The organism is Anaerospora hongkongensis (genome assembly GCF_004339805.1).
Classification (GTDB): Bacteria; Bacillota; Negativicutes; order Sporomusales; family DSM-15969; genus Anaerospora; species Anaerospora hongkongensis.
This window is the reverse complement of the sequence record NZ_SLUI01000019.1, coordinates 1-92,475: the sequence shown is the minus strand read 5'-3', so window position 1 is coordinate 92,475 and position 92,475 is coordinate 1. Positions and strand designations below refer to the sequence as shown.

Genomic DNA, 92,475 nt, shown 5'->3' with positions numbered 1-92,475 from the left:
TTTTATTCTTTTTCGCCTATATTTTATCTGCTCAAGCAAAGAAGGCTGCCACAAAACGCTTTTTTTCAAAAAGCATTTTGCGACAGCCCCTTTTTAGTCCTATTTATTTAAGCAAGCTCAATACCTGCTGGGGTTGTTGATTAGCCTGCGCCAGCATTGCTGTTGCGGCCTGAGTCATAACGCTCAGCTTTGTATAAGTGGCCATTTCGGAAGCCATATCAACATCGCGGATGCGGGACTCGGCAGCTGTCAGGTTTTCGCTGGAAGTGGTAAGGTTATTGATCGTGTGATCCAGACGGTTCTCAATAGCACCAAGCTTGGAGCGCATAGTGGTTACGGTAGCGGTGGCCGTGTCAATTACGCCTAGAGCGACATTTGCAGCATCCTGAGTATCAACCTGAAGATTGTTGACTCCCAGTGATTCGGCATCCATATTGTCGATAGCAATCGTGATACTTTGACCTGTATTAGCGCCAATCAAAATAGTGGAAGATTTGTCGCTGCCGGTATTCTTAGCAGCTTGCGTTTGAGTGAAGTCTGATAAAGCATTGGTTGCTGCAGTGACAGAATCGCCATCTGAATCAGTAACGGTAATCGTTAAGCCATAGACGGAATTAGCTGTACCGGTTGCAGCGGCCGTAGCAGTCAAAGCGCCGGAAGTGGTGTCAACAGTGAGACCCAAATCATCTGCAACAGTTTTGGTAGCGCCTGTAGTAGCGTTTCCATCTTTGTCGAAAGTGCTAATATCTTCTAAATCAGCGAGGGTAGTAGTCGCTGTAACATCCAGGCTGCCTGTGACCAGAGCGCCATCTTTCATATAGCTGACTGTGACAGTGTCTCCCGCTTTTATGCCAAGCGAGTTGCCGTCTGCATCAGTCAAATCCGTTAGCAATGCGGTGGTATCAGTGAGTGCGGCACCGGCGGCAGCTTTGACAGCTGAATTGGAATCAATACTAGCTTGCTCAGTAGTTTTACCGCTCATAGAACCATCTAAGAGCTTTTTCGTATTAAATTCAGTTGTATCGGCAATCCGGTTGATTTCTTTTACCAGTGCATCCACTTCATCCTGGATATTCGCACGGTCGGCATCGGTATTCGTGTCGCTGGCTGATTGAACAGCTAGCTCACGCATACGTTGCAGGATATCAGTGGTTTCTGACAAAGCGCCTTCTGCCGTCTGCACCATCGATATGGAATCTTGGGCGTTCGCGCTTGCCTGGTCAAGACCACGGATTTGACCGCGCATTTTTTCTGAAATAGCCAGTCCTGCTGCGTCATCGGCCGCAGTATTGATCTGATAGCCTGATGAAATCTTTTGCAGCGATTTGTTCATAAGGGTGCTGTTGGAATTGAGCTGGTTGTACGTGTTTAAAGCGGAAAGATTGTGATTAATTACCATTGCCATTGTAAATTCCTCCTTGATTTTCCCGCATCTGTACCTTCCTTGTTAGACAGATGCTAATAATATAAATTTGACCAGAAAAACAATAATTAAGTAGTTTGTCCCTCCTTTATTGCTGTTCTATACTTAATTTCGCAGACAAATATTAAGGAATTATTTAGTATTTGTCGTGATGTAAAAAAAATAGAAAGTTTTTTTCAGAATCAAATTCAAATACAATGTAAATTTGTAACAATATATGTACAATCAATCATTAGGTGTAAAAAAGTTAACACCGCTAAATAAGAGCGATTATGGAGGTAATGTGAAATGTTGTGACAAAAAAATCTAAAATCTGCATAAAACTAAATAAAATATTAATAATTATTTGCGAAAATAGGGTTGAGGATCCAAGGACGGGTAAACTTTCACAAGGCTGTGTAGTAATTGAAGGTGTCAGGTATGAAATTGCTACTAGTAGATGATGAAAAAAATTTGACAGAGGCATTATCGTATTTATTAAAGAAAAACGGTTTTGTCGTAGACGTTGCAAGTGACGGGGAAACAGGTATCGAAATGGCCTGTACGGGAAGTTATGATATTATTATTTTGGATCGTATGCTGCCGGGGCAGGACGGATTGTCTGTACTGCAGGAATTCCGCAGTCTGGGCCATGATACACCGGTAATGATATTAACCGCTAAGGATACCCCTGAGGATCGTGCCGAGGGTTTGAATGCGGGTGCAGATGATTATCTTGTAAAACCTTTTTTTACGGTAGAATTGCTGGCTAGAGTGAATGCGCTGGCTCGCCGCCGCAGCAAGATTATGGTAGAAAATATTCTAACTGCTGATGATCTGGTGTTTGATCCTCAGCGCGGGCAAGTAACGAAGAGTGAAGAAACAATTCAATTAACCCTGAAGGAATCGCAGCTGCTGGAACTGCTAATCCGCAATCACGGATTGGTCGTTACAAAAGAACGGATTCTGGAAAAGGTGTGGGGCTATAATTCAGATACAGAGGAAAATACAATTAACATATATATTCACTATCTGCGGAAGAAGCTAAATATATCCAATTTAAAGACTGTCCGCGGAGTCGGATATTACTTACAGAAACAAAATATTGCCAAAGCAGCTAATTAACAACAAAAAAACAGTTCTGTCATAAAAGTGACAGAACTGTTTTTTTGTTGTTTTTCAGTCTAGGGAAGTTTTTGTATGAGCTGGGAAAAAGCTGTAGCGGCATCATGCAGGCTTTGCAAATCACTTTCCGTTAAATGAGACAGCTTGGCATCGATAACAGAAAGCTTAGTCAGCCGGTCTTTTTCCAGCAAATCCAACCCTAACGGAGTAAGCCGGATGCGGATAATTCGCCGGTCAACAGGATCATATTCGCGTTGTACATATTTTTCTTTTACTAATTTATCAATGATAGGTGTAACCTGCTGCTTGGGCATCAGCATTTCACCGGCAAGAGCCGTCATTGTACAGGCGCTGTGTTCTTTTAATAACAGCAGGGCATGCATTTGCATCGGGCTAAGTCCTGTTTTGGACTGTTGGGCTACAGTCCGAAAGAATCGTTTTTCCAGTAGCGGGATTAAGTGAAATAAGGTTTCCGCAGTTTTTACATTATGCAAGAGAAAGCCCCCTAGTTATTTGTGTAAACAGTATAGAATGTTGATGGGGTAACAAATGTGCAACAATCTATAATATAATAGTAAGCATTATATGGAGATTCAGCAAGAGGGAAGTGAAGGGAATAATCATATAGAAATGTAAAACAATTGACATAGATGGAAGAATAAGCATTTCAGTTTCAATATGCCCGGAATATAGAAAATAATGTATATCTGCAACGCGGCTGCCGGGCCTCCAGTTAGGGATTGGGGTGGATTTTGCAGCAGCCGGAACATTTTTCGCCTGAGAGGTTTTTTTTTTACCGAGAAGAATAATATGAATAGCGATATTATTACGGGAGGATATTCATGCGCAAAAACTGGGATACTTATTTTTTGGATATTGCTTTTCAGGTTGCTGAACGCAGTACCTGCCTGCGCCGGCATGTAGGTGCAGTGATTGTTAAAGATAAGCGGATAAAGGGAACCGGTTATAATGGCAGCCCGGCTGGCTTGCCGCACTGTCTTGATGACGGCTGCGAAATGCAGGATGGTCACTGTATACGCTGCATTCATGCAGAGCCGAATGCGTTGCTGGAATGTACTCCCGATGAGCGCCGGGGAGCCACTTTATATTGTACTGACCGGCCTTGCCCGGAGTGCCAAAAGCTGATTATTACTTCCAGAATAGCGAAAATCGTATATGGCCGCGACTACGAACCCTATGTAGACTGGTTTAAGCTCGCCCCGTGGATTGAGGTCGTTCATCTTCCCCGGCAGGAACCCTTAAATCATGGAGACAAATAAAAAAGAGGCAGGAGCCTCTTTTTTTTGTTTAATTAGCTGGGAAATGGGGACTGTCCCCATTTCCCAGCTAATGATGTCAGCTTAAAAAGACTAAAAATTCAGTTTTAATGTTGCGAATAGAGTAGTATGGCTATATAATTAACAATAGAACATATGTTTGTTAAATGGAGGGGAAAATATATGGAGCCGCTTCGTGCACAGGAAATCTTAGCTACGCTGGCTGATGGAATGGATCCTTTTTCTGGAGAATTCCTTCCGCCCAATAATATCTACCAGCAGCCGGATGTCATTCGCGCCCTATATATTGCACTTAAGGCGCTTGATGGAGATTGCAGCAAGAAATTGCAGCGAAAACTACCTGATAATGCAGGTACTCCTTGGTCGAAAGAGCAAGAAGCGGTATTAATTAGTTACCACACTCAGGGGTTGCCAATTAAAGATATTGCTATACAGATGCAGCGCACCAATGGCTCCATAAAGGCACGAATGGAGAAACTTGGATTGATTTCAGAATGAAAAAAGGGGACAGTCTCCTTTTTAGGGAGGTTGCTAATGCCGAGAAGCGCACGGGGCTTAGTAAATGGAATGGTTTATCATGTTCTGAATCGAGGCAATGAACAACAACAATTATTTTATGATGCGAATGATTATACTTTCTTTAAGGAATTATTATATAGAGCCAAGGCGCGTTTTGGCTTATTTATCTATGCTTATAGCATTATGCCGAATCACTTTCACTTAGCAATTAAATCCGGGCAAGCGGATGGCATTAGTCGAGCTATGCAATGGATTATGACGCGGCATGTATTGTATCATCAAAAAGTATATAATACGTGTGGACACATCTGGCAGGGCCGTTTCAAAAGTTTTGCTGTATCAACTGATTCATATTTAATAAATTTACTTCGATATATTGAAGCCAACCCGGTAAGAGCAGGCTTGGTGAAATGTTGTAGTGAGTGGCGATGGTCATCGTATGGTGAAAGGAAGCGTGATAAGGCCGGCTTAATTGACTATATTATTGACTTGCCTGAGCCGTGGATGGAATTTGTCAATCAACCACTAGACAATGAGTGCTTAACAAAGCTTCGAATAAGTGTTAAAAGACAAACTCCGTATGGAAATGAAAACTGGGTAGAGAAGACATTAGGGCTAGAATCTACGATCCGGCCTGTAGGGCGACCCAATAATAAAAAGGGGACAGTCCCATTTTTTGTTTGATTAGCTGGAATTAACAAAGAAAATAGTTTATTAGTGTTAATAATACTTGGCAATTTCAATAAAGAATGTATAATATAATATTATACACGTATACATATGTACTTTAGAACGAAACAAGCAGGCAATATGAAGAAAGGCGTGAGATTATGAAAGTTGTAATTACTGTTGTCGGTCAGGATCGTGTAGGTATCATTGCCACTGTCAGCGCCGTATTGGCGGAAAATCAAATCAATATTGTGAATATCAACCAGAATATTGTGGATGGATTTTTCAATATGGTTTTGATCGCAGATATGTCTGGTGCCAAAATTCAATTAAAAGATTTGCAGCAAATCCTGCAGCAAAAAAGTGAAGAGTTAGGCTTGGAGATTAAGGCTCAGCATGAAGATATTTTCCGCATTATGCACAGGATTTAGAGCTTAACAGGAGGCACAGGATATGTTAACAATACAAAACATACTGGAAACAAACCGGATGATTGAAGAAAACAAGCTGGATGTGCGGACCATTACGCTGGGAATCAGTCTACGTGATTGTGCTCATCCGGATATTACGGTATTTTGCCGTAATGTATATGATAAAATCACCAAGGCTGCTGAAAATCTGGTACGCGTTGGCGAAGATATTGAAGCAGAATACGGAATTCCGATTATTAATAAACGAATTTCCGTTACACCTATCGCTATTGCCGCCGAAAGCTGCCATACTGACAGCTATGTGCCGGTAGCACAAGCGCTGGACCGGGCTGCAAAAACAGTAGGTGTCAATTTTATCGGTGGATTCAGTGCGCTGGTTGAAAAAGGATATACCAAAGGAGACCGGATCTTACTGCAGTCTATTCCGGAAGCATTGGCGCTAACAGAACGTGTATGCAGTTCGGTTGGAGTAGGTTCGACCAAAGCCGGTATTAACATGGATGCTGTTAAAGAGATGGGGATCCTGATTAAGCGAACAGCCGAACTGACAAAAGACCGCGATGCCTTAGGCTGTGCCAAACTGGTCGTTTTCTCCAATGCCGTAGAGGATAATCCTTTTATGGCAGGTGCTTTTCACGGGGTAACCGAACCGGAGATGAACATCAATGTGGGAGTCAGCGGTCCTGGTGTTGTTAAGCGCGCCCTGGAAGAAGTAAAGGGCGCCCAGTTTGATGTGGTAGCTGAGACCATAAAAAAGACGGCTTTCAAGATTACCCGCGTGGGACAGCTGGTTGCGCAAGAGGCTGCAAGCCGTTTAGGCGTTCCTTTTGGGATTGTTGATTTGTCATTAGCCCCTACTCCGGCGGTAGGCGACAGTGTAGCTTATATTTTAGAGGAAATGGGCCTGGAAAGCTGCGGTGCTCCCGGGACTACGGCAGCACTGGCCCTGTTAAATGATGCCGTCAAGAAAGGCGGCCTGATGGCTTCTTCCCATGTTGGCGGTTTAAGCGGCGCCTTTATTCCGGTAAGTGAAGATGCCGGCATGATTGCTGCTGTCGAAAGAGGCTGCCTGACTTTAGAAAAACTCGAAGCAATGACCTGCGTTTGCTCGGTAGGCTTAGATATGATTGCCGTTCCCGGTGACACGCCGGAAGCCACAATTTCGGCAATTATTGCCGACGAAGCGGCGATCGGAATGATCAATAATAAAACGACAGCTGTACGCATTATTCCTGTGCCGGGGAAAGCTGTCGGCGACCGGGTTGAGTTTGGCGGCCTCTTGGGTCATAGCCCCATTTTGGCGGTAAACCGCTTTGGCTCGGCTGATTTTATTGCCCGCGGCGGCCGTATACCGGCTCCGGTTCGCAGCTTGACCAATTAATCTGTCTGTAAATAAACAAAAGGTCTGTCTCAAATTATTGAGGCAGACCTTTTTTGATTAGTTTGCTGAATGATTCGTTTCAACGATTCTTATAAATAGTTCCACCAATTGCGGATCAAACTGGGAACCGGAACAATGTTTTATTTCGCTGATTGCGGCCTGAGGAGTCATAGCTTGCCGGTAAGGGCGATCGTTTGTCATGGCATCATAGGCGTCGGCAATGCCCAATATGCGGCAGGCCAGCGGGATATCATAAGCTGCCAGGCCTAAAGGATAACCTTTACCGTCCCAGCGTTCGTGGTGCTTTAAGATCCAGTCCGCAATCGGCGTAAGGTCAGGCGAAGACTGAGCTATCCGATAGCCTATTTCGGAATGCCGCTGCATAATGGCGTATTCTTCGGCGGTCAGTTTGCCTGATTTGAAAAGGATCTGGTCAGGTACTCCGACCTTGCCAATATCATGAAAGCGGGCAAGCAGCCTGAGATCGGAAATCGTGCTTGCCGCCAAGCCTAATGAATTTCCCATATCGGCAACAATGTCCTGCAGACGGTCGGCGTGGCCGTCGGTAATAAAATCCCGGGCTTCCATAGCCGTAGAGAGTGTTTGAACGATAGCACTGCGATTACTTTGACTGTGGTGCAGCTTTTCACGATACATATTATTATCGGCTTCTTTAAATACTGCATTCATAGGGACGGCGGGATCCGATTTAATTGCCATGCCAACGGAGATACTGATAGGGATCAGCGGATTGGAAAGACTGTACTCCGTACTGGCAGTGCGAATGCGCTGACAGGCCTGCTCAGTGGCTGCCATATCGCTGAAAGGCATTAGAATAGCAAACTCATCACCACCGATCCGGGCGACAACATCACTTGCCCGAAAACAGCTGCGGATAACTTGCGCTGTAGCTTTTAGCAAAGCATCGCCTTGCGAGTGACCCAGTGTATCGTTTACGAGCTTTAAACCGTCCAAGTCGCAGACGATCAGGCCTACAGGGCATTGACGGCAGTCTTCCAGCCGCAGCATTTCCTCTTCGAAATAAAGGCGGTTGTACAAACCGGTTACCGGATCGTGCAGGCCAATATAGCGAAGCTGCTGCTCCATTTGCTTACGGTCGGTAATATCGCGGACAATGGCCAGTATATCACCGTGCAAACAGGCGACAAAGCGCATTTCCCGGTGCCTGAGCTGATTATTAATCATAATTTCAAATTCAAAGCTTTGGTTCTTTTTACTTTGTACTGTTTCCACAGCATAATACAAAATGCGGTCAGTTAATGTTTCAGGCAGGAACTCACCAATATTTCGTCCGATCAGCAGTTCTTCGGTGGGCAGTGCCAGGTGAAAGTCGCGGGCAGCCTTTAACCAGAGAATCGTTCCGGTAGGATCGAGCCGCAGGATAAAATCAGGATAAGCTTCAATAAGTGCCCGGATATGGGACTCGCTGGCCTGTAAAGCGTGTTCAATTTTACGGCGTTCAATCAGTTCGTCCTGTACCGATTGATAAAGCCGGGCATTATCCAGAGCGAGAGCGGCGAGCTCAGCAAAGCTTTGCAGGAAAGTCAGCTCACTGGTGCTGATTTCCCGGTCTTCGGTATAGTTCATGCCGAACACACCAATAATTTTGCCGTCGGATTTCAGCGGAATGCCGACGGAGGTTCGGGTACTATCAAAATTGGTAAAGGGAAGGCGGTAATTCCATTGATGATAATTGCGGATAACGAGTGGCTGCGCTGTTTCCCAGACTCTTCCGACAAGCCCTTCCCCCAGCTTCTGGCGATAGCCGATTTCTCGCAAGTCAAGTCCAATGCGTATTTTTAGCTCCATATAGTTTTCATCGGCTGTTAACAGGCTGATAAATCCATATTGCGATTTACCAAAGGCCATGGCCGTACTGACGATGGAGGACAGCAAATCATCTGATGACAGGCGGCTCATTAAGGCAAGTGACGTTTTATGGAGAAGATTGAGGTACTCGTTATGATGGCGAAGTTGTTCGTCATTCACCAGCAGCTCATCGCATTGCTGCCGGAGTTCTTCTTCCATAGCAGTAACTTCTTCGTAGGCTGCCGTTAGTTCTTCATTACTGGATAATAAATGATGCTCTTTTTGTACAAGTCTGGCAGTGTAACGGGTAATAAGGATGTACAGCATGATCGTGGTTACTGCAATGAAAAACCATCCCTTGGCTACTTCCAGACGATTAAGCAGTTGTTTATCACTGATCAGATAATCCAGTATCAAACCGGAGAATAGAATCCATAGACAGCCAATAATTAAATAAGAAAAGCAGATGGTCAAAGCGGGGCGCTGATAAGATGGTTTCATAAACAAACACCTCCGGACACATCACGGCAGCAGATAATACGAAGAGATTGGGAAGAATCTGCCGATTTTTATACAATATTTCGTTACTTCGTTATTATCCTGTATTTTCCTGCAGGATTGGATATTTATGGACATGCATTAAAAGACGGGAGGCGTTAGAGTGAACGACGATACTACTGCAGCTAATTACTGTCCACAATGGCCCGAAACAGTGATTTTCTGGGGGGCAGGCGCAACACGGGCACTTTATCTGCGCACAACGGCTGAATTAGGGCAGGCTGTCTACCAGCTTGCCGTGCTTCAAGAGGCGCTCGGGAAGCGCATTGCCCGGCAGTTTCACCTGCAAGAGATTGCCGGGCCGGTAGAGGATTTATTCCAGGTGCTGAGTGAGCAGGGAGAATGTACGGAAGCTTTGCAAAGGCTATTCCCCGGCATGACGGAAAAGCAGTGCGCAGCGAAAGGGGAGCAGCTCAGACGGACCTATGACTGGGCGACTTTATGCCGGTTAGTTCATATTTGCCCGGGCCATTCGGACCGGGACTTTAGGCTGCAGGATTTGTTTACGTTGCTTGATATGCACATTGCCAGCCATCATGGTTTTTTTGTCAATGATCCTGATGGGGACAGTCGTCAATTTATTCCGCCGGAACAGCTTCGACCTGCCCGCAATGCACTCGTCATGGTAATCGGTTTGCTGCACTACCATGATTTTCATTATAACCTGGCTGCTAATGCTGCTGTTTTTACAAATTACATTGAATTTGCCACGCTGCTTGCCCGCTTAATGCTGGAGGAGGGGCAGCGGCTGTCGCAGCAAAAAGCCTATGATCAGCGGGAGTTTTATTTATTCAGTTATGCTGTAATTTCAATGAATTGGGATCCGGTCTTACTTTGGCTGCTTTTTAATGCGCACAACCGGGTAAATGATTGCTCTGAAGCAAATTCAATACCTCTAAAGCTGTTTCAGGATTTTAGTCATTTTATGGGGCTCCGCCAGGTAGACGGAAGTTCGCCAGGAGTATGGTATCCGCTGAATGAATCAGTAGTGCAGCGGCTGAATGATGCCCACAGCGGTGCCAACTGCCGCGTCCGGATTGGCAAATATTATATGCCTCATGGCTGCTCCGGCTGGCGGGAGTGTCCGAATTGCGGCAAGCTTACGCTGTACCTGGGCGATGAATGGCGGTTTGATTCGGTCAGTCTCTATGCACCGCCGCTCATCAATGCCCTGTCTGCCGACTGGCGGCGGCCGCGTTCCCGCCAGGAGCACAAGGCTTATGAGCAGGGCTGTTATGATGCTCTCCAGTGTGCTTACTGCGGTGCGCTTACTGAGCTGAAACACACGCCGCTGGTGATGCAGACAGGGATTAAAGGCCGCAATGCCGCTTTCGTGGAGGAAATTCATCATGACATGCGAATTGCTTTGGAAAATGCCGAGCACATTGTATTGATGGGCTATACTCTGCCTGCCGATGACGTTATTTATCGCAGTGTGCTGGCGGCACGGCAAAAAAGAGGAATTTGGAAACGCCCCTGCTGCTCGGTTATCGTCGGACAGCAGCAAGATGCTCCTGATGGCTGGCTGGCAGGCCGTCAATTAACCGAATATCTGGAGAGAAACAGCGGCTCCTCTTTTGCGCGAACCATTCGCGCGGCGCAGGAAATATTTGACCCTGACCAGGTACGGGGTTATGCCAGGGGAATTCCGCAAGTCTTTCTGGGCGCAGACGGCCATGCCTGCTATGACAAAATTCGCGAACTGTTATATCCTGCCGCCCGTTTTCCGGGGCATGAAGTACAGCGTTAAAAATAAGAAGGTCAGGCCTATCAACGGCCTGACCTTCTTATTTGCTTGTGCGCAATGCATTATAAGCCTTTGCTGCCACTTTGGCGATGAAATCGCTGGCGTAATCAGAATTACCGGCTATTGTGTAGACACTGACCAGAATTTGGTCCCGGCCGTCGTCAATGATGCCTACATCACACAGCACATCGTCCAGCTGGCCAACCTTGTGCATGACCGGTGTCTGCATGTAGCGTGGAATTTCATCATGAAATATTGTATTTGCCAGGTTATTTTTAAGGCTGAGGGACTTCTCTCTGCCTAAGTACCGTTCTGAGTTAATGCTTTCAAACACCTTCGCCATTTCATAAGGAGTAGTGACGCTGTGATACTGGTACTTTTTGAAGGCGTCTTCATTATGTATGCGTGTTTGCTTAAGCCGCAAGTCTTTGGTGACCTGCTTGAGCGCATCGGGCTTTACAGTCTGAATTTCATCCAGCAATTCATAAAAGGAGTCATTATCGCTTATGCGCATCATGTAGCCAATATCGGAGCTGTATAGGTCTTTTTTGGCGTCAGGGGCTTTATCATACATATACTTGTATACAGCCATTGCGACTACCAGTTTACTGGTTGAAGCGGTAGGAAAAACAGTGTCCTGACCATAGGTAATGGTTTTACTGGTTTTCAGATTTTTAGCATAAAAGCCGACCGTACCATCAAACTGTTTTAGTTCATTGATGACCTCACGGGGAGGCAGCGAAGCGGCCGAAACAGAAAGCGGACTTATAGCAAGCAGCAGCAGCAAGGTAACCTTTTTCAACAAGAAAATCACCTCGTTAATGGATTATGTAAATATTATAAAAGAGATGCAGGTTTTTGGCGAGAGAAATTCCAAAATTCTTGAACAGGCTTTGCTAAATATGGTACAATTTTTTCGGATAGTCGCATTAAAGCAAAGAGGTAATCATGTTAGATACAATCTATTTGCCCAAATTAAACAACTTAAGACCGACAATGGATTCAACCCTCTGGAAAGCAATGGAGGAAGCCGGTGAATTAGCCAGGGCGGTACTGAAATTCCTGCCCTACGAACATTTATCACCCCAAGAGGTTGCCTGCCACAGCTCGGCGGCAGGCCTGCTCAGCGATGTGTCGGAAGAATTGCTGGATGTGGCCCAGACCTGTGTTACAATGATTTTTGTAATGGAAGATTTTTATCAGGTACGGGCGGATGCCTTGATTGGCGAACATTTGGCCAAACTCCGTGATAAGGGATATTGTTACGATTTTTCCAAATCGTACTGTATTGCTACTGCAGGTAACTTCAAGTCACTGAATCTCCCCCGGTTGTCGCTGGACCAGGTGACGCTATTAACAACAGTATGTAAGATCCAGGAGGAAATTGGCGAATTGACGCAATTTCTCGGGAAACAGTCCGGGGCTTCCGGTGAAGCCAGCCGGCTGAGTGACAGTGAGGTGCTGGCAGGCTGTGCCGAAGAATTGCTCGATGTTGCCCAGTGCTGCTTTACGATGATGTATATTCTGGCCGAACGCTACCAGGTTGATGTAGAACAACTGGTCAATGGACATGTGGCTAAACTCAGACGGAAAGGTTATTGTGCCTAATTCGTCATTATCCGGGGTATTCTGCCTTTTCCTGTGCATTATACGTGGCAATAATGAAAATACTAGCTGTAAGGCCTAGAGGCTATGGATGCTGTCAATTGACAAGTTTTGCTCCTGTAAGGTACAATTGGACTGTTGCGTATCTGTTGTGGTTCACGCAGCTTCTTTTTGTGACGGAATACGCCTAGGTTTGCACTAGAAATGAGGTGGTACTGATGCAAACGTATTGGGTTGCATTTACGGTAGCGTTGGCTGTAGCGTACTTTTCAACGCCATGGGTAAAAAACTTAGCTGTAAAAGCAGGAGCGCTTGATGCGCCTGATGCTCGAAAAGTTCATAAAATGCCGATCCCCCGCATGGGTGGATTAGCTATTTATTTTGGTTTTGTATTGGCTGTACTGGCAAGCATGCATATCAGTCATGAAGTTGCCGGCTTACTGCTGGGCGGCACGGTTATTTTGATGGTTGGCATTATTGATGATATGATACAGCTGTCGCCTAAAGTTAAGCTGGGCGGACAAATCCTTGCTGCCGTTGTCCTGATACTGTTTGATGTTCGCATTGAATGGCTCACCAATCCTTTTGGTGAAATGCTGTATGTGGACTATTTCTCAGTACCGCTTACGATATTATGGGTAGTAGGATTGACCAACACCGTTAACTTGATTGATGGTCTGGATGGCTTAGCTGCAGGGGTGTCTACGATAGCTTCCATTACAATTCTGCTGGTTGCTTTGCAGCAGAACTTTTGGACAGTTGCTATTTTGACAGCTGCTCTGGCTGGCGCCGCACTTGGCTTCTTACAGCACAATTTCAATCCTGCCAAGATTTTTATGGGCGATACAGGAAGTATGTTTTTAGGTTATACGCTGGCTGCCGTTTCCATTATGGGAGCGGTAAAAAGTGCCGCTACGATTGCTTTGTTTGTGCCGATTGTGGCACTCGGACTGCCGATTATGGATACGGCCTTTGCAATTATTCGCCGTTATATGAGCGGCCGGCCTATCTTCAAGCCGGATAAAGGACATCTGCATCACCGGCTGCTGGAAATGGGAATGACGCAAAAACAGGCAGTGCTGCTTATGTATGTGATCAGCGGCTGTCTCGGCCTAAGTGCCATTGCTCTTACGGAGGTCAATAAATTTCTTGGCGCATGCATCGTCGCTCTATTGGTAACGGTGGCTGTTGTCGGCGCTAAAAAGATTGGCGTTTTAAAGAGCAGTGACTCTGTTGAGAGTCATTTAGCAAAATAGTCCTTGAAAGGGCGGGCATAGGCCCGCCTTTTGTACATCATGCAGAAGGGAAGCGGGAGACCTTGAAGTTTACTCCCAAATCAAGGAGGAATGTATCATGTCGCGCATTAAAGTAATGACCGTGTTTGGAACCCGTCCAGAAGCTATTAAAATGGCTCCGGTCGTATTGGAGCTGACCCGCTATCCGGAATATATAACACCTGTTGTGACAGTAACCGCCCAGCACCGGGAGATGCTTGACCAGGTACTGAAGCTATTTTCGATTTCGCCTGACCATGATCTGGATATTATGTGCCAAGGGCAAACGTTATTTGATATTACCTGTCGGGGCATGCAAGGATTAAATTCTGTTTTTGAACAGGAAAAACCGGATCTGGTGCTTGTTCACGGTGACACTACCACCACTTTTGCCGGTTCGCTTGCCGCTTATTACCACCAAATCGCAATTGGCCACGTAGAGGCGGGTCTTAGAACCGGGAATAAATATTCGCCTTTCCCTGAGGAAATGAACCGCCGGTTAACAGGCGTACTGACTGATTACCATTTTGCCCCGACTGCAGGCTCGCGGCATAATTTGCTGAGGGAAGGCGTAGGCGACGAAAACATATTTGTTACCGGCAATACAGTTATTGATGCTTTGATGAAAACGGTTGACGACCAATATACATTTACTGATCCGCTGTTGTCCGGTATTGATTATCACAACAGGCGAGTCATTTTGGTAACAACTCATCGCCGTGAGAATCTGGGTGAACCAATGCGCCATGTCTACCAGGCGCTTAGGCAGATTGTTACAGAGTTTTCCGATGTGGAAGTGGTCTTCCCCGTACATAAGAATCCGCTTGTTCGTGAAGTGGTCAGCCAGGAGCTGGGGGCGATGCCCCGTGTGCATTTAATTGATCCCCTTGATTACCAACCTTTTGCGAACTTAATTGCCCGCTCTTATCTGGTGTTGACGGATTCCGGCGGTATCCAGGAAGAAGCGCCGTCGCTGGCCAAGCCGGTATTGGTTTTGCGCGATACGACGGAACGCCCGGAAGCGGTAGCGGCCGGAACTGTTAAATTAATCGGCACAGAGCGCGAAAGAGTTTATCAGGAAACCAGACAATTGCTGGTGGACCGGAGCGAGTATGAGCGGATGTCCAATGCCGTAAATCCTTATGGGGATGGTAAGGCAGCACAGCGTATTGTTCAGGCGATTCTATATCGTTATGGCCTTTGTGAAAAGCAGCCCGAAAATTTTATTTCAATTTAAATGAAAAAATAGAAATTTTTAATTAAATTGTGCAGGAATTTGCAATATTACGGCGAACTATATCTATATAAGGCGGTATACAGCATTTGATGTTATTGTTTTCGTAGCATCAGGTCCTGTGTTTTTTGCCGGAAATAGTTTGCGAACTATGTAACCTGCGGTCTTTTCTTTAACAGAGAGAAGATGATAGTACGTTACGCCTAGGTTGTTTTTGCGTATTCGCAAGATAAGCCTAGGTGTTTTATTTTCGTGCATCTTTCGGTCTGTTGATATTTCAGAAAGGAACGTATATAATATTCATAAAAGTCTGCCAGGCGGTGGTCGCATGGAAAACAAGGACCGGGAACAGCTTTATGCAGCGATAAGCATGGTTGGTAGTATGGGCCTGAGTATGGTGGCTGCTATTGCAGTTGGACTCTTCCTGGGCAGAGTGTGCGATAACTGGCTCGCCAGCTATCCGTGGGGGGCTATTGGTGGTATCGTATTAGGAATGCTTGCCGGAATATGGAGTATTTATAAACGGGCAATGGAAAATAAAAGTAATGAATGAATACATCGGGTTGTTAAAGCGCATACTGAGTCATCTTCTGATGTGGATAGTGCTGGTTGCAGCTGTTTTATATGGAACAGATCATCAGAACTGGATACTGGGATTTATCGTTGGTGCAGGGGCCAGTATTGTTTACTTTATATTAATGAGCTATCGGATATTGAAAAGCTTAGAGGTTATGCCGTCTAAAGCGGTTTCTTATATGCGGGCAGGCTGGCTGATCAGATTGTTTTTTGTGATTCTGGTTCTGATTTTGGCCCTGAAAATCCCCGGCATTCATTTTTTGGCAGCGATAGTGGGACTATTCTCGCTTCAATTTATTATTGTGCTTGAGGCTGCGCTTTTTGTGTCCAGGCATTATACCTCTAAAGGAGCAAATTCTGTAAGAAAGGAGTGAAATTATGGAGCATGGTGGAGGACATGAGATTGGCGCGCATAAGCTGGCCCATTTTGCCGGTTTAACGTTCAATCTTGATACGCTGTATATGACCTGGCTGACGATGGCAATTGTTATTTTCATCGCTGTCTTAGCTACCAGGCGGCTGGAAATGGTGCCTAGAGGCTGGCAGAATGGTGTTGAATACCTGGTCGAGGCTTTAATGGGTCAGATTGTGGGAACAATCGGTCCGCGCGGGAAGATGGTAGCCCCATTGTTGATTACATTATTCCTGTTTTTGCTGATTGGCAACTGGCTGGGACTGGTGCCGAGCTTTACGTCACCTACGAATGACCTTAACACGACGTTGGGCCTGGCATTGATGATTGTACTTATTGTAAATCTTCTGGGGATTTGGAATAAAGGCTTGGGTCATTTTAAGCATTTTATTACACCTAACGTATTTTTCTTACCCATTAATATTATTGAAGAAATCTCCAAGCCGGTAACGTTATCTTTCCGTTTATTCGGGAATATTCTGGCCGGTGAAATCCTGATTATCATCTTAGGCAGCTTGCTGCCGATCTGGATGCCGATTCCGTCGGTAATCTGGCTGGGCTTCAGCGTAATTGTGGGTGTTATTCAGGCATTCATTTTTACAATGCTGTCAATTTCTTATCTGTCCAGTGTATTACAGGACCATCACTAATCCTCTATCCCTAAAATAGAGTATTTATGATATAAAATGAAAGGAGGAGTTTGTTGTGGAACACGCAATTATTGTTGCTGCCTCAGTTATCGCGGCTGCACTGGCTATCGGCCTGTCCGCTTTTGGTGCGGCTATGGGTGACGGTCAAGTTACTGCCAAAGCTATTGAGGGTATTGCAAGACAGCCTGAGGCGAAAGGTTCAATTATGACTACCATGTTCATTTCGGTAGGTTTGATCGAGTCTATTCCAATCATCGCTGCTGTTATTGCCATCGTACTTGTATTCGCCAATCCGTTCATTAAGTAATAGCGTTATAAGGGCGACGGACTAGTTATCCGTCGCCCCTCTTACACGCCGGAAAGAGGAGGGGCCCTCGTTGGTTGATTTGAATGCGACGCTCATAGCGCAAATCATAAATTTTCTTTTGCTTGTTGCTATTTTAGCAAAATTTGCTTATAAACCGTTGATGCAGATTCTGGAAGAACGCCAGAAACGCATTGCTTCCGACCTGGAAAAAGCGGCTCAGGAAAAAGAGAACGCTGAGAAGTTCAGGCAGGAATACCAAAATCAATTAGCCGATGCCCGTGTTCAGGCACAGGCCATCGTTGAAAAAGCGACGAAACAAGCTGAGCAGGAAGCACAGCGTCAGCTTCAGGAAGTGCGCGCTCAAATTGAGCGTGAGAAGAAAGTCGCGCAGGAAGAAATTATCCGCGAGCGTGAAAAAGCCTTAGCTCAATTGCGCGGCGAAGTGGTCTCCTTATCTATGGCAGCGGCAGGAAAGCTGATTGCCAAGAATATGGACTCTGATGTCAATGCCAAACTTGTCAGTGATTTTATTGACAAGCTGGATGAGCGGAAAATAGGTGGTTTGTCATGTTAAGCAATCAGTTGGCTGCTACCTATGCCCAGGCGATTTTTGAACTGGCTCAAGGCAAAAATATGCTTGACCAGGTAGAAAAAGAGCTGCTGATGGTCGAAGAAACCATAAAGGCTCAGGCGGATTTGGCCACCTTGCTTTATCATCCCCGGGTTCCGGTGGATGCCAAGAAAGATACGATAAAAAAAGTTTTTGGCAGTGAATTAACTGATTTTGTCTGCAACTTTCTCCTTTTGCTGGTAGATAAACGGCGTGAAACTGTGCTGGAAGGAATCATACGCGAGTACGTGGTTCTTGCCAATAAGGCGCGCAATATTATCGAAGCAGAGGTTACAACCGCATTGCCTTTATCACAGGCTGAGCAGGAAAAACTGGGGATGAAACTTAGTAAAGTTACCGGACAGGTTGTCGTTTTGAAAACGGCTGTCAATCCGGCCATCCTAGGCGGAGTAGTTGTAAAAATTGGTGATAAACTGATTGACGGCAGTATTGTTCGTCAACTGAAAGCGTTTGAACAAGCGCTGATCAGAACTGAAGTGACTAAGATTGGGGTGACAAGCTGAGTATGAAAATGAGGCCAGAAGAAATTACGGCTATCATCAAGCAGCAAATCGAGCAATACCAAGTAGACCTCAACGTTGATGATGTCGGCACTGTTATTGAAGTGGGCGACGGAATTGCCCGTATACACGGTTTGGAAAAAGCCATGGCCGGTGAGTTGTTAGAATTCCCACACAACATTTACGGTATGGTTCTTAATCTTGAGGAAGATAATGTCGGTGCCGTGCTTTTAGGCGGCGAAACAGACATTAAAGAAGGCGACTCAGTACGCCGTACCGGTCGCATCATGCAGGTACCTGTTGGTGAGGCTATGGTCGGCCGTGTTGTTAATGCGCTTGGTCAGCCGATTGACGGCAAAGGTGCTATCAACACAACTGAATTCCGTCCGGTTGAATATCAGGCTCCCGGTATTGCCGACCGCCAGTCGGTTAAAGAACCGATGCAAACTGGTCTGAAGGCAATTGACTCGATGGTTCCCATTGGCCGGGGCCAGCGTGAATTGATCATTGGTGACCGCGGTACCGGTAAAACGGCTGTGGCGATCGATACGATTCTGAATCAAAAAGGCCAAGGTGTAACTTGTATTTATGTGGCAATAGGCCAAAAAGCATCTACGGTTGCCCGTGTGGTCAGGACCTTGGAAGAAGCCGGTGCAATGGAATACACCATTGTAGTGGCCGCTACTGCTTCCGACAGTGCACCACTGCAGTACCTGGCACCGTACTCGGGCGTAACCATGGGTGAATACTTCATGTACAAAGGACAGGCTGTTCTGTGCGTATATGACGATCTCTCCAAGCATGCAGTGGCATACCGGGCAATGTCCCTTCTGCTGCGCCGTCCGCCAGGCCGTGAAGCATACCCCGGTGACGTATTTTACTTACATTCCCGCCTGCTGGAACGGGCTGCTAAGCTTTCTGATGAGCTGGGCGGAGGTTCAATCACCGCTCTGCCGATTATTGAAACTTTGGCGGGTGACGTTTCTGCGTACATTCCGACCAACGTTATTTCCATCACCGATGGTCAGATCTTCCTGGAAAGTGAATTGTTCTATTCCGGTATCCGTCCGGCCATTAACGTTGGTTTGTCAGTATCCCGTGTAGGCGGTTCAGCGCAAATCAAGGCGATGAAACAGGTTGCCGGCAGATTGCGTTTGGACTTGGCTCAATATCGCGAATTGGCAGCGTTTGCCCAATTCGGTTCCGATTTGGATAAAGCTACGAAAGCGCAAATCGACCGTGGGCAGCGTACTACCGAGATCTTGAAACAAGCTCAGTATTCGCCGCTGGTGGTAGAAGAGCAGGTAATGGTTATTTATACCGCAGTAAACGGCTATCTTGATGATCTCGCAGTAGAAGACGTAACGAAGTTTGAACAGGATTTCCTGAAGTTCATGCGCGGCAACTATGCGGAAATCGCTAAGACCATCCGTGAGAAGAAGGCACTGGACAGCGTTACGGAAGAAACACTGAAAAAAGCAATTCGCGAATTTAAAGATACCTTCGTTTCTTATACTAAAGGCGCGGCGAGGTGATGACAGATGCCTAGTGCACGGGACATACGCCGCCGCATTAAAAGCGTAAAAAATATCCAGCAGATTACCAAAGCCATGAAAATGGTCGCTGCAGCGCGGTTGCGCCGGGCTCAGGAACGGGCAAGCGCCAGTCGTCCATATACGGAAAAAATTCAGGAAGTGCTGGCAAGTGTAACAGCCAGCGTCCGTGATGCCGAACATCCGCTGTTAGCTGTCAGAGAAGTAAATAAGACCGGTTACTTGGTTATCGGTGCCGATAAAGGGCTGGCAGGAGCATATACGTCTAACCTGATGAAGGAAGCTGTTGCGCAGGTACGAGGCAAAGACAACGTGGAGCTTATCACGGTAGGGCGTAAACCGCGGGACTATTTCCGCCGCAGAAACTACAATGTAGTTGGTGAATACAGCGGGTTTTCCGAAAAACCTGAGTATCACCACGCCGTTGAACTGGCTGCTGATATAGCGAACCGGTTCTCTGCCGGTGAATTCGATGAAGTACAGCTGGTTTATACCCGGTTTATTTCACCGATCAACCAAAAACCGACGACACTGAAACTGTTACCGGTTGCCAGTTCTCAAGTTGATGCAGCGGAAAATCAGGGAGAATACATCTTTGAACCTTCAGCTGCAGAAGTGCTTAATCAATTGCTGCCTAAATACCTGGAAACCGTTATTTACGGCGCTTTACTCCAGGCGGCAGCCAGTGAACTCGGCTCCCGTATGACGGCAATGGGCTCAGCAACTGATAATGCTCAGGAACTGATCGCAAAATTGGTTCTCAACTACAATAAAGTACGCCAGGCGACGATTACTCGCGAGCTTTCCGAAATCGTCGGCGGCGCAGAAGCGTTAAAATAATAAATTAACCCCCAAGGCTGTCGATAATAGTTCAGATGCTAGGCGGCAGGAGGACGCGACTGGAGCAGTACTGGAAGTACGCGAAAGAAGCGCCCGGACTAACAAATGCGAAGTTCTTGACACTTTAGTGTCTTTAGAACTTCGGCTTACCCCTTGCGGGTACGACGCAGATGGACTGTTAGCGGCAGACTTGGCAAGTAAGGAGGGGGAACCCGACACATGACAAAAGAACATGTAGGTAAAGTAATCCAAGTTATTGGACCTGTTGTTGACGCCACCTTTCCCCCGGAACAGTTGCCGGAAATTTATAATGCCATCAAAATTCAGGGACAATCGGGCGAGCTTAAGGTTGAGTTAACTGCTGAAGTTATGCAGCACTTAGGCGATAATACCGTACGCTGCGTAGCTATGAGCTCCACTGACGGTCTGACCCGCGGTATGGATGCAATCGATACCGGTGCTCCGATTACCGTACCTGTTGGCCAAGGCACACTGGGCCGGATATTTAATGTATTAGGCAAAACAGTTGATAACAATAATGCTGAAGTGCAGGCTTCCGACCAATGGCCAATCCACCGTCCGGCACCCAGCTTTGAAGATCAGTCTTCGGCAACCGCCATTCTGGAAACCGGTATTAAAGTCGTTGACCTTATTGCTCCTTATGCCAAAGGTGGTAAAATCGGTCTTTTCGGCGGCGCAGGTGTTGGTAAGACTGTATTGATTATGGAACTTATCCGCAACATCGCCACAGAGCATGGCGGCTACTCGGTATTTGCCGGTGTAGGCGAGCGGACCCGTGAAGGCAATGATTTATGGGAAGAAATGAAAGAATCAGGTGTTATTGACAAAACGGCTCTCGTTTACGGACAGATGAACGAGCCGCCCGGAGCCCGTATGCGCGTAGCGCTTACTGCTTTGACTATGGCCGAATATTTCCGTGACCAGCAAGGTCAGGACGTACTGCTGTTCGTTGATAACATTTTCCGCTTTATTCAGGCTGGTTCAGAAGTATCGGCTCTCTTGGGCCGTATGCCTTCTGCCGTAGGTTATCAGCCTACTTTGGGAACTGACGTCGGCGCACTGCAGGAACGGATCACCTCTACTAAGAGCGGTTCGATTACCTCGGTACAAGCTGTATATGTACCGGCCGATGATTTGACTGACCCTGCTCCGGCGGCAACATTTGCCCACTTGGATGCTACGACAGTTTTATCCCGGCAAATCGCCGAGCTCGGCATTTATCCGGCCGTGGATCCGCTGGATTCTACTTCCCGTATTCTTGATCCGCACACGCTTGGCGAAGAGCATTATGCAGTGGCTCGCGGTGTACAGGAAGTTTTGCAGCGTTATAAAGAATTACAAGATATTATTGCCATCCTGGGTATGGAAGAGTTGTCCGATGATGATAAGCTGACGGTAAGCCGGGCCCGGAAGATTCAAAGATTCCTGAGCCAGCCCTTCTTCGTTGCTGAAGCTTTCACCGGTACTCCCGGTAAGTATGTACCCTTGAAGGAAACCATTCGCGGCTTTAAAGAAATCATCAGCGGTAAACACGATGATTTGCCTGAATCGGCATTCTACATGGTAGGCACTATTGACGAAGCGGTGGAGAAGGCGCGCACAATGAAGGGGGAATAAGTCATGGCCAAGACAATCCAACTGGACATTGTCACCCCTGATAAAATCGCGTATTCTGCCGATGTAAATATGGTGATCGCCCGTGCTACGAACGGTGATATTGGTATACTGCCAGGACACGCACCGCTGATTGCAGGACTGGATATCTGGCCGCTGCGTATTCTGACGGATGAGGGTGAAACCGAAATTGTGCTGTGCAGTGGTTTTATGGAAGTACGGCCAGACAAGGTAACCATATTGGCTGCCTGCGCCGAACTGCCTGAAACAATCGATATTGCCCGGGCTGAAGCTGCTAAAACGAGAGCGGAAGGCCGTCTCAAGGGCGCTGATCCCAGCGTTGACGTTACCCGTGCGGAAGCTGCTTTAAGGCGGGCCATCGTGCGCCTGCGTGTAGCTGAACATAGTAAGCGTTTTTAGGACAAGGCGAGGAGCCGCTAGGAACACTTAGTGACTGGCACCGTTTTACTACGGTGCCAGTTTTGTTTTCCCTGTCCTGCGTAAACTAATGGCGTCGCAAGCGTTGTCTGGAGATAAAACAGGAAGTATTTGTATACAGGAGGGCCTGATGAATACCAAAACACGTGACCAATCAAGCGTAACGCTGTCTAATATTATGATGCCCGAGCATGCCAACCCATCGGGAAATGTTCATGGCGGCGAAATTATGAAGTTAATGGATAACGCAGCCGGAGTAGTAGCCATTCGTCATGCCCGTACCAACGTTGTAACGGCAAGAGTGGATTCATTGAAGTTCCTGCAACCTATCCGGGTAAGCAATGTCATTACCTGCTGCGGGCAGCTAACTTTTGTCGGTAAAAGTTCAATGGAAATATCCGTAACTGTCACGGTGGAAGATTTGACGAAAGAAGAACCGGCGAAAACCGCATTAACAAGCTTTTTTACTTTTGTTGCTCTCGATGACAACGGTTATCCGCAGCTGGTGCCGGGGCTGGAACTGCGTACTCAGCAAGAGCGGCTGGACTGGGAGGCAGGGAGGCTGCGGTATTTATCCTATAAAGAGGAGCAAAAAGCGCAGAAAACAGAATGAGAGACCAGATTGTGCCCGAATTTACTTGACAAGCAGCAGAGAGTCTGCTACTATTCAAATAACTGAATGATGCCTTTAACCTAGTCCTGTGAGGCTGGAAAGGAGAAAACGATTGCGTCTTCGCAAGCCTTTTTGTGCCTATCCAGGGTCAGAAAGGCTTTTTTAGTACCTAAAAGTTGATATTGCCTTTTAAGTTGGTCCTGTGAGGCTGGCAAGGGAAAAACAGGGAGGATAATGCCTTCTTGCCTAGACACAGGGCAAGAAGGCTTTTTTATTGCCAAAATACAAGCAGGGAGGCCATTGTCTATGAAAACAGGTATTTCCATCCGTGACAAGGACATTTTGGGACTGGAGACTATGACTGCCGAAGAAATCCAGCTGATCTTGAGCACTGCCAGGGAAATGAAAAATGTAATAGCCCGTGATATTAAAAAACTGCCTACACTCAGAGGCAAATCGGTTATTAATCTTTTCTTCGAACCCAGCACGCGTACGCGTACTTCGTTTGAACTGGCCGGAAAATATCTCGGGGCGGATGTAGTCAATATTACGACAAGTGCCAGCAGTGTTGTCAAAGGAGAAAGCCTGAGAGACACTCTGCTCACGGTGGAAGCTATGGGCGTTGATGCCATCGTCATGCGCCATGAGGCGGAAGGAGCGGCTCATTTTGCCGCCAAAGCGGTCAGTCCGGTGATTATCAATGCCGGAGACGGTGCCCACGAACATCCTACTCAAGGCCTGCTGGATCTGTTTACAATCTTAGAAAAGAAAAAAACGGCTGCCGGACTAAAGGTCGCCATACTGGGGGATATTCTGCATAGCAGGGTAGCACGGTCGAATATCTGGGGCTTACGCAAGCTGGGGGCTGAGGTTCATATTGCCGGACCGGCTACACTGCTGCCACGCGATATGGAGCAGATGGGGGTAACGGTTCATCACCGGGTGGAGGATGCGCTGGCAGAAGCTGATGTAGTGAATGTGCTGCGGATCCAAAAGGAACGGCAGCACAAAGGCCTGTTTCCTTCCGCACGGGAATATGCCCGTATCTTCGGATTAAACGCAGCCCGCCTGAAGCTCGCGAAACCGGATGCGCTGGTGCTGCATCCGGGACCGATGAACCGGGGACTGGAAATTGCTCCTGACGTAGCGTACGGTGATCAATCAACCATTCAGGAGCAAGTAAAAAACGGCGTGGCTATCCGCATGGCAATTCTTTTTCTGACACTGATGGGAGGGAAAAACATTGAAAATGCTAATTAAAGGGGGCCGGATTATCAATCCGGCTAAAAACATGGACCAAACAGGCGATATTCTAATTGAAAATGGCGTGATTATTGCAATGGGCGAAGTTACCGAGACGGAATGCGCCATATTCGATGCGAGCGGTCTGATAGTGGCTCCTGGCTTGATTGATATGCATGTTCATCTTCGTGATCCCGGTCTGGAAGCCAAGGAAGATGTTGCCTCAGGAACAAGAGCAGGTGCGGCAGGCGGATTTACCAGTATCGCCTGCATGCCCAATACTAAGCCGGTAATTGACAGCTCTATCTTAGTGGAAGGGCTTAAACAGCGGGCACAGCTCGAGGGCGTAATTAATGTTAAGGTCATTGGAGCGGTCAGTAAAGGCCAGGAAGGAAAAGAACTGGCAGAAATCGGTGATATGGCAGCAGCAGGAGCGGTAGCTTTTTCCGATGACGGCCGGTATGTGAGCAGTGCGGGGCTATTGCGTACCGCTCTTGAATACACAGGAATGTTTGATAAAGTCATTATCTCCCATGCCGAAGATGAAGCGTTAGCCGGTGACGGCTATATGCACGAAGGGGTAGTTTCAGCGATGCTCGGTCTAAAGGGCCGGCCGGCAGTGGCTGAAGATATCTCCACTGCACGTGACATCTTACTGGCAGAATATACCGGGTCTGCAGTGCATATTGCTCATGTCAGTTCTAAAGGAGCTGTCGGGCTAATCCGTGAGGCTAAAAAACGGGGAGTAAGGGTGACGGCCGAGGTAACGCCGCACCATCTCAGTTTAACCGATGAAGCTGTACGGACCTTTGATACGGCGACGAAGGTTAACCCGCCGCTCCGGTCCGAGGAGCACCGCCAGGCACTGATTGCGGGCTTGCTGGATGGAACACTGGATGCCATTGTTACGGATCATGCGCCGCACGCTTTTGAAGAAAAAGATGTGGAATTCCGCTATGCGCCCAGTGGTTTTGCCGGGCTGGAGACCTCTCTCGGCATTATTCTGACTGAGCTGTATCATACCGGAAAACTAACCATGAGCGATATTATCACAAAAATGGCGGTAAATCCGGCAAAAATCCTCCGCTTAGACAGCGGTGTTCTTGATATCGGTAAAGCTGCTGATATTACCCTGATTGATCCTGAACAACTGTGGTCAGTTGACAGCAGCCTGTTTTATACCAAAGGGAAACACACGCCTTTCGAGGGACGGCAGCTAAAAGGAAAAGCGGCTGCGGTGCTGGTAGGCGGCAAAATAATCATGAAAAACGGGGAAGTGCTGGCATGAATGGACAACTTATACTGGCAGACGGCAGCCGCTTTAGCGGCAAGCTGCTGTTTGAAACACAAGCGGTAGGGGAAGCTGTATTTAATACCGGCATGACCGGTTATCAGGAAGTACTGACCGATCCTTCGTACTGCGGTCAAATTGTTACGATGACCTATCCACTGATTGGCAACTATGGTGTGGCCGGGATCTTTGAACAGGCCCGCCAGTCCTTTGTGCGGGGCTTTATTGTCAGCGAATTGTGTGGTGATCCGAGTAATTGGCAGAATGAGGGAACGCTGGCCTCTTACCTGAAGGAGCGCAATATCCCCTGCCTATATGATGTTGATACCCGGGCAGTAACGAAAGCATTGCGCACCAGTGGAGCGATGAAGGGGATTATTGTGCCTGAAGGTTTGGCAGAGTCGGAGATTGCCCGATTAATGGCAACCGAACTTCCTGCCGATACCGTAATGCAGGTAACTACGCAGGAGCCTTATGATATGGGGACCGAGGGACCGCATATCGCGGTGCTCGACTACGGCGTGAAGCGCAATATTCTCCATTCCATGGTAGCTGCCGGCTTTAAACTGACCGTACTGCCTGCCTGGACAAGTGCTGAAGACGTCTTAGCCTTGAAGCCGGATGGCATCTTTCTCTCCAATGGGCCGGGAGATCCGAAAGAAGTACCGTTTGCCATTGAAACGATTGGTCAGCTTATTGGCAAGAAACCGATGTTTGGCATCTGCCTTGGGCATCAATTGCTGGCTTTAGCGTTGGGCGGCGATACGTATAAATTAAAGTTTGGCCATCGCGGTTCGAATCATCCGGTGAAAGATCTTGCTACAGGCAGAGTCTATATTACTTCGCAAAACCACGGCTATGCTGTCGATGAACAGTCTTTAGACGGGGAGAAGTTAGTAGTGACGCACCGGGCAGTAAATGACGGAACGGTTGAAGGCTTCCGGCACCGTGCTTTACCGGTTTTCTCTGTACAGTACCATCCGGAAGCTGCACCAGGACCGGATGACAGCGTGTACTTGTTTGAACAATTCTTGGCTATGATAAGGGGGAACAACAATGCCCAAATTAACCAACCTGCGTAAAGTACTGGTAATTGGCTCCGGGCCGATCATCATTGGTCAGGCAGCCGAATTTGACTATGCCGGGACACAGGCTTGCCGGGCTTTACGGGAAGAAGGACTGGAAGTGGTGCTGATCAACAGCAACCCTGCTACAATTATGACAGATGCGGATATGGCCGACAGGGTGTATATTGAGCCGCTTACCGCTGATTTTGTGGCAGAAGTCATTCGTAAGGAATTACCTGACGGCCTGCTGGCAACACTGGGAGGACAGGTTGGCCTTAATATGGCGGTCAAACTTGCCGAACGGGGCGTATTGGCTGAATATGGCGTACAACTGTTAGGAACTCCTTTAGCAGCGATAAAAAAAGCGGAAGACCGGGAACTGTTTAAAGAAACCATGCAAAGTATTGGTCAACCCGTACCGGAAAGTGCCATTATTGAAGCTGTTGAAGATGCGCTGGCCTTTGCCGGGCAAATCGGCTATCCGGTGATTGTCCGGCCTGCGTATACCATGGGCGGTACGGGCGGCGGCATCGCACATACAGTAGAGGAACTCATAGATATTGCACAAAAAGGCATTCTTCACAGTCCGATCGGGCAAATTCTGGTTGAGCGCAGTGTGGCCGGCTGGAAAGAAATTGAATACGAAGTGATGCGTGATGGTGCCGATAATTGCATCATTATCTGTAATATGGAAAACTTTGATCCCGTGGGTATTCATACCGGTGACAGTATTGTCACTGCCCCCTCACAGACGCTGAGTGATCATGAGTATCAGCTGCTCCGGACGGCATCGCTCAGGATTATCCGTTCGCTGGGCATTGAAGGCGGCTGTAACGTTCAATATGCGCTCGACCCATTAAGTGACCGGTACTACGTCATCGAAGTCAATCCCCGTGTCAGCCGCTCCAGTGCCCTGGCTTCCAAGGCAACCGGCTATCCGATCGCCAAGGTGGCTGCGAAGGTTGCAATTGGTTACCGGCTGGATGAGATCGAGAATGCGGTAACAGGCAAAACAAAAGCTTGTTTTGAACCGGCCCTTGATTATGTCGTAGTCAAATTCCCCCGCTGGCCTTTTGATAAATTTAATCTGGCTGACCGCACACTGGGAACACAAATGAAAGCAACCGGTGAAGTGATGGCGATTGACCGGTCCTTTGAGGGTGCATTGCTGAAAGCGATCCGTTCGCTGGAAATCGGCCTGAACCATTTGGAGCTGCCTGCCTTGGCTGAACTGTCCAAACAAGAGATAATCAAGCAATTGCATAGTGCGGATGATGAGCGAATCTTTGTTGTTGCCCAAGCTCTTCGTCAGGGTGTACTGAGTGATGAAATTCGAAAAATCACCGGTATTGACCGGTTCTTTATAGAGAAAATTAACCGGATTGTGACGCTGGAACAGCAGCTCGGCGGCGGGACACTAAGTGCCGGATTGCTGACTGAAGTAAAAAAGGCCGGCTTTTCCGACCGGGCCGTTGCCCGTTTTACAGGCAGTGATGAAGCCTCGATTAGAAAGCTGAGGTCCGAACTTCATGTAACTCCCAGTTACAAGATGGTAGATACGTGTGCTGCGGAATTTGAATCACTTACTCCCTATTATTACTCAACTTATACCGAGCAGGATGAGGTTACGCCGTTAAACGGGCGCAAGGTGCTGGTGCTTGGTTCGGGGCCTATCCGGATCGGGCAGGGAATCGAATTTGACTATTGTTCGGTTCACTCAGCCTGGGCACTGAGAGAAGCGGGCGTAAATTCCGTTATTATCAATAATAATCCCGAAACGGTGAGCACCGATTTTGATACATCCGACAGTCTCTACTTTGAACCGCTTACACCGGAAGATGTTTTGAATATTGTTGCGAAAGAACAGCCGGAAGGTGTCATCGTTCAATTTGGCGGGCAAACGGCCATTAATCTGGCGGCACCGCTGTATCAGGCCGGGGTGGCAATAAAAGGAACAAGTGTAGATAATATTGACAGAGCGGAAAATCGGGAGAAATTTGACCAACTCCTGGAAGAGCTGCAAATTCCGCGACCTAGAGGAGCCAGTGTAACAGGAGTAGACGAAGCGCTTCAGGCAGCTAAAGAGCTCGGTTATCCGCTGATTGTTCGTCCTTCTTATGTACTGGGCGGCCGTGCTATGGAAATCGTTTACCATGACGACGAATTGCTCAGCTACCTTACCGAGGCTGTCCATGCTTCACCTGAGCATCCGGTCCTCATTGATCGCTACATGGTGGGCCGGGAAGTGGAAGTCGATGCAATTGCCGACGGGCAGGATGTATTGATTCCGGGAATTATGGAACACATTGAACGGGCCGGTGTCCACTCCGGAGACAGCATAGCCGTTTACCCACCGCAGAATCTAAGCCAGGAAGTAATCGCCACTATTGCCGCTTACACGCGCTCGCTGGCACTAGGACTTGCAATCCGCGGCGTGATTAACATCCAATATGTAGTTGTCAATGATGAGGTATATGTTCTGGAAGTGAATCCACGCTCCAGCCGTACCATTCCTTTCCTGAGCAAAGTGACCGGTGTACCGATGGTAAAGCTTGCTACAAGGATTGCGCTTGGCGACACTTTAGCCGGTATGGGCTGGTCTTCGGGCTTGCTGCCAAACAGACCGTACATTGCCGTTAAAGCACCGGTCTTCTCCTTTGCTAAAATGGGGCTTGTCGAGATATCACTGGGGCCGGAGATGAAATCGACCGGCGAGGTTATGGGAATCGACCACCAGTATGGCGCTGCCCTCTATAAGGCAGTTACTGCTGCTGGCATGAATATACCGGCAGCAGGGACTGTATTATTGACGGTTGCCGACCGGGATAAAGAGGAGGCCGGTGCACTGGCACAACGGTTTGTGCAGCTTGGCTACCGTTTGGCGGCAACATCGGGTACTGCCGGTCATTTGCGCCAGCTTGGCCTTGAGGTGGAGCAGGTACACAAAGTACATGAAGAAGGCCGCAATATTGCCGACTATATTAAAGATGGTCACATTCATATGGTAGTCAACACGTTAACCAGAGGAAAGCTGCCTGAGCGGGATGGCTTTAAAATCCGCCGTGCTGCCGTTGAACACGCCGTGCCCTGCCTTACCTCCATTGACACAGCAAGGGAAATGCTCAATGTACTGGAATTAACAAAAGGGAAGAATATTGTCAGAGTAAAAGCCTTACAGGACTATATAAAGGAGGAGAATTAGTTGGCTGCTAGGATGGAAGACGCATTGGTAGTTGCGAATGAATTGATTGCAGCCGGTGTATACCGGCTGGTTATCCATGCACCGCAGATGGCAGCAGCTGCTCAGCCCGGTCAATTTGTTCATCTGAAAGTTAATAATCTTACAGCGCCACTGTTAAGAAGACCAATCAGCATCGCCAATGCAGATAGGTCATCAGGAACGATCGAACTGATTTACCGGATCGTTGGCGGAGGAACAGCTTACCTTTCCGGTGTTCCCGCAGGGGTGCATCTCGACTGCCTGGGGCCGCTGGGAAAAGGTTTTGTACTGGATTGCGAGCGTCCGCTGCTCATCGGCGGCGGGATGGGGCTTGCGCCGCTCGTATATCTGGCCCAAGCGCTTTGCCCCCGTCCCACTACTGTACTCATGGGGGGAAGAACAAAGGATGAATTGTTCTGGGAAGAGGTTTTTCGGCCTGTCTGTGATCAACTACAGCTGACAACGGATGATGGGACGGCAGGGACCAAAGGCTATACGGTTGATGTACTGCCTGAACTCCTCCGGACCGGACATTTTGACCGGATTTACACCTGCGGCCCCCGTCCGATGATGGAACAAGTGGCGCGGCTGGCAAGCCAGTATGCGATTGCCTGCCAGGTGTCGCTGGAGGAATTTATGGCCTGCGGCCTTGGCGGTTGTCTGGCCTGCAGCTGTGCAGGAACAGACGGCAGGCGGCGCAAAGTATGTACGGAAGGGCCTGTTTTTGAGGCCGGGGAGGTAATTAGCGGATGCTAGCTGTTACAGTTGCCGGAATTCACATGAAAACACCCGTTATCGCTGCATCGGGTACGTTTGGCTTTGGTCTCGAATACAAAGACTTTATTGATTTAAATGAGATAGGGGCTATAGCCGTTAAAGGACTGACGCTGGAAGCACGCAGCGGTAATCAGGGGCGGCGTATCGCGGAAACTCCCTCCGGCATGCTGAACTCCATCGGCCTGGAAAACCCGGGAGTAGATGCGTTTCTGGCAACGATCCTGCCACAGCTCAAGCAGTATGATGTACCGGTTATTGCCAACATCTCAGGCAATACAGTGGAAGAATATGCTTTGATGGCTAAAAAATTAACCGTTGCCGGTGTGGCAGGCCTGGAAGTGAATATTTCCTGTCCTAATGTAAAGAATGGCTGTTTGGCTTTTGGCGTAGATCCTGAAAGTGCAGCCCTTGTGACGCGGGCCGTAAAAAATAATACCTCACTGCCTGTTATTGTGAAACTTTCGCCTAACGTAACGGATATTGTCACGGTAGCGAAGGCCGTGGAAGCGGCCGGTGCTGATGCCGTTTCGCTCATCAACACCCTGCTTGGGATGGCAATCGATATTCATTCGTGGCGGCCCGTACTGGGGAACGTCGTAGGCGGGCTTTCTGGTCCGGCCGTAAAACCGGTGGCACTCAGGATGGTGTGGCAGGTGGCTAAGGCAGTTACTGTGCCGGTAATTGGCATGGGGGGAATCATGACGGCTGAAGATGCGCTGGAATTCATGCTGGCCGGGGCTGCTGCCGTTTCCGTTGGAACCGCCAGTCTCGTAAATCCACGGGCTGCTGCCGATATTGCGCAAGGCATGCAGGAGTATTTGCAAAAGAAAAATTTACAGCATATCAATGATATAGTCGGAAAACTACAATAAGATAATACCTTACTTGTAGCTTAGTTCCTTTCGGCCCTTCTGGAAAAATGCGGTCCGTAGGATGGGAAATGTTCAGCTTACGTTAAGAAATTCGGTTGTTTGAGCGCAGCGAGTTTTACGAATTTTAGTAAGTTGAGCATTTTCCAAGCATTTTGCAAGACAGGCCTAGAATTTTTGTTACTTTTGTTTCGATGACAAAAGTAAAAAGGCGGTTTTTAGGGGTGTCGCATTTGCTCTTTTTTCAAAAGAGTTTTGCTACACCCCTTTATCATTACCTTATTTGTCTAAACCGCTTATATAGTCTGCCAGCGCATTTTGCCAATTGCGCATTGGATCACCAATTGTCATGCGCAGCATGTAGTTATCCAGGACTGAATAGGCAGGCCGCTTGGCAGGCCGGGGAAATTCATCAGTAGTCACAGGCAGTACTTTGACCTGCTTACCGGCTTGACGAAAGATTTCACAGGCAAAGTCGTACCAGGAGCATTGACCCTGGCATGTGCCGTGATAGGTTCCATAAGCATCGGTAGCTAGTAGAGCGTATATTGCTCGTGCCAGGTCAACGGTGGAAGTGGGGGTGCCAATCTGATCATTTACTACTTTCAGCGTACTGTTTTTCGCAGCCAGATTGAGCATCGTGCGGGCAAAGTTACTGCCCTCGCCGTACAGCCAGGCAGTACGGATAATATAGTGACGCCCCAGCAGCTGTCTGACAATCTCCTCCCCATGCCGCTTAGTAATGCCATATACATTTTGCGGATTGACCGAATCAAATTCCCGGTAAGGCTGCCGGGTTTGACCATCAAAAACGTAATCGGTACTGATATATACCAGTCTGGCAGCCGTTTCCAAACAGCCTGCAGCCAAATTCTGCGTGCCCACCGCATTAATGCGGAATGCTCCGTCATAATCTGCTTCTGCGCCGTCAACATTGGTATAGGCGGCACAATGTATAACAGCGTCTGGTCTTACTGTTTTCATAAATGCCGTAACGGCTGAGTAATCGGTAACATCCAGTGTATCGTAATCCGTTAAAATAAGCTCGTGCTTGGCTCCCTGCCTGGCAATTTCCTTTCCCAGCTGGCCGTTAGCACCGGTAACCGCTACTTTCATGCTATCGCTCCTTAAAAATGGGCAGTTTATCTGCAGCCACAGCTTTCAGCCTGGTATATACGCAGTCCTTGGCTGACAGAACCACGTCCTCAAGCGGCCAGGCAATGCCAATATCAGGATCATTCCAGATAATTCCTCCCTCAGCCTGAGGCGTATATAAATCGGTACACTTGTAACTGAAATAAGCAAACTCGCTAGTGACGCAAAAACCATGGGCAAAACCGGGGGGCACCCATAATTGACGGTGATTGGTTTCTGAGAGAAACACACCGGCCCAGTGGCCAAAGCGGGGGGAACCAATCCGAATATCCACAGCGACATCAAAAACCTCTCCCTGCAGTACGGAAACCAGCTTTCCCTGTGAATGAGGATGTTGATAATGCAAGCCCCGCAGCACTCCCCGTGATGAAAAAGAGACATTATCCTGGACAAAATTTTCGGTGATGCCGATTGCTTCATAGCGGTTCTGCTGCCAGGTTTCAAAAAAATATCCCCGGCTATCACCAAATACCTGTGGTTCGATAAGCAAAACTTCCGGCAGGTTTGTTTCGATAACAATCACGCTTTACCCCCCTTGTTTAGCAGTAAAAGTCTAGGACACCTGAGGAGCTTTGCTGTGACTTAAGTTTCCTGGAGTAGATTAAGCAAGTATTGACCATAGCTGTTTTTCTTCATTTTACTGCCTATTTCCAGCAGATCATTTTTGGAAATATACCCCCTGTGGTAAGCGATTTCCTCGGGGCAGGCCACCATTAAGCCCTGTCGTTCCTGAAGGGTTGCAATATAGTTGGAAGCCTGGAGAAGAGAATCGTATGTTCCCGTATCCAGCCAGGCGTAACCGCGACCCAGGGTCTTTACCCGCAGCGTTTGCTGCTCCAGATATAACCGGTTTAAATCAGTAATCTCCAGTTCGCCTCTGGCAGAAGGGCGAATTGTCTTCGCCAAGTCAACCACCTGGTGGTCGTAAAAATACAGACCGGTAACCGCATAATGAGAAGTGGGCCGCTCGGGCTTTTCTTCCAGGCTGACCGCCTGACCGGCGGAATCAAACTCTACTACACCATACCGTTCAGGATCTTTTACCCAATAGGCAAAAACAGTTGCCCCTAAGGTATCCTGTGCTGCTGTTTGCAGCTTTTCACTAAACCCGTAGCCGTAAAAAATATTATCACCTAACACTAACGCACAGCCCTCACCGGCAATAAAGTGCTCACCAATTAAAAAGGCCTGGGCCAGCCCATCCGGATTCGGCTGAGCTGCATAAGACAAGCTCAGGCCCCATTGGCTGCCGGTCCCTAACAGCTGCTGAAAACACGCTTGTTCCCGGGGCGTTGTAATGACCAGTATATCCTGGATGCCGGCCAGCATTAGCGTTGTCAGCGGATAATAAATCATCGGCTTATCAAAAACCGGCAGCAATTGTTTGCTGACAGCCTGAGTAATCGGGAACAGCCGGGTACCCGATCCGCCTGCCAGAATGATTCCTTTTCTTATCGCCATTTCTTTTCTCCGCAATTTCAGTTTTTTAGCATGGTCAGCCTTGCCTGCTGATAGCTGCCATCTTCAATCTGCCTGCACCAATCCTGATTGGCTAAATACCAGTCCACTGTTTTGACAATACCTGTTTCAAATGTTTCTGCAGGTACCCAACCCAGCTCTTTTTGTATTTTGGAAGCATCAATTGCATAGCGCAGGTCATGGCCGGGACGATCTTTTACAAACACGATCTGCTCGCAATAGGCTTTACCGTCCGCTCGGGGGCTCTTGTTATCTAAAATACCGCACAGCGTATGGACAATCTCTAAATTGGTTTTCTCATTATGACCGCCGATATTGTACTTTTCGCCCGCTCTTCCTTTTTCCAGCACCGTTAAGATGGCTCTACAATGGTCTTCTACATATAACCAGTCCCGCACATTCTGCCCCGTACCGTATACGGGGAGGGGGGCACCTTTCAAAGCATTGCGCAGCATTAAGGGGATTAGCTTTTCGGGAAACTGGTATGGTCCGTAGTTATTCGAGCAGTTTGTCAGTAATACCGGTAATCCGTAGGTGTGGTGGTAGGCTCTCACGAGATGATCGGAAGAGGCTTTAGAGGCCGAATAGGGAGAGTTTGGTGCATAGGAGGTTTCTTCCGTAAAGTAACCGGCTGGGCCTAAGGAGCCGTAGACCTCATCTGTTGACACATGAAGGAACCGGAATTCGCTTTTTTCCTTTTCCGGTCTATCCGCCAGGTAATGGCGGACGGCTTCCAGCAGGGTAAAGGTGCCGGTAATGTTGGTGCGGATGAACTCTGCCGGAGCATCAATGGAGCGGTCCACGTGAGACTCTGCAGCAAAGTGGACAACTGCGGCGGGCTGATAGCCGGTAAGCAATGTTAAAAGTAGCTCTGTGTTGCATATATCGCCGTGGACAAATGTGCACCGGGAATTCGTTGCCACGCAGGCAAGAGAAGTCAGATTACCGGCATAGGTAAGCTTATCTAAAATGACAATTTGCAGATCCACGCGCTGTTTTAACAGGAAACGGACAAAATTACTGCCAATAAATCCGGCTCCGCCGGTAACAATTATCGTTCGCACTTTACCTCCTTAAAAGACAATATAGTTTTAAAAAACGACACTTTCTATCATGGCTCTACACTATTACCATTTTATTTTCCATCTAATACGTTAGAACCGTTTTCACAAAAAAAGCTGCCCCAATACATTTTGAGGCAGTATCTTTCTATTGCTTTTCGCATAACTGATCCGAAAACTGGCAACAATGAGATTGTATATATTTTGTAAGTTGAGGGTGAGGAAATGCGTACTACTAAATATGCTTTATTTTTTCTGCCGCTGATTATGATGGCGGTATTACTGGCCGGAAGAAGCTACAGCCCAGCCGTTACTACAATGACAATAGAGCCGCTGATGGCTGCGATGGAGGCAACCGGGGCCAAAACAGCACAGATTACGCTGCACGGCTGGGCTATTCTGCCGTGGACAGACGGAACAGATGAACAAATGATGGCACTGGTTCAGGCAGGAATGAGTCAGTTGAACATTTCTCCCGAAGAAGTTACCTTCAGCAGCAGTTCTTCAGACCGTCATAAGCTGCTCAGGGCCGATGTTAAGCGAGAGCAGTTTCGTGGAGCTGTAATTGCCCAAATTTTATATCCATCTCAGCACAATAAGCAGCCTGAAGTGTATCTGGTCGTTAATATTGAAGCGGCTGCTGAACAGATTCATCAGGGCTGGGAGGAAAAAATAAGGACTTTTATTACTGCGAATAACGGTTCTCCGCGTATATCCACTTGCCTGGTAGGCTGGATTGATGGTAGACTAGAGGATGGACAATACCATATCCGGCTTAATAATGCTTTTTCCGCGATTCATGCTTCTGTGCAAGATACGGTCAGCGATTCTCATTATCTCAGCATGAGCGGTTATTCGCCGCTGTTGGCAGAAAAGCTTGAGATCAATGGGAAAGAAATGAATGTGAACATGGCGGTACGCTACAGTCTAACAGACAATCGCACTTATATTCTAATTGGCTCGCCGGTTATTACGCAGGAATACTGATACTAGTAAGCTAAGTTTAGGCTGTTAAGGGAATTGCAGCTATTCTTTGGGAGGAACCGTCTTTGGAAAAATTAATTATTACTGGGGGAAAAAAGCTGACAGGTACTGTAAAAGTCAGCGGTGCAAAAAATGCCGTGCTGCCGATTATTGCAGCGTCGCTCCTGGGAACGACGCCGAGCAGGCTGCTGGAGGCTCCTAATCTGGAGGATGTACGCACCATTTCGGAAGTAATTGAGCATTTAGGCGTATCGGTATCGCATGATGAAGATGCCCTGGTGATTGATAGCACCAATATAACCAGCTGCGAAGCGCCGTATGAGCTGGTCCGTAAAATGAGAGCCTCTTTTCTGGTGATGGGACCGCTTCTGGCACGGCGGGGAAGAGCTAAAATCTCCCTGCCTGGCGGATGTGCGATTGGCACCAGGCCGATTGACCTGCATTTAAAGGGGTTTGAAGCTCTAGGCGCCGAAATTGAACTGGGGCATGGCTATGTAGAGGCCCGGGCTCCTCATGGGCTCACGGGAGCAAGAATTTACCTCGATTTCCCCAGTGTCGGAGCGACCGAGAATATTCTGATGGCCGCTTCCATGGCAAAGGGACAGACCATCTTGGAAAACCCTGCCGAGGAGCCGGAGATTGTCGATTTGGCGAACTTCCTTAATGCAATGGGTGCCCGGATTCGCGGTGCCGGAACGAATGTGATCCGCATTGAGGGCACGGATGAATTACGCGGCTGTACGCATACTGTTATTCCGGACCGTATTGAAGCCGGAACTTATATGGTGGCGGCGGCAATGACCGACGGCGATGTTTATATTGAAAACGCACTGACCGAGCACTTAAAACCGGTAGTAGCCAAGCTGAAGGAAGCCGGTGTCAAAATTGAAGAAGATGTCGATGGTGTCCGGGTGACCGGTACGGGGGTCTTACGTTCTGTAGACATTAAAACATTGCCCTATCCTGGTTTTCCTACCGATATGCAGGCCCAATTTATGGCTTTAACCACCGTTGCACGGGGGACCAGTGTGGTAACCGAGACGGTATTTGAAAATCGTTTCATGCATGTGGACGAGCTAAAACGAATGGGCGCCAATATTAAAATTGAGGGCCGCAGTGCTGTTGTCGAAGGCTCATGCCGTCTGCTGGGATGTCCGGTGAAAGCCACCGATTTAAGAGCAGGAGCTGCCTTAGTACTTGCCGGACTTGTTGCCGATGGCCAAACCGAAGTGGGCTACCTCCACCATATTGATCGCGGTTATGATAATCTTGTTGCCAAACTGCAAGGGCTGGGAGCAAATATTATCCGGGTTAAGTAAACAGAAATTATTATAATGTAAGCGAACAGGAACACAGTGTTGTTCCTGTTTTTATTTTGTGCCAAGGAGGACGGTTTCGTGAACACAGGAGATGTCCAATTTTAATGGTATAAGACAAGCTGTTGCCTGCATACACATGTACCAATTATAAAGGAGGGGCAGGCGTGAGGCAGGTAACGGTACTTTCCATAATGCTTGTAATACTGGTTGTTATTGTCATTCCCACAGTGGTGGTGCGCAGCCTGGGACCTTCAGGAACCGGGAAAGAGATGCGCAATGGAACGGCATATAAAGGAGAAGACATACCAATAAAGGTTTATATGCATGAAACAAAACAAATATTTGAAATGAGTTTGGAAGATTACGTAAAAGGGGTGCTTGCTGCCGAGATGCCTGCCGAGTTTGACTTGGAAGCGTTAAAAGCGCAGGCGGTTGCAGCACGGACGTACGCAGTAAAAAATATGGTCTTTTTTGGTGGACCTGGTTTGGCGAGTCATCCGGGAGCCGACGTGAGTACTGATCATCGCGAAAGTCAGGCCTGGATCAGTGAAGCACAGGCCAAACAGCGTTGGGGACCCTTTAAAGCAGACGACTATTGGAAGAAGATCAGTCAAGCTGTTGAAGGTACAAGCGGGCTGATACTGACATTCGGTGGCGAACCGATTAATGCGGTTTTCCATTCTACCAGTGGTGGCCAGACAGCCAGCGCCAGTGAAGTATGGGGCTTTGATTACCCTTATTTACAAAGTGTGGCGTGTCAATGGGATCAAAAATCACCCCGGTATCAGGAGACAAAAGAATTGGCACTGAGTGAACTGGAGGGCCGGCTGGGGGCTGATGCCGGTGTGATGGCTGCTGTTCAGAACGGCAGCAACCCCATAGCACAAATCATTGACCATACTGCATCCGGCCGTGTTGCCAAAGTGCGTGTTGGCAATAAAACGTTCACCGGGGCAGAGCTGCGGGAAAAGCTGGAATTGCGGTCTACTGACTTTTCTATTGATGTAAAGGGCGAGAAAATGATCTTTAAAACGACAGGCTATGGACACGGAGTAGGCTTATGCCAATACGGAGCTAACGGAATGGCTAAGGAAGGCCGTGATTTCCGGCAGATATTAACTTATTACTATACAGGGGTAGCGCTTAAGAATGTTCATGGCACGTAAGAAAGAGCCGGAACGTCACTCATTGTTTAAATATGGTAATTTTTGGGCATGCTAGGTGTGAGGTGATGTTTATGCCTGGCAGACCAGGGCCCTTTGATAATCTGACCCGTTTTCCCAAGCTTACTACAATGCGAACCTTTTTCCGGCGTAAGTCTTTCGGACCTGCAGGCTTAAAACCGGGACTGGTAAACTTCCTTTATCAGTTCGGCCACCGGCTGCATGAAGTCAAAAGAATCAGAAAGCCCGTTTATGCAGCTGCAGGATTATTGCTATTATCGGCAGGACTTACATTTCTTGTCGTTTCTTCGCTCAGCCAGAATATCAGACCATTACCGCCACTTGCTGAAAAAAATCAGCCTGCCGAGCAGCTGATGAAAATGGAACAAACTCCGGCATCAACTCCGCTTATTCCGTCGGTACCGGCACAGTTACCGGTGCCGGCGGCGAAAGAGGCCGCACCTCTGGCTGCAGGAGGACAAGCAGTTGAACAATCGATACCGTCAGCAGCAGTCAGTAACCAGGAGCAGCATCGCCAGCCGCTGACAGGGACATTGGCAGCTGATTTTGGCTGGCAGCATCATGCCGTTTATCAGGACTGGCGTTTTCATACGGGTATTGATATTGCCGGTACACCGGGTCAGCCCGTGCGGTCAGCTGCCGGAGGCCGGGTCGTAGATGTTTTAACCGATAATCAGTTAGGCTTGATGCTGGTTATAGAAAGCAGCGGCTATACGCTTTATTACGGCTCGCTCTCGTCGGCTGCTGTGAAGGCGGGGCAGACCGTCCATAGCGGTGATGTGATCGGTGTTGTAGGCGAATGTACCGGTGAGCCTTTCACACATCTCCACTTTGCTGTAAAAAAGCAAGGTGAATATATTCACCCGCAAGAATTTTTAAAATAATAAAAAATTACCGGAAAATGCGTACAGCTTGTACGCATTTTTTATTTCCTGTTTTCCTCCCCAAGCCGCGTAAATAGCCGGGTAAAAGCAGATTGCTCCAGCTTGGGTTTTAATCAGTTATGCTTAAAAAGGCACGCATCTTTTGTTTTTGTCCGCATATACATGGTAGCAAGACAAAAAGGGCGAGGGGGAACGGGGAAGAATGAAAGACTATATCCGCAAGCGGGTATTGGACATTTGCAACCATATCCTGGAAAGCAAACATACCGTCAGACAGGCAGCTACCGTATTCGGTGTCAGCAAAAGTACCGTACACAAAGATATGATTGAACGACTTCCCACCATTAACAAAAGACTGGCACAAAGGGTGCGCCACGTATTGGAATTAAACAAGGCGGAAAGGCATATTCGCGGTGGTGAAGCTACTCGCAAAAAGTACAAAGATACAAAAGAAAATGAAGAAGAATAAAGGACTTTTTCCAAGCATGTAGAATTTACAATTAGTTATAATTGGCTCTATAGCCTTCTTTATGCTGCTTTGAAAACGATGGCTTTCTTGCATCATATAGGGCTGTTTTTTCTGAAGGCTAATAGGACAAGCCAATGTGTTTTGAAAGGGGATTCAACATGTTTGGTTCGATGGATATCGGTGTCGACTTAGGAACCGCGAATGTTTTAGTATACATAAAAGGAAAGGGAATTGTCCTGCGGGAACCTTCCGTTGTTGCTATTGACCGGGATAGTAATCGCATTCTGGCTATTGGTGAAGAAGCGCGCCGCATGTTAGGGCGGACTCCCGGCAACATTATTGCCATTCGTCCTTTACGGGAGGGTGTCATTGCAGACTATGATACCACCGAGAGTATGCTGCGTCATTTCATTCAAAAAGTAGCAGGGAAGAATTTCTTTTTTAAACCCCGCATTATGATTTGTATTCCTTCAGGCGTGACTACTGTTGAAAAAAGAGCGGTACTGGAAGCGGCCATGCAGGCAGGGGCGAGAAAAACGTTCCTGATTGAGGAACCTCTGGCAGCTGCCTTGGGCGCAGGCTTGGTTATTTCCGAGGCCTGTGGTTCTATGGTGGTGGATATCGGCGGAGGGACGACTGATGTAGCTGTGTTAAGCCTGGGCGGCATTGTTGTCAGCGAATCACTGCGTATCGGCGGCGATAAATTCGATGAAGCACTTGTCCGGTATGTTAAAAAAGAACATAATGTTTTGATTGGTGAACGGACGGCGGAAGAAATTAAAATAACCGTAGGCACTGCCTTTCCTACCGGACGCAATGAAACCATGGAAATCCGCGGACGGGATCTGGTGTCAGGCCTTCCCAAAACAGTGCGCATAACTTCCGCGGAAACCCGCGAAGCGCTGGCTGAACCGATTTCACTCATTGTAGACTGTGTGAAAGCAGTATTGGAAAAAACACCGCCGGAACTCGCGGCGGATATCGTTGACCGGGGGATAGTCATGACAGGCGGCGGATCGCTGATCCATGGTCTGGACCGGTTAATCAATCAGGAAACAGGCATTCCCACTTATTTGGCTGAAGATCCGCTGTCCTGCGTTGCTCTTGGCACAGGCAAAGCTCTTGACGCCATGGAAATGCTGCAGGATTCACTGACTACCCTGAAAAAAGGCACAATCGCCGGCTAAGTTTTGCAAAATTCGCTGAAGAGGGGTTACATATGATCAGAGGTATCTATACGGCGGCATCTGGAATGCTGGCCGAATCAATCCGTACCGATACGATTGCCAACAACCTGGCTAATGTAAACACAGCGGGCTATAAAAAAGACGTGGCTGTTACTAAAGATTTTGCCAGCATGCTGATTTACCGGATCAATGATGGCCCTGATGCACCGTCAATCGGTTCGCTGGGAGTAGGTGCCATGGTTGATGAGATTGCCACTATCCATTCAACAGGCATGATGCGCACGACAGGCAATGCGCTTGATCTGGCGATTGACGGCAGCGGGTACTTTGCCGTAGAGACTCCGGCCGGTGTGCGGTATACCAAAAACGGAACCTTTACGAAAAATGCGCAAGGACGGATTGTTACCCAGGAAGGTTATCCGGTCATGGGAACAGCCGGTCCGATCACCGTCGGTAATGGGACGGGCAATCTTACTGTTTCGCCGGATGGCCGGGTAATGCTCGACGGAGTCGAAGCCGGTCAGCTGAGTATCGTGGAATTTGCCAATGAGAAACAGCTGCTAAAAGAAGGCGACAGCCTGTATAATGCCAATGGTGCTCAGGCGGCACCGTCTGCCAGCCGGGTTGAACAGGGGATGCTGGAACAATCCAATGTCAATGTGGTTGCCGAAATGGTCAACCTCATTACCGGATACCGGGCGTATGAGGTAAATGCCAAAACAGTACAGGCACATGATCAGTTGTTGGATAAGGCTGTGAACGAAGTAGGCCGCACTTAGAAGAGGCGGCCGCCGATAAGGAACCATCTGCGTTGTTGCCGGGGGCTCCGCGATCCTCACCGTACGCTCATGTACGCCTCCGGTCGCGAAGCCCCCGGCGCCTAGCATCTGGAACCTTCTCGGCGGCCTGAGCTTATCGGCATGAGGACGAAGAGGGGACGGGCTTATCGCCGTAGGTAGTGATAAACTCCCCTGCGGGGTGCACAGGTAGCGCCCGTTAGGAGAGACAAGGCGTGCTGGCTCATTTGTCATTGCGAGGAGCGCAGCGATGTGGCTTACCGCCGTAGGTGATGAATAGCTCCCCTGCGGGGGTGCACAGCTAAGTTAGGCTAATGGGAACCAGCTTCTGTCATTGCGAGGAGCGCAGCGACGTGGCAATCTCATCTTTAGCTTCCTGGCATTTTGGTGTGATAAGCTCCCCTGACGGGGTGCGCATTAGGAATGGCTTAACTATACATAATAACCGGGACTATGATCCTGTTTTTCATTTTTTACTTAACTTTTGCAGCTGTTCTTACGATAATAGTAGTGTAGAGGGCTGGACTTTTATAGAAGCCCGGGGACTGCTGACCGACAGAGGCAGACCCAGATAAAGAGGGGGAAACAAACTGTATGATGCGTGCATTATGGACTGCTGGCACTGGAATGGTTGCTCAGCAAGGCAATATCGACAATATTTCCAATAACCTGGCAAACGTGAATACGACCGGTTTTAAAAAGACCCGCCTTGATTTTCAGGACTTAATGTATCAAACAATCCGCCAGGCCGGCGCTGCATCCGGTCAGGATACGCAAATTCCCACAGGACTGCAAATGGGCCATGGTGTTCGCCAGGTAGCCACTCAGAAAATCTATACGCAGGGTAACTTTCAGGCAACAGGCAATTCGCTTGATGTGGCGATCGAAGGAGATGGCTTCTTCCAAATCACAATGCCTGACGGCACAATTGCGTATACCCGTGACGGTGCGTTTAAAAAAGATTCCCAGGGCCGTATGTGTACTTCCGATGGCTTTTTGCTGGAACCACAGATTACCATTCCTCAGGAGGCTACTGATTTTACGGTCTCTTCTGAAGGCCGGGTAACAGCTACTACTACCGCAGGACAGCAGGATTTAGGGGAAATTACGCTGGCCCGGTTTATTAATCCCTCAGGTTTGGAAAGCATTGGGCGCAACCTGCTGAAAGAAACGGAAGCTTCAGGCGTTCCCATGGTGACGAATCCGGGGGCTGACGGTGCAGGAACGCTCGCGCAAAAGTACCTGGAAATGTCTAATGTTCAGGTAGTCGATGAAATGGTCAACATGATCGTTGCCCAGCGGGCTTATGAAACGAACTCCAAAGCAATTACGACAGCCGATGAAATGCTTGGACAGGCTGCCAATCTGAAACGATAGACAGGTGACTGTATGAAAAAGCTGTGGCTGGCGTTTCTTTTTACTTTGTGTTTCGCCGTCCCTGCTTTTGCCGGTCCCCTTACAATTGCCGTACAGGACAAAGCTGCAGTCAAAGGCCCGTATATTACTTTGGGCGAGATTGCAGCGATAACCGGTGAAGGGGCGGACCGTATCGAGCAATTAGCCGGATTACGGCTTGGCTATGCTCCGTCTCCCGGCAGCAGTACTGTATTAACCAGGGAACTATTGGGGACGCGTCTGGCGGCAACAGGTGCCGATTTTAGCGATGTTGTCTGGCAAACATCACCAAGTGTTACGATAGTGACTGAGTCACAGGTTGTCAGCGGCCAGCATCTCACTGATGCTGCTACGCAGGCAGTGTACAGCAAACTGACGGGCATTGCCGGCGAACTAACGGTTACGCCGGCGGCAGTACCGGCTGATGTGCTTGTGCCGCTGGGGACGTTACAGGTTGCTGCCGAGATACCGGCAGGGGTCCGCTTTACAGGATTTACGACCGCCTATATAACCATCTCTGTCGATGGCCAGCGGTATACCTCCATACCGGTACGGCTTACCGTGAAGCTGTATCAGCAAGTAGTTGTTGCTGCCCGCGCGATAAGCGGGCGGGAAGTTCTCACCGCCGACGATATACGGCTGGAGAGAGCGGACACCGGACGGCTGGCTGCAGGGTACATAACGGACAGTAATGAGGCTATTGGCTTACAGAGCCGGCGCCTCATTATGCAGGGAACGGTCATAACCGGACAACTGCTGGAAAAGCCGGTCTTGATCGCCCGGGGAACTACTGTTACTGTTGTTGCCCGCGTGGGCGATATTGAAGTGACGGCCAGCGGTCAGGCGCTGCAGGATGGCGTTAAAGATCAGCTTATCCGGGTACAAAATACAAACTCTCGTCGTATCATCACCGCCAGGGTAATTGACAATGCTACTGTGCTGGTGGGGACATATAGTGGAAAGTGAAGGTGACCCTCATGCAAAACCTGATAACCAGGCTGGGGTGTCTCGTGTTGGGTTTAGGACTGGTACTGTTAATTACCGCTAATCCTGTGGCAGCCCAGTCGCTATGGAGTGATACCGCTTCTGCTTCCAGTTTGTTTATGGATCATAAAGCCCGTGCGGTTGGCGATGTTGTTACCATTATTATTAATGAAACCTCCAGCGCTTCCCGCAGCGGCAATGCGAGCAATACGAAATCCTCCAACACTGAGATGAACGCCGGTGTGGGGATCTTTAAATTTATTGGCGAAGCCAGTGCCGGTCAGTCCGACAGCTTCAAAGCCAATGGCTCGCTTTCCAATACGAATAGGGTAAGTGCGAAAATAACTACGACAGTAACGGAAATCAGGCCCAACGGCAATATGGTAATTACCGGAACGCAAAATATCAATCAAAACGGTGAAGAACAGAAAATTACCGTTACCGGTGTTATCCGCCCGGAAGATCTGACTGCAGACAATACCATTCTTTCCAGCTATGTGGCAGATGCCCAAATCCGGATTGATGGCAAAGGTCCAATTGCCGGTAAACAGCGGCAAGGGGTTTTGACGCAGATTTTCAATTTCCTGTTTTAAAACGGCTACTGATTACTCCAAAGTTAGAGCGGAGGATATATGAAAAAGAGTTTAACTTTCCTGCTTGCCTGCACGCTGTTCCTTAGTATGTCGGTAACTGCTTTTGCCGGTCCGATTGCGGCTACGTCGCGCATTAAAGATGTTGCCAAGGTACAGGGTGTGCGCAATAACCAACTGATAGGCTACGGTCTGGTAGTTGGCCTTGCAGGCAGCGGCGATACGAATAAAATGGTATTTACCAATCAGGCGCTTTCCAATATGCTGAAGGCATTTGGGATGACCGTCAACTCGCCCCAAATGCAATTGAAAAACGTTGCTGCGGTAATGGTTACTGCTCAGCTGCCGCCATTTGTCAAACCAGGCGATACAATTGATATTACCGTCTCCTCAATGGGGGATGCTAAAAGCCTGCAAGGCGGAACGCTGCTGCAGACACCGCTGCAAGCGGCTAATGGCGCGGTATATGCCGTAGGGCAGGGGCCATTATCGGTAGGCGGATTTTCCCTTGGCTCAGGCGGCAGCAGCCGTCAAAAGAATTTTCCGACTGCCGGCAGTATTCCAGGTGGCGCGATTGTTGAACGGGAGGTACCCACTCAGTTCAGCGACGGCAATACGGTCATGCTGGCGCTTAATCAGCCGGATTTCACAACAGCCAGCCGGATAGCCGATGCGCTCAATTATCGCTTTGGGTCAGGAGCTTACGCCCGTGACCCCGGTACGGTAGTTGTGAATGTGCCGGGAGCTTATACCAATAATGTAGTTGGCTTTGTAGCTTCACTGGAAGAGCTTGCCATCACACCTGACTCGATAGCCAAAATCGTGATTAATGAGCGCACGGGGACGGTAGTTTTGGGTTCGAATGTCACCATTGATGAGGTCGCAGTCGCTCAAGGCAGTCTCACAGTTACCATAACCAGCAGTAAAGAGGTATCGCAGCCGCCACCTTTTTCGTACGGCTCGACCGTGGTCACCGAAAATAAGAATATTACGGTAGACGAGCAGAAAGGCAGCTTAATCGTCCTGCCGGCTTCTTCCCAAGTAGGTGATGTCGTCAACGCATTAAATGCCGTTGGAGCTACCCCCCGTGATATTATTTCCATCTTACAGGCGATGAAGGCCGCCGGTGCCTTGCATGCCGAACTGCAGCTGATCTAAGTCAGCTGCTCATCTCAAAAAACAGGTGATTGATATGCAAATAAATGGATTAGGCAGTGGAGCAACCGCAGTTAATGCCATTGCTGCTAAAGCTGCAAATACTGATTTTGCCGCTAAACTGGAATCAGCGACAAAGCAGCTTCCTGCTGATAAAGATGACCAGAAACTCAGGGCTACCTGCAAAGAAATGGAATCGGTTTTCTTAAACTACATGTTAACGCAAATGCGATCGACTGTGCCGAAGGTTACGCTGATGGGCGATAATTCAAAAACAGATATTTTCCAGTCCATGCTTGACGGAGAATTGAGTAAGAATATGGCTCAGGCGGGGGGGATTGGGATCGCTGACATGATTTACCGCCAATTGTCTCAGAACCAGAACGGCCGCCGATAAGGCACCATCTGCGTTGTTACCGGAGGATTCACGATCCTCACCGTACGCACATGTACGCCTCCGGTCGCGAATCCTCCGGCGCCTAGCAGCTGGAGCCTTCTCGACGGCCTGAGCTCGTCGGCAAGGAGACGAAAGGACCGGGGCCTCTGGCGATTGAATGTATAAAGCTCCCCTGCGGGGTGCACGGCTAGTTACGGTTTACAAATGTGATGCGTTAAGGAGTCTTAATCTGCATTTTAAAAAATGAAAAGCCAGGCACCGAACGAGTGTCTGGCTTTTGTTCATCATTTCCGAGGAGGTTTTCTCATGCGTGCGTTCCGTTGTATCAGTTTTTTCTTGATTGCTTTATTACTTGTACCGTATTTTGCCTTTGCCGCACCTGCACCGCAGGCTGCAGGCGCACCGGCAGTACTCAAAGTCCGTTTTAGCCAGGCTGCTGAACAAACGAGGATTGTGCTGGATATGACCGCCTTTTCTGCTTATAAGGTGAAGGTCGCCGAAAATCCACTTCGGCTGATTATTGATTTGCCTGCAACGGCTAATAAAACCGGACTGCCACAGATTGCTGTCAACAATTCGCTGGTAGGCAACATTCGAATGGTCCAGGGAGATAACGGCAATCTTCAGGCTATTGTTGAATTGAAGCAGGCTGTTCTTCACAAGGTATTTACGCTAACTAATCCGAATCGCTTGGTCATTGATGTCACAAAATTTGTGGAAGAAAAAATTCAAAGTGAAGTTGCACCGGGAGTTTCGTATACCTCCTGGCGGGCATTTCGCTCGGCCGCTCCGGTGAGCGCTCATATTCTGGAGGTTGATCCCCAGGCTGGCTTTACCCTGCAGCCTGTATTATCCAATGGTCAGATTAAAGGCCTGGATTCTGTCAGTGCAATGGCCCGCAGTGCCAAAGCGGTGGCGGCTGTTAATGGCTCCTATTTCAGCCTGTCCGGTGAAATTATTGGCCTAATGAAGGTAAACGGTACGATTGTCAGTACCCCTGAGCTGGCGCGCACCGCGCTCGGCATATTGCCTGATCGTTCGCTGCTGATGGATCAGGTAGCTTATCATGGCTATGTACAGTTACCTGATGGCAGCAAGGTGCCGGTCAATGGCATCAACCGGGAACGGGGCGAAGATGAATTAATAGTATATAATGGATTTTATAGCGACTCGACAGGGACAAACAACTTTGGTGTCGAATACATAATAAATGATAACAGCGTTATGGCTGTAAGTGGAGCGAATACTCCGCTGTCGGCCAATACGGTGGTATTGTCTGCTCATGGCAAGGCGATGAAGGCTCTTGCGGCATTGAAGCCGGGAGATCCTGTCAAAGTTAGCCATGCACTGGGGGAAGAAAGCTGGGACAAAGCGGTACAGGCAATAGGTGCTGGTCCGCGGCTGGTTCAAAACAGCAGTGTCTTTCTTACAACCAAGATTGAAGAGTTTGGTTCCGATGTAGCGGGAGGGCGTGCTCCCCGTACCGCCATAGGGATTACCAAACAAGGACATGTACTTTTGGTAGTCGTTGATGGCCGGCAAACAGGCAGTGTTGGTATGACTCTGCTGGAACTGGCGCTGTTTATGCAGGAGCTGGGCGCTGTTGATGCGATGAACCTCGATGGCGGCGGCTCAAGTGAGATGGTGATTAATGACAAAATTGTCAATATACCTTCTGATGGGCGGGAGCGCAAAGTCGGCAATGCCCTTGCTGTCGTTCCCACTAAGCTTGCTAATTAGGGCAAAAGAGTTATAATAAAGGTATAGCATGGAGGTGATAGTATGCTTCCCAGTAAAAAAAATATTGTACTATTGTCGCTTGTTTTAGTTCTAACTGTTACAGCCTGGGTTATGGCCTCCGGCCGCCTGATTGATCATCGCAGTGTATTGTCGGGACATGTACTGAGTGTTGTTAGTCCGGGAGCAGCTGTGCAGGAGGGAACTGTGCTTGTTGTTGTCGGCACTCTTACGGGGCCAATCCCCGCGGCACGTGCCACAACCGATGGAGTTGTTAAGGAAGTTCTGGTAAAGCCTGGAGATATCATCCGTCAAGGGGATTTGGTTGTTCGAATTGAATCGAGCCAGAAATAGAGAGGATGAGTGGATTGTCGTTTGTACTTAATTGGCGCCGGTTGTTCACAGGGATACTGGCGCTATTGTTTTTATTTCCGGCGGCGGGTGTTTTTGCTGCCGATATTATGCCGGTAGACCAGGTGAAAACGGGTATGCGTGGTATTGCTAAAACAGTAGTAACAGGCAATACCATTGAAGAATTTGGTGTGGAAGTTCTGGGAATTATGAAGGATAAGGGGCCGTCCGGCGATTTGATTCTGGTTCGCGTCTCCGGCGATTTGATTGATAAGACGGGCGGCATTGCGCAAGGCATGAGCGGCAGCCCGGTTTATATTGACGGCAAGCTGGTCGGCGCCGTCGCCTATGGCTGGTCGCTTACCGATCACAAAGTCGGTATGGTAACTCCCATCCAGGATATGATGAAGATATGGGATTTATCCGCGGCTTCCAATGTTCCTTTTGCCCAGCAGGTAGCGGATGAACTGCAGCCGATTGCAACGCCGCTGATGGCAGCAGGCTTTAGTGAACAGGCCATGAATATGCTGAAGGAAAAGCTTAAATCGCTTAATTTTGTGCCCTATGCAGTAGGTGCAGCTTCCGAGGACAGTGCTCCTGAGCCCCTGCAGCCCGGCAGTGCGGTGGGCGTTGAGCTGGTGCGCGGTGATATCAGTCTGGGAGCTTTGGGAACAGTAACCTATGTAGAAGGGGATAAAGTTCTGGCTTTTGGGCATCCGTTCATGAAAAAGGGTAATACAAACCTTTTTATGACCAATGCTAATATTTATACCACCGTTAGTGGTTTGGAAAATTCCTTTAAAGTTGGTACGACTGGACAAATGGTGGGGCTGATTAATCAGGACCGCGGGGCTGGTGTAGCCGGCGTTACCGGCCGTTATCCGGTTATTGTGCCAATGCGGATTATGGTCCATGATAACAGCACAGGCAATAGCCGTGATGCTGCTGTGCAAATTGTGCAGGATGAACAGTTGACACCTGTGCTTGCGGCCAGTACCGTTTTTAGTGTTATTGACAAGACCCTTGACCGGGTAGGTGCAGGGACAGCCCGGGTAAGCTTTGAAATTTCCGGCAATCAGGCACCGGTACAATCGCTAAAACGGGAAAACATGTTTTATACCGCCGGTAATATCGGGGAGCTGGCTATAGCGGAGCTCCATGAGGCGCTTACTACGATTTTAAGCAACCAGTATAATCCGGTTGATATTATTGATGTAAAGGTGAATATCGGAATTGACAGTGAGCGCAAAACTGCTGCGATTACCGAGGCAAGAGCGGCGGTTGCTGCTGCCCGCCCCGGTGATACTGTACCGATTACTGTTACGCTGAAACCCTTCCGGGGTGACCCAATTACGCGAGTGGTCAATTTCGTTGTTCCGAAAAATCAGCCTGCCGGTCCATTAACTCTGGAAGTTCGCGGTGGTGGCATGGTTCCGCTGCTGTATATCTTAAAAGGCCAGGGAATGGATAGCGAATTGATTAAGCTCACGAAGAAACAACAGTCTTTTGCCGAAACGGTTGCAGAATTAACGAACCGGGATCGCAATAATGATCTGGTTGTGGAAACGATGGATATGAACTTTGAAGGTCTTGCTGAAGGCGGCATGATGCCGCAGGCCGGAAAAATAAAGAAACCGTCGGTTGAATTGGAACCCCAGCTTTCGCAGCTTACGAAAAAAGGGAATGACAATAAAAACAAGTATTTTACGACAACCGATTATATCATTGAGAACGATACCCAGATTATGCTGCAAATTGTAACTGATGAAAAGAAATAAACAGTTAGAGAGCCTCTTCTACGGAAGGGGCTCTCTAGTTATAGGTGTAGGTTTTTGTGTGACGAGGAAAAAGCCCGGTTCTGTCCTTTTGTCTTGATACAAAAAGGACCAAAAAATCAAGACCTGTACAGAAATTACCTTGGAAGCAGGCCTCTCTTGCTAAAATTCCGAAACTCGTTGCGCTCAAGCAGTCGGAATTTCCTTACGCAAGAAAGGCCTGCTTCCACCCTGCGGGACGGCAATTTCTGTAAGGGTCAGTGGATACAAAAACAAGGAACGTATGAAACCGATCGTGCAATACCCTGGTTATTACGTTCCTGCCGGCCCTTCTGGAAATTGCCGGTCCGCAGGATGGAAAATTGTTAGCTTACGTTAAGAAATCCGTTTGTTTGAGCGCAGCGAGTTCACGGATTTTAGAAAGCTAACAATTTTCCAAGGCAATTGGAAGATAGGCCTAGCCTTTTTGCTCCTTTTGTGGCGATGACAAAAGGAGAAGCCGTGTATTTTCTTGATTCCGCTAAACAGTATACGAGGCACGGGCTCTTAATTGTCTTTTCCGAGGGGAAAATCCACCAGCTGTGAAAAAAGCCGCTTTAGCAGGGAATTGTCCGTAAAGTATGGAATAAAACCAAGTAAATGAAATATTAATGTATTGCTGCTGTGTGCTGAAGGAATAGGGGGAGCGAAATGGTTGTAACATTGCTGGAACAATTGGGGCATATTGTCCTGGTGCAGCTGGAAAGAATGGGCCGCATAGTCATGCTGTTCATTGAGACGCTTGTACATTTGCGGAGTCTGAACGTCCGGCACTGTCTGCAGCAGATGTCTCACCTGGGAGTAGACTCGCTGCCTATCGTAATGCTGACAATGCTGTTTACCGGTATGGTCATGACGCTGCAAAGCGCTCAGGAATTTATCAAATATGGTGCTCAATCCTCGGTAGGCGGCGTTGTGGCAATTGCCATAGGCCGGGAGCTGGCCCCGGTTCTTACCGGGGTAGTGGTTGCCGGGCGTGTAGGTGCGGCGATTACTGCCGAAATCGGTTCGATGAAAGTAACGGAACAGATTGATGCGCTGCGCGTTATGGCTACCAATCCGGTTGCGTATCTGGTGGTACCACGCCTGGTCGCCTGTGCAGTCATGATGCCGGTATTGGTTGTCTTTGCCGATTTAATCGGTACGATCGGCGGTTATCTGGTGGCCACCCTTTATGCCGGTATCGGATCGTTTACTTATTTACAGTCGATTAAAGTATTTACGGTTATTAATGACATTACAGGCGGTATGGTGAAATCCATGTTTTTTGGTGCGATTATTGCCATTATCGGCTGTTATAAAGGCCTGACAACGGCTGCAGGAGCTGAAGGTGTGGGAAAAGCGACAACCGGCTCGGTTGTAACTTCCATTATTCTGATATTTATCAGCAACTATTTCCTGTCCTTGCTGCTATATCGCTGAAGGAAGCTGCTGAAGAGGTGGAGCATGATTAAACTAGTTAATATTCATATGAACTTTGGCGGCAAGCAGGTCTTGAACAATGTGAATCTGGAAATTGCCGAAAAAGAGACAATGGTTATTATTGGGCCAAGCGGTTCCGGTAAGAGTACCCTGCTGCGCCTGATTATTGGCTTGCTGCGTCCTACCAGCGGTCAGGTCTGGATTAATGACCAGCAAGTCACTGCTATGTCAGAAGACGAGTTAAATGAACTGCGGCGCCATATGGGCATGGTTTTTCAATATTCGGCGCTTTTTGACTCCATGACGGTAGGCGAAAACGTGGCTTTTGGGCTAAGACAGCATACCGATATGTCAGAAGAAGAGATTGCTTCGGTAGTAAAGCGCAAATTGCGCATGGTAGGGCTATGGGGGCAGGAGAACGTTATGCCGAATGAACTGTCAGGGGGCATGAAAAAAAGAGTCAGTCTGGCCCGGGCTATTGCCCTCAATCCCAAAATAGTCTTGTATGATGAACCGACTGCCGGACTTGATCCGGTAAAATCCAGCGCCATTGACCGACTGATCAGCAGTACAAAGCGAATGCTCGGCGTAACCTCTGTTGTGGTCACGCATGATATGAACTCGGCTTTTACCGTGGCAGACCGGCTGGCCATGATTTATGACGGACAGATCATTGAAATGGGAACACCGGAAGAATTTAAGCGGTCAGCTAATCCGAAAGTGCAGCAATTTATTCATGGCTGGAAATCGCCGGGTTTACCGGCTAAAAGGAGGCAAAAAGCATGAATGTAACAACAGAAGCAAAAGTCGGCGCGGTAACGCTAATTGCCCTCCTGCTGCTGGGCTTTATGGTGGTGCATATTGGCGGTTTTAGTTTTGGAGACAAAGGATATCCTGTTCAGGCAGTTTTCAGCCAGGTAGGCGGTTTAAAAGAAGGCAATGTTGTCCGTTATGCCGGGGTGGATGTGGGCAGGGTGCAGCAAGTGCACGTTATTCCTGAGGGAGTTAAGGTTCTGCTGCTCATTAATCCTGATACAAAAATTCCGGAGGGATCCCATTTTACTATTGGCACAGACGGACTGTTAGGGGAAAAGTTTATTAATATTACACCGCCGGCTAAGAGTTCCGGTTTCCTTGAGCCTAATACGCTGGTGCGGGGAGAAGAGCCACAGGGCCTTGACACACTCATTTCGAATGCTGACAAGGTATTAGCGGATATACAAAAGCTCGTTCAGTCGCTGAACGAGGTAATTGGGGACGAAAAAGTAAAGACCGCTCTCAAAGAAACAATGCTCAATTCGCGGGAGATTACGGCCAACTTGAACCGCTTAAGTGCCTCGCTGGCCCGGATGGCAGAGTCAAATGAACAGGATACTCATACAATGATTACAAATCTGGCAGCTATGTCTGAGTCGCTGCGTGACGTCGCCGGCAGAGTGGACAACATGCTGACCAATCTTGATAATAATGGCCAGACTGCTGCCGATGTGCGGGAAATGATCAGCAATTTGAAAACAACCAGCAGCCGTGTTGAAAAAATGGCTGCTGCCTTGGAAGGTGTCGTGACTGACCCGGAAAGCAGCCGCAATATTAAGGATACGTTAAAAAATGCCCGGGAAGCATCGGAAAAGGCCAACAAAATGCTCAATTCGGTAAGCAATATTGAAACGGAAGTCAATGCTGAATTGCTTTATAATACGGATAGCGGCAATTACCAGAGCAATGCCGCCGTGAAGATCAGTACGTCACCAAAAGAGTTTGCTGTGGTTGGGGTAACCCATATTGGCGAAAACGAGAAGCTCAATTTGCAGATGGGCAAGAAGAATGGTTCTTTTGCCAGCCGGGCCGGAATTATGGAAGGCAAAGCCGGGATTGGCTTTGATGCTAACACGGATGGTCCGTTGAAGTTGTCGGTTGATGTGTATGATCCCAACGATGTTCGCTACAAGCTGCGATCTGAGTTTCAACTGGCGCCGGATGTCTATTTGGTCGGTCAGCGCACAAAACCTGACAGTGCAGGAGAGTCGGGAAGCTATGTGGGGATTCGGCATACTTTTTGATTGACACTGAAAAATGATTGGACATATAATGGAAATAGACTGCTGACTAATTAGTCATTTTGTAGGAGGAATAGTTACATGATCAGACAGAGACATTGGAAGAAGCGCCTAACAGCAGCATTAGCTGGCGGCGTTCTGATACTTAGCACAGCAGCTGCGTGGGCTGCTCCGGTTGAGCTCACATTGGATGAGGCCGTAAATTTGGCATTGCAGAATAATTCGGCGATAAAAATATCTCAATCGGAACGGGAAGAGGCCAGCTGGGCAGTAAATGAAGCGAAAACTGCTAAAAAACCAACGATAAACTATAACTTCACCGGTAGCTATACTGATTCTGACGTTACTAAAGCAACCGGAAATAAAGAAAACTATGACAACAAAATAGCACTTACTCTGCCGCTCTACACCGGCGGAAAAGCGGAGGGCTCAATCGAGTCTGCTAAATTAGGCTTAAAATCAGCTGATCACGGTATAGAGAAAGCTAAACAGCAAATCAAGCTGGATGCTACTACCGGTTATTTCAGCATTTTGCAATCAGCTAACTTAGTCAAAGTAGCGCAGGAGTCGGTTGACGGCCTGGCAGCACATTTAAAAAATGTCCAAGCTCAATATGCCGTGGGTACAGTAGCCAAATCGGACGTACTGCGTTCGGAAGTGGAATTGGCTGATGCCGAGCAAAAATTAATCAGTGCCCGCAATACGCTTGAACTGGCGATTGCAAGTCTAAACAATGTTATCGGGTTGCCGCTTGACAGCCAGATCAATCCCAAACAGGCTGCACTTACGTATGTGGCGTATAATGTAACACTGGACGGCAGTATTAATTATGCGCTGACTAACCGCCCTGAGATTGCCCAGGCTGATGCCGGTGTGGCAGTGGCTAAGCAGCAGATTAAAATTGCCGGTGCCGACAAAAAACCAACAATTGCTTTGAATGGCTATACCGACTGGAATGATACTGATATGCCAGGAACAGACAATGACAATTGGGGAGCAAGTATTACGGCCAGTTATAAACTATTTGACTCTGGCTTGGCAAAATCGAAAATAAAACAGGCCGATGCAGGGCTAAGTAAGTCCGAAGAACAAGCCCGCCAGTCCCGTGACAGTGTGCAGCTTGAAGTGCGCCAGGCTTACCTCAACATGAAGGAAGCTGAGAAGCGTATTGAGACAAGTAAAGTGGCGGTCGATAAAGCAGAAGAGGACTTTAAGATTGCTCAGGTCCGCTACAGTGCCGGTGTTGGTACCAATCTGGATGTAATTGATGCTCAGCTGGCGCTTACGCAAGCTAAAACAAATCATATTCAAGCTCTTTATGACTATAATACCAGCAAAGCAAAACTGGATAAGGCTATGGGAATACCTGTAAAATAAGGAGGCAGCCGGAGAAGTCCGGCTGTTTTTTTATTGGAATTGGTTTTGAATTTTGCTTGTTAAAACCCAGGAAATTCCGTATAAGCCAAGTTTTACCGGACAAAATAGTAACTAAAAGTAGCAGAGCGAGTTTCCAAAATAAGGGACAAGGACATCGCTGTCCAGCGTCGAATCTATTACAATATCTTTGTGTAGGAGGCGGAACATGCGTTATAAGGCTTGGCTGCTGCTGCTTGCAATCATGGTGACTATCGGCGCTGCTTACTGGACCAGCCAAAGCGAAACGGTTCTTGGCAGGGCACAGAATGCAATCACTGATGAAATAAATAAGACGCTGAACGGACAAATAACGTTTGACCGCCTGGAAATTACTTCTTTTCGCTCAGCTGTGCTGTATGATGTCGTTCTTCAGGACAGCCAGAGCCAGGTCGTTGCTTCAACAGAAAAACTGACAGTCCAGTTTGACTTGTGGGCTGCACTGCAAGGCCAGGTGGCACTGTCCGCAGTCAAAGAAGTCGAGCTGGCTAATCCCAGCCTATTTCTTTCCCGCCAGAGCAATGGGCTCTGGAACGTGGAACAACTGTTGAAAAATCAAACCAATCAGGAAATGTCTTTTGCTGGCTTGGTAAAATGGACGGGCGGCCAGGTGCAGCTTGTCAATGACGGTGTAACGTATCAAATTACCGACGCAGAAGGAACGGTCAGTTTTGTACATAAACCGGCTATTGCTTTTTCTGTTACCGGTAAGTATCTGGGAGAAACACTTTCAGCCGAAGGATCGATAAAAAATAAGGACGATCTGTTTGCTCAGTTCAAAACCAGCCGGCTCGATTTAGCTGCACTTAAACCGCTGGTGCCGGCGGATTATTCGCTTGTTATTCATAGTGGACAGCTTGAAAACATAACGGCAACCATTCGCCAGGATCAAGGCGTACTGACCTATGCCGGGGAATTCGAGGTTCATCAGGCAGCCGCTGTCGTTCAAGATTTTACCGTACAAAATGGCGAGGCCCGTTTAACCTTTACGCACCAGAATCTATATCTTTACCAGGCTTCTGCCGACGTTAACGGGCAGCCGGTTCAGCTTCATGGCCGGGTAACATTGGATACGTCTGAGCCGGTACTGGATCTTGTTGTGCAGTCGTCGGGACTGGAACCGGCAGCCCTTCAAGAGTCGCTGCCGGTTAAGGGGAAGGTTGCCGTTAAGGCTGCAGTACGCGGTTTGGCAGCGAATCCTGAAGTGCAGGGTGAAGTAGCTATGGCCCAAGGAACAATTGCCGGTATCGACGTCGAAGAGGCGCAAGGCAGTGTTCATTTAGTTAATGGTTTGCTCACCTTACAACAGGCTGCCGGGAAAACGCTTGGCGGCACGGTTAGTCTTACTGGACAGCTGGATATTGCTACCCAGCGGTACCAGGGGCGGGTAAGAGGCAGCAATATTGACGGCTCCCTGGTGCCGGGAATTCCGGCTCAGGCGGCAGGACGTGCCGATTTTGACGTAGCACTGGCAGGTGAAGATTTTACCCGTCCGGCAATGAACGGAACGATTACCGTTAAGCAGGGACGCTGGAATGAATTAGTTATCGATGAGGCGGCCGCCAGCTTCAACTGGTCAGGTGATGTGGCAATCGTCGATTATTTGAATATAACTGCCGGCGGCGGCAAAGTAACTGCCCAGGGAAGAATGCAGGGGGACGCAATAGAGTTCACCCTGCTGGGGCAATCCATTCCACTTAGCCTTGTTGGGGCCCAAGCAGCAGCGGATATATCCGGCGTAGTCGATTTTACCGGAACCGCCGGCGGCAGTCTCAGCAATCCGGTACTGACGGTTGATTTTAAGGCCAGAGACGGGCAAGTGCTGCAACAGCCTTTTGCATCGGCAGCCGGTACGCTGCAACTGACGAAAGATCTGCTGACTATTCGGCAAGTCACGGCTGTCAACCAAAGCACTGTGCACACGGTGAATGGCACCATTGGGCTAAGTGGCGGCAATCCGCTGAATCTGGCGATTGTTACGAAAGGTGCCAGAGCGGAAACCTTGATTAATTTGATCGTACCGGGTGAACAGTTAACAGGCAATGTGGATAATGAAGTCATGCTTACTGGATCGCTTGCGGACTGGAATGCGCAAGGCCATTTTAAACTATATGACGGCAGCTTCCGCGGACAGCTTATTTCCAGTATTGAAGGCCGCTACCAGCGGCATCAGGGTGTTACGACACTGGAAGATGTTGTGCTTCAATCGCTGAATACTCAGGTTCGTCTGGCAGGTACAATCTCTGCCGGTCAACAGTTGGATTTTGATGTGGAAGCAAAAGACATTCAACTGGAGAAACTGAGTCATACAGCTGGTTATCCCATGTCCGGACAGGCCAGCTTTGTAGGTCATTTGGGGGGGGCAGTTGCCGAGCCCGCATTCGAGGGGCAGCTTACCGCAGACCGACTGGTTTTGAACGGACAGGCTATTACCGGTATTAACGGCAAAGTCTATTCCGATGGAAACCGGATTCATATTACGCATTTCGGCTTTAAGCAAAATGAGGCTGCCTTTGCTTTTACCGGTGGAATGGTACTGGCAGATGAGACGATTTATGGCACCGTGACGGTGGATAATGGTCAGTTAGGCAGTTTGCTGACCATGCTGAATTCACCAGTGAAAGAAATCGACGGCAAATTAAATGGCCGCATTGAAATTGGCGGCACGCTCAGCAAGCCGGATATTGCCGTGCAAGGCAATTTGCTGGCAGGTAAGGTGAAAAATTACCCGCTTGATACGATTGAGATGGATATTGCGTTGAAGGACGAGATCGTCACCGTTAATACCTTCTTTGCCAAGCAGGGCAACGGGGTGCTGGTAATCCGCGGCACAGCTAATCTCAATGGCCCGGTTAACCTGGAAGTAGGCGGCCGGGATATTGATGCCGGACTGTTGACAGCGTGGCTGGATTCGACTGTTCCGACAAGCGGGAAGCTAACCTTTAGTGCGGAAGTAACCGGACAAACCAAGGATCCTCAGATCGCCCTATCACTGCAAATCAATGATGGCAAAGTGGCAAATGCCGGTTTTGATGAACTGTATGGGCTGTTCACAGTAAATAAAGGCAGTATTCATGTGAATCAGGTCATGTTGTTAAAAGGTCCTTATAAGGCCAGTGCCTATGGAATGGTGCCGCTTGCGGCTCTCAATAAAGCGGGCCGGGCTAAAGCTTCGGCAATTGATCAAATGGATCTTACGGTTACACTGGATAAAGCAAATTTAAGCATTTTGCCAATGGTGACCAATGAAGTATCCTGGGCGTCAGGAGAAACAAAAGGACAGCTGAAAATCGGCGGAACTTTATTCGAGCCAACGGTTACCGGACAATTTTTAGTTCAGGATGGCACGATCAAGTTTAAGTCGCTCGGTCAGCCCATCCAAAAAGTGGCGGTTGATATTCAGTTTGAAGGTGATACAATGAATATTAAAACCTTCAAAGGATCAATGGGGGGAGGAACCTACGATCTTTCCGGGCAAGTCGGCTGGCAGGGAATGAATTTAGCAGATTATAATGTTGTTCTGATGCTTGACCGCCTGGGTGTGGAACATAAATATTTCACAGGCCCTCTGCAAGGAAAACTCCAATTGACTACCGGCAGAAGAGGGCGTCCGTTGATCGCCGGCAACCTGCTGTTTGAAAATGCGACAATTGATATACCGCTTATTCCGGAAATGGAAGCTACTGATCTGAATGTGGCGCTCGATCTCGAGGTTGTTGCGGGAAAACGCGTTCGGTTGTATAATAGTTATTTGTATGACATCATCGCTGAAGGCAAGGTGAAGTTTGGCGGGACGACTCAGCGTCCGTCAACCTCCGGACGGTTCAGTGCCGTTAGGGGAACAGTGAGCTATCTGCGCACCTCCTTCAAGGTTAAAGATGCTGTTGCTGATTTTACGCAGGTAGGCTCCTTTATGCCAGTCCTGCACCTGAACGCTTCAACACGGCTGGAGCAAACGACAATTAATCTGGCTATTTCCGGACCGGTGCAGGAAATGGAAATGAAATTGACTGCCGAACCGCAGATGAGCCAGCAGGAAATTTTATCTCTCTTGACGCTGAGAAGCCACTATTTTGATAATAAAAACGGCAGTGATGGCCGGGACAGCGGCTTAGGGCGCGATGAAATCGTCGGGCTGCTTGACGCCGGGCTGCAGATGCGCTTTATTTCTGAGATGGAAGGGGCTTTCCGCAAAGCCTTTGGTGTTGATGAATTCCGCGTTGTCCGGGGGACTCTTGCTGTTGATGACAATGAAAAAGACCATTCCATTGACCGGGAAGTATATAACCTGGAAGTAGGTAAGTATATTACCGACAGGCTGATGCTCAGTTATACGATGGGCGTTGATCATGATGAACGAAGCATGGGCTTCCGCTATGATCTTAACCGTCGCTTCAGTATTACTGCTTCCCGTGACAACAAAGACCGTAACTTATTTGGCTTAGAAGCGCGATTTACCTTCTAGAGAGGTGAGAGGTAATGCTGTTTGAACATTATGTTGCTGAATTAAAAAAAGTAAAGCTGTTAACTCCTGAGGAGGAGCAGAACCTTTGGCAGGGTTACAAAACAGACGGTGATTTGACTTGCCGGAGTCAGCTGATTGAGCATTACCAGCCTCTGGTTTTTAAAATGGTGATGCGGTGGCGCAGCAACCAGACTGTGATGATGGATCTGGTACAGGAAGGGACAGTCGGTCTGATTGAGGCTGTAGAAAACTACCAGCCTGACCGGGGCGTGGCCTTCAGCTTGTTTGCCACTCACCGCATCCGGGGCCGTATTTTAAACTACCTGGAACGGGAAGGCAAGCTGAACTGGGTTTATATGGACAGTCCGGTTGATACAGAGCAGTCTACCCTGGGGGAGACGCTGGTAGATACGGCCGCCGCTGTGTCCGATCAGGCCGAGCACAACTATGTGCTGGAGCAATTGCGTTCTGCGATGGGGCGTTTGCCTGAAAGGGAGCAGGTTGTGTTGAGTGGTGTTTATTTAGATGATCAGGAACCGAAAGAACTGGCTGATCAACTCAATTTAAGCCTGTCTCATATCTACCGGCTGCAGAAGCAGGGTATACGCCGTGTGCGCGGGATGCTTTCCCGCATGATGCAGGAGTTTAAGTAAGAAAAGAAGTCGAATCCTGGAGATTGCAGGACCTATTTAACTATATTCGTCAAATTCGCCGTATTTTCACTGAACAGGCGTGACCATAATCTGGACTCTTCCCAGGATTATAGTATTGTGGTTATAATAGGGGTGGTGAAATGGCAGATTCCAAAAACCATATCTCCCGGCATCTTCAGTCAGCAAAAGCATGGCTGGACCGGGCAGAGGACTCGTTTGACAAGGATTCCGATGTACGGGGTGAACTTAACCTGCTGCTGGCTCAGGCCGAATTGCAGCGGGTGCGTGAAGTGAACCGTTCCGGACGCTGGCGCTGGAAATATCCGGTGCTTAAGCAAGGTCTGGCGGTTTCTTTGGCCGTTCTCCTTGCCGCAGGCGGCTTTTATTGGTGGGATAAGCAGAGTGTTTCTGTAGAGCCTGTTCCGATGGCTGCCGGCGAACGTATCGTAACGATAGAAAAGCCGACGGCACTGGAAGCAGGACGAGCTTTATCACCGGCTACGGCCATACCCTTGGTTCCCGTTACTGCCGCTCCGGCTAAGCCTGGTCAAGAAACTGAGGCAGCAGAGCGCAGTAGGACATCCGTAACTGTAACTACGAACAGGCCCGTATCAACTCCACCCAGTCAGACTAAAGAAGTCCGGCTGGCTCCGGACGAAATGCAGCAGCTGATCAGAGCGGCAGGCAAGTCCTTGCGTGGCCAGTAAATGAAATAGGAGGTAGTCCATGAGTACTAAGAAACGCTATAGACAATTGCTGCTGGCGGCTATTTTGGGTCTATCGGTTAGTTTGACCGGTTTTGCTCCCGCTTCTGCCGCGGATATTGCCGGTAAAACAGTAACGGCTGTAAAAATTACCGGGATGTCGACAGTAGGTGAAAATGCCGTACTTGCAGCTGTGAAGACAAAAGTAGGTGACAAAGCAGATCCTGAGACAGTGAAGCAGGATTTGCAGGCTATCTATGAGCTGGGATATTTTTTCGATGTTGTAGCCAACTTCACCGAAGTCCCTGAAGGGATTCAAGTCGTATATACCGTTATGGAGAATCCTCAGTTAAATGAGATTGTCATTAAAGGCAATACCAAGGTTTCTACTGATAAAATTAAAGAATTACTGACAATTAAGCCGGGAACGGTGTTGAATGCGAAAACCCTGAATGATAACATGCGGGCCGTTGAGCAGTACTACCATGACCAAGGCTTTATTCTGGCCAAGGTCAATGATGTTGCCATGGGCACCGGCGGCGTATTGACGATCAGTGTCAATGAGGGTGTACTGGAAGGCATTACTGTCAAAGGCAATGACAAAACGAAAACGAATGTCATTACCCGTGAAATTAAGCTAAAAACAGGTGAATCCTTCAATGTTAAGGATGCCCGTCGCAGTATGCAAAAAGTGTACAACCTTGGCTACTTTGAAGATGTCAATATGAAGCTGAATCCTGGCAAAGAACCGAATGCCGTTGTGCTGGAAACCAGTGTGGTCGAGCAGAAAACAGGAACATTCTCGATCGGTGCCGGTTACTCGAAAGCCGACGGTATGGTAGGGATCATCGAGTTAGGGGATAACAACTTCCGTGGTACCGGTGACAAAGTAAAAGTTCACTGGGAATTCGGCGGCAACGGTGGCAACAAGAACTATGAGTTTGGCTATACAAAACCGTGGCTGGACGATAAACAGACTTCTCTCGGTTTTAGTTTCTATGATATGACCAATGAATACAGTGATTATAAAAAAGGCAAACTGTACTCCAGCTACGACAAAGAGCGCAAAGGCTGGGACATCACGCTGGGACGTCCTAGTGGTGAATATATTCAAAACTATATTGCCTTTAAAAACCGTAGAGATACCTGGAAAGAGCAGGTTGACGGTGTCGAATACGATGACGACTATAAGGATGAAAACTTTGGTCTGACCCGTAGTGTTACTCTTACCCGTGTATTTGACTCGCGTGACAATGTCTTTAATGCTACCGAAGGCAGACGCTATTCCTTATCGGCTGAGTTTGCCGGGAAGGCTTTTGGCGGTGATTTTGATTATAACAAATATACTGCTGAAGCACGCCAATACCTGAAAGTGGGTAAGGAGCAGGTAGTTGCGCTTCGCCTGACTGCCGGTTATGCTGATGGTCATATGCCGGAATCAGGTCAGTTTGCTGTTGGTGGTGCCGATACGCTGCGCGGTTATGAAGACGATGAATTTAAAGGCGATAAAATGCTGGCAGCTACGGCCGAATACCGTTTCCCGGTAGCTAAGAAAGTACAGGGCGTTGTCTTTACCGATATCGGTAAGGCTTGGGAAGGTGAAGGCTACAAATTGAATGATCTGGAAGCCAGCGCCGGTGTGGGCCTGCGCATTACGACGCCAATCGGCCCGATCCGTCTTGATTATGCTCAGGGCAGTGAAGGCGGTAAAACGCACTTCAGCTTTGGCGGACAATTCTAAACCCTTCACAGCCAAGAGTCAGGTAGCAGTACCTGGCTCTTAGCTGCAATAGCTGGGGCACTACTTTCCCGGAGGGAGGTGCATACCATAAAACGCCCATCTATGCTAATACCTGTTATATTGGCTGCTTTTATCCTAGTGGTGCCATTGGGGGCTTTTGCTCATGCGGCAGCCGCTACGGTAGAAACGGTTGCTGTTTCCATATCGTCACCGGAAGGAAAGCCGCCGGCCCGGATTGCCAAACGAATGGAAGCCAGTGTGGCTACCGTGGGCAATCATGTTTTTACCGGCCGCAGTATTGCCGAAATCACTGCAGGAAAAAGCGACTATGAACGCATTGTCAGTGACGTGATTGGCAGAGTCCTGGTAGGATATTCGGTAGAGTCAGTACAAATTACCCCTGGCCGTAATACGCAGATTGCCGTTACGATTTCTCCCTGGGGGGATGTAGTGCGCGACGTGCGGCTGGAAGTCGATTTTGGCAGCCTGTCACCGGAAGTAGCCGGTCTGATTACCAAGGATATGGGCGACCTGGAAGAGCTACTTGCCGGAGTTTTGGTCGGATTGCCGATTGATTCGCTGGACTGGGCAGGTGGTGTTTCCAAAACGGTGATCCGCGAGTTGCTTACGGCGCAATTGCCGGAGTTCCGCTCCAACTTTGATATTGTATCAGGCACCCATACTATCGTAAAATTATCGCTGGCACCACAGGGGCCGGTTGTCCAGGATACACGGGTTTCACTGCGTTCCCGGACGATACCGAATGTACTGCTCTGGAAAGCAAAACCGGCAGTAGAAAAGGCTGCTAAAATGATGAATGGTTTGCCGGTGGCTTTTGTGGAAAGGCACCAGGAGTATTTTAATAATCGTCTGGCCGAAGTGGTGAAAGACCATCCGGTAGCTAAGGAGTATGGCTTAACGCTTTTGCCTGAAGTGATTGCCGGTCAGCAGACCCAGATTCAGCTTAAGGCGGAAACGTCTAAATATCGTCTTACGCTGGAAGGCTATGTGGATATGGGACGCGAGGAAGATAATACGGCAATTAAACTGCATGCCGGTAAATTTATCAATTCGGCTGATGAATTATTCACCGAGGTGGAATTCATTCCGTCTTCTGTTTCCTGGAAGTTCTATCCCGGCTGGAGCCACAAGCTGGGGACAACCACTTACGCCGGCGTGAAATATGATATATCTGATAAGGATAATATCCTATGGCTCAATCAGAATTTCGGTTCTGACTGGTCACTAAGGCTGGAGCATGCCTCCTCTACGGAAGGCGATGAAATTGGCCTTCGCTATAAGATTCACGACTTTCTAAGTGCTGAATATGTGGTCGGTGAGCATGAAAATTGGCTCCGACTGATCGGTCATTTATAGTCTTGAATAAGCAAAAGGTCCCTGTTATAATGAAATAGGACAAAATTGCCAAGTGCAGAAAGAAGGGAATTCTTCATGTTCAAAGACAAACGGAAAGTAAAGGTTATAGCTTTGGCTATTGCTGCAATGTTCATATTAGGCGTAGCAAGCATTGCGCTCACCCAAACAGGCGTAACGCATACGGCAAGTGCAGCTCCCTCGTCTAATATCGGTATTGTCAATTATCAAACTCTGTTAAGTGATGACAATCCGGAAGTAAAAAAAGTAAATGAAACCATGCAGGCCGAATACCAAGCCCTCAAGCAGGATTTTGATACGAAAACTGCTAGCATGAATGACAAAGAAAAGCAGGACTATGCCAATCAGCTGCAACAGCGCTTGATGCTGAAAGAACAAGAGCTGAAAGGCGCGCTTATGGATAAAGTCACTGCAGCCGTTAAATCGGTTGCCGAAGCCAAAGGTCTGTCGGTTGTCCTGGAAAAAGGCAATGTTGTCTATGGTGGTACCGATATTACCGATGAAGTAAGCAAAAAGCTGAAATAGTGCCAGTACGATATGCAGGGCCGGGCGGTAGCGATGCTGTCTCGGCCCTTCTACTAGAAAAGAGGTGGTTTTGGTGATAATCAATCGTGCCAAGATCGTGTTCCTCTCAGCCCTGCTGACAGTAACGCTGCTGGCAGCAGGTTGTGGAACAAAATCAACTCCTGAAACAAAAACGGCGCCAGCACCGCAAGTAGGTATTCTGAATGTGGATAAAGCAGTTCAGGCTCATCCGAAATATGCGGATTATCAGCGCCTGCAAAAAGAATATAACACGCTGACAGCTCAGGCTGCAGTGGAAAAACAAGCGGCCGCACAGGGACAGGCTGCCGACAATGCAATGCCTGAGGGTGCTTTACAGGGCCTTAACGAGCAGCTGGGACAGGAGTTTAACAGCAAAGTTGCTGCGAAACAGCAGGAAATCAGTGTCCGCCTAAATCAGAAAGCGGACCAGGTACGCCGTGATTTGTCAGCGCAATTTAACGCTTATACCAAGGAAATTGACGAAACTTACCAATCTCAGATTTTTAGTCTCCAATTGAAGCTAAAAACCGTACAGCTCAGCAAAGAAGAAATGGAAGCGTTGCAAAAGCAGCTGGAGCAGCTGCAGGGTGAGCGTTCGGCGAAGCTGTCGGCCAAAGAAAAAGAGTTATCAGGTCAGTTGGAGTCGCTTATGGCTCCGGAGAAAGCAGCGGCTGAAAAAGAACTTTCCGCTTATGCAAATGAACTGCATGCAGCCCTGCAGCAGCAGGCGGATGCCAAAGGAGCTGAAATTGCTGCCCGTATGCAGCAAGTCGCGTCACTGCAGACGCCTACTGCCCAGGGCAGGACGGAAAGTGAGCAGAAGGCAGCGCTGAAAAGTCAGGAAATGAAAGTGCTGCAGGATTTTATTATCAAGGATATACAGGATAAAACCGCCAAAATAGCTGCTGAACGAGGCTTGGAAGCTGTTTTGGGCACGTATAAAGTGAACATTTCTGCTGTTGATATTACCGATGCAGTTATTGCTGAGCTTAAGAAATAATTTGGGCTGGTATAATTGGCCTGGATTGTTGAGAAAGCTATGAAAAAGGCCTCAATTAGGCAATAATGTACGATTGGGAGGATTCTAAAATGTTGATGCAAAAAAGAGTAAAGTTAATGGTGCTGACTGTAGTGATCATTGCAGCAGCAGCGCTGTTAGGCGGTTGTTCCGGTTCCGGACAAAATACGGTTGGTGTATTGGATGTCAACAAAGTAATGTCTGACAGCCCGAAAGTAAAACAATTTCAGGATCAGCTGAATACCCGTGGCAAGGAATTAAGCGACCAGTTGGAAAAGGATAAGCCCAATATTAGTGCAGAAGAGTATCAAAAGCGCCAGGAAGCGGCGTATGCTGAATTCCTCAAAACCAAGCAGGATCTGGAAGGTCAGATTGACAGCACCATTAAACAGGCTTTGGAGCAAGTAGCTCAGGAAAAGAAAATGGGCGTTGTTCTGTATAAAAATGGTGTCGCCCAAGGCGGCACTGACATAACAGAAGATGTACTAAAGAAAATGCAGTAATTGCTATAGCAAACCGTACTGAAAAATGAGATTGCCACAAAATAGGTGTGGTGATCTCATCTTTTCGTCCAGCTTTCCCATTATAAAAATTATATAGGAGTGTTTCTCTTGAAGCTAACCTTACAAGAAATTGCCGATTTAGTGCAAGGTATACCTGCAGGCGATGCCTCGATTGTTATTAGCGGCGTTACGAATATTGCCGAGGCTGGTTCCGGGGATATTACTTTTGCCGTTCCGCCTCATTTGGATAAAGCAGTATCATCGGCAGCTGCGGCTGTTATTATTCCGGCAACAGTAACGAATTTTGCTAAACCCGCTATCCGGGTTGCGAATCCCCGCTTGGCTTTTACTACCCTTCTTTCGGTGTTTACACCGCCTGTAGCAGTCGCAAGGGGGGTTCACCCTACTGCAGTGCTGGGTAAAAACGTCACACTTGGAGAAAACGTTGCAATTTTACCGTTTGTTGTGATTGCTGACAACGTAACCATTGGCAATAATTCCGTTATTTATTCGCATACTTATATTGGTGCTGATGCACAAATCGGCAGTGACTGCCTGGTGTATCCAGGAGTTTCGATCAGAGAAAACTGCCAGCTTGGCAGCCGTGTCATCGTCCACAGCAATGCCGTTATTGGCAGTGATGGCTTTGGCTTTGTGACTGTCAACGGTAAACATACCAAAGTCCCTCAGGTGGGCAATGTTGTTATTGAAGATGATGTGGAAATCGGGGCCTGTTCAACAATTGACCGGGCAACAACCGGCAGTACCTTGGTGAAAAAAGGAACGAAAATTGATAATCTTGTCCATTTGGCGCATAATGTAAGTGTCGGGGAAAACTGTTTTTTTGTTGCTCAGACCGGCATTGCCGGCAGTACCCGCATTGGCAATAATGTTACATTTGCCGGCCAATCAGGCTGCGCAGGACATATTACAATCGGCGATTATTCCGTTTTCGCCGCCCGCAGTGCTCCAATCAGTGATATACCGGAAAAAGTCTTTTATGCCGGATTCCCGGCTCGTCCCCATCGCGAGTGGCTGCGTACCGAAGCAGCTGCCGGTAAAGTGCCGGATTTATTAAAAAAGGTACGTGATCTGGAGCTCCGACTGGCCGCGCTGGAGAAACAGGAGAAATAGGCCAAAGGATTGTCATTACAGATATTACTAGCTTGTTTTCGGCAGGATTCGACAGACGGGCAGAGAATATGATAGATAGGTATGCTGATTTTGCTATACAATTTTGTTATGAGGAGGAACTAGATGTGCTTAGAAAAACAATAACTGCTGCAATTTGTGCCTTTGCGCTGAGTGGTGTTACTGCCTTTGCCGCACCTTCCATTAATGGCTCAACAGGCTTAATTAATAACCCTACGGCTGATGTACTGCAGGATGGGGAATTCAGCATTGGTTATTATAATTTAAAAGACGGCGGAGTGGGTGTGTTCAATCTTAATTTAGCCCGCAACTTGGAAGTAGGGGTGGCTGGCTTCCGCTACGATAATCACGATAATGATACCCTGTTAAATGCAAAATTTGCGCTAGTGCCGGAAACGGTATTAAGTCCCGGCTTGTCAGTCGGTATTGAAGATATTGGCGATAAACATGGCCGTACCAGCTATGCCGCTGCCAGCAAGGCGCTGCCTTTCGGCTTCCGGATACATGCCGGAGTCGGCAATGGCCGTTATGACGGCTTCTTTGGCGCAATTGAAAAGACAATTAATCCTGTCAGTATCATTACAGGCAATAATGCTTTTCCGGCAACGACATTAATTGCCGAATATGACGGCGACCGGATGAATTACGGAGCGCGCATGTCGATTGTGCCTGGGTTGAAACTGGATGCCGGCTGGCGTCATAGCGACTTTTATGTAGGTTTGAGCTTTACGCATTGATATAGCTTTGCTGAAATGGGGACGCTGCTATGTATTTTACGATTAAAGCATTAAGTAAAGTCATTTGTCTGCTGCCTGCTGCACTGCGCAGTCTTGCTGCCAGTGCAATCGGGCGGATTTGCTGGCTGGCAGTGCCAGAGCGGCGCAAGCAAATGGCTGTTAGCAATGTCATACAAAGCGGACTTGCCGCTGATGAACATGCGGCTGCGGCTATAGTGCAGGAAAGTGTCTATCGCTTTGGTCCGATGATGACCGAAGTACTCTGTTTTCCTGCGTTGACCAGAGCGAAAGTCAAAAGCATGGTTAACGTTGAGGGAGCGGAACACTTAGCGGCAGCTTTAGCTCATGGCAAAGGTGCCGTACTGGCTACTGCACATAGCGGCAATTGGGAACTGCTGGGGGCGGCGCTGGCTTTGTACGACTTTCCTTTAGTCGCAGTGGTTCAGAAACAGACAAGTGCCGGAGCCGATCAATTCATCAATGAATATCGTACAATGGCCGGCATGCATGTAACCTATAAATCGAGTGTTCTGGAAATGGCACGTTTACTGGCTGAAGGCAAAATAATCGGCCTGTTAATGGATCAGGATGCTCATGCCGATGGCTTGCCGGTTCCTTTTTTTGGCCGGGTGGCCTCTACTCCCCAGGGACCGGCGGCATTGGCCAGAATGAAGGGGGCGCCAATTGTACCGGCCTTTATTACCCGTAAAGCTGACGGAACTCATACTGTCATCATTCATCCGCCGCTGTGGACCACCAAAAGCAGTAATCGTGCGCAGGATTTACTCGCGGTTACTACAAAGCTGAATGCCATTATTGAAAGCCACGTACGTGCTTATCCCAGTGAATGGTTCTGGCTGCACAATCGCTGGAAAACAAAATATCAACAAATGTAATAAAGACCACGCACTGTTTCGGCAGCGCGTGGCTTTTTCTATAAAGAAGCAAAGGGACGGTTCGTCTGCTTCAAAGTAATAAATAAGGTTGTTTTAGTATATACAAAATTCGATATTTCGTATATACATATGGACATGAAAGTGATAGATGTGATATAATGCAGTGTACGAAATGAGGTGATAGTGTGGCGTTTATGAAAAATCTGGTCAAAAACTCCTTCACACGAGACTTAGCAGTGTTATTGCTGATAAGTATTTTTGTCGGCTCAGTTTTGGCAAGCACGCTGTCACTGGCGGCTAACTCCTATTTTTCCGGTGCACTGTCAAGCCTTGTCGGAGAATATGGAGAATATGATTTAATTATCCAGGTCCGGGAAGAAATGAAGGATGATGCAACAACTCAGATTAATAAAATTATCAGTGAGGTTTTTCCCGGCGCTAAGTTTAAGGAAGGTCCTACGGTAACGGGGAAAACAAATTTGTTTATTGCCTTGCCAGAGGAATTTAAAACGAAAAAAATATATGAAGAGCTGGGCAAAACGTTTGGCAGTATTCCGGGAGGCGGCAGTGTTGGTGTGATGACAGAGCCGCGGCTGACCATCCGGGGAGTGCCGGAAGGCGCAAAAGACACTGTAATCGAACGGATTGAGCAAATGGAAGGTGTTCGCTTTGTTTTCCGTGACGGTGCTTCCATCGGCGTGGTGCTATTGACGTTGGATAAGGCGCCTGCGGTTAATACGGAAATAAAGGCTGTATTAAATCAGTATCAGGTGATTGAGATTACATTTCCCGTTGGCAGTGAACCGGCTAATCCCATTCGCCTTGGTGAGACGATTGCCACTGATATGAAAAATGAATTAAAGCTGGAATATGCCAGCAACGTTTCTGTTGACAGCAAAAATGACGATATGGCTTATATGGTCAGCACAATGCTGGAGTTGAAGCGGTTTTTGCTGGCCTATGCTTCGCAAATTACCATTACGCCAGCGCCAGGTGTACGCTTGGCGCAAGGCGATGTTGTGATATTCCAGGGAACAGCGGATGCTGCTCCGGCAACAGGCAGTGCGGTGCAAAAAAACAATGTAGTGGTTCAAGTGACAGGTATTCGGGCTGACGGAACGGCTGAAGGAACTGTGACCCAGGGCGATGCCAGCCAGATGGCTAATCTTCAGGGGTATAAGCTTGATAAAGAAGTGGTGACCGCGCTGGCCGGTACTGCGGCCTACACCAATCCCCGTCAGCAATTAAGCGGTGCGCTTACCGAGACAACCAAGCTGGTAACGCAAATACCGGCTTTTGCCCAGGACGCCCAGAATATGAGTTCCATCACGCTTTCGGCTTTAAATAACTACAGCAGTACCGTTACTGCCATGGAGCAGACACTAGGCAGTCTTTCGGTGGCAGGAGCTACCATTCAGGCTGCCACGGGAGCACTCGCTAACCTGGATACAAGAGGAATACAAACGCAGCTCGACACCTCCAGCAGAGCGATGGGCTCCATGATCAACAGCCTGCAGGTAGTCAGGCTGATTAGCCCTGATGTTAATAACAGCATTGCAGGTCTTTCGGCTACGCAGCAAAATCTTGATAATTTAAAAAGCGGCCTTGGGGCACTTGATAATGTGGCTGCCCAAGGCAGGCAGGCCCGCTCGGCCATTGATAATATTGTTACTAATGGGCAGAGCACGCTGAACAATTTAAAAGCCTTTGATGCAGCCGGTGCCCGGACGAACTTGACCAATATCAGCGGACGGCTGACCGAAGTGCAAAAACTGGATGTGCCGCTGATTACGGCGCAGCTGCAATATCTTGCTGCCTCTGTTCCCAATCTAAAAGACGAAGATATCAGTCATTCGGTAGCACTGCTTGACCGGTTTATTGCCGGACAAGTCATTCCTGGTGCCCGGATACAGATCCTTACAACCAATAATATTAGTACCGAGGCAGTGACACCGATTGTTCAGCGCGATGCCGGTCACAATAATGCCTCTCTTTACTCCACCTCATTGGGAGTTATTGAACCCAATACACGGGCTGAAGTCATGCAGATTCTCAGTCAGGTTAAGGCGATACTGGCCGGTATGACTGCGATCATTGCCACCGTTCTCTTCCTGGTACTTGACCATACTGCTATTATGACCGTTATCCGCAGCAAGCGTCTGGCCGTCAAACTGCCCGCCAAAGGCTGGCGAAAGCTGTGGGCCCGTTTTACCCTTACCTTTACCGCACCGGAACGGCGTTACGGCATGTTCATGGGAGCGGTGATGCTTACAGCCATGTTTGTCTTATCAGGTGGTGGCATTCCTTATCTGCCCTGGATCGGTGTTCCGGTAATTGGTGCGCTGCTGGGGTTGATTGTCGCCAATAATACAGAAAAAATCAGTCCTGTTTCTACTGAAGAAGTAGTAGCCGGAGAGGCATTGGGCTTATCGTTTGATGAAATTATGCGGGAAATTGTCATTCCCGGAGGACGTCCCGGCCTGATGCAGAAGCTGAATAACCGCAAGCTAAAATTTCGCTGACACATTCTCGTGAATTTATGTCACGGGGACGGTTCTGTTGACACGCTTAAGTGCCAACAGAACCGTCCCCGTGACAAGCTAGAAAGGAGCCGGGACGATGCTGAAGATTGATAACTTGTATAAAGAATTTGGCAAATTAATTGCTGTTAACGGGGTCAGCCTTACTGTCGATAAGGGAGAGACGGTAGTTCTTATGGGACCGTCAGGCTGCGGAAAATCCACTACTATTCGCTCCATTAACCGCTTAATTGAGCCGGAGAAGGGTTCAGTTCTATTTGATGGCATTGACATTCTCTGCCTAACTGGTGATGAGCTGCGGGATATCCGGAAAAGAATAGGTTTTGTTTTTCAGCATTTTAACCTGATCGGCCGGCTGACAGCCTTGGATAACGTTATGCTGGGGTTAGTTATGGGCGGGATGGATAAAGAAACAGCCCGCAGTAAGGCGATGGATGCGATGCGGAAGGTTGGACTGGAGAACCATGCTGACCACAAGCCCAGTGAAATGTCAGGCGGCCAGCAGCAGCGGGTGGGAATAGCCCGGGCCCTGGCCTTTGAACCGGAATTGATGTTATGGGATGAACCGACAGCTTCCCTTGATCCTATTTTAGTACGGGAAGTATTAGTGGTTATGGAAGAACTGGCAAAATACCGTGCAAGTTCTATGATTGTGGTTACGCATGAATTACCCTTTGCCCTGCATGTAGCTGACCGGATTATCCTGATGGACAAAGGGAGCATTGTGGAAGAAGGAATGCCTTCAGAGGTATTCGTTAATCCCATGTCCAGGATTGGTCAGCAGTATAAAGAGTTGATTGAATATCAAATGAATACAGGAGCTCAGACTTTGGCAGGCAAACGTCTTGGATAAACAGCTGATTTTCAGCATATTGCACGAAAAGTCTGCACTTTTTCCCTTCTGTGATACGATTATGCTTGCAGGAACAGGTATTTTTTTGTAGAATAGATGAGAGTTATCGCAAGGAGGAACCTCATGACAGAGTACCAGACAACCGTGGCCGCCACGGTAACATACACCGGTATCGGACTTCATTCCGGCCAAGATGTCACCATCACCTTGAAGGCAGCACCTGTCAATACAGGTATTGTATTTGCCAGAGTTGATTTACCCGGAGCGCCGCGCGTCGCAGCTACAGCCTGTAATGTAACGAATGCTATGCGGGCTACCACATTGGAAGCAGGGGCAGCCAAGGTATTTACTGTAGAGCATCTTCTGGCCGCTTTTTATGCAATGAAACTAGATAACTGCCTGGTCGAGATTACTGCTGTCGAACCGCCGGTAGCGGATGGGAGTTCCCTGCCGTTCATTCGCCTGATTCAAGAGGCTGGTACAGTGGAGCAAGCTGCCGAGCGCAGACAATATGCCGTTACCAAAGAAATGACAATCCGTCAGGATGATAAATTTATCACCATTTTGCCTTACGATGGTTTTCGGATTACCTTTACTTCGATTAACCCCCATCCCCAGTTAGGTGTACAATTCGGTGATTATGAAATTACACCGGAAACTTTTATCCATGAATTGGCACCGGCACGGACAATCGGGTTTATGCATGAAGTGGAGGCGCTGCAGGCCCAGGGGCTGGCTTTGGGTGGCAGCCTGGAAAATGCAGTGGTATATGATCACGAGAAAGCTTTGACACCGCTGCGCTTCCCAGACGAACTGGTGCGGCATAAGATATTAGATATTGTTGGTGATCTGGCCCTTGCCGGAAGAGTGAGCGGTCACGTAATTGCCGTTAAATCCAGCCATGCGCTTAATACGGCACTGGCTAAAGAAATACTTGCAAGCATATAGTTGAGGAGGAGAATGCATCCATGGTGTTATCAGTAACTGAAATACAACAAATCATTGCCCATCGCTATCCAATGTTGTTGGTAGATCGAATTATTGAGCTAGAGCCATTAAAAAGAGCAGTAGGCATAAAAAATGTAACAATTAATGAGAACTTTTTCTTAGGCCATTTTCCGAGTGAGCCGGTTATGCCCGGTGTATTGCTGATTGAAGCAATGGCCCAGGTTGGTGGGATTGCGCTGCTGTACCCCAAAGAATACCGTGGCAAATTAGCGGTTTTTGCTGGCATTGACCGCGTTAAATTTCGTCGTCCTGTTGTACCTGGTGATCAGCTTCGTCTGGTCGGCGAGATTATTAAACTACGCGGTTCCATGGGGAAAGTATGGGGCGAAGCCTATGTTGATGATCAACTGGTAGCCGAAGGAGAATTTCTTTTTGCCCTATTGCCACAAAAAGAGGCGTAAATAGGCCATTACCCGGTAATAAATAAAGATAATGACGAAATAAACGAAAAATCAGTCGAATTTAGCAAAAAAAAAGCCGCGAATATTCGACTGAACAGTCGGATTATATAAAAAGAATCGATGAAGACCACGATAAATCCGATTTTGGCAGCCTGACAGCTTGGTGACAAGACTGGTAAGCAGCTGTCCCCACAGATAAATTTAGCTGTAGTAGCAAGGAGTGAAATTCCCATGAAACCAGAAGCGGTTGTAATATCAATTCGTAAAATACACGAAACAGCCGTCATCCATCCCGCTGCCCGTCTGGGTAAGGATGTGGAGATTGGCCCATATGCCGTAATTGGCGAAAACGTCCTTATTGGAGACGGTACCAAGATTGGTGCTCATGTCGTCGTTGACGGCTGGACAAGTATTGGCAAGAATTGTGTGATATACCCTAGCGCCTCTATAGGGGCTGAGCCGCAGGATTTAAAATTCCGTGGTGAAAAAAGCTATGTCTTTATTGGTGACAATACCAAGATTCGCGAATTTGCCACCGTTAACCGGGCAACCGGTGAGGGGGAAGAAACGCGGATTGGTTCCAATTGCCTGCTGATGGCTTACACGCACGTAGCTCATAACTGTATCGTTGGCAATCATGTGGTTATGTCCAATGCAGCAACGCTTGCCGGTCATGTTATTGTAGAAGACCGTGCTGTTATTGGCGGCTTAGCCGGTGTTCACCAGTTTGTTAAGATTGGCCGTAATGCCATGATTGGCGGAGCCTCGAAAGTAGTGCAGGATGTTCCACCCTTTGTTATTGTTGATGGTCATCCGGCAAAAGTTGCCGGTTTGAACAACGTTGGCTTATCCCGCTCAGGCTTAAGCGAACAAACTCGCCGTAATCTCAAAAAAGCGTACAAGATTTTGTATCGTTCCGGTCTCAATTTAGCACAGGCGATTGCCGTAATGGAGCAGGAACTGGAATCCTGCGAAGAAGTTGAACATTTGCTGCGTTTCCTGCGTAATGCTGAACGGGGCATCTGCCGCAGCCGTAAAGACAGCGCAGACTAAAATACGTGTGTTTTAAGTAAAATAAGGCAGAATCGGGTATTCTAAAATATAGGTGATTCAGATGCAAAAAATTGGTTTGTTAGCCGGCGTTGGCAGGTTACCGGTGGAATTTGCCCGTGCCGCTCGCGGCATGGGCTTTGCCGTGACTGTTATTGCTGTTGTCCCGGGAGTAGAATCAGATCTGGCCGATGCTGCAGATACGCTGCACGTAATCAGTGCAGGAGAATTAAACAAAATTATAACTACCTTACAGCAGGCTGAGGTAACCCAAGTGACCATGATCGGCAAGGTAACGAAAGAATTGTTATTTGCCGGTGCGGTAGCTTTAGATGATCGCATGAAACAGCTGCTAATGCAGCTGCCTGATCAAAGTGATGATACGATTATGCTGGCTATCGTTCGCGAGCTAGCTGCCGCTGGGATAGGCGTACTCGATCAGACTGCGTTTATCCGTCAATTAATGCCTGCGCCGGGAGTTCTCAGCAAACGTCAGCCGACGACTGCAGAAACAGCGGATATGCAATTTGGCTTTGCCATGGCGAAAGCAATCGGCGGGCTGGATATTGGTCAGACGGTGGTTGTTAAGAATAAGGCTGTAATGGCAGTTGAAGCAATAGAGGGTACTGATGCCTGTATCCTAAGGGGTGGTCAGCTTGGACGGGGCAGTGTTACCGTGGCGAAAGTTGCCAAACCTGATCAGGATTTGCGGTTTGACGTACCTGCAGTAGGGATAGATACTATTAAGGCAATGATTGAGGCAGATGCAACTGCACTGGTCATTGAAGCTGGTAAGACCCTGCTGGTTGACCGGCATAATGTGCTTGCGTTAGCCGATAATAATAATATAACGATTGTAGCCATGGTAGAATAGAGAAAGGGAGGTCTGCGAATGGCCCCCCTTTTTTGTCATCCTCCCACATCCAAACCAGGAGGTCTTTTATATGAAAATTATGATCTCTGTCGGCGAAGCTTCAGGTGATTTACATGGCGCCAGTGTAGCCAACGCTCTTAAACTGATTCAGCCTGATGTGCAGCTTGTCGGCATGGGCGGACAGGCCATGCGCGACGCCGGTGTGGAAATTATTTATGATATTGCTGACTTAGGTGTTATCGGCATTGTCGAAGTGATTAAAAATTTACGCAGGCTGTTTAGACTGCGTGATTTTCTGAGCGACTATATGGAACGGGAACGGCCCGACGTATTAGTCGTTATTGACTATCCCGGCTTTAATGTGAAATTGGCCAAGGTTGCCCGGCAAAAAGGAATTCCCGTAGTTTCTTATATTAGTCCGTCCGCCTGGGCCTGGGGCAAAGGCCGGGCGAAAGAAGTGGCCCAAATTGTAGAACGGGTAGCTGCTATTTTTCCCTTTGAAGCGGATGTCTATCGCGAAGCAGGGGCGAATGTTACCTTTGTAGGCCATCCGTTGCTTGATATTGTTAAGCCTTCAATGGAACGCGATGAGGCGCTGCAGCATTTTGCCGCCTTGCCTGACCACTATCATGTATTGCTTATGCCAGGCAGCCGTACACAAGAAATTACCAGCTTATTACCGGACATGCTGGCAGCAGGGGAGAGAATTGTCGAACAGGTGCCGAATTGCCAGTTTTTTTTACCGGTAGCTTCGACAATTTCCCGGGAAATGCTGCAAACAATTATTGATAAATACAAAGTTCCCGTGATCCTGACGTCAGGGAATAATTATGATTTAATGAATATCTGTGATTTGGCAATTGCTTCTTCTGGAACGGCTACGCTGGAAACATCATTGATGAAAGTGCCAACCGTTATTGTTTACCGCGTGGTAACATTGACGTATCTTCTGGGGAAATTGCTGGTCAAAATTCCTGATATTGGCTTGCCTAATATTATCGCCGGTCGTCGGATTCTGCCGGAATTATTGCAGAGCGAAGTGACTCCCGGCAATATTGCCAGTCATGCCATTGCTTTGCTGACCGATCAGACGGTTCGTGAGCAAGCTTTGACTGACTTAGCCGAAGTGAAAGAAAAGCTTGGGGAAACAGGAGCTGTTAACCGGGTGGCGCAGGTAATTATGGAGGTTGCTCAGAATGGACACGTATAAACGCCTGATTAGCTATGTCCGTCCATACATGGGGCGCATGATTGCCGCTGTTGTCTGTATTGTCCTGGCTGCTGGCGGTAATTTAGCGGTACCCTGGATTATTAAAGATGTTATTGATCAGGTCCTGATCAATAAGGATATGGTCATGCTGAACATCATTGCCGCCGGAATACTATTGATCTTTTTCCTGAGAGGGATTTTTTTCTTTGGACAGACGTACTTGATGTCCTATATCGGGCAGCGAGTCATTATTGATATCCGGGAAGCCGTTTACCGGCAATTGCAGCGTTTATCGCTTGGTTATTTCGATAAGCGCCAGACTGGTGCTATTATGAGCTCAGTAACGAATGACGTTTCCGCATTGCAGGCGGCACTTGTCGAAAGCATGGTTGAATTGGTTACGGAAGCAATGATTCTAGTTGGCTCGTTGGGAGCTATGTTTTTCCTTCACTGGAAACTATCACTGCTGACATTAATCACGATGCCCTTGGTGTTGCATGCGATTAATACATTTGGCAAGAAGCTGCGACAGGCCGGTCGAGTATTACAAGAGCGGACGGCTGACATTACCGCTATTTTACAGGAAACGATTTCTGGTATCCGCGTCATTAAATCCTTTGCCAGGGAAGACTACGAAACAAACCGATTTAAGCAGGAAAACTTCTTTAACTTCCGGGCTCAAATGAAAACATCGCAACTATTGGCAACTTTGACACCGGTAATCGAGTTTTTGAGTGCTATCGGTGTAACCGTTATTATCTGGTATGGTGGTATGGAGGTAATTAATGGTAATTTAACTTCAGGAGCGTTAATTGCATTCTTAATCTATGTGGTTAATCTGTCCAATCCGGTAAAACGGCTAAGTAAGGTGTATGGCAATATTCAAAAGTCGCTGGCTGCGGCCGAGCGGGTATTTGACATACTGGATACCGAACCGGATATAAAAGACATGCCGGGTGCAGTAGATCTACCGGTAGTGGAAGGTCGTGTTACGCTGCAGCAGGTAAGTTTTGCATATAGTTCCGGACAATATGCACTGCGCGAGGTATCACTGGAAGTAAAACCGGGACAGACTGTTGCAATTGTCGGTCCAAGTGGGGCAGGGAAAACGACCATTGCCAATTTGCTGCCCCGCTTTTACGAGGTTACAGAGGGCCGTATTCTGGTTGATGGTAAAGACATTCGCGCAGTTACCATGCAGTCGCTTCGCCAGCAAATTGGGATAGTACCGCAGGAAACGGTGCTCTTTAACGGCACGGTTTACGATAACATCCTATATGGACGCCTTGATGCAACCGAGGCGGAAGTGGTTGCCGCTGCTAAGGCGGCTAATGCACATAGTTTTATTGACAAAATGCCTGATAAATACCAGACGCAAATTGGCGAACGGGGTGCAAAGCTCTCCGGCGGGCAAAGACAGCGAATCTCCATTGCCAGAGCAATTTTAAAAGATCCGCGCATTCTAGTTCTAGATGAAGCGACATCGGCGCTGGATACGGAAAGCGAAAAGCTGGTCCAGCAGGCTTTAGATAAGCTGATGATCGGCCGAACCTCTTTTGTTATAGCCCACCGTCTATCTACCGTCCAGCGGGCCGATATGATCGTTGTCCTGGACAAAGGACGCATTGTGGAGCAGGGAACGCACAGCGAGCTGCTTGCCTCTGGCGGCCTGTACAGCACTTTGTATCAGGTCCAGTTTAGAGAAGCGTAAGAGCAGAACCGAAAAAAGTAGGGATGAATATGCATCTGTTGTACAACCTGTTGGCTTTGGTTCTGGTAGTACTGGCTGCACCAGTCTTCCTGTACCGGCTGATCCGGGAAGCAGGGTTTGGTGAGCGGCTGAAGCAAAGCTTTGGCTGGCTGCCATCGGAAACGGTAGCAAAAGTGGCTAATAAAAATGCCATTTGGCTGCATGCTGCTTCTGTCGGGGAAATTGTAGCCACCAGCCCCATGGTTAAAGAGATAAAAAAAGAAATGCCGGACAACGTTGTTGTTATTTCCGTGGTAACGGCAAGCGGCTATGATATGGCCAAGCGGATTATTCCCGAGGCGGATGGGGTTATTTTTTTCCCGCTTGATCTGCCCTGGCTGAGCTGCCATGTCGTAAAGAAAATCGCGCCACAGGCCTTTCTCCTGGTGGAAACCGAGTTGTGGCCCAATTTCCTTAAGGCTTCCCGTAAAGCAGGGATACCGGTAATGATGGTCAATGGCCGGATTGGCGACAAAAGCTTTGGCAATTACCGCTATCTGGGCAGCGTGCTGCAGGACATGCTGCAAACTGTTGTAAAGTTTTGCATGCAATCGTCCATTGATGCCCAATATATCATCAAACTAGGAGCAGATCCCCAGCGAGTGATGGTTACGGGCAACACGAAGTATGATCAAACGTATACCGATGTTAGTGAGGGCGAACAGAAATTACTGATCAGTCAGTACGGCTTTGCCGGGCAGGGACCGATCATCATTGCCGGAAGTACTCATAAGGGCGAAGAAGAAAGCCTGTTTACTTCCTTTGGCAAAATACGAAACCGCTTTCCGCAGGCGTGCCTGGTAATAGCACCTCGTGACATCCAGCGCGCTGATGAGTTAGTCAGTATGGCAGCTGCCTCCGGTCATAGAGCTGTTAAGCGCAGCAAACTGGAAAAAGAAAATGCTGGCGGTCATAATACCGTTATCCTGGATACGATTGGTGAATTGGGGCGGGTATACAGTATTGCCGATGTTGTTTTTGTCGGCGGCAGTCTTATACCGCAGGGGGGACATAATATCCTTGAGCCGGCAGCGCACGGCAAGCCGATTGTTGTTGGTCCTCACATGTTTAATTTTAAAGATATTTATGCTCTCTTATCCGATCGCAAGGCCTGTATTACTGCAAAAGATCCGGCTTTGCTGACCGATAAACTGTTAGCTGTCCTTGAGAACAAAGAGCTAAGTGAAACAATGAGCAAGAATGCCCGGGCAATTATTGAAGAAAATCGCGGAGCTGCCCATAAAAATACCCTTCAACTAAAACAGCTTTTAGAAAAAGCGAATAACTTATAGAAGGCGGAACGAAACATGCGCCTACGCGAAACAATACAAACATATTTATATCGGGTAATCCACCGTGAACGGCGGGGGCTGCTGCCAATCCTCATCCTGATGGTGCTTCGCATCTTTTCGGCGGTCTATGCCTTGGGGGTCAATGTCAAACTCTCTATGTACCGCTGGGGGATATTAAAGCAGCATAAGCTGCCCTGCCATGTTATCAGCCTGGGGAATATTACGGTCGGCGGAACCGGCAAGACACCAACAGCACAACGGTTGGCCACTTTAATCCGTGACATGGGATACCGGGTGGTGATTCTTAACCGGGGATACCGGGCTACCTGGCAAGAAGACATTGGTTTAGTGTCCGATGGCGAAAAAATATATATGACTGCTGCCGAAGCGGGTGATGAAGCTTATCTTTTGGCTAAAAGCCTGCCGGGTATTCCTGTCGTGATTGGTAAAGAGCGGGCAGTGACCGGCGAATATGCCGTAAAACAACTGAATGCGCAGGTCATTATTCTCGATGATGCTTACCAGCACTGGCAACTGGCCCGGGATTTGGATATTGTACTCATTGATGCACTTAACCGTTTTGGCAATAACTGTCTGTTGCCGCGAGGAACGCTGCGGGAGCCTTTACGCAATTTGAACCGGGCACATGCTTTCCTGCTTACCAAAGTGGACCAGTCAACGGATAATGACCGTGATTCTATTCGCGACACCTTGGCTCGGTATAATGATAAAGCGCTGGTTGTAGAAAGCATTCATCGCCCACGGTGGTTTATTGAGATCGAGAGCTGGTATAAAGGGGTACGTGACTGCGGGATCGCTTTGGAAAACGTTCGGGGACAGGCAGTTGCCGCTATTTCAGCAATCGGTAATCCCTCCTCCTTTGAACAGACAATTGCCGACATTGAAGTCAATGTAATCGACTCGCTGCGCTTTCCCGATCACCATCATTACACCATGACGGAGATGCAATGGGCAATGGAGCGAGCCGTAAAAAAAGGTGCGACTGCGCTTGTGACGACAGAAAAAGATGCAGTGAAAATTCCGGCCGAATTTATCCACTCCCACCGTCCCTTGCCTGTCTATGTGCTCGGAATTGAAGTGCGCTTTCTGGACGGCTATGAAGAATTTATGCATTTAATTGAAGAAACCCTGAAATAGAGGTGGTTTTGATGAAATTTCTTTGTGTCATTCCTGCCAGATATGCCTCTACCCGTCTACCGGGCAAACCGCTGGCAATGATTGCCGGCAAACCAATGATTCAGCATGTATACGAGCGGGCCAGTCAGGCAAAGCGTCCGGAGGAAGTGCTGGTCGCGACGGATAATAAACTGGTCTATGATGCCGTACTGGGCTTCGGTGGCCAAGCGATGCTGACCTCACCGGAACATCCTACCGGTACCGACCGCTTAGCAGAAGTCGCGCGAGCAAATGCCGACTATGACATTATTATTAATGTTCAGGGCGACGAACCGCTAATCACACCGGAAGTTATTGACAGACTGGCTGCTGCCTTTGATGGTGCGCCTGAACTTGCCATGGCAACGCTGGCCCATGTGATGGACGAAAGTGAGTATGCCAACCCCGGTGCTGTTAAAGTTGTAATCGACATCAACGGCTATGCACTGTATTTCTCACGGTCGCTGATTCCGTTTCCCAGGGTTTACGTGGAAGAACTGCCGGTATATAAACATATCGGCATTTATGCGTATCGCCGGGAATTTCTGCTTACTTTTGCCGCGCTGAAGCCGACGCCGCTGGAGCGGTCGGAATCCCTCGAGCAATTGCGGGCGCTCGAATATGGACACCGTATAAAAGTATTAACAACTGAATTTCAATCGATCGGCGTAGATACTCCCGAAGATCTGGAAAAAGTGAATGAGCTATTAAGGAGGGACAACAAATGAAACATGTATCAATCGGACCCGCTACAGTAGGGGGGCAGCAGCCTATCGCGCTGATTGCCGGACCGTGTGTAATTGAAGATGCCCAGCGTACCCTGGAAATCGGTAAAGCTGTCAAAGCAATTGCTGAGAGATTGGGAATGCCTTATATTTTTAAAGCTTCCTTCGATAAAGCGAACCGCTCATCGTTTAATTCGTTTCGCGGTCCTGGATTAAAAGAAGGCCTTAGTATTTTGGCGCATATTAAAAAAGAACTGGCCGTTCCGGTAGTGAGTGACATTCATGATGTTACCCAGGTGGAAGCAGCGGCAGAAGTATTGGATATTCTGCAAATTCCTGCTTTTCTGTGCCGTCAAACTGATTTGGTCTACGAGGCAGCGTTGACCGGACGTGTGGTAAATGTAAAAAAAGGTCAGTTCCTGGCTCCGCTGGATATGAAAAATGTAATTTCCAAAATTCTCGAAGCGAAAAATGAAAAAATCCTGCTCACCGAGCGGGGCTTTAGCTTTGGCTATAATAACCTGGTAGTCGATATGCGCTCTTTACCGATCATGCGTTCACTTGGCTATCCGGTCGTATTTGATGCAACGCACAGTGTACAGCTGCCTGGCGGTGCCGGCACTACATCTACAGGTCAGCGTGAATTTGTTGCTAACCTTGCCCGTGCTGCAGTCGCTTCCGGGGTAGATATGCTGTTTATGGAAGTGCATGATAATCCGGCCGAAGCGCTGTCGGACGGCCCAAATATGTTGTATATTAATCAACTGGAAGATTTGCTGAAGGACTTAATTGCGCTTGATCAAGTTGTGCGCAAGCATAAATAAACTTTATCACTTATAAAACATGAGATTGTCACATTGCACTGCTTTCCAGTCGCAATGACGCGGCGATCTCATCTTGCAGAAAAGCGACTAACGAGAGGAGGAGATGCTGTTGTGATTATTGAACAAGCACGCCAGGTTCTTGCTGCAGAAGCGGCAGCAATTGAAGCACTGATTCCACGGATCAACGGGCAGTTTACTGCTGCCGTCGAACTCATACTGCAAGGCCAGGGCCGGGTAATCGTTACGGGCATGGGCAAATCGGGCCTAATCGGCAAAAAAATTGCTGCCACACTGGCCAGTACGGGTACACCATCCTTTTTTCTCCATCCTGCTGAAGGTATCCATGGTGATTTAGGGATGGTTACCAGTGAAGATATTGTTCTCGCTTTATCCAATAGTGGGGAAACTGCAGAAGTAATCGGCATTTTACCTGCTATCCGGCGAATCGGTGCCCGGATTATTGCCATGGCCGGCCGGGAGCAGTCCACACTGGCCCAGAATGCGGATGTATTTTTGGATGTGGCGGTAGAGAAAGAAGCTTGCCCGATGGGACTCGCCCCAACTGCCAGCACAACAGCTGCACTTGCCATGGGCGATGCTCTGGCAGTAGCCCTTTTGTCGAGCCGGAAATTTACGCCGGAAGATTTTGCTCTGTTTCATCCTGGTGGTTCCTTAGGTCGTAAATTGTTATTAACGGTTGAGAATGTTATGCATACCGGTGAAGATAATCCGATCGTTCTGGCCGACAGATTAGTCAAAGAGGCATTATTTGTCATGACAGCCAAGGGCTTAGGCGTTACTTCGGTAGTGGATAAGGCAGGCAGACTTCTGGGAATTGTTACCGATGGTGACATCCGTAGAGGCCTGGAAAAAGGCCATGATTTTCTGGACCGCCCGGTAGAAACAATCATGACCAAAACCCCGCGAACCATTACGAAAGACAGGTTAGCGGCTCAGGCGCTTAACCTCATGGAAAAAAATAAACCGCGTCCGATTACCGTATTGCCGGTAGTTGATGATCAGTTCCGGGCAATTGGAATCATTCACCTTACTGACTTATTACGCCAAGGAGTGGTATAATGGAGTATGAAGCGCGGGCAAAACAAATTGCCCTGCTCATTTTAGATGTAGATGGTGTATTGACCAATGGCCAGCTTGTCTTTGGTTCTGAGGGCGAAGCAATGAAAGTTTTTCATACTCAGGACGGTTTAGGAATTACTGCCGCTCATAAGGCCGGGCTCAAGACAGCTATTATAACCGGGCGGGAAACGGAAATGGTTCGCCGCCGCGTCCTTGAACTCAAGATTGGCGATGTGTATCAGGGAGCCATGGATAAGGTGCAGGCCTTCCAGGAACTGCTGAGCAGACACAGTCTTTTGCCTGAACAAGTGGCTTATGTAGGTGATGATCTGAATGATCTGGCGGTGATGAGCCAGGCCGGCCTGGCCTGTGCAGTTGCCAACGCCGTACCGGACGTAAAACAGAGGGCCCATTTTGTTACCAGTCATGAAGGCGGCCGCGGGGCTGTACGCGAAGTCATTGAGCTGATTTTAAAGTCCCAGGGCAAATGGGAAGCCGTAGTAGAGGCCTATTTGCTCCCTGGTAAACAAGACGCCCAACAATAGCCCAGGCCTCATCATTGCGAGCGAAGCAATGCAATGCCCTCGCGTTACACCGTGCCCCTTTCCTGCCTCTAAGCCAAGGCTGCCGAGAAGCAAGCATAGCTAGGCGTGGCATTGGCGGGGACCGGAGGCATACTGGCGGTATGGTGAGGATCGCCGTCAATGCCGCAACAACGCTAGCGCCGCTTATCGGCAGCCGACCCTAGTAGAGAGGAGTATGTGCACAATTATGACCTATCATTTACTAAAATTGTTTAGCCGCCTGATCAGCCTGCTGCCGTATCGTGCCGTCCTTTTTCTAGGACGGATGCTGGGACCGGTATATGCCCGGGTTGCCGGCAGGCAGCGCAAACGTGCTCTGGAACAACTGCAGGAAAGTCTGGGAGTTGGTCCCGCGGAAGCGGAACGGATCATTGACAGTTTGTTTGTGAAACTGGGACAGACCTTTTTGGAAGTGATGTATATGCCGGCGCTTACTCCGGCAAAAGCTGAGCAATATATTACCATTGAAAACCGTCACTACCTGGATGAGGCCCTGCAAGAAGGGAAGGGCGTTGTCCTGCTTACCGCCCATATCGGCAACTGGGAATGGCTGGGAGCTGTTCTGGCAATGGCAGGCTTGCCATTGACCACCGTGATAAAAAGACAGCCTAATGACCAGCATACCCGTATTTTGAATGAATACCGGGAAAATGCCGGGATCGAAGTTTTTGCCCGGGGCAGCTCTGAATTAGTAGGAGCGGCTAAAGCCCTGAAAAAAGGAAAAATATTAGGCTTTTTAGCCGATCAGGATGCTGGTGAAAGCGGCATTGCGTTGCCGTTTCTCGGTAAGCTGGCATCAACGCCAATGGGGCCGGCTGTTTTTGCCAAGCGCTTTCATTCGCCTGTTGTACCTGCTTTTATTGTTCGACAGCCACAAGGCGGTCACCGGGTACTGCTCTATGAACCATTTTACTATCAGGATACCGGCAATGAAGATCGCGATATTTACGAACTCACCTTGAAGATGACGCAAATTACCGAAGAAGTCATTCGTACCTACCCGGACGAGTGGTTATGGTTTCAAAAACGCTGGAATACCAAAATTGACAATCACGAGGTGCCGAAATCTCCTCCGATGGCAGGTGAAGCAATTTGAAGAAAACCACATATCTGGCTATCGCCGGTGTTGTATTGTTCCTGGCTGCCGGGGTGTGGTATTTCGTCAAAGACGAGCCATTACCGCCTCAAGTTCCGGCAGTAGAGAAAAAGGACAGTCTGCCGGCAAATGTAACGTTTTCGGGCAGTTCGATTGTTGAAGAACGGGACGGAAAACGTTTATGGGAGCTCAGTGCCGAAAATATAGAAGTCGATGCAGCTACGAAGCAAGTCACGCTGCATAACCTGAAGGGTGTTTTTTATCAGCCTTCCGGTGGTAAATTGGAGATGGCAGCCCTTACGGGTACCTTAGATGCCACAACAAAGGATATTATGATGGACGGAAAGATTGTAGCCACCGCGAGTGATGGCGCGCGTTTAGAAGCTGCGCAATTGCGGTATAACTCACAGCAAAGCCGGATTTTCGGTTCCGGCGGAGTGTCGGTAACTCAGCAGGGTACAGTCTTAAGCGGTGATAATTTGGAAAGCGATACAACATTAACGAAGTTTAAAATAACCGGGAACGCCAAGGTACTGCGGGGAGGGAAATCCCAATGAAGAAGAGATTGATTGTATATGCGCTTGCTATTTTCTGCTCGTTGGGATCGGCCAGCCTCTATGCGGCAGGCAGCAGCCCTTCCGTAGAACTAACGGCGGATACCATTGAATACGACTCAACTCAGGGCGTGGCAGTCGCCCAGGGGGGCGTGCGTATTGTCCGTGATAAAGCAGTTATGACCGGCTATGCAGTCCGCTATAATGCTAATACCGGCGAAACGGTATTGAGCGGCGGCGTGAAAGTCGTGCAGGATCAGGCTACCCTGACGGCGGACGAAGTACAGTCCCTTGACGGTAATCATCTGACGGCTACCGGGGATGTTGTGCTGGTCAAGGCCGATCAGCGCCTAACCGGAGCTCAGCTTGATTATTATTCGGACAAAAGCTATGCACTGCTATCTGGTGGTGCCCGTTTGACAACAAGTGATGCGGTTATGACAGCGCCTCAGCTGGAAAGCTGGATCAGTGAGAACCGGGCTGTCGGTACCGGCGGTGTTCACATCGTCAGCGATACGCATCAAGTAGAGGCAACGGCTGATCAGGCTGCCTATACCAGCGGTAACGCAGAGCCAGGTAAGATTGTATTATCCGGCAACGCCCGAGCCGTCCAACAAGGCAATACACTGACCGGCAATACGCTGACAATTCTCCTTGGTGAAAAAGCGCTGAATGCACAGGGCCGTACCAAGCTAGTTATAACTCCTCAGTAGGTAAGTGCATGTGTCATTGCGAGGAGCATAGCGACGCGGCAATCTCATCTTGTAAGTCCCCATACTTTTAGAGCCGAGGTTTTAACTTTATGTATATTGAAACAAAAGATCTGGTCAAAACCTTTAAAGACCGTAATGTGGTAAATGGCGTAAGCCTTAGGGTGGAGAAAGGCCAGATTGTCGGGCTGCTAGGTCCGAATGGTGCTGGCAAGACAACAACCTTTTATATGATTGTCGGGCTTGAGCGGCCTAACTCCGGGCATATTTCCGTTAATGGCGAGGATATTACGCAGATGCCGATGTATCAGCGTTCCCGTTACGGTATTGGCTACCTGCCCCAAGAGGCATCCATCTTTCGTAAATTGTCGGTAGAAGATAATCTCATGGCTATTTTAGAAACCACTTCACTGACGGAAGCGGAGCGTAAAGCGAAGATGGAAGGTCTGCTGGAAGAGTTTCATGTAACCCATGTCCGCAAGCGCAAAGGCTCTGAATTATCCGGCGGTGAGCGGCGGCGGGTGGAAATTGCCCGCTGCCTGGCTACTGATCCGACCTTTATCCTGCTCGATGAACCGTTTGCAGGTGTTGATCCTATTGCGGTAGCCGACATTCAGAGTATTATCAGCTATCTTAGAGACAGAGGCATTGGTGTTTTGATTACCGACCATAATGTTCGCGAGACCCTTAGTATTGTTGATAAAGCCTATATTCTCAATGAGGGTCAAATCCTCATCTCCGGTGACAGTGCAACGATTGCTAACAGTGAAATTGCCCGTAAGTTTTATTTAGGAGATAAATTCACCTTGTAAATAATGCGACCTATAACTTCAGAGTAGGAGAACTTCATGCGCATTTTAGATAAATATATAGTAAAAGAGCTGCTTGGACCTTTCATTTTTGGTATCTGCGCTTTTTCCAGCGTGTTCATCGGGACTTCAACGCTATTTCGCATAGCCCAGTATATTTCCAAATACGGCGCATCACTGACTTCGGTCACGAAGCTCTTCTTTCTCAGTCTGCCGTCCATTATTGTTCTGACCTTTCCGATGTCGATGCTGCTGGCTTCACTGTTATCCTTTGGCCGGCTGTCCGGTTCCAGTGAAATTACGGCGATGCGTTCGGGAGGCTTGAGTTTTTACCGGCTGGCGGCACCTGTTTTTGTTGTTGCCTTACTGGTCAGTCTTATGGCAGTTACCTTTAATGAATTAGTGGTGCCTAAGGCTAATGCTGCTTACCAAGATGTACTCCGCTATGAAATTGAGCGCAATAATTCGCCGAAGTCGGAAGAGCATATTGTTATCAAAGATGTCAAAGAAGGCTCTATTCAGCGCCTCACCTATGCCCGGAAATTTGATGAAACTACCAGCACCATGCAGGCCGTGACCATTCAGGAGTTTCAGGATGAAAAACTGGTAAGAGTGGAAAACGCTGAAAAGGCTTTGTGGAAGAATAATCAATGGGTGATGTATTCGGGGATTATTTATGATCTCTCCGGTGAAGGCGGTTTGGAGCGGACGATGAAGTTCGAGCAGCAAGTCATGCCGCTCAGCAAGACGCCGACTGCTATCAGCCGCGAACAAAAGAAACCGGAAGAGATGACGATCAAGGAACTCAAGCAGCAGATTAAGATTCTGCAGGCTGAATATGTGAAAACAAGCAAATATGAGATCGAACTGCACCAACGCATCACGATTCCGGTTGCCAGCTTCGTCTTTGCCCTTATCGGGACGCCGCTGGGGCTGCAGCCGCATAGATCAAGTTCTTCTATTGGTCTCGGTCTTAGTATTATCATTATCTTCATTTACTACTCGTTTATGACCATAACCACCGCTCTTGGTCAGGGCGGAACCATTCCGGCCTTTATTGCCGCCTGGATACCAAACGTTGTTGGTATCATTGCCGGTATCTATCTGATCCGCCGCGCTTCCCGCTAAAATATACTAAACATTTCTCCGGAAAGGAGGGAAGACTATGTATGGCCTCGCGCTTATTGCTGTCCTTGCCGTCATGGGCGGTGCTATTGCTTATATCGGCGATAAACTGGGTACCAAAGTAGGGAAAAAGAAGTTGAGCATGTTCGGCCTCCGGCCGAAACATACTTCTATTATTGTCACGATTGTGACAGGCATTTTGATTGCCGCTTCGACGCTGGGGATTTTGTCATTAACCTCACGGGATGTCCGGACAGCCCTTTTCGGCATGGAAGCGTTAAAAAATAATCTTGCTCGTCTCTCGCAGGAGGTTGCAGTAAAGAATAATGAGCTGGAAACCAGCCGGGCCGCTTTGCAAGCCAAGATTGCCGAGTTTTCAACGCTGGATGTCAGGGTCAAGGAATCAGCGAAGCAATTAGCTGAAATTACCGATGAGTTGTCACAGGTAACGGATGAACGGGACCGGACCATTGCGGCACTGTCCAAGGTCCAGGCCGATTATACAACCGCTAAAGGTGATTTAACAAAAGCAACAAAAGAAATCAGTGCGCTGCAAACAACGAAAGCTGAACTCGACAAACGGGTTGCTTCCTTAAATGAAGCAAAAGTTTCGCTGCAAAGTGATGTTGACCGCTTAAATGAACTGGCAGTCAACCTGAAAAAGGGAATTGAAGTGGTACGCGAGGGTGTCGTAATCTTCCGTGCCGGAGAAGTGCTGTCGACGAATGTTGTGCAGGGCGGTTTGTCCCAAGAGCAGACCGAGCAGGCACTCAGTCAGATCATTTATGGCACGAATCGCAGTATTACCGATAAACTCGGTGTCCAAAGCGATTTAGAGGTGCTCTGGGTTTCCAAAAATGATTATCAGCAGGCCGCATCGCTCATTTCCTCTACACCAGGCAGCATTATCGTACGCATCACTGCCGCCGGCAACACTATCTATGGAGAGCCGACCATCAGCCGGATCGATCTTTTCCCCAATAAGTTAGTCTACGATGCCGGTGCAGTTGTTTACTCCGAAGTATTCGATGCCGGCAAAAATAATCAGCATGCGGAAGAGGCTGTACTGCTCTTCCTGCAGAAAGTGAACACCGAAGCAATTAAAGAGGGTATTCTGCCTGATCCGATACAAGGAACAGTCGGTGCAATGAGTGGGTCGCAGTTGTTTGAGACAATTAATAAAGTCAAACGGTTTAATGGCAAAGTAGAGATTGCCGCTGTAACGACAGATGACATTCACACGGCCGGTCCGTTAAAAATTACGATTCGGGTGAAAGCAGTTCAATAAAGATTAGGTTATATGACTCCAGCAGGACTTTCTGCTGGAGTCTTTTTTGTATTTGGGACGAAAAAGGGGGGAGTCACAGTTGGTTTTCGTTTGCTCCTTGTTTTCGTTCTTTTTGGCCCTTCTGGAAATAGCCGGTCCGCAGGATGGGAAATCGTCAGTTTACGTTAAGAAATTCGTACTGTTTGAGCGATAGCGAGTTTACGAATTTTAGTAAGCTGGCGATTTTCCAAGGGTATTGAAAGACAGGCCTAGCCTTTTTGGATACTTTTGTGGCAATGACAAAAGTATGAAACCGGGTGTTTTCCTATAGGCGTTATTTTTGTGCTGAAGCAGCTATGAGGAGTTGGGCTTTTTCGGCTAATTGAGGTAAAAGTAACGGCTCTGTACTTTTGCCTTGATGCAAAAGTACCAAAAAATCAAGACCTGTACGGAAATAGCCTTGGAATCAGACTTTAGTAAGCCGGTGATTTGCCAAGGCAATTGGAAGACAGGCCTAGACCTTTTGGTCCGTTTGTGGCGATGACAAAAGGACGAACACTCCTTAACATAAAGTACCAGTTTTTAAAAGAAGGAATCTCCTTAGTCTTGTAGAATTACTAGAATATCAAAAGAATATGTTAACTAGCATATTTTTTTGAAACTACGTGACTGATTAGTCACTGCACAATAATAAAGGAATTACCAATAAGTACTAGTTCCTAAAAAGCAGGACTTTAAAAAGAAACGTAGAATTATGTAAACATAAGAAAAACCTGCGAAAAGCGGCAGGGGCATAATGAGAGGTTAATAACCTTTCTGCCGGAAGGGAAGTAGAGTGGAGGAAACGTGGAAACTCCCGTCGACACCCCCTGGCGGAGAAGAAAGAAGCCAATCGGCATGCTGGTGAAAAACACCCGCGAAAAACAAACATTTTAAGGGGGATTCCATCGTGAAAAAAAGACTTTTAAAAGTCGCTGTTACCACTGCTTTAACTGTGGCCTTCGCGGTTCCTGCCTTCGCTAATCCTTTTGCTGACGTTCCTGCTAAACACTGGGCTTATGACGCTGTAAACAAACTTGCTCAAGCTGGTGTAGTTGATGGTTATGGCGACGGAACTTTCCGTGGCGACAAAACCGTTACCCGTTATGAAATGGCTCAAATCATTGCTAAAGCAATGACTAAGAGTGTAAATGCTGATCAAAAAGAAACTCTTGATAAACTGTCCAAAGAGTTCGGTACTGAACTGACTACTCTTGGTGTAAAAGTTGACGGCCTGCAAGACCAAGTAGACAAAATGGTTAAAATCTCCGGTGACGCTCGTGTCCGTTATGGTGCTGTTGAAAACAACAGTGATAACACTGACTTCCGTGCCCGTGTAAGCTTTGATGGCAAAATCAATGACAACATGAAGTTCAATGCCCGTGTAACCAGCGGTAACATTGCTTATGACGACAGCAACAGCGGTATCAAACTTGACACTGCCAACGTTTCCTTCAATGCTCTTGGCCTGGACACCACTATTGGTCGTCAAGACGTGAAACTTGGTTCCGGTTTCCTCATGGATACTCAAGGTAATGCCATTGCAACCAAAGCTGGCGATCTGAAACTGTTTGCTGGTAACTTCAAAGATTCCAGCAGCAACAAAGACCGTTTCTATGGCGCAGAATACAAACATGACATCCTGGGTGCGAAATTAACTGCTGACTACCTGAAAAATGATACTGATGATACCGAAGTATACGGTGCTAACGCTACCTTCGGACTGGCGAAAAACGTAAGTGCTGTAGCTGAATACTTCAAACAAGACGACCTGAAAGCTCAAGCTTATGGCGTGAAATTTGACAAACTTGGTCTTTCCGTAATGCACAGAGATGTTGATGCTGGTATCGTAAACGCATACTCCAATATCACTAGCGATATCAACAGCTTCGGATCTGTTGCCCTTAAAGGCATGGAATACCAATATGACAGAGCTCTTGGTAAAAACGCAGTGCTGACTGTTAAACATCAAGACTTCGACAACCTGGATGCTCATACTAACGCTTACGTTAACGTTAAATTCTAATATCGTTCAAGCATACCTGTCAGGGCGCGAGCAATCGCGCCCTGTTTTTTTGCATCTGCAGAATACCACACGCTAGGCGTGTGGTTCCAAAAAGCTTATAGCTATGCCTCGAAAAAAGCAGCCTCCCTTGTTAGAATAAATGCA

The 92,475-nt window shown here is 48.2% G+C and carries 86 protein-coding genes; 78 read left to right on the top strand and 8 right to left on the bottom strand.

Annotation, left to right across the window (positions count from 1 at the left end):
- Positions 1-103: 103 nt before the first annotated feature.
- Complete coding sequence (locus EV210_RS23365; protein WP_279388520.1) at positions 104-1,405, bottom strand: flagellin N-terminal helical domain-containing protein; 1,302 nt, start codon at positions 1,403-1,405, stop codon at positions 104-106.
- A gap of 438 nt (positions 1,406-1,843) precedes the next feature.
- Between EV210_RS23365 and EV210_RS20695 the strand changes: the two genes are divergently transcribed.
- Positions 1,844-2,527, top strand: coding sequence for a response regulator transcription factor (locus tag EV210_RS20695; RefSeq protein WP_132083265.1), 684 nt, complete (start codon positions 1,844-1,846; stop codon positions 2,525-2,527).
- A 59-nt stretch (positions 2,528-2,586) separates the two neighbouring features.
- Here EV210_RS20695 and EV210_RS20690 read toward each other — a convergent pair whose 3' ends face one another.
- The gene (locus tag EV210_RS20690) at positions 2,587-3,021 is read right to left on the bottom strand and encodes a MarR family winged helix-turn-helix transcriptional regulator (protein ID WP_132083264.1); all 435 of its coding nucleotides are present in this window, start codon (positions 3,019-3,021) and stop codon (positions 2,587-2,589) included.
- 348 nt (positions 3,022-3,369) lie between these two features.
- Here EV210_RS20690 and EV210_RS20685 point away from each other — a divergent pair, with 348 nt between their 5' ends.
- The 5 genes from EV210_RS20685 to EV210_RS20665 all read left to right on the top strand — a co-directional run bounded on the left by EV210_RS20685 (position 3,370) and on the right by EV210_RS20665 (position 6,825).
- Positions 3,370-3,807 carry a deoxycytidylate deaminase gene (locus EV210_RS20685; RefSeq protein WP_132083263.1) on the top strand — a complete coding sequence of 146 codons (438 nt, stop codon included), beginning with the start codon at positions 3,370-3,372 and terminating at the stop codon, positions 3,805-3,807.
- A gap of 180 nt (positions 3,808-3,987) precedes the next feature.
- Positions 3,988-4,323 carry a hypothetical protein gene (locus EV210_RS20680; RefSeq protein WP_132083262.1) on the top strand — a complete coding sequence of 112 codons (336 nt, stop codon included), beginning with the start codon at positions 3,988-3,990 and terminating at the stop codon, positions 4,321-4,323.
- Positions 4,324-4,359: 36 nt separating this feature from the next.
- Complete coding sequence (locus EV210_RS20675; protein WP_132083261.1) at positions 4,360-5,028, top strand: transposase; 669 nt, start codon at positions 4,360-4,362, stop codon at positions 5,026-5,028.
- 146 nt (positions 5,029-5,174) lie between these two features.
- A complete protein-coding gene (locus EV210_RS20670; protein WP_132083260.1) occupies positions 5,175-5,444 on the top strand; it encodes an ACT domain-containing protein in 270 nt (89 codons plus the stop codon).
- A gap of 22 nt (positions 5,445-5,466) precedes the next feature.
- Positions 5,467-6,825: a PFL family protein gene (locus tag EV210_RS20665; protein WP_132083259.1), complete on the top strand. Its 1,359-nt coding sequence runs from the start codon at positions 5,467-5,469 to the stop codon at positions 6,823-6,825.
- Between the two features lie 57 nt (positions 6,826-6,882).
- On the opposite strand, the gene EV210_RS20660 is transcribed toward EV210_RS20665, so the two are convergent.
- Positions 6,883-9,156 carry an HD domain-containing phosphohydrolase gene (locus tag EV210_RS20660; protein ID WP_132083258.1) on the bottom strand — a complete coding sequence of 758 codons (2,274 nt, stop codon included), beginning with the start codon at positions 9,154-9,156 and terminating at the stop codon, positions 6,883-6,885.
- A 160-nt stretch (positions 9,157-9,316) separates the two neighbouring features.
- On the opposite strand from EV210_RS20660, the gene EV210_RS20655 reads away from it, so the two are divergent.
- Complete coding sequence (locus EV210_RS20655; protein WP_132083257.1) at positions 9,317-10,963, top strand: hypothetical protein; 1,647 nt, start codon at positions 9,317-9,319, stop codon at positions 10,961-10,963.
- A 37-nt stretch (positions 10,964-11,000) separates the two neighbouring features.
- On the opposite strand, the gene EV210_RS20650 is transcribed toward EV210_RS20655, so the two are convergent.
- Entirely contained in the window at positions 11,001-11,774 is a 774-nt protein-coding gene (locus EV210_RS20650; protein WP_243650655.1) for a serine hydrolase, read from the bottom strand.
- A gap of 134 nt (positions 11,775-11,908) precedes the next feature.
- Here EV210_RS20650 and EV210_RS20645 point away from each other — a divergent pair, with 134 nt between their 5' ends.
- The 20 genes from EV210_RS20645 to EV210_RS20550 all read left to right on the top strand — a co-directional run bounded on the left by EV210_RS20645 (position 11,909) and on the right by EV210_RS20550 (position 31,697).
- Complete coding sequence (locus EV210_RS20645) at positions 11,909-12,568, top strand: nucleoside triphosphate pyrophosphohydrolase family protein (RefSeq protein WP_132083255.1); 660 nt, start codon at positions 11,909-11,911, stop codon at positions 12,566-12,568.
- Positions 12,569-12,783: 215 nt separating this feature from the next.
- Positions 12,784-13,821 (top strand): glycosyltransferase family 4 protein, encoded by a 1,038-nt coding sequence (locus tag EV210_RS20640; protein WP_132083254.1) that lies wholly within the window; start codon positions 12,784-12,786, stop codon positions 13,819-13,821.
- A 97-nt stretch (positions 13,822-13,918) separates the two neighbouring features.
- A complete protein-coding gene (gene wecB, locus EV210_RS20635) occupies positions 13,919-15,076 on the top strand; it encodes a non-hydrolyzing UDP-N-acetylglucosamine 2-epimerase (protein ID WP_132083253.1) in 1,158 nt (385 codons plus the stop codon).
- A 325-nt stretch (positions 15,077-15,401) separates the two neighbouring features.
- Positions 15,402-15,626, top strand: coding sequence for an AtpZ/AtpI family protein (locus tag EV210_RS20630; protein ID WP_132083252.1), 225 nt, complete (start codon positions 15,402-15,404; stop codon positions 15,624-15,626).
- Positions 15,619-16,023, top strand: a complete 405-nt coding sequence (locus tag EV210_RS20625; RefSeq protein WP_132083251.1) for an ATP synthase subunit I — start codon at positions 15,619-15,621, stop codon at positions 16,021-16,023. The genes EV210_RS20630 and EV210_RS20625 overlap by 8 nt, the downstream gene beginning before the upstream one ends.
- 4 nt (positions 16,024-16,027) lie before the next feature.
- Positions 16,028-16,711, top strand: a complete 684-nt coding sequence (atpB, locus tag EV210_RS20620; protein WP_132083250.1) for a F0F1 ATP synthase subunit A — start codon at positions 16,028-16,030, stop codon at positions 16,709-16,711.
- Between the two features lie 55 nt (positions 16,712-16,766).
- Positions 16,767-17,018, top strand: coding sequence for a F0F1 ATP synthase subunit C (gene atpE, locus EV210_RS20615; protein ID WP_132083249.1), 252 nt, complete (start codon positions 16,767-16,769; stop codon positions 17,016-17,018).
- Between the two features lie 70 nt (positions 17,019-17,088).
- Positions 17,089-17,592 (top strand): F0F1 ATP synthase subunit B, encoded by a 504-nt coding sequence (gene atpF, locus EV210_RS20610; protein WP_132083248.1) that lies wholly within the window; start codon positions 17,089-17,091, stop codon positions 17,590-17,592.
- Positions 17,586-18,152: an ATP synthase F1 subunit delta gene (gene atpH / locus EV210_RS20605; protein ID WP_132083247.1), complete on the top strand. Its 567-nt coding sequence runs from the start codon at positions 17,586-17,588 to the stop codon at positions 18,150-18,152. The genes atpF and atpH overlap by 7 nt, the downstream gene beginning before the upstream one ends.
- A 2-nt stretch (positions 18,153-18,154) precedes the next feature.
- On the top strand, positions 18,155-19,684 hold the full coding sequence (gene atpA, locus EV210_RS20600) for a F0F1 ATP synthase subunit alpha (protein ID WP_132083246.1): 1,530 nt from the start codon (positions 18,155-18,157) through the stop codon (positions 19,682-19,684).
- A gap of 6 nt (positions 19,685-19,690) precedes the next feature.
- Complete coding sequence (gene atpG, locus EV210_RS20595) at positions 19,691-20,542, top strand: ATP synthase F1 subunit gamma (RefSeq protein ID WP_132083245.1); 852 nt, start codon at positions 19,691-19,693, stop codon at positions 20,540-20,542.
- A gap of 219 nt (positions 20,543-20,761) precedes the next feature.
- On the top strand, positions 20,762-22,180 hold the full coding sequence (gene atpD, locus EV210_RS20590) for a F0F1 ATP synthase subunit beta (protein ID WP_132083244.1): 1,419 nt from the start codon (positions 20,762-20,764) through the stop codon (positions 22,178-22,180).
- Positions 22,181-22,183: 3 nt separating this feature from the next.
- Entirely contained in the window at positions 22,184-22,597 is a 414-nt protein-coding gene (locus EV210_RS20585; RefSeq protein ID WP_132083243.1) for a F0F1 ATP synthase subunit epsilon, read from the top strand.
- A 148-nt stretch (positions 22,598-22,745) separates the two neighbouring features.
- Positions 22,746-23,228 carry an acyl-CoA thioesterase gene (locus tag EV210_RS20580; protein ID WP_132083242.1) on the top strand — a complete coding sequence of 161 codons (483 nt, stop codon included), beginning with the start codon at positions 22,746-22,748 and terminating at the stop codon, positions 23,226-23,228.
- A gap of 306 nt (positions 23,229-23,534) precedes the next feature.
- Entirely contained in the window at positions 23,535-24,488 is a 954-nt protein-coding gene (locus EV210_RS20575) for an aspartate carbamoyltransferase catalytic subunit (protein ID WP_132083241.1), read from the top strand.
- Positions 24,472-25,758, top strand: coding sequence for a dihydroorotase (locus EV210_RS20570; RefSeq protein WP_132083240.1), 1,287 nt, complete (start codon positions 24,472-24,474; stop codon positions 25,756-25,758). The genes EV210_RS20575 and EV210_RS20570 overlap by 17 nt, the downstream gene beginning before the upstream one ends.
- Positions 25,755-26,843, top strand: coding sequence for a carbamoyl phosphate synthase small subunit (locus tag EV210_RS20565; protein WP_132083239.1), 1,089 nt, complete (start codon positions 25,755-25,757; stop codon positions 26,841-26,843). The genes EV210_RS20570 and EV210_RS20565 overlap by 4 nt, the downstream gene beginning before the upstream one ends.
- On the top strand, positions 26,818-30,030 hold the full coding sequence (gene carB / locus EV210_RS20560) for a carbamoyl-phosphate synthase large subunit (RefSeq protein ID WP_132083238.1): 3,213 nt from the start codon (positions 26,818-26,820) through the stop codon (positions 30,028-30,030). Before EV210_RS20565 ends, carB begins: the two co-directional genes overlap by 26 nt.
- Complete coding sequence (locus EV210_RS20555) at positions 30,031-30,804, top strand: dihydroorotate dehydrogenase electron transfer subunit (protein ID WP_424218313.1); 774 nt, start codon at positions 30,031-30,033, stop codon at positions 30,802-30,804.
- The gene (locus EV210_RS20550; protein ID WP_132083237.1) at positions 30,798-31,697 is read left to right on the top strand and encodes a dihydroorotate dehydrogenase; all 900 of its coding nucleotides are present in this window, start codon (positions 30,798-30,800) and stop codon (positions 31,695-31,697) included. The genes EV210_RS20555 and EV210_RS20550 overlap by 7 nt, the downstream gene beginning before the upstream one ends.
- A gap of 276 nt (positions 31,698-31,973) precedes the next feature.
- Here the strand turns inward: EV210_RS20550 and rfbD are convergent, their stop codons facing one another.
- Genes rfbD through rfbB form a run of 4 tightly spaced genes read right to left on the bottom strand, consistent with a single transcriptional unit; the run spans position 31,974 to position 35,392 of the window.
- Positions 31,974-32,810, bottom strand: a complete 837-nt coding sequence (rfbD, locus tag EV210_RS20545; RefSeq protein WP_132083236.1) for a dTDP-4-dehydrorhamnose reductase — start codon at positions 32,808-32,810, stop codon at positions 31,974-31,976.
- Between the two features lies 1 nt (position 32,811).
- A complete protein-coding gene (rfbC, locus tag EV210_RS20540; protein ID WP_132083235.1) occupies positions 32,812-33,372 on the bottom strand; it encodes a dTDP-4-dehydrorhamnose 3,5-epimerase in 561 nt (186 codons plus the stop codon).
- A gap of 59 nt (positions 33,373-33,431) precedes the next feature.
- A complete protein-coding gene (gene rfbA / locus EV210_RS20535) occupies positions 33,432-34,310 on the bottom strand; it encodes a glucose-1-phosphate thymidylyltransferase RfbA (RefSeq protein WP_132083234.1) in 879 nt (292 codons plus the stop codon).
- A 17-nt stretch (positions 34,311-34,327) separates the two neighbouring features.
- Positions 34,328-35,392 carry a dTDP-glucose 4,6-dehydratase gene (rfbB, locus tag EV210_RS20530; RefSeq protein WP_132083233.1) on the bottom strand — a complete coding sequence of 355 codons (1,065 nt, stop codon included), beginning with the start codon at positions 35,390-35,392 and terminating at the stop codon, positions 34,328-34,330.
- A 222-nt stretch (positions 35,393-35,614) separates the two neighbouring features.
- Here rfbB and EV210_RS20525 point away from each other — a divergent pair, with 222 nt between their 5' ends.
- From EV210_RS20525 to EV210_RS20280, 51 genes are all read left to right on the top strand, one after another.
- Positions 35,615-36,376: a YwmB family TATA-box binding protein gene (locus EV210_RS20525; protein ID WP_132083232.1), complete on the top strand. Its 762-nt coding sequence runs from the start codon at positions 35,615-35,617 to the stop codon at positions 36,374-36,376.
- Between the two features lie 62 nt (positions 36,377-36,438).
- Complete coding sequence (gene murA, locus EV210_RS20520) at positions 36,439-37,692, top strand: UDP-N-acetylglucosamine 1-carboxyvinyltransferase (protein WP_132083231.1); 1,254 nt, start codon at positions 36,439-36,441, stop codon at positions 37,690-37,692.
- 164 nt (positions 37,693-37,856) lie between these two features.
- On the top strand, positions 37,857-38,858 hold the full coding sequence (spoIID, locus tag EV210_RS20515) for a stage II sporulation protein D (RefSeq protein ID WP_132083230.1): 1,002 nt from the start codon (positions 37,857-37,859) through the stop codon (positions 38,856-38,858).
- Between the two features lie 71 nt (positions 38,859-38,929).
- Positions 38,930-39,760: a M23 family metallopeptidase gene (locus tag EV210_RS20510; RefSeq protein WP_165898984.1), complete on the top strand. Its 831-nt coding sequence runs from the start codon at positions 38,930-38,932 to the stop codon at positions 39,758-39,760.
- A 202-nt stretch (positions 39,761-39,962) separates the two neighbouring features.
- Positions 39,963-40,229: a sporulation transcriptional regulator SpoIIID gene (spoIIID, locus tag EV210_RS20505; RefSeq protein ID WP_132083228.1), complete on the top strand. Its 267-nt coding sequence runs from the start codon at positions 39,963-39,965 to the stop codon at positions 40,227-40,229.
- 158 nt (positions 40,230-40,387) lie between these two features.
- Positions 40,388-41,416 (top strand): rod shape-determining protein, encoded by a 1,029-nt coding sequence (mreB, locus tag EV210_RS20500; RefSeq protein ID WP_132083227.1) that lies wholly within the window; start codon positions 40,388-40,390, stop codon positions 41,414-41,416.
- A gap of 32 nt (positions 41,417-41,448) precedes the next feature.
- Positions 41,449-42,195, top strand: coding sequence for a flagellar basal-body rod protein FlgF (gene flgF, locus EV210_RS20495; protein ID WP_132083226.1), 747 nt, complete (start codon positions 41,449-41,451; stop codon positions 42,193-42,195).
- A 612-nt stretch (positions 42,196-42,807) separates the two neighbouring features.
- Positions 42,808-43,590 (top strand): flagellar basal-body rod protein FlgG, encoded by a 783-nt coding sequence (gene flgG / locus EV210_RS20490; RefSeq protein WP_132083225.1) that lies wholly within the window; start codon positions 42,808-42,810, stop codon positions 43,588-43,590.
- Between the two features lie 12 nt (positions 43,591-43,602).
- Entirely contained in the window at positions 43,603-44,574 is a 972-nt protein-coding gene (gene flgA / locus EV210_RS20485) for a flagellar basal body P-ring formation chaperone FlgA (protein WP_132083224.1), read from the top strand.
- Positions 44,575-44,585: 11 nt separating this feature from the next.
- Positions 44,586-45,185: a flagellar basal body L-ring protein FlgH gene (locus EV210_RS20480; protein ID WP_132083223.1), complete on the top strand. Its 600-nt coding sequence runs from the start codon at positions 44,586-44,588 to the stop codon at positions 45,183-45,185.
- A 39-nt stretch (positions 45,186-45,224) separates the two neighbouring features.
- Positions 45,225-46,340 (top strand): flagellar basal body P-ring protein FlgI, encoded by a 1,116-nt coding sequence (locus EV210_RS20475; protein ID WP_132083222.1) that lies wholly within the window; start codon positions 45,225-45,227, stop codon positions 46,338-46,340.
- A 34-nt stretch (positions 46,341-46,374) separates the two neighbouring features.
- Complete coding sequence (locus EV210_RS20470; protein ID WP_132083221.1) at positions 46,375-46,734, top strand: rod-binding protein; 360 nt, start codon at positions 46,375-46,377, stop codon at positions 46,732-46,734.
- Positions 46,735-47,040: 306 nt separating this feature from the next.
- A complete protein-coding gene (locus EV210_RS20465; protein WP_132083220.1) occupies positions 47,041-48,474 on the top strand; it encodes a phosphodiester glycosidase family protein in 1,434 nt (477 codons plus the stop codon).
- Positions 48,475-48,516: 42 nt separating this feature from the next.
- The gene (locus EV210_RS20460) at positions 48,517-48,825 is read left to right on the top strand and encodes a biotin/lipoyl-containing protein (RefSeq protein ID WP_132083219.1); all 309 of its coding nucleotides are present in this window, start codon (positions 48,517-48,519) and stop codon (positions 48,823-48,825) included.
- Positions 48,826-48,839: 14 nt separating this feature from the next.
- A complete protein-coding gene (locus EV210_RS20455; RefSeq protein WP_243650654.1) occupies positions 48,840-50,600 on the top strand; it encodes a SpoIVB peptidase S55 domain-containing protein in 1,761 nt (586 codons plus the stop codon).
- Between the two features lie 687 nt (positions 50,601-51,287).
- Complete coding sequence (locus tag EV210_RS20450) at positions 51,288-52,058, top strand: MlaE family ABC transporter permease (protein ID WP_132083217.1); 771 nt, start codon at positions 51,288-51,290, stop codon at positions 52,056-52,058.
- 24 nt (positions 52,059-52,082) lie between these two features.
- The gene (locus tag EV210_RS20445) at positions 52,083-52,844 is read left to right on the top strand and encodes an ABC transporter ATP-binding protein (protein ID WP_132083216.1); all 762 of its coding nucleotides are present in this window, start codon (positions 52,083-52,085) and stop codon (positions 52,842-52,844) included.
- Positions 52,841-54,118, top strand: coding sequence for an MlaD family protein (locus tag EV210_RS20440; RefSeq protein ID WP_132083215.1), 1,278 nt, complete (start codon positions 52,841-52,843; stop codon positions 54,116-54,118). Before EV210_RS20445 ends, EV210_RS20440 begins: the two co-directional genes overlap by 4 nt.
- Before the next feature lie 78 nt (positions 54,119-54,196).
- The gene (locus EV210_RS20435) at positions 54,197-55,492 is read left to right on the top strand and encodes a TolC family protein (RefSeq protein WP_132083214.1); all 1,296 of its coding nucleotides are present in this window, start codon (positions 54,197-54,199) and stop codon (positions 55,490-55,492) included.
- Between the two features lie 205 nt (positions 55,493-55,697).
- A complete protein-coding gene (locus EV210_RS20430; protein WP_132083213.1) occupies positions 55,698-59,993 on the top strand; it encodes a translocation/assembly module TamB domain-containing protein in 4,296 nt (1,431 codons plus the stop codon).
- A 14-nt stretch (positions 59,994-60,007) separates the two neighbouring features.
- Positions 60,008-60,646, top strand: coding sequence for a sigma-70 family RNA polymerase sigma factor (locus tag EV210_RS20425; protein ID WP_132083212.1), 639 nt, complete (start codon positions 60,008-60,010; stop codon positions 60,644-60,646).
- Between the two features lie 140 nt (positions 60,647-60,786).
- Positions 60,787-61,353 (top strand): hypothetical protein, encoded by a 567-nt coding sequence (locus EV210_RS20420; protein WP_132083211.1) that lies wholly within the window; start codon positions 60,787-60,789, stop codon positions 61,351-61,353.
- Between the two features lie 19 nt (positions 61,354-61,372).
- Positions 61,373-63,091: a BamA/OMP85 family outer membrane protein gene (locus tag EV210_RS20415; RefSeq protein WP_132083210.1), complete on the top strand. Its 1,719-nt coding sequence runs from the start codon at positions 61,373-61,375 to the stop codon at positions 63,089-63,091.
- 78 nt (positions 63,092-63,169) lie between these two features.
- Positions 63,170-64,468 carry a hypothetical protein gene (locus EV210_RS20410; RefSeq protein ID WP_243650653.1) on the top strand — a complete coding sequence of 433 codons (1,299 nt, stop codon included), beginning with the start codon at positions 63,170-63,172 and terminating at the stop codon, positions 64,466-64,468.
- A 75-nt stretch (positions 64,469-64,543) separates the two neighbouring features.
- On the top strand, positions 64,544-65,011 hold the full coding sequence (locus tag EV210_RS20405) for an OmpH/Skp family outer membrane protein (RefSeq protein WP_132083209.1): 468 nt from the start codon (positions 64,544-64,546) through the stop codon (positions 65,009-65,011).
- A gap of 73 nt (positions 65,012-65,084) precedes the next feature.
- Complete coding sequence (locus EV210_RS20400; protein WP_132083208.1) at positions 65,085-66,032, top strand: molecular chaperone Skp; 948 nt, start codon at positions 65,085-65,087, stop codon at positions 66,030-66,032.
- A gap of 89 nt (positions 66,033-66,121) precedes the next feature.
- On the top strand, positions 66,122-66,553 hold the full coding sequence (locus tag EV210_RS20395; protein WP_243650652.1) for an OmpH/Skp family outer membrane protein: 432 nt from the start codon (positions 66,122-66,124) through the stop codon (positions 66,551-66,553).
- A 108-nt stretch (positions 66,554-66,661) separates the two neighbouring features.
- A complete protein-coding gene (gene lpxD, locus EV210_RS20390) occupies positions 66,662-67,687 on the top strand; it encodes a UDP-3-O-(3-hydroxymyristoyl)glucosamine N-acyltransferase (protein WP_132083207.1) in 1,026 nt (341 codons plus the stop codon).
- A 125-nt stretch (positions 67,688-67,812) separates the two neighbouring features.
- Positions 67,813-68,442: a YjbH domain-containing protein gene (locus EV210_RS20385; RefSeq protein ID WP_243650651.1), complete on the top strand. Its 630-nt coding sequence runs from the start codon at positions 67,813-67,815 to the stop codon at positions 68,440-68,442.
- Positions 68,443-68,471: 29 nt separating this feature from the next.
- Positions 68,472-69,338, top strand: coding sequence for a lysophospholipid acyltransferase family protein (locus tag EV210_RS20380; RefSeq protein ID WP_132083205.1), 867 nt, complete (start codon positions 68,472-68,474; stop codon positions 69,336-69,338).
- A 194-nt stretch (positions 69,339-69,532) separates the two neighbouring features.
- On the top strand, positions 69,533-71,860 hold the full coding sequence (locus EV210_RS20375) for an ABC transporter permease family protein (protein ID WP_132083267.1): 2,328 nt from the start codon (positions 69,533-69,535) through the stop codon (positions 71,858-71,860).
- Positions 71,861-71,957: 97 nt separating this feature from the next.
- Positions 71,958-72,731, top strand: a complete 774-nt coding sequence (locus EV210_RS20370; protein WP_132083204.1) for an amino acid ABC transporter ATP-binding protein — start codon at positions 71,958-71,960, stop codon at positions 72,729-72,731.
- Positions 72,732-72,854: 123 nt separating this feature from the next.
- Positions 72,855-73,679 (top strand): UDP-3-O-acyl-N-acetylglucosamine deacetylase, encoded by an 825-nt coding sequence (gene lpxC / locus EV210_RS20365; RefSeq protein WP_132083203.1) that lies wholly within the window; start codon positions 72,855-72,857, stop codon positions 73,677-73,679.
- Positions 73,680-73,699: 20 nt separating this feature from the next.
- Positions 73,700-74,140, top strand: coding sequence for a 3-hydroxyacyl-ACP dehydratase FabZ (gene fabZ, locus EV210_RS20360; RefSeq protein ID WP_207900795.1), 441 nt, complete (start codon positions 73,700-73,702; stop codon positions 74,138-74,140).
- A 231-nt stretch (positions 74,141-74,371) separates the two neighbouring features.
- A complete protein-coding gene (gene lpxA / locus EV210_RS20355) occupies positions 74,372-75,193 on the top strand; it encodes an acyl-ACP--UDP-N-acetylglucosamine O-acyltransferase (RefSeq protein WP_132083202.1) in 822 nt (273 codons plus the stop codon).
- 61 nt (positions 75,194-75,254) lie between these two features.
- Complete coding sequence (locus tag EV210_RS20350; protein WP_132083201.1) at positions 75,255-76,064, top strand: LpxI family protein; 810 nt, start codon at positions 75,255-75,257, stop codon at positions 76,062-76,064.
- Positions 76,065-76,134: 70 nt separating this feature from the next.
- On the top strand, positions 76,135-77,274 hold the full coding sequence (lpxB, locus tag EV210_RS20345) for a lipid-A-disaccharide synthase (protein ID WP_132083200.1): 1,140 nt from the start codon (positions 76,135-76,137) through the stop codon (positions 77,272-77,274).
- The gene (msbA, locus tag EV210_RS20340) at positions 77,261-78,985 is read left to right on the top strand and encodes a lipid A export permease/ATP-binding protein MsbA (RefSeq protein ID WP_132083199.1); all 1,725 of its coding nucleotides are present in this window, start codon (positions 77,261-77,263) and stop codon (positions 78,983-78,985) included. Before lpxB ends, msbA begins: the two co-directional genes overlap by 14 nt.
- A 29-nt stretch (positions 78,986-79,014) precedes the next feature.
- Positions 79,015-80,316: a 3-deoxy-D-manno-octulosonic acid transferase gene (locus EV210_RS23170; protein WP_243650650.1), complete on the top strand. Its 1,302-nt coding sequence runs from the start codon at positions 79,015-79,017 to the stop codon at positions 80,314-80,316.
- A gap of 15 nt (positions 80,317-80,331) precedes the next feature.
- Positions 80,332-81,474: a tetraacyldisaccharide 4'-kinase gene (gene lpxK / locus EV210_RS23165; protein WP_243650649.1), complete on the top strand. Its 1,143-nt coding sequence runs from the start codon at positions 80,332-80,334 to the stop codon at positions 81,472-81,474.
- 11 nt (positions 81,475-81,485) lie between these two features.
- Positions 81,486-82,220 carry a 3-deoxy-manno-octulosonate cytidylyltransferase gene (kdsB, locus tag EV210_RS20330; protein ID WP_132083198.1) on the top strand — a complete coding sequence of 245 codons (735 nt, stop codon included), beginning with the start codon at positions 81,486-81,488 and terminating at the stop codon, positions 82,218-82,220.
- The gene (gene kdsA / locus EV210_RS20325) at positions 82,217-83,041 is read left to right on the top strand and encodes a 3-deoxy-8-phosphooctulonate synthase (protein WP_132083197.1); all 825 of its coding nucleotides are present in this window, start codon (positions 82,217-82,219) and stop codon (positions 83,039-83,041) included. Before kdsB ends, kdsA begins: the two co-directional genes overlap by 4 nt.
- Before the next feature lie 111 nt (positions 83,042-83,152).
- The gene (locus tag EV210_RS20320; RefSeq protein ID WP_132083196.1) at positions 83,153-84,121 is read left to right on the top strand and encodes a KpsF/GutQ family sugar-phosphate isomerase; all 969 of its coding nucleotides are present in this window, start codon (positions 83,153-83,155) and stop codon (positions 84,119-84,121) included.
- Positions 84,121-84,666 (top strand): KdsC family phosphatase, encoded by a 546-nt coding sequence (locus EV210_RS20315; protein WP_132083195.1) that lies wholly within the window; start codon positions 84,121-84,123, stop codon positions 84,664-84,666. Before EV210_RS20320 ends, EV210_RS20315 begins: the two co-directional genes overlap by 1 nt.
- Before the next feature lie 226 nt (positions 84,667-84,892).
- Positions 84,893-85,801 (top strand): lysophospholipid acyltransferase family protein, encoded by a 909-nt coding sequence (locus tag EV210_RS20310; RefSeq protein WP_132083194.1) that lies wholly within the window; start codon positions 84,893-84,895, stop codon positions 85,799-85,801.
- Positions 85,798-86,358, top strand: coding sequence for an LPS export ABC transporter periplasmic protein LptC (gene lptC, locus EV210_RS20305; protein WP_132083193.1), 561 nt, complete (start codon positions 85,798-85,800; stop codon positions 86,356-86,358). The genes EV210_RS20310 and lptC overlap by 4 nt, the downstream gene beginning before the upstream one ends.
- Positions 86,355-87,068, top strand: a complete 714-nt coding sequence (locus tag EV210_RS20300; RefSeq protein ID WP_132083192.1) for an LptA/OstA family protein — start codon at positions 86,355-86,357, stop codon at positions 87,066-87,068. Before lptC ends, EV210_RS20300 begins: the two co-directional genes overlap by 4 nt.
- 89 nt (positions 87,069-87,157) lie before the next feature.
- A complete protein-coding gene (lptB, locus tag EV210_RS20295) occupies positions 87,158-87,877 on the top strand; it encodes an LPS export ABC transporter ATP-binding protein (protein WP_132083191.1) in 720 nt (239 codons plus the stop codon).
- Between the two features lie 36 nt (positions 87,878-87,913).
- Entirely contained in the window at positions 87,914-89,002 is a 1,089-nt protein-coding gene (locus tag EV210_RS20290; protein WP_132083190.1) for an LptF/LptG family permease, read from the top strand.
- Positions 89,003-89,039: 37 nt separating this feature from the next.
- Positions 89,040-90,287, top strand: a complete 1,248-nt coding sequence (locus EV210_RS20285) for a DUF3084 domain-containing protein (RefSeq protein WP_132083189.1) — start codon at positions 89,040-89,042, stop codon at positions 90,285-90,287.
- Between the two features lie 928 nt (positions 90,288-91,215).
- A complete protein-coding gene (locus EV210_RS20280; protein ID WP_132083188.1) occupies positions 91,216-92,331 on the top strand; it encodes an S-layer homology domain-containing protein in 1,116 nt (371 codons plus the stop codon).
- Positions 92,332-92,475 lie beyond the last annotated feature (144 nt).

Excerpts from the sequence above, each read along its gene's own strand:
- EV210_RS23365 (WP_279388520.1), bottom strand. The coding sequence starts at position 1,405 with ATGGCAATGGTAATTAATCACAATCTTTCCGCTTTAAACACGTACAAC.
- EV210_RS20695 (WP_132083265.1), top strand. The coding sequence starts at position 1,844 with ATGAAATTGCTACTAGTAGATGATGAAAAAAATTTGACAGAGGCATTA.
- EV210_RS20685 (WP_132083263.1), top strand. The coding sequence starts at position 3,370 with ATGCGCAAAAACTGGGATACTTATTTTTTGGATATTGCTTTTCAGGTT.
- EV210_RS20680 (WP_132083262.1), top strand. The coding sequence starts at position 3,988 with ATGGAGCCGCTTCGTGCACAGGAAATCTTAGCTACGCTGGCTGATGGA.
- EV210_RS20675 (WP_132083261.1), top strand. The coding sequence starts at position 4,360 with ATGCCGAGAAGCGCACGGGGCTTAGTAAATGGAATGGTTTATCATGTT.
- EV210_RS20670 (WP_132083260.1), top strand. The coding sequence starts at position 5,175 with ATGAAAGTTGTAATTACTGTTGTCGGTCAGGATCGTGTAGGTATCATT.
- EV210_RS20665 (WP_132083259.1), top strand. The coding sequence starts at position 5,467 with ATGTTAACAATACAAAACATACTGGAAACAAACCGGATGATTGAAGAA.
- EV210_RS20660 (WP_132083258.1), bottom strand. The coding sequence starts at position 9,156 with ATGAAACCATCTTATCAGCGCCCCGCTTTGACCATCTGCTTTTCTTAT.
- EV210_RS20645 (WP_132083255.1), top strand. The coding sequence starts at position 11,909 with ATGTTAGATACAATCTATTTGCCCAAATTAAACAACTTAAGACCGACA.
- EV210_RS20640 (WP_132083254.1), top strand. The coding sequence starts at position 12,784 with ATGCAAACGTATTGGGTTGCATTTACGGTAGCGTTGGCTGTAGCGTAC.
- wecB (WP_132083253.1), top strand. The coding sequence starts at position 13,919 with ATGTCGCGCATTAAAGTAATGACCGTGTTTGGAACCCGTCCAGAAGCT.
- EV210_RS20630 (WP_132083252.1), top strand. The coding sequence starts at position 15,402 with ATGGAAAACAAGGACCGGGAACAGCTTTATGCAGCGATAAGCATGGTT.
- EV210_RS20625 (WP_132083251.1), top strand. The coding sequence starts at position 15,619 with ATGAATGAATACATCGGGTTGTTAAAGCGCATACTGAGTCATCTTCTG.
- atpB (WP_132083250.1), top strand. The coding sequence starts at position 16,028 with ATGGAGCATGGTGGAGGACATGAGATTGGCGCGCATAAGCTGGCCCAT.
- atpH (WP_132083247.1), top strand. The coding sequence starts at position 17,586 with ATGTTAAGCAATCAGTTGGCTGCTACCTATGCCCAGGCGATTTTTGAA.
- atpA (WP_132083246.1), top strand. The coding sequence starts at position 18,155 with ATGAAAATGAGGCCAGAAGAAATTACGGCTATCATCAAGCAGCAAATC.
- atpG (WP_132083245.1), top strand. The coding sequence starts at position 19,691 with ATGCCTAGTGCACGGGACATACGCCGCCGCATTAAAAGCGTAAAAAAT.
- atpD (WP_132083244.1), top strand. The coding sequence starts at position 20,762 with ATGACAAAAGAACATGTAGGTAAAGTAATCCAAGTTATTGGACCTGTT.
- EV210_RS20585 (WP_132083243.1), top strand. The coding sequence starts at position 22,184 with ATGGCCAAGACAATCCAACTGGACATTGTCACCCCTGATAAAATCGCG.
- EV210_RS20580 (WP_132083242.1), top strand. The coding sequence starts at position 22,746 with ATGAATACCAAAACACGTGACCAATCAAGCGTAACGCTGTCTAATATT.
- EV210_RS20575 (WP_132083241.1), top strand. The coding sequence starts at position 23,535 with ATGAAAACAGGTATTTCCATCCGTGACAAGGACATTTTGGGACTGGAG.
- EV210_RS20565 (WP_132083239.1), top strand. The coding sequence starts at position 25,755 with ATGAATGGACAACTTATACTGGCAGACGGCAGCCGCTTTAGCGGCAAG.
- carB (WP_132083238.1), top strand. The coding sequence starts at position 26,818 with ATGCCCAAATTAACCAACCTGCGTAAAGTACTGGTAATTGGCTCCGGG.
- EV210_RS20550 (WP_132083237.1), top strand. The coding sequence starts at position 30,798 with ATGCTAGCTGTTACAGTTGCCGGAATTCACATGAAAACACCCGTTATC.
- rfbD (WP_132083236.1), bottom strand. The coding sequence starts at position 32,810 with ATGAAAGTAGCGGTTACCGGTGCTAACGGCCAGCTGGGAAAGGAAATT.
- rfbA (WP_132083234.1), bottom strand. The coding sequence starts at position 34,310 with ATGGCGATAAGAAAAGGAATCATTCTGGCAGGCGGATCGGGTACCCGG.
- EV210_RS20525 (WP_132083232.1), top strand. The coding sequence starts at position 35,615 with ATGCGTACTACTAAATATGCTTTATTTTTTCTGCCGCTGATTATGATG.
- EV210_RS20510 (WP_165898984.1), top strand. The coding sequence starts at position 38,930 with ATGCCTGGCAGACCAGGGCCCTTTGATAATCTGACCCGTTTTCCCAAG.
- spoIIID (WP_132083228.1), top strand. The coding sequence starts at position 39,963 with ATGAAAGACTATATCCGCAAGCGGGTATTGGACATTTGCAACCATATC.
- mreB (WP_132083227.1), top strand. The coding sequence starts at position 40,388 with ATGTTTGGTTCGATGGATATCGGTGTCGACTTAGGAACCGCGAATGTT.
- flgF (WP_132083226.1), top strand. The coding sequence starts at position 41,449 with ATGATCAGAGGTATCTATACGGCGGCATCTGGAATGCTGGCCGAATCA.
- flgG (WP_132083225.1), top strand. The coding sequence starts at position 42,808 with ATGATGCGTGCATTATGGACTGCTGGCACTGGAATGGTTGCTCAGCAA.
- flgA (WP_132083224.1), top strand. The coding sequence starts at position 43,603 with ATGAAAAAGCTGTGGCTGGCGTTTCTTTTTACTTTGTGTTTCGCCGTC.
- EV210_RS20480 (WP_132083223.1), top strand. The coding sequence starts at position 44,586 with ATGCAAAACCTGATAACCAGGCTGGGGTGTCTCGTGTTGGGTTTAGGA.
- EV210_RS20475 (WP_132083222.1), top strand. The coding sequence starts at position 45,225 with ATGAAAAAGAGTTTAACTTTCCTGCTTGCCTGCACGCTGTTCCTTAGT.
- EV210_RS20470 (WP_132083221.1), top strand. The coding sequence starts at position 46,375 with ATGCAAATAAATGGATTAGGCAGTGGAGCAACCGCAGTTAATGCCATT.
- EV210_RS20465 (WP_132083220.1), top strand. The coding sequence starts at position 47,041 with ATGCGTGCGTTCCGTTGTATCAGTTTTTTCTTGATTGCTTTATTACTT.
- EV210_RS20460 (WP_132083219.1), top strand. The coding sequence starts at position 48,517 with ATGCTTCCCAGTAAAAAAAATATTGTACTATTGTCGCTTGTTTTAGTT.
- EV210_RS20450 (WP_132083217.1), top strand. The coding sequence starts at position 51,288 with ATGGTTGTAACATTGCTGGAACAATTGGGGCATATTGTCCTGGTGCAG.
- EV210_RS20445 (WP_132083216.1), top strand. The coding sequence starts at position 52,083 with ATGATTAAACTAGTTAATATTCATATGAACTTTGGCGGCAAGCAGGTC.
- EV210_RS20440 (WP_132083215.1), top strand. The coding sequence starts at position 52,841 with ATGAATGTAACAACAGAAGCAAAAGTCGGCGCGGTAACGCTAATTGCC.
- EV210_RS20435 (WP_132083214.1), top strand. The coding sequence starts at position 54,197 with ATGATCAGACAGAGACATTGGAAGAAGCGCCTAACAGCAGCATTAGCT.
- EV210_RS20430 (WP_132083213.1), top strand. The coding sequence starts at position 55,698 with ATGCGTTATAAGGCTTGGCTGCTGCTGCTTGCAATCATGGTGACTATC.
- EV210_RS20425 (WP_132083212.1), top strand. The coding sequence starts at position 60,008 with ATGCTGTTTGAACATTATGTTGCTGAATTAAAAAAAGTAAAGCTGTTA.
- EV210_RS20420 (WP_132083211.1), top strand. The coding sequence starts at position 60,787 with ATGGCAGATTCCAAAAACCATATCTCCCGGCATCTTCAGTCAGCAAAA.
- EV210_RS20415 (WP_132083210.1), top strand. The coding sequence starts at position 61,373 with ATGAGTACTAAGAAACGCTATAGACAATTGCTGCTGGCGGCTATTTTG.
- EV210_RS20405 (WP_132083209.1), top strand. The coding sequence starts at position 64,544 with ATGTTCAAAGACAAACGGAAAGTAAAGGTTATAGCTTTGGCTATTGCT.
- EV210_RS20395 (WP_243650652.1), top strand. The coding sequence starts at position 66,122 with ATGTTGATGCAAAAAAGAGTAAAGTTAATGGTGCTGACTGTAGTGATC.
- EV210_RS20380 (WP_132083205.1), top strand. The coding sequence starts at position 68,472 with ATGTATTTTACGATTAAAGCATTAAGTAAAGTCATTTGTCTGCTGCCT.
- EV210_RS20375 (WP_132083267.1), top strand. The coding sequence starts at position 69,533 with ATGAAAAATCTGGTCAAAAACTCCTTCACACGAGACTTAGCAGTGTTA.
- EV210_RS20370 (WP_132083204.1), top strand. The coding sequence starts at position 71,958 with ATGCTGAAGATTGATAACTTGTATAAAGAATTTGGCAAATTAATTGCT.
- lpxC (WP_132083203.1), top strand. The coding sequence starts at position 72,855 with ATGACAGAGTACCAGACAACCGTGGCCGCCACGGTAACATACACCGGT.
- fabZ (WP_207900795.1), top strand. The coding sequence starts at position 73,700 with ATGGTGTTATCAGTAACTGAAATACAACAAATCATTGCCCATCGCTAT.
- lpxA (WP_132083202.1), top strand. The coding sequence starts at position 74,372 with ATGAAACCAGAAGCGGTTGTAATATCAATTCGTAAAATACACGAAACA.
- EV210_RS20350 (WP_132083201.1), top strand. The coding sequence starts at position 75,255 with ATGCAAAAAATTGGTTTGTTAGCCGGCGTTGGCAGGTTACCGGTGGAA.
- lpxB (WP_132083200.1), top strand. The coding sequence starts at position 76,135 with ATGAAAATTATGATCTCTGTCGGCGAAGCTTCAGGTGATTTACATGGC.
- msbA (WP_132083199.1), top strand. The coding sequence starts at position 77,261 with ATGGACACGTATAAACGCCTGATTAGCTATGTCCGTCCATACATGGGG.
- EV210_RS23170 (WP_243650650.1), top strand. The coding sequence starts at position 79,015 with ATGCATCTGTTGTACAACCTGTTGGCTTTGGTTCTGGTAGTACTGGCT.
- lpxK (WP_243650649.1), top strand. The coding sequence starts at position 80,332 with ATGCGCCTACGCGAAACAATACAAACATATTTATATCGGGTAATCCAC.
- kdsB (WP_132083198.1), top strand. The coding sequence starts at position 81,486 with ATGAAATTTCTTTGTGTCATTCCTGCCAGATATGCCTCTACCCGTCTA.
- kdsA (WP_132083197.1), top strand. The coding sequence starts at position 82,217 with ATGAAACATGTATCAATCGGACCCGCTACAGTAGGGGGGCAGCAGCCT.
- EV210_RS20315 (WP_132083195.1), top strand. The coding sequence starts at position 84,121 with ATGGAGTATGAAGCGCGGGCAAAACAAATTGCCCTGCTCATTTTAGAT.
- EV210_RS20310 (WP_132083194.1), top strand. The coding sequence starts at position 84,893 with ATGACCTATCATTTACTAAAATTGTTTAGCCGCCTGATCAGCCTGCTG.
- EV210_RS20300 (WP_132083192.1), top strand. The coding sequence starts at position 86,355 with ATGAAGAAGAGATTGATTGTATATGCGCTTGCTATTTTCTGCTCGTTG.
- lptB (WP_132083191.1), top strand. The coding sequence starts at position 87,158 with ATGTATATTGAAACAAAAGATCTGGTCAAAACCTTTAAAGACCGTAAT.
- EV210_RS20290 (WP_132083190.1), top strand. The coding sequence starts at position 87,914 with ATGCGCATTTTAGATAAATATATAGTAAAAGAGCTGCTTGGACCTTTC.
- EV210_RS20285 (WP_132083189.1), top strand. The coding sequence starts at position 89,040 with ATGTATGGCCTCGCGCTTATTGCTGTCCTTGCCGTCATGGGCGGTGCT.